Annotated in this window: 101 protein-coding genes, 1 tRNA gene and 1 other RNA gene (1 of these 103 running past the window's edge); 50 read left to right on the top strand and 53 right to left on the bottom strand. The window is 61.5% G+C overall.

The genetic code is table 11. The features are described 5' to 3' along the window. Both BLW50_RS00005 and BLW50_RS00010 read right to left on the bottom strand, forming a co-directional pair. A partial coding sequence (locus BLW50_RS00005) for a glutathione S-transferase N-terminal domain-containing protein (protein WP_090696069.1) occupies window positions 1-589 on the bottom strand: 589 nt, incomplete at its 3' end. Between the two features lie 36 nt (window positions 590-625). Continuing rightward, complete coding sequence (locus tag BLW50_RS00010; RefSeq protein WP_090696070.1) at window positions 626-1,687, bottom strand: AbrB family transcriptional regulator; 1,062 nt, start codon at window positions 1,685-1,687, stop codon at window positions 626-628. A 198-nt stretch (window positions 1,688-1,885) separates the two neighbouring features. Between BLW50_RS00010 and BLW50_RS00015 the strand changes: the two genes are divergently transcribed. Next, on the top strand, window positions 1,886-3,160 hold the full coding sequence (locus BLW50_RS00015; RefSeq protein ID WP_210186003.1) for a low temperature requirement protein A: 1,275 nt from the start codon (window positions 1,886-1,888) through the stop codon (window positions 3,158-3,160). 106 nt (window positions 3,161-3,266) lie between these two features. Continuing rightward, window positions 3,267-4,070 carry an SH3 domain-containing protein gene (locus BLW50_RS00020; protein WP_090696071.1) on the top strand — a complete coding sequence of 268 codons (804 nt, stop codon included), beginning with the start codon at window positions 3,267-3,269 and terminating at the stop codon, window positions 4,068-4,070. Window positions 4,071-4,095: 25 nt separating this feature from the next. Here the strand turns inward: BLW50_RS00020 and BLW50_RS00025 are convergent, their stop codons facing one another. Beyond that, window positions 4,096-5,043, bottom strand: coding sequence for a helix-turn-helix domain-containing protein (locus BLW50_RS00025; RefSeq protein ID WP_090696072.1), 948 nt, complete (start codon window positions 5,041-5,043; stop codon window positions 4,096-4,098). A 295-nt stretch (window positions 5,044-5,338) separates the two neighbouring features. On the opposite strand from BLW50_RS00025, the gene BLW50_RS00030 reads away from it, so the two are divergent. Both BLW50_RS00030 and BLW50_RS00035 read left to right on the top strand, forming a co-directional pair. Further along, window positions 5,339-6,172, top strand: a complete 834-nt coding sequence (locus BLW50_RS00030; RefSeq protein ID WP_090696073.1) for an outer membrane protein — start codon at window positions 5,339-5,341, stop codon at window positions 6,170-6,172. 554 nt (window positions 6,173-6,726) lie between these two features. Further along, window positions 6,727-7,341 carry a hypothetical protein gene (locus BLW50_RS00035; protein WP_210186004.1) on the top strand — a complete coding sequence of 205 codons (615 nt, stop codon included), beginning with the start codon at window positions 6,727-6,729 and terminating at the stop codon, window positions 7,339-7,341. Between the two features lie 37 nt (window positions 7,342-7,378). Here BLW50_RS00035 and BLW50_RS00040 read toward each other — a convergent pair whose 3' ends face one another. Both BLW50_RS00040 and BLW50_RS00045 read right to left on the bottom strand, forming a co-directional pair. Continuing rightward, window positions 7,379-8,152 (bottom strand): ABC transporter permease, encoded by a 774-nt coding sequence (locus tag BLW50_RS00040; RefSeq protein WP_090696075.1) that lies wholly within the window; start codon window positions 8,150-8,152, stop codon window positions 7,379-7,381. A gap of 2 nt (window positions 8,153-8,154) precedes the next feature. Next, entirely contained in the window at window positions 8,155-8,931 is a 777-nt protein-coding gene (locus BLW50_RS00045) for an ABC transporter ATP-binding protein (RefSeq protein WP_090696076.1), read from the bottom strand. A 166-nt stretch (window positions 8,932-9,097) separates the two neighbouring features. Between BLW50_RS00045 and BLW50_RS00050 the strand changes: the two genes are divergently transcribed. Further along, on the top strand, window positions 9,098-10,108 hold the full coding sequence (locus BLW50_RS00050) for an ABC transporter substrate-binding protein (protein WP_170849895.1): 1,011 nt from the start codon (window positions 9,098-9,100) through the stop codon (window positions 10,106-10,108). A 221-nt stretch (window positions 10,109-10,329) separates the two neighbouring features. Here the strand turns inward: BLW50_RS00050 and BLW50_RS00055 are convergent, their stop codons facing one another. The 11 genes from BLW50_RS00055 to BLW50_RS00105 form a co-directional block, all read right to left on the bottom strand. Beyond that, window positions 10,330-10,662 (bottom strand): cupin domain-containing protein, encoded by a 333-nt coding sequence (locus tag BLW50_RS00055; protein WP_090696078.1) that lies wholly within the window; start codon window positions 10,660-10,662, stop codon window positions 10,330-10,332. Then, window positions 10,662-11,654: an amidohydrolase family protein gene (locus BLW50_RS00060; protein ID WP_090696079.1), complete on the bottom strand. Its 993-nt coding sequence runs from the start codon at window positions 11,652-11,654 to the stop codon at window positions 10,662-10,664. Before BLW50_RS00060 ends, BLW50_RS00055 begins: the two co-directional genes overlap by 1 nt. Further along, the gene (locus BLW50_RS00065) at window positions 11,654-13,210 is read right to left on the bottom strand and encodes an FAD-dependent monooxygenase (RefSeq protein WP_210186005.1); all 1,557 of its coding nucleotides are present in this window, start codon (window positions 13,208-13,210) and stop codon (window positions 11,654-11,656) included. The genes BLW50_RS00060 and BLW50_RS00065 overlap by 1 nt, the downstream gene beginning before the upstream one ends. A gap of 10 nt (window positions 13,211-13,220) precedes the next feature. Continuing rightward, a complete protein-coding gene (locus tag BLW50_RS00070; protein WP_090696080.1) occupies window positions 13,221-13,961 on the bottom strand; it encodes an SDR family NAD(P)-dependent oxidoreductase in 741 nt (246 codons plus the stop codon). Window positions 13,962-14,056: 95 nt separating this feature from the next. Beyond that, window positions 14,057-14,455 (bottom strand): RidA family protein, encoded by a 399-nt coding sequence (locus tag BLW50_RS00075; RefSeq protein ID WP_090696081.1) that lies wholly within the window; start codon window positions 14,453-14,455, stop codon window positions 14,057-14,059. An 11-nt stretch (window positions 14,456-14,466) separates the two neighbouring features. Beyond that, window positions 14,467-15,534: an Ldh family oxidoreductase gene (locus BLW50_RS00080; RefSeq protein WP_090696082.1), complete on the bottom strand. Its 1,068-nt coding sequence runs from the start codon at window positions 15,532-15,534 to the stop codon at window positions 14,467-14,469. Continuing rightward, the gene (locus BLW50_RS00085) at window positions 15,534-15,950 is read right to left on the bottom strand and encodes a cupin domain-containing protein (protein ID WP_244544085.1); all 417 of its coding nucleotides are present in this window, start codon (window positions 15,948-15,950) and stop codon (window positions 15,534-15,536) included. Before BLW50_RS00085 ends, BLW50_RS00080 begins: the two co-directional genes overlap by 1 nt. Before the next feature lie 216 nt (window positions 15,951-16,166). Then, window positions 16,167-17,024, bottom strand: coding sequence for a GntR family transcriptional regulator (locus BLW50_RS00090; protein WP_170849896.1), 858 nt, complete (start codon window positions 17,022-17,024; stop codon window positions 16,167-16,169). 147 nt (window positions 17,025-17,171) lie between these two features. After that, window positions 17,172-18,140 (bottom strand): Bug family tripartite tricarboxylate transporter substrate binding protein, encoded by a 969-nt coding sequence (locus BLW50_RS00095; RefSeq protein ID WP_170849897.1) that lies wholly within the window; start codon window positions 18,138-18,140, stop codon window positions 17,172-17,174. A 109-nt stretch (window positions 18,141-18,249) separates the two neighbouring features. Then, window positions 18,250-19,239, bottom strand: a complete 990-nt coding sequence (locus tag BLW50_RS00100; protein WP_170849898.1) for a Bug family tripartite tricarboxylate transporter substrate binding protein — start codon at window positions 19,237-19,239, stop codon at window positions 18,250-18,252. Window positions 19,240-19,697: 458 nt separating this feature from the next. After that, the gene (locus tag BLW50_RS00105; RefSeq protein WP_090696086.1) at window positions 19,698-20,372 is read right to left on the bottom strand and encodes a response regulator transcription factor; all 675 of its coding nucleotides are present in this window, start codon (window positions 20,370-20,372) and stop codon (window positions 19,698-19,700) included. A gap of 459 nt (window positions 20,373-20,831) precedes the next feature. Here BLW50_RS00105 and BLW50_RS00110 point away from each other — a divergent pair, with 459 nt between their 5' ends. After that, window positions 20,832-22,079 carry an efflux RND transporter periplasmic adaptor subunit gene (locus BLW50_RS00110; RefSeq protein ID WP_090696087.1) on the top strand — a complete coding sequence of 416 codons (1,248 nt, stop codon included), beginning with the start codon at window positions 20,832-20,834 and terminating at the stop codon, window positions 22,077-22,079. A 100-nt stretch (window positions 22,080-22,179) separates the two neighbouring features. Beyond that, the gene (locus tag BLW50_RS00115; RefSeq protein ID WP_090696088.1) at window positions 22,180-25,335 is read left to right on the top strand and encodes an efflux RND transporter permease subunit; all 3,156 of its coding nucleotides are present in this window, start codon (window positions 22,180-22,182) and stop codon (window positions 25,333-25,335) included. A 76-nt stretch (window positions 25,336-25,411) separates the two neighbouring features. Here BLW50_RS00115 and BLW50_RS00120 read toward each other — a convergent pair whose 3' ends face one another. After that, entirely contained in the window at window positions 25,412-26,353 is a 942-nt protein-coding gene (locus BLW50_RS00120) for an NADP-dependent oxidoreductase (RefSeq protein ID WP_170849899.1), read from the bottom strand. A gap of 354 nt (window positions 26,354-26,707) precedes the next feature. Between BLW50_RS00120 and BLW50_RS00125 the strand changes: the two genes are divergently transcribed. From BLW50_RS00125 to BLW50_RS00170, 10 genes are all read left to right on the top strand, one after another. Further along, window positions 26,708-28,249, top strand: a complete 1,542-nt coding sequence (locus BLW50_RS00125; RefSeq protein WP_090696090.1) for an ABC transporter substrate-binding protein — start codon at window positions 26,708-26,710, stop codon at window positions 28,247-28,249. Between the two features lie 72 nt (window positions 28,250-28,321). Then, window positions 28,322-29,341 carry an ABC transporter permease gene (locus BLW50_RS00130; RefSeq protein WP_090696091.1) on the top strand — a complete coding sequence of 340 codons (1,020 nt, stop codon included), beginning with the start codon at window positions 28,322-28,324 and terminating at the stop codon, window positions 29,339-29,341. Further along, on the top strand, window positions 29,338-30,219 hold the full coding sequence (locus BLW50_RS00135) for an ABC transporter permease (RefSeq protein ID WP_090696092.1): 882 nt from the start codon (window positions 29,338-29,340) through the stop codon (window positions 30,217-30,219). The genes BLW50_RS00130 and BLW50_RS00135 overlap by 4 nt, the downstream gene beginning before the upstream one ends. Window position 30,220: 1 nt before the next feature. Then, window positions 30,221-32,023, top strand: a complete 1,803-nt coding sequence (locus BLW50_RS00140) for a dipeptide ABC transporter ATP-binding protein (protein WP_090696093.1) — start codon at window positions 30,221-30,223, stop codon at window positions 32,021-32,023. Window positions 32,024-32,042: 19 nt separating this feature from the next. Continuing rightward, the gene (locus tag BLW50_RS00145; RefSeq protein WP_170849900.1) at window positions 32,043-32,774 is read left to right on the top strand and encodes a GntR family transcriptional regulator; all 732 of its coding nucleotides are present in this window, start codon (window positions 32,043-32,045) and stop codon (window positions 32,772-32,774) included. A gap of 119 nt (window positions 32,775-32,893) precedes the next feature. After that, on the top strand, window positions 32,894-33,973 hold the full coding sequence (locus BLW50_RS00150; protein WP_090696095.1) for an LLM class flavin-dependent oxidoreductase: 1,080 nt from the start codon (window positions 32,894-32,896) through the stop codon (window positions 33,971-33,973). Between the two features lie 51 nt (window positions 33,974-34,024). Further along, window positions 34,025-35,638 carry an ATP-dependent acyl-CoA ligase gene (locus tag BLW50_RS00155; RefSeq protein WP_244544086.1) on the top strand — a complete coding sequence of 538 codons (1,614 nt, stop codon included), beginning with the start codon at window positions 34,025-34,027 and terminating at the stop codon, window positions 35,636-35,638. Window positions 35,639-35,655: 17 nt separating this feature from the next. After that, window positions 35,656-36,381 carry a hypothetical protein gene (locus tag BLW50_RS00160; RefSeq protein ID WP_090696096.1) on the top strand — a complete coding sequence of 242 codons (726 nt, stop codon included), beginning with the start codon at window positions 35,656-35,658 and terminating at the stop codon, window positions 36,379-36,381. Between the two features lie 58 nt (window positions 36,382-36,439). Beyond that, on the top strand, window positions 36,440-38,029 hold the full coding sequence (locus BLW50_RS31300) for an aldolase/citrate lyase family protein (protein WP_170849901.1): 1,590 nt from the start codon (window positions 36,440-36,442) through the stop codon (window positions 38,027-38,029). A 266-nt stretch (window positions 38,030-38,295) separates the two neighbouring features. Further along, complete coding sequence (locus tag BLW50_RS00170) at window positions 38,296-38,637, top strand: response regulator (protein WP_090696098.1); 342 nt, start codon at window positions 38,296-38,298, stop codon at window positions 38,635-38,637. Here BLW50_RS00170 and BLW50_RS00175 read toward each other — a convergent pair. After that, window positions 38,634-39,791: an HWE histidine kinase domain-containing protein gene (locus tag BLW50_RS00175; protein WP_170849902.1), complete on the bottom strand. Its 1,158-nt coding sequence runs from the start codon at window positions 39,789-39,791 to the stop codon at window positions 38,634-38,636. The two genes, BLW50_RS00170 and BLW50_RS00175, sit on opposite strands and share 4 nt — an antisense overlap. A 289-nt stretch (window positions 39,792-40,080) precedes the next feature. Then, window positions 40,081-40,157, bottom strand: a tRNA-Met gene (locus BLW50_RS00180). 202 nt (window positions 40,158-40,359) lie between these two features. Between BLW50_RS00180 and ligD the strand changes: the two genes are divergently transcribed. Further along, complete coding sequence (gene ligD, locus BLW50_RS00185; RefSeq protein WP_090696100.1) at window positions 40,360-42,951, top strand: DNA ligase D; 2,592 nt, start codon at window positions 40,360-40,362, stop codon at window positions 42,949-42,951. 59 nt (window positions 42,952-43,010) lie between these two features. Here the strand turns inward: ligD and BLW50_RS00190 are convergent, their stop codons facing one another. After that, window positions 43,011-43,574 carry an NADPH-dependent FMN reductase gene (locus tag BLW50_RS00190; protein ID WP_090708474.1) on the bottom strand — a complete coding sequence of 188 codons (564 nt, stop codon included), beginning with the start codon at window positions 43,572-43,574 and terminating at the stop codon, window positions 43,011-43,013. A gap of 99 nt (window positions 43,575-43,673) precedes the next feature. On the opposite strand from BLW50_RS00190, the gene BLW50_RS00195 reads away from it, so the two are divergent. After that, complete coding sequence (locus BLW50_RS00195; protein ID WP_090696101.1) at window positions 43,674-44,096, top strand: winged helix-turn-helix transcriptional regulator; 423 nt, start codon at window positions 43,674-43,676, stop codon at window positions 44,094-44,096. A gap of 94 nt (window positions 44,097-44,190) precedes the next feature. Here BLW50_RS00195 and BLW50_RS00200 read toward each other — a convergent pair whose 3' ends face one another. Together BLW50_RS00200 and mnmA are read right to left on the bottom strand one after the other, a co-directional pair. Next, window positions 44,191-44,850: a class I SAM-dependent methyltransferase gene (locus tag BLW50_RS00200; RefSeq protein ID WP_090708476.1), complete on the bottom strand. Its 660-nt coding sequence runs from the start codon at window positions 44,848-44,850 to the stop codon at window positions 44,191-44,193. Window positions 44,851-44,907: 57 nt separating this feature from the next. Then, on the bottom strand, window positions 44,908-46,098 hold the full coding sequence (gene mnmA / locus BLW50_RS00205) for a tRNA 2-thiouridine(34) synthase MnmA (protein WP_090696102.1): 1,191 nt from the start codon (window positions 46,096-46,098) through the stop codon (window positions 44,908-44,910). A gap of 358 nt (window positions 46,099-46,456) precedes the next feature. On the opposite strand from mnmA, the gene BLW50_RS00210 reads away from it, so the two are divergent. Further along, entirely contained in the window at window positions 46,457-46,732 is a 276-nt protein-coding gene (locus tag BLW50_RS00210; protein WP_090696103.1) for a CtrA inhibitor SciP, read from the top strand. Window positions 46,733-46,759: 27 nt separating this feature from the next. On the opposite strand, the gene BLW50_RS00215 is transcribed toward BLW50_RS00210, so the two are convergent. The 4 genes from BLW50_RS00215 to BLW50_RS00230 all read right to left on the bottom strand — a co-directional run bounded on the left by BLW50_RS00215 (window position 46,760) and on the right by BLW50_RS00230 (window position 51,100). After that, window positions 46,760-47,470, bottom strand: coding sequence for an SGNH/GDSL hydrolase family protein (locus tag BLW50_RS00215; protein WP_170849903.1), 711 nt, complete (start codon window positions 47,468-47,470; stop codon window positions 46,760-46,762). A 42-nt stretch (window positions 47,471-47,512) separates the two neighbouring features. Beyond that, entirely contained in the window at window positions 47,513-49,225 is a 1,713-nt protein-coding gene (locus BLW50_RS00220) for a carbamoyltransferase C-terminal domain-containing protein (protein ID WP_090696105.1), read from the bottom strand. A 231-nt stretch (window positions 49,226-49,456) separates the two neighbouring features. Further along, on the bottom strand, window positions 49,457-50,509 hold the full coding sequence (locus tag BLW50_RS00225) for a lysylphosphatidylglycerol synthase transmembrane domain-containing protein (RefSeq protein WP_090696106.1): 1,053 nt from the start codon (window positions 50,507-50,509) through the stop codon (window positions 49,457-49,459). A gap of 195 nt (window positions 50,510-50,704) precedes the next feature. Continuing rightward, window positions 50,705-51,100, bottom strand: coding sequence for a flagellar export protein FliJ (locus BLW50_RS00230; RefSeq protein ID WP_090696107.1), 396 nt, complete (start codon window positions 51,098-51,100; stop codon window positions 50,705-50,707). Window positions 51,101-51,629: 529 nt separating this feature from the next. Between BLW50_RS00230 and BLW50_RS00235 the strand changes: the two genes are divergently transcribed. Continuing rightward, window positions 51,630-52,331: a response regulator transcription factor CtrA gene (locus BLW50_RS00235; protein WP_090696108.1), complete on the top strand. Its 702-nt coding sequence runs from the start codon at window positions 51,630-51,632 to the stop codon at window positions 52,329-52,331. A 55-nt stretch (window positions 52,332-52,386) separates the two neighbouring features. Here the strand turns inward: BLW50_RS00235 and BLW50_RS00240 are convergent, their stop codons facing one another. From BLW50_RS00240 to BLW50_RS00290, 11 genes are all read right to left on the bottom strand, one after another. Then, a complete protein-coding gene (locus BLW50_RS00240) occupies window positions 52,387-53,229 on the bottom strand; it encodes a CheR family methyltransferase (protein WP_090696109.1) in 843 nt (280 codons plus the stop codon). Beyond that, window positions 53,226-53,873 carry a CheB methylesterase domain-containing protein gene (locus BLW50_RS00245; protein ID WP_090696110.1) on the bottom strand — a complete coding sequence of 216 codons (648 nt, stop codon included), beginning with the start codon at window positions 53,871-53,873 and terminating at the stop codon, window positions 53,226-53,228. Before BLW50_RS00245 ends, BLW50_RS00240 begins: the two co-directional genes overlap by 4 nt. A 22-nt stretch (window positions 53,874-53,895) precedes the next feature. Continuing rightward, window positions 53,896-54,261 (bottom strand): response regulator, encoded by a 366-nt coding sequence (locus BLW50_RS00250; protein ID WP_090696111.1) that lies wholly within the window; start codon window positions 54,259-54,261, stop codon window positions 53,896-53,898. A 24-nt stretch (window positions 54,262-54,285) separates the two neighbouring features. Continuing rightward, window positions 54,286-54,798, bottom strand: a complete 513-nt coding sequence (locus tag BLW50_RS00255; RefSeq protein WP_090696112.1) for a chemotaxis protein CheW — start codon at window positions 54,796-54,798, stop codon at window positions 54,286-54,288. Then, window positions 54,795-57,371: a hybrid sensor histidine kinase/response regulator gene (locus BLW50_RS00260; protein ID WP_090696113.1), complete on the bottom strand. Its 2,577-nt coding sequence runs from the start codon at window positions 57,369-57,371 to the stop codon at window positions 54,795-54,797. Before BLW50_RS00260 ends, BLW50_RS00255 begins: the two co-directional genes overlap by 4 nt. A gap of 114 nt (window positions 57,372-57,485) precedes the next feature. Further along, on the bottom strand, window positions 57,486-58,145 hold the full coding sequence (locus tag BLW50_RS00265) for a histidine phosphotransferase ChpT (protein WP_090696114.1): 660 nt from the start codon (window positions 58,143-58,145) through the stop codon (window positions 57,486-57,488). A gap of 203 nt (window positions 58,146-58,348) precedes the next feature. Then, complete coding sequence (locus tag BLW50_RS00270; protein WP_090696115.1) at window positions 58,349-59,152, bottom strand: class II aldolase/adducin family protein; 804 nt, start codon at window positions 59,150-59,152, stop codon at window positions 58,349-58,351. A gap of 12 nt (window positions 59,153-59,164) precedes the next feature. Then, complete coding sequence (locus BLW50_RS00275) at window positions 59,165-60,145, bottom strand: Bug family tripartite tricarboxylate transporter substrate binding protein (protein ID WP_090696116.1); 981 nt, start codon at window positions 60,143-60,145, stop codon at window positions 59,165-59,167. 13 nt (window positions 60,146-60,158) lie between these two features. Next, entirely contained in the window at window positions 60,159-61,133 is a 975-nt protein-coding gene (locus BLW50_RS00280) for an ABC transporter substrate-binding protein (RefSeq protein ID WP_090696117.1), read from the bottom strand. Between the two features lie 215 nt (window positions 61,134-61,348). After that, the gene (locus tag BLW50_RS00285) at window positions 61,349-61,921 is read right to left on the bottom strand and encodes a c-type cytochrome (RefSeq protein ID WP_170849904.1); all 573 of its coding nucleotides are present in this window, start codon (window positions 61,919-61,921) and stop codon (window positions 61,349-61,351) included. A gap of 14 nt (window positions 61,922-61,935) precedes the next feature. After that, window positions 61,936-63,249: a PQQ-dependent sugar dehydrogenase gene (locus BLW50_RS00290; RefSeq protein WP_090696119.1), complete on the bottom strand. Its 1,314-nt coding sequence runs from the start codon at window positions 63,247-63,249 to the stop codon at window positions 61,936-61,938. A gap of 186 nt (window positions 63,250-63,435) precedes the next feature. Here BLW50_RS00290 and BLW50_RS00295 point away from each other — a divergent pair, with 186 nt between their 5' ends. Both BLW50_RS00295 and BLW50_RS00300 read left to right on the top strand, forming a co-directional pair. Next, window positions 63,436-64,074, top strand: coding sequence for a cupin domain-containing protein (locus tag BLW50_RS00295; protein WP_090696120.1), 639 nt, complete (start codon window positions 63,436-63,438; stop codon window positions 64,072-64,074). Further along, on the top strand, window positions 64,074-64,691 hold the full coding sequence (locus BLW50_RS00300) for a cupin domain-containing protein (protein ID WP_090696121.1): 618 nt from the start codon (window positions 64,074-64,076) through the stop codon (window positions 64,689-64,691). Before BLW50_RS00295 ends, BLW50_RS00300 begins: the two co-directional genes overlap by 1 nt. A gap of 207 nt (window positions 64,692-64,898) precedes the next feature. Here BLW50_RS00300 and BLW50_RS00305 read toward each other — a convergent pair whose 3' ends face one another. Further along, on the bottom strand, window positions 64,899-65,960 hold the full coding sequence (locus tag BLW50_RS00305) for an ABC transporter substrate-binding protein (protein ID WP_090696122.1): 1,062 nt from the start codon (window positions 65,958-65,960) through the stop codon (window positions 64,899-64,901). Between the two features lie 27 nt (window positions 65,961-65,987). Continuing rightward, a complete protein-coding gene (locus BLW50_RS00310; RefSeq protein ID WP_090708478.1) occupies window positions 65,988-67,352 on the bottom strand; it encodes an FAD-dependent oxidoreductase in 1,365 nt (454 codons plus the stop codon). A 170-nt stretch (window positions 67,353-67,522) separates the two neighbouring features. Here BLW50_RS00310 and BLW50_RS00315 point away from each other — a divergent pair, with 170 nt between their 5' ends. Continuing rightward, the gene (locus BLW50_RS00315) at window positions 67,523-68,557 is read left to right on the top strand and encodes a Bug family tripartite tricarboxylate transporter substrate binding protein (RefSeq protein WP_090696123.1); all 1,035 of its coding nucleotides are present in this window, start codon (window positions 67,523-67,525) and stop codon (window positions 68,555-68,557) included. Here the strand turns inward: BLW50_RS00315 and BLW50_RS00320 are convergent, their stop codons facing one another. Continuing rightward, window positions 68,558-69,667, bottom strand: coding sequence for an RluA family pseudouridine synthase (locus BLW50_RS00320; protein ID WP_090696124.1), 1,110 nt, complete (start codon window positions 69,665-69,667; stop codon window positions 68,558-68,560). Window positions 69,668-69,713: 46 nt separating this feature from the next. On the opposite strand from BLW50_RS00320, the gene BLW50_RS00325 reads away from it, so the two are divergent. Next, entirely contained in the window at window positions 69,714-70,943 is a 1,230-nt protein-coding gene (locus BLW50_RS00325) for a BaiN/RdsA family NAD(P)/FAD-dependent oxidoreductase (protein ID WP_090696125.1), read from the top strand. Between the two features lie 4 nt (window positions 70,944-70,947). Here BLW50_RS00325 and BLW50_RS00330 read toward each other — a convergent pair whose 3' ends face one another. Beyond that, the gene (locus tag BLW50_RS00330) at window positions 70,948-71,700 is read right to left on the bottom strand and encodes a class II aldolase/adducin family protein (protein WP_090696126.1); all 753 of its coding nucleotides are present in this window, start codon (window positions 71,698-71,700) and stop codon (window positions 70,948-70,950) included. Window positions 71,701-71,723: 23 nt separating this feature from the next. After that, window positions 71,724-72,767 carry a Bug family tripartite tricarboxylate transporter substrate binding protein gene (locus BLW50_RS00335; RefSeq protein WP_090696127.1) on the bottom strand — a complete coding sequence of 348 codons (1,044 nt, stop codon included), beginning with the start codon at window positions 72,765-72,767 and terminating at the stop codon, window positions 71,724-71,726. A gap of 110 nt (window positions 72,768-72,877) precedes the next feature. On the opposite strand from BLW50_RS00335, the gene BLW50_RS00340 reads away from it, so the two are divergent. After that, window positions 72,878-73,687, top strand: a complete 810-nt coding sequence (locus BLW50_RS00340; RefSeq protein WP_090696128.1) for an SDR family NAD(P)-dependent oxidoreductase — start codon at window positions 72,878-72,880, stop codon at window positions 73,685-73,687. Between the two features lie 15 nt (window positions 73,688-73,702). Here BLW50_RS00340 and BLW50_RS30555 read toward each other — a convergent pair whose 3' ends face one another. From BLW50_RS30555 to rnpB, 4 genes are all read right to left on the bottom strand, one after another. Further along, window positions 73,703-73,867 (bottom strand): hypothetical protein, encoded by a 165-nt coding sequence (locus BLW50_RS30555; RefSeq protein WP_170849905.1) that lies wholly within the window; start codon window positions 73,865-73,867, stop codon window positions 73,703-73,705. A gap of 9 nt (window positions 73,868-73,876) precedes the next feature. Further along, complete coding sequence (locus BLW50_RS00345; protein ID WP_090696129.1) at window positions 73,877-75,958, bottom strand: tripartite tricarboxylate transporter permease; 2,082 nt, start codon at window positions 75,956-75,958, stop codon at window positions 73,877-73,879. A gap of 172 nt (window positions 75,959-76,130) precedes the next feature. Then, window positions 76,131-76,433 (bottom strand): hypothetical protein, encoded by a 303-nt coding sequence (locus BLW50_RS00350; RefSeq protein ID WP_090696130.1) that lies wholly within the window; start codon window positions 76,431-76,433, stop codon window positions 76,131-76,133. 147 nt (window positions 76,434-76,580) lie between these two features. Beyond that, an RNA gene (gene rnpB / locus BLW50_RS00355) (RNase P RNA component class A) lies at window positions 76,581-76,963 on the bottom strand. 441 nt (window positions 76,964-77,404) lie between these two features. Here rnpB and BLW50_RS00360 point away from each other — a divergent pair. The 3 genes from BLW50_RS00360 (at window position 77,405) to BLW50_RS00370 (ending at window position 79,292) form a co-directional block, all read left to right on the top strand. Then, on the top strand, window positions 77,405-77,689 hold the full coding sequence (locus BLW50_RS00360; protein ID WP_090708481.1) for a hypothetical protein: 285 nt from the start codon (window positions 77,405-77,407) through the stop codon (window positions 77,687-77,689). Between the two features lie 82 nt (window positions 77,690-77,771). Further along, entirely contained in the window at window positions 77,772-78,575 is an 804-nt protein-coding gene (locus BLW50_RS00365; protein WP_090696131.1) for an N-acetylmuramoyl-L-alanine amidase, read from the top strand. A gap of 27 nt (window positions 78,576-78,602) precedes the next feature. Beyond that, entirely contained in the window at window positions 78,603-79,292 is a 690-nt protein-coding gene (locus tag BLW50_RS00370) for an SDR family oxidoreductase (protein ID WP_090696132.1), read from the top strand. 9 nt (window positions 79,293-79,301) lie between these two features. Here the strand turns inward: BLW50_RS00370 and metH are convergent, their stop codons facing one another. The 5 genes from metH to opgC form a co-directional block, all read right to left on the bottom strand. Then, window positions 79,302-83,057 carry a methionine synthase gene (metH, locus tag BLW50_RS00375; protein ID WP_090696133.1) on the bottom strand — a complete coding sequence of 1,252 codons (3,756 nt, stop codon included), beginning with the start codon at window positions 83,055-83,057 and terminating at the stop codon, window positions 79,302-79,304. Then, a complete protein-coding gene (gene metF / locus BLW50_RS00380) occupies window positions 83,057-83,962 on the bottom strand; it encodes a methylenetetrahydrofolate reductase [NAD(P)H] (RefSeq protein ID WP_090696134.1) in 906 nt (301 codons plus the stop codon). Before metF ends, metH begins: the two co-directional genes overlap by 1 nt. Next, entirely contained in the window at window positions 83,962-84,966 is a 1,005-nt protein-coding gene (locus BLW50_RS00385; protein ID WP_090696135.1) for an ArsR/SmtB family transcription factor, read from the bottom strand. The genes metF and BLW50_RS00385 overlap by 1 nt, the downstream gene beginning before the upstream one ends. A 337-nt stretch (window positions 84,967-85,303) precedes the next feature. After that, entirely contained in the window at window positions 85,304-86,179 is an 876-nt protein-coding gene (locus BLW50_RS00390) for an SGNH/GDSL hydrolase family protein (protein ID WP_090696136.1), read from the bottom strand. Continuing rightward, complete coding sequence (opgC, locus tag BLW50_RS00395; protein ID WP_090696137.1) at window positions 86,155-87,285, bottom strand: OpgC family protein; 1,131 nt, start codon at window positions 87,283-87,285, stop codon at window positions 86,155-86,157. Before opgC ends, BLW50_RS00390 begins: the two co-directional genes overlap by 25 nt. 485 nt (window positions 87,286-87,770) lie before the next feature. Between opgC and BLW50_RS00400 the strand changes: the two genes are divergently transcribed. The 21 genes from BLW50_RS00400 (at window position 87,771) to BLW50_RS00500 (ending at window position 112,845) form a co-directional block, all read left to right on the top strand. Continuing rightward, on the top strand, window positions 87,771-88,259 hold the full coding sequence (locus BLW50_RS00400) for a division/cell wall cluster transcriptional repressor MraZ (RefSeq protein ID WP_090708484.1): 489 nt from the start codon (window positions 87,771-87,773) through the stop codon (window positions 88,257-88,259). Then, window positions 88,256-89,296: a 16S rRNA (cytosine(1402)-N(4))-methyltransferase RsmH gene (rsmH, locus tag BLW50_RS00405; RefSeq protein ID WP_090696138.1), complete on the top strand. Its 1,041-nt coding sequence runs from the start codon at window positions 88,256-88,258 to the stop codon at window positions 89,294-89,296. The genes BLW50_RS00400 and rsmH overlap by 4 nt, the downstream gene beginning before the upstream one ends. Before the next feature lies 1 nt (window position 89,297). After that, a complete protein-coding gene (locus tag BLW50_RS00410; protein WP_090696139.1) occupies window positions 89,298-89,702 on the top strand; it encodes a cell division protein FtsL in 405 nt (134 codons plus the stop codon). Between the two features lie 2 nt (window positions 89,703-89,704). Then, window positions 89,705-91,507: a peptidoglycan D,D-transpeptidase FtsI family protein gene (locus BLW50_RS00415; protein ID WP_244544087.1), complete on the top strand. Its 1,803-nt coding sequence runs from the start codon at window positions 89,705-89,707 to the stop codon at window positions 91,505-91,507. Window positions 91,508-91,539: 32 nt separating this feature from the next. Continuing rightward, window positions 91,540-92,952, top strand: a complete 1,413-nt coding sequence (locus BLW50_RS00420) for a UDP-N-acetylmuramoyl-L-alanyl-D-glutamate--2,6-diaminopimelate ligase (RefSeq protein WP_090708488.1) — start codon at window positions 91,540-91,542, stop codon at window positions 92,950-92,952. Next, window positions 92,952-94,391, top strand: coding sequence for a UDP-N-acetylmuramoylalanyl-D-glutamyl-2,6-diaminopimelate--D-alanyl-D-alanine ligase (locus BLW50_RS00425; RefSeq protein ID WP_090696140.1), 1,440 nt, complete (start codon window positions 92,952-92,954; stop codon window positions 94,389-94,391). Before BLW50_RS00420 ends, BLW50_RS00425 begins: the two co-directional genes overlap by 1 nt. Next, window positions 94,385-95,530: a phospho-N-acetylmuramoyl-pentapeptide-transferase gene (gene mraY / locus BLW50_RS00430; protein WP_090696141.1), complete on the top strand. Its 1,146-nt coding sequence runs from the start codon at window positions 94,385-94,387 to the stop codon at window positions 95,528-95,530. The genes BLW50_RS00425 and mraY overlap by 7 nt, the downstream gene beginning before the upstream one ends. A 5-nt stretch (window positions 95,531-95,535) precedes the next feature. Then, the gene (locus tag BLW50_RS00435; protein ID WP_090708490.1) at window positions 95,536-96,672 is read left to right on the top strand and encodes an FtsW/RodA/SpoVE family cell cycle protein; all 1,137 of its coding nucleotides are present in this window, start codon (window positions 95,536-95,538) and stop codon (window positions 96,670-96,672) included. Then, window positions 96,672-97,769, top strand: coding sequence for an undecaprenyldiphospho-muramoylpentapeptide beta-N-acetylglucosaminyltransferase (gene murG / locus BLW50_RS00440; RefSeq protein WP_090696142.1), 1,098 nt, complete (start codon window positions 96,672-96,674; stop codon window positions 97,767-97,769). Before BLW50_RS00435 ends, murG begins: the two co-directional genes overlap by 1 nt. Window positions 97,770-97,887: 118 nt before the next feature. Next, complete coding sequence (gene murC / locus BLW50_RS00445) at window positions 97,888-99,291, top strand: UDP-N-acetylmuramate--L-alanine ligase (RefSeq protein WP_090696143.1); 1,404 nt, start codon at window positions 97,888-97,890, stop codon at window positions 99,289-99,291. Beyond that, window positions 99,288-100,235: a UDP-N-acetylmuramate dehydrogenase gene (gene murB, locus BLW50_RS00450; RefSeq protein ID WP_090708493.1), complete on the top strand. Its 948-nt coding sequence runs from the start codon at window positions 99,288-99,290 to the stop codon at window positions 100,233-100,235. Before murC ends, murB begins: the two co-directional genes overlap by 4 nt. Then, window positions 100,232-100,714, top strand: a complete 483-nt coding sequence (locus tag BLW50_RS00455; protein WP_090696144.1) for a cupin domain-containing protein — start codon at window positions 100,232-100,234, stop codon at window positions 100,712-100,714. The genes murB and BLW50_RS00455 overlap by 4 nt, the downstream gene beginning before the upstream one ends. Window positions 100,715-100,820: 106 nt before the next feature. Continuing rightward, window positions 100,821-101,744, top strand: a complete 924-nt coding sequence (locus BLW50_RS00460) for a D-alanine--D-alanine ligase (protein WP_090696145.1) — start codon at window positions 100,821-100,823, stop codon at window positions 101,742-101,744. A 104-nt stretch (window positions 101,745-101,848) separates the two neighbouring features. Next, window positions 101,849-102,733: a cell division protein FtsQ/DivIB gene (locus tag BLW50_RS00465; RefSeq protein ID WP_244544088.1), complete on the top strand. Its 885-nt coding sequence runs from the start codon at window positions 101,849-101,851 to the stop codon at window positions 102,731-102,733. Beyond that, window positions 102,730-104,046 (top strand): cell division protein FtsA, encoded by a 1,317-nt coding sequence (gene ftsA / locus BLW50_RS00470; protein WP_090696147.1) that lies wholly within the window; start codon window positions 102,730-102,732, stop codon window positions 104,044-104,046. Before BLW50_RS00465 ends, ftsA begins: the two co-directional genes overlap by 4 nt. A gap of 91 nt (window positions 104,047-104,137) precedes the next feature. After that, window positions 104,138-105,889, top strand: coding sequence for a cell division protein FtsZ (gene ftsZ, locus BLW50_RS00475; RefSeq protein ID WP_090696148.1), 1,752 nt, complete (start codon window positions 104,138-104,140; stop codon window positions 105,887-105,889). Window positions 105,890-106,268: 379 nt separating this feature from the next. Further along, complete coding sequence (gene lpxC, locus BLW50_RS00480) at window positions 106,269-107,213, top strand: UDP-3-O-acyl-N-acetylglucosamine deacetylase (protein WP_090696149.1); 945 nt, start codon at window positions 106,269-106,271, stop codon at window positions 107,211-107,213. A 154-nt stretch (window positions 107,214-107,367) separates the two neighbouring features. After that, the gene (locus BLW50_RS00485) at window positions 107,368-108,246 is read left to right on the top strand and encodes an outer membrane protein assembly factor BamD (RefSeq protein WP_244544089.1); all 879 of its coding nucleotides are present in this window, start codon (window positions 107,368-107,370) and stop codon (window positions 108,244-108,246) included. Between the two features lie 182 nt (window positions 108,247-108,428). Continuing rightward, on the top strand, window positions 108,429-110,099 hold the full coding sequence (gene recN, locus BLW50_RS00490) for a DNA repair protein RecN (protein ID WP_090696150.1): 1,671 nt from the start codon (window positions 108,429-108,431) through the stop codon (window positions 110,097-110,099). Between the two features lie 63 nt (window positions 110,100-110,162). After that, complete coding sequence (gene ligA, locus BLW50_RS00495) at window positions 110,163-112,274, top strand: NAD-dependent DNA ligase LigA (RefSeq protein WP_090696151.1); 2,112 nt, start codon at window positions 110,163-110,165, stop codon at window positions 112,272-112,274. Between the two features lie 25 nt (window positions 112,275-112,299). Beyond that, a complete protein-coding gene (locus BLW50_RS00500) occupies window positions 112,300-112,845 on the top strand; it encodes a YqhG/Tai3 family protein (protein ID WP_210186007.1) in 546 nt (181 codons plus the stop codon). Here BLW50_RS00500 and BLW50_RS00505 read toward each other — a convergent pair whose 3' ends face one another. Together BLW50_RS00505 and BLW50_RS00510 are read right to left on the bottom strand one after the other, a co-directional pair. Beyond that, window positions 112,846-114,666 (bottom strand): aminopeptidase P family protein, encoded by a 1,821-nt coding sequence (locus tag BLW50_RS00505; protein WP_090708498.1) that lies wholly within the window; start codon window positions 114,664-114,666, stop codon window positions 112,846-112,848. A 20-nt stretch (window positions 114,667-114,686) separates the two neighbouring features. After that, window positions 114,687-115,343, bottom strand: the 3' portion of a protein-coding gene (locus tag BLW50_RS00510) for a 50S ribosomal protein L11 methyltransferase (RefSeq protein WP_090696153.1). It continues 312 nt past the right edge of the window; the window shows 657 of its 969 coding nt (coding positions 313-969); its start codon lies off the right edge, out of view — the gene reads right to left on this strand; it ends in the stop codon at window positions 114,687-114,689.

The raw sequence follows: 115,343 nt of genomic DNA on the forward strand, positions 1-115,343 counted from the left end.
TCGTCAGATCATAAGCCGGCACGGCGGCGCGAAAGCGATCCAGCCAGGCGACGAGGGTCGGTTGCGTGGCGCGCCAATCGACCTGTTTGCGGAAGTCGAGATAACCGAGCGCGCAGGCCAGCGCGAGGGTGCCGACAGTGAAGTGGGTCGGATCAGGCGGTGCGGTCGCGAACGCTTCAAGGCCACGTTCGATCTTGCCGCGCTGATAGGCAAGCCAGGGCTCGTGATGGATTTCCGCCGGCCGATGCCGCCCTTCGTAGACGACGAGCACGCCGGCATCGAGGATGCCGTCGCCGAGCGCCTGCAGGGTGAGGGCGTCGAGACGCTTGTCCCAATCCTTCGGCAGCAGGCGGTCGCCACCGGCCAGATGATCGAGATATTCGAGGATGACGCGGCTGTCATAAAGGCGACGTCCGTTGTCGAGCCGCAGAACCGGGATTTTGCGCAGCGGATTGTCAGGACCGATGGATTCGACCGCATTCAGGGCGTCGACCGTGACGAGGCTGATCTGGCTGTCGAGTTTCAAATGTTGCGCGGCTATCCGGACCTTGCGGACGAAGGGCGAACTCGTTGTACCGCGTAACAGCATATAATTCTCTCCCATTACCCTGCTTGTATTACTCTGCTAGCGGCCTTCGTTCTTGCGCATCCAAGACACCAGAAAGGGCAGGCAGAGGCTGATCAAAAAATAACGCGCCAGGTGATGGGCGGCGACAAACACGGGGTCGACACCGAGAACCAAGGCGAGCACGACCATAACCTCCTGGCTACCCGGTGCATAGCCGATGAGGGCGGCGCCGAAGGGCACACCGAGAAGATGCGTCGCCATCGTGGCGAAGAGCATCGACACCGCCAGCATGGCGGCCAGCGCCATGACGGTGCCGAGGCAGATGCGGGCGAACAGGCTCCAATCGAAATCGACGAAGCGGGAACCGACCCAGGCGCCGAGCAGGCACTGGCCGATGTTCATCAACCACGATGGCGAGCGCCCAGGCGCGATGCCGAAATAATGCAGCATGCCCGACGCGATCATCGAGCCGAGGATCATGCCGCCGGTGATATTGAAATAAGCGAAAAGACCGCCGACGGCGAAACCAGCCCCAAGCGACAAGGCGATGGCTAGGGGCGGATCGATGGTGAGCGTGGCGAGTGCGGCGAAATCGCCGCCGACTTCGTGAACGATGATCCACGGCAGGACGGTGGCCAGAAAAATGACGCGCGACATCTGCACCACGGCGATGCGTGCCGCGTCGGCGCCCATGCTCATCGACACGGAGACGATGTAGCTCATCGAGCCCGGCACCGAAGCGAGCATGGCCATCGAGCGGGGCCAGCCCATCAGCCAGACCCAGACGGCGGTGGAGGCCAGCGTCATCATCACCACGCAGATGGCCATCAGGGCGATGCTCGCCGGATAGGCGGCGATATGGGAAAACGTGTCGGGGCCGACGACGGAGCCGATGGCCGTGCCGATGACGCCCATGGCGAGATAGCGCAGCGGCGCGCTGATGCTGGTGGCCCAGCCGACGACCGACAGAAGTGCGACCGCCACAACCGAGCCCGACATGGCGCCGCCGGGCACGTTCAGCCAGGCGAAAGTCAGGCCGCCCAGCGCGCCGACGGCGACGGTGAAGGCCTCGCCCAGAATGCCGGGCGCGGTGTAGTCGGACCTTTTTCCTGCTGTCATTGTCTGTTGGGGGCTGAGGTGTATTGAGGGCGGCGGGGCTTGTTTGAGCGCCGCGCTCCTGTCGCATGGGGATGGCGGGGCGGCAAGTCTTGGTTGTTATCAAGTCTTGACCAGCCTGGGTCGTTATCCACTCCGGCCGTTTCCAAATTCCGACGCGGCGTTCTAACCTGCGTTAAATTTCATCTTGAGAGATTTTCAATGACCGAACCGCGTTCTGATGCCGAACCGCATTCCATTGCCGAAGCACCTGCCCATCGGGCCACCGCCATGCGCGGGCGCGACCGCCATGAGGATCACCGGACGGCGACGCCGCTGGAACTCCTGTTCGATCTCACCTTCGTCATTGCTTTCGGCATCGCCTCGGCGCAATTCGCCCATCAATTGGCGGAGGGGCACTACCAGGCCGGATTGATCGGCTTTTCCTTCGCCATGTTTGCCGTGTGCTGGGCCTGGGTCAATTTCTCCTGGTTCGCGTCCGCCTATGACAACGACGACTGGATCTTCCGTGTCACGACGATGGTGCAGATGGCCGGCGTGCTCATCCTGGCGCTCGGCTTGCCGCGGATGTTCAAATCCATCGACGGCGGACCCTATCTCGACAATATGATCATGGTGTTTGGCTATGTGGTGATGCGGCTGGCGATGGTGTTCCAGTGGCTGCGCGCCGCGACGCAGGATCCGGCCCGCCGCAAGATCTGTCTGATCTACGCGGTGAGCATCATCGTGGCGCAGATCGGCTGGGTGATCCAGGCGATCGCCGATATTTCCGTGCTGCAGTCATTCCTCTGTGGCGTGCCGCTGATTGCCATCGAACTTTTAGGGCCGGTGCTCGCCGAACGACGGGAAGGCGGGACGCCCTGGCACGCGCACCATATCGCCGAGCGCTACGGCCTGTTGGCTATCATCGCGCTGGGTGAAGGGGTGGTCGGCACGGTGGCGACGATCTCGGCCATCGTCGAACAGCAGGGCTGGAGCATTGACGCAGTGCTGATTTGCCTCGCCGGCACCGGCCTGACCTTCGGCATGTGGTGGGTCTATTTCACCATTCCGTCCGCACAGGTTCTGCACGCGCATCGGGAGCGCTGCTTCGTGTGGGGCTATGGCCATATGTTCATCTTCGCCGCTATTGCCGCCACGGGCGCCGGCCTGCATGTGGCTGGGCTGTATATCGAGCATAAGGCGCATATCAGTGCGCTGGCGACAATGATGACGGTGGCCGTCCCCGTCGGGCTTTATCTGCTGATGCTTTATCTCCTCTACACCTATCTGATGCAGGAGTTCGATCGCTTTCACTTTGGGCTGATCGCCGGCACGGCTGTCGTGCTCGTGGCGGCGGTTTTCATGGCGGCGATCGGCGTGCGGATGACGCTATGTCTGGCCGCCCTCGCATTGGCGCCGCTGGTGACGATCATCGGCTATGAAATGGTTGGCTATCGCCATCAAACGCAGGCGCTGCAACGCGTGACGGAGTGAGTGTGACGGAGTGAGACAGGGCGACCAACGGATGAGACTGCGCGTCTAACGTTCGGCGCGACGCGGGCATACTCTGGAGCGAACTCAACAGCACCAGGGAAACACCGTGCGCGCGCTCCCGTCGATGATCTCCGTTGCTCTGGCGCCCATTGCTCGCAAGGCACGGCCAGTCGTGGCTGCCTTGCTGGCTTTGGCCGTCACCGCCCTGGCTCTGCCGCATCAGGGCTTGGCGCAATTCGACGATGCGAGCGGTGTCTGGTCGATGGTGGTTACCGACCGCTTCGGCCAGAGGCAACGTTGCCAGTTGGAGCTCTCGAATTCGAGCAGCATTCTCGGTGGCTATCGCGCCAATATTTCCGGCTGCGGCGGCGCGTTCATGTCGGTCTCGCAGTGGAAGATGAACAGGCGTGGTTTGACACTGAATGACATGTCTGGCCGTTCGCTGATAACGCTGCGACGTTCCTATGGCGGTTTCTCCGGTCGCAGCAGTTCTGGCCAGTCTGTCTGGCTGCGCGGCGGCCAGTCGATGTCTTCGTTTGGTGAGGCATTTGGGCCATCGGTGGCGCCTCCCATCATGCCGGCGCCGAGGGGGTGTTCCATCTACTACGGCTTGTCGCAGCGTTGCGCGGCAGACGATGATGTTTATGCGCCTCGCTTGGCTCCGGGACAGGCTCTCTCCGTGCGGCTCGTCTCTCCTGCCAATCTACGGCGGGCGCCGGGGCTGAACGCACCGTCCCTTGCAACTATGCCGCTCAACGCCTGCGTGGTTGCCGATGCCTGCGGACCACAAGCCGATGGCGCGGAATGGTGCCGCGTGCGCTACGGTGATCAGACCGGTTATGTGGTGAAGGTTTTCGCGCGTGGAGGACGGCGCTACATCCTGTTCTCGAATGCGTGTTCATCGCCGTGAAGCAGGCCGGCCGCCAAGATGCGGGTCAGGCGGATCGCGATCTTGTGCCGAGCGTGGGATCCCTGAACTGGCTTGGCGCCGCGCCAAACCGGCGTTTGAACATTTTGTTGAAGCTTGACTGATCAAGAAAGCCACAGCGGAAGGCAAGGTCGCTAATCGAAGCCGAGGGCTCGGCACTCAACAATTCTTTGACGGATTCGAGACGAGAGTCCCTGATTGTTTCGACAACGCCTGCGCCCTCCCGTTCGAAATGGCGATAGAGCGTCGCCCGGGAGCAGCCGAGCGCTGCGGCGAGGTCGTCTGGTGACAGATCGGGTTCGCTGAGCCGCTCGGAGATTTGGCGACGTGCCGCCGCCATGAAGGCAGCCCCTTCAAGCCTCGGAGGCGCGAGAGGGTCCGTTCGCAGCAGAAGCAAGGCAAGTTGTATCGCCACTTCGATGACGTCGCTTTGTTCGGCTTGCGCGAGCCGCGGCGCTTCGGCGGCCAAGAGACGGAGATGCGATGCGAAGAGTGTGGTGAAACTGGATCTGGCTCTGAAAATCTCGCCGGATCTCATCTTGGCTCTATCGCCCAAAATATCGATGGCGTGCCGCCGGTTGATCAGGAGCCCGAGCTCGCGATGCGGCAGCCATTCGGCGCGGATCGGTTGGCTGAAATCAACGATATAGATATCGCCAGGCCGCAACGCGAACCGTCGATCGCCGAATTCGAGATTGGAACAGCCGTCGACGATCAGGCCGATATAAATCTCCTCGCCGCCGTCCCGGGCGCAGCGCTCCCGGGAGCGCTCGACATAGAGCAGGTCCGAATAGTGATCCCAGAATTCACCGTTACGGGCGAGCGAGCGGCGCAGCCGCGCCTGGAACGGCTTGTCCGATGGGGCGGTTCGCTCGACCTCCATGCGTTTCAGCACCGTTGCGCTCCAATAGCGCAAGGTGTCGTTCGGTGACAAACCGTTGGTGTTGAATTCCATCGTGAACTGTTAGCCCGCCGCCATTTCGAGGAATCATCGTCAAGTATTGTCGTTTCGCAAGAGGGGTCAAGACCGAGGATAAAGGGAGCGCAAAGGCTTTCCGTAAAATGCGACCGATCGGTATGAGACGGGGCGACCAATCGTGATGAGACCTGCAGGCTAACAGGGCAGTTGCCCGCGCAGATATGCAACAAGCATCGCCAGAACCGGGCGTGGCGAGGGCGATGTTATGCGCGCCGTGTCCCGCACAGGCGATCGATCCATATGCGGACCATCATCGCGAGTAGGGTGAAACATGAGGATGACAGTTTTGCTGGCCGGCGCCATCGCCGCCAGCGTCAGCGGGACGGCTTGGGCGGCAGATCTACCCGTTCGGACCACAGCGATGCCGGCTATCATGGCGTATAATTGGGCGGGCATGTATGTCGGTCTGAATGCCGGTTACACCTGGAGCCAGAACCGGACGCGCTACAACTACGCACTGAGTGGCGCCGCCGATGCTGCCGATATCGCCGAGTTCAATGCGGCTGGCCTGGTGCCGTCGAGTTTCGGTGGCGCCCGTGGCGGTTTCACCGGAGGCGCCCAGCTCGGCTATAATTATCAGTTCGGAACATTGTTGTTCGGGCTTGAAGGCGATCTCCAATATCTCGACTCGAAACGCTCAGCGAGCCAAAGCTTCAGTTTTGTCGATGCCACGGACAATATATCGATCGTGACTGGCGCGCGGTCGCGTCTTGATTGGCTGGGCACTGTGCGGGCGCGCGCTGGCCTGACCTTTGATCGCGCACTGATCTACGCCACGGGCGGTCTGGCCATCGGTCGAGCAAAGGACGGAACGAGCATTTCGTCGACGGGTGTTAGCAATGGCGTTCCCTATGTCGGCATCTGGCGCGGCGAGAGGACCGGGACGCGTGTCGGATGGGCGCTCGGTGGTGGCATCGAATATGCCATCACACAGAGCCTGTCGCTCAAGGCTGAGTATCTCTATTACGACCTGGGAACGACGCGCTATGCCGTCGCCGGCTCATCTACGGATCCCGCTGAAGGCTTCCTGGGTGGTGTCGCGAAAGCGAAGCTGAACGGCAGCTTGGCCCGTGTCGGTCTCAACTGGAAATTCGCGGCCTATTGACGGTAGTGAAGTTCTCCTTCTCGCGCGTGGCGCGAAGCTAACGCGAGAGGGTCTTAGCCTATAACGCAACGCCGCTAGCGGCGTCGCGTTCCATGAAAGCAGTGTCGGCATCTTTCCGCGCATGCTGTAGCCAACAAGTGCGACGCACAAAACATTCGGTGCACGAGCTCTTGCTGGATGTCAGGCCATCGAAGCCACGTAGAGGCTCCTTTCGTACCTTGAGCCAGGCGGAACCAAACATCGCGGACTCAGTTGTTATTGGTAATCACCATTGACGGAGGCTGACATGGGCCGTGGAATTTTGCTTTGGCTGCTGGGTGTTCCGATCCCGATTATCATCCTGCTTGCTTTGCTCGGGCGCTGAGGAGGATGAGATGAGCCAAGTCATTTCTGATCGTGCAGTCTCCACAACGTCCGCTGCCTCCGCGGTTGCATCTGCCGTCTCTTGGGCGGCGGTGTTGGCGGGTTCGGCTGCTGCGGCGGCCTTTGCTTTGGTCTTGCTCACACTCGGTGTTGGGCTAGGCCTCTCGGCTGTGTCGCCCTGGGGCAGCTCGGTGTCGGGATCAACCTTCAGCTGGCTGGCCGTGGCGTGGCTTCTTGCCGTAAATCTTTTTGCCTTCGGCCTCGGCGGTTATCTGGCCGGTCGTCTGCGGACGCGTTGGACGGATTTGCATCAAGACGAGGTCTATTTCCGCGATACGGCGCACGGCCTGCTGGTCTGGTGCGTCGGTATGATCTTAAGCGCCTGTCTGATCGCCTCAGCTATCACAGGAACCGTGTCGACCGCGGCTACCACGGCGTCATCCGCTGTTGCGAACAATGCGACGTATTTTGTTGATACGCTGCTGCGCTCCGATCGAGATGCTGGGAATTCGGAACAGAGCCGGAATGAGATTGGTCTGATTTTCGGCAAGCTTCTCAGCAATACCGGCGTCACGACTGATGATCGGACCTATGCGGCGCAACTGATCGCGCGGCAGACTGGGCTGAGCCAAAGCGATGCGGAACAGCGTTTGTCGCAAACGATTGATCGAGCCAAGAGCGCGGCGGAGGCAGCTCGTAAACTGGCCTTGCAAACGGCCCTATGGGTTTTCGTCGCCATGCTGATCGGCGCCTTCACGGCAAGCTATATGGCAACCGTGGGCGGAGAGGCGCGAGACGAGGACTGAACCTCGCTTCACGCCGTTAGTAGGAAGACGATTGACATCAATGACCAGCCGCCCGTGGCGGCAGCCAGCGGGCGATGGCGACCTCGACAAGTTCAACCACCGCATAAACGCCTAGGCCCAGGAACGAGAGCGCAAACAGGGCGGCGAAGGCCAGTGGCGTGTTGAGCTGTGACGTGGCGCTCAACAAGAGATAGCCAAGGCCGCTGCTTGAACCCATGAATTCGCCGATGACCGCGCCGATGACCGCCAAGGTGATCGCGACTTTGGCGCCGGTAAGCACGAACGGCAGCGCGGCGGGGAATTGCACCTTATAGAAGATCTGCCAGGGCGAGGCTTTCAGACTGTGCGCCAATTGGATGAGTTCACGCGGGGTCGAACGCAGACCGGCGGCGGTATCGATGATGATGGGAAAGAAGGCCACCAGCCAGACGATGGCGAGCTTTGATTCGAGGCCGGTGCCGAGCCAGACGAGAACGATCGGCGCCAGCGCCACCTTCGGCACCGATTGCAGCGCGACCAGCAACGGATAGAACATCAGGTTGAGCGGCCGCGAATTGGCGATCGCCACGGCCAGCGGCAGGCCGACAGCCATGGCGAGGGCGAAGCCGAGCACGGTTTCGACCAGCGTCACCCAGCCTTCGCGCATCAGCAGGCCAAAGCTATTGGCAAACGCGATGGCCACTTGATCAGGCGCCGGCAGAACGACTTCTGGAATCTTGAGCAGCCAGCAGGCCAGAGCCCAAACCGCGACAATAATGACAACGCCGGCGAACGGATAGCCGATCCGGGAGAGCATAGTGTTGTCGAACATTCTCAATGCTCCGAGCTTGACGCAGTCAACAAACCAAGGACTTCGCTGGCGCGGCGTTCAGCCTCAATGAATTCGGGCGTAAAGCGGCTGGCCTGATTGCGGGGCCCTGGAATATTGATCTGGAACTCGGCGCTGACGCGCGCCGGCCGGCGCGTGAACACCACCACCTTGTCGGAGAGGTAGATCGCTTCCGAAATCGAATGGGTGACGAACAGGACCGAGGCGCTTGTCTCGGCTTTGATCTTGAGCAAGAGGTCGTTCATGTCGAGGCGCGTGAACTCGTCGAGTGCGCCGAACGGTTCGTCCATGAGCAGCAGCTTCGGCTTGTGGATCAGCGCCCGGCACAGCGAGACACGTTGCTGCATGCCGCCTGAAAGCTCGTGCGGCCGTGAATTGGCGAAGGCGTGAAGTCCGGTGATCTGCAGAAGCTGCTCAGCCCGCGCCTTCGCCTGAGCATCGTTGCGCCCGAGGATTTCCATGGGAAAGAGGACGTTCTGCAGCACCGATCGCCAGGGCATCAGGCTGGGCTGCTGAAAGACAAAGCCGTAGTCGGGATAGGGGCCATCCACTTCGCGGCCGCCGACCTTCACTGAGCCGGATGTCTTCGAGGCGAGGCCGGCGACGATCGTTAGGAGTGTTGTCTTGCCGCAACCGCTTGGGCCGAGCAGCGCGACGAACTCACCTTCGTTGAAGCTCAGACTTGCCTCGTCGAGTGCGACAACTTCCTTTCCCTTGCTTCCGAAAACTTTGCGGACATTCGCGATCTCGACGAAGCCCATTCCATTCCTTTCTAGCAGCTCCACGAGAAATCGCGGACAGCACAGCGTTTTAGAACAAAGCATTCAGCTTGAATGTCTACTGAAATATCTTATGATGTCTCTGTGGTCAATGGCAGCCGGCAAGCCGCGCGGCACAAGCCCGAAAGAGCAACCAGAGGAGATCGCGATGTTGAAAAAACTTGCCGGTGCAATCACGCTTGCGGTGCTGGCCGCGGCGCCAACCGGTGCGGTGGCAGCTGATACCAACGTCAAATTCATTCTCGATTTCATCAGCCTCGGTCGCCACGCGCCTTGGTATGTTGCGCTGGAGAAGGGCTATTTCAAAGAAGAAGGCCTGAACGTCGAAATCATGCCTTCGAAAGGCACTGCCGATGCCATTCGCGGCGTCGTCACCGGCATGGCGCAGATGGGTTTCATCGATGTGCCGAGCCTTGTGGCTTCGGGGAAAGCCGGTAGCGACGTCAAGATCGTCGCCAGCAGCTATGTGGAGGCGCCCTACTGCGTCTATTCCCTTAATCCCGGCGCCAATGTCACCAAGCCGGCGCAGCTCGAAGGCTTGAAGTTCGGCTCCAGCTCGGCCTCCTTCGTGCCGCAGATCTGGCGCGCCTTCATGAAGATGAACGGCCTGGACGGTTCGAAGCTTGAAATCGTCAATATCGATGCGGCTGCCCGCGTGCCCATGCTCGCGGCCGGACAGGTTGGTGGTGTCGATCAATTTCTGATGGCGGCGCCCGCCATTCGCCGCGCCGCGCCGGGCAAAGAGGCGGTGTGCCTGTTCGCCGCTGATTATGGCCTGGATCTCTATTCCAATTCGATCGGCGTGAAGAAGAGCTTCCTCGATCAAAATCCGGAAGCGGTGCGCGGCTTCGTGCGCGCGGCGCTGCGCGGCTGGCAATATACGCTGGCCAATCGTGATGAAGCGACCGCTATCATGGTCAAGAACGTGCCGGCTCTCGATCGCGGCATCGTGCGCGAAGAAATCGATCTGCTCGAGCGCATCGGTGTCAATGCCGACGTGAAAGCCAATGGCTTCGGCAATATCGTCCCGGCCAAGATGGCCAAGACATTCGAGTTCATCAATTCGAACGTCGAGGTTGCCGGCGGCAAGCTCGAAGCGGACCAGACCTTTGTGCCGGGCTTCCTGCCGAAAACGCCGATCCTGCCGGCACAGAAATAATTCAAAGACAGCTGACGGCAAAAAAGAATCCCCGGAGCTTGCTCCGGGGATTTTCATTTTAGCAAGGTACCGTCCGTCATTGCGAGAAGCGTAGCGACGAAGCAATCCAGGGGCGTGGTATAACGTTGTAAAATGCCTCTGGTGCAGGTCGATTTGCGTCTATGGCTCTATCCTTGGCTCCTGGATTGCTTCGCCGCGCTCGCAATAACGGCGGAAAGCCCTCAGGCTTTCGGCACAACCTGCTTAAACTCGATCAGCACGTTTGAATAAATGCCCTTGCTGGCATTCTCCAATTCATGGGGAATGCCGGGCTCCCGCCACATCACTTCGCCGGGCGTTTCCTTGGTTTCGCGGACGCGGCCATCGGAAAAGCGCATGATGTTTTCGCCAGGCGTCAGCGGCACGATCAGATAATGCATGTCGTGCTTGTGCCACGGCTGAATGCCGCCGGGATCGAGCTTGAGCCGCCAGACGCGGATCGTCTCGTTCTCGAAAATAACCTCGTCGCCAATCGCACCTAGAATGGTGCCTTCGGGCATGTGGACTTCGCTCATTATTTATCCCCTTTGCAGGTGAAGCGTGCCAGCAGGCGCGCCGGGTTTTCGCTCAGATATCTTTTGCGGCGCTCCGCCGAGAAGTCCGCCAGCTGTTGTTGCGGCTCGATCAGTCCCATTGGGAACGGCCAGTCGGAGCCGAAGACGACATTCTCGGACCCGAAGGTGTGATCGGCAAGTTCGGCCGCGGCCTCGCTGTGGCAGATGCAATCGACATGGATGCGTTTCATCAACGTCGAGGGCAGGGCGCGTTTGGTGTCGATATCGGGGCGCGCCGTGGCATGGCCGCGATCCCAGCGGCCGGCGACCGTCGGTAACAGGCCGCCGCCATGGGCAAAGCAGGTCGTGATATGGGGGTGGCGTTCGAGCACGCCCGAAAAGATCAGATGCGCGAGGGCGACCGTGGTTTCGTAGGGGTTGCCGAGGAGATTGGTGAGATAGAAGGATTGCAGCCGTCCGTCGGCGCATTCACCGGGGTGAAAGAACACGAAGGCGCCGGCCGCATCGAGCGCCTGCCAGAGCGGTGCGAAGGCGGCATCGCCCAAGGTGCGATCGTCGCCGGTTCCCGTCGGCATGGCGAACAGGACATGGCCGCGACCGATCCACTCTCCGGCAATCTCGGCGGCCACCGCCGGGTCTTCGATCGGCAGATGCATCAACGCTGTGAATTTGCCATCAGACGCCGCGGCGATGTCGCGCAAGCCGTCGTTGACGTAGTGCGCCCAGGCGCGTGCCTGCGCGCCGCGCAGCTGCTGCCGGTAGAGCGGCGGGGGCGCCGAGATCCAGGCATGCGCGACGCCATTTTTATCCATCCATTGCAGCAAGGCGTCCGGCTGAAACAACGGCTTCATGCCGACCACATGGCCGTCGATGATCATCACGCCCTTGCCGGCGTCCCAGGAGACGTCGTCAATCCGCGCCAGCCGCTCGGGCACCACCGGCGCCAGATGCGCGTGGACGTCGAGGGGGATCTGCGCTTGCGGTTGCGTCATTAAGCCTGTCCTCTGATCCGCTGGTAGATATCGGCGATCAATCGCGATCCGATCGGCAGAATGGCGGCGACGTGATCGTCTGGCCGCAGCAGAACCACCGTGTCGTCAGCACAACCCAGCCGGGTGCGCAGTCGGTTGCCGATGTCGAGCAAAGCCTGGTCGCGCAGGCCGGAATCGAGAGGCGCATCCCAGCGCGAGACCACGAAGCTCTTCAACCCCGGCAGATCGTCCGCCGGCACGGCCGGATGACGGCGTACATCGGTGAAATAGAGCGCGACAAAGCTGTCGTCGCAGAGATCATGCAGATGGATGCGGCGGCCCTGGCCGTCGAACAGCGGCATGTCGGGCACGCGATCGCCGACACGAATGGCCTCGCGTTCGGTCTTGACGATCGACCAGAGGCCCGAGCCATCGACATCCAGGCGCACGCCCAGCATGGAGCGCGTCATCGCATTGGCCCAGTCGGAGCCGGACATGGCGCGCGCGCCGTCTTTCTCGCCGCCCATCAGTTTGCGCGCCGCTTCGGCCATTTCGCCGGAGCCACGGGCCGCCAGCGGCCGTTGTTCGCGTTCATAGCCGTCGAGCAGACTGTCATTGGCCCAGCCACGCAAGACCCAGGCCAGGCGCCAGGGCAGATTGATCGCGTCGAGCACACCGGTGTTCAATCCAAGCGCCCACATCGGCGTGATCAGATGCGCCGCATCGCCGGCCAGGAAGACGCGATCCGCACGCCATTTCGAGGCGATGCGGTGATGGACCCGATAGGTGACGGTGTTGATGACTTCGAGCGCGCTGACCTCGCCGATGAAATGGCGGACCTTGGTTTCAAGTTCGGCCGGTGTCGCCTCGTCGGCGCCCGGCGCCAGCGGAAACAAGAAGCGCCAGCAATGGGGCTGGCGCACCAGGATCATCCACTCGTTCGGATCGGCGAAATAGGCGAGATAAGGATAGTCGCGCGGGTTGGAGGTATCGAGATCGACCTTGATGTCGACGAGCATGTAGCGCACGTCGAGCGATTGGCCTTCGACCTCGATGCCGAGCTGACCACGCACCGTGCTGCGGCCGCCGTCGCAGGCGATAAGATAGCTACCTTCGACCTCGCGCACGCCCTCCGGTGTTTCAAAGCGCGCGGTGACGCCTTCGGCTTCTTGCGTGAACGAGACCAGTTTGTGGCGCAGATTGACAACGCCGGGCGGTAGATCCGATAGGTTCTGCGCGAGGATCGGCTCGAGATGATGCTGCGGCATATTGATGACGAAAGGAAAGCGTGTTTCCTCGACGAGGTTCTCGGTCATCACGGAGGTGCGGCGGGTGTTGGTGGCGCGTTCGATCTCGCCGATCTCATCAAGCCGTAGCGCTTTCGATAGCACGGCCTCGTCGACGCCATAGCGGCGGAACGCTTCGATGGTCCGCGTCAGGATCGTGCCGGCCTTGGTGTCGCTGGAAAATTCGCGATCTTCCTCGAACAGGCGAAAGTCGATGCCGTAGAATTTTAGCGCAAGGGCCGTCATCAGCCCCACCGGGCCGGCCCCCACCACAAGAACCGGTTTCGTCAACTGCGGACTCCTAATCCTCGTCACGCGGGTAAGCCATATCGCGGCTGACGAGCGAGGCCGTCATGGTTGCCGCGTCAGACAGGAGAAACATCAGCGGGCCGATGACATCTTGCGCGCCGCCGACGCCGGTCGAGGCTTTCCAGCTGGCATCATCGGCGCCAGCATTGGCGGCGCGATATTGCGGTGTGTCGATGACGCCGGGCGCGATCAGATTGACGCGGACCCGATGCTCGGCGACTTCCTTGGCGGCGCTCTTCGCCCAGGCGATGAGCGCACCCTTGGTGGCCGCATAGGCGGAGGCCTTCGGCCAGCCTTGATGCGCCAGTCCGGACGAGAAAGCGACGATGGAGCCTTTGCGGCGCGCGATCATGGACGTGATCACAGCCTGATAGCACCACATCACGCCATTGAGATTGATGGCGATCACGCGCTGCCATTCGGCTGGGTCCATCTCATGGATGTTGGTGCGCGGCTGGGTCGCTGCGGCGCAGACCAGGCTGTCAACAGGCCCGATGGTTTGCGCGATCTCATTGAAGCACGCCATGACCGCTGTTCGATCGCTGACATCGAGACGACGGGTTGCGATGGACGGGGCCTCGGCGCGCAGGCTCGCCAACGCGGCCTCGTTGACGTCGCAGACCACGACGCGGGCGCCGGCCTGCAGGCAAGCCAGCGCCAGAGCGCGTCCGATGCCGCTGGCGCCGCCGGTGATGGCGATGACATCGCCGGTGGCATCGAAGCTCGCCTTCATACGACCTCGCTCATGGAAGAAGTGTCCGTGGTCTCGTGCAGGTTGGCCACGACACGGTTGCCCGAAAGATGGGCCGTGGCAAGACGCATGATCGATCAGCCGTTCGGCAGAACCGCAATCGCGCTGATCTCGATCAGATAGTCGGGCGACACCATCTTGGCGACTTCAACCATGGTCGAGGCCGGCACGGGCGCCTTGAAATATTCCTGGCGGACTTTGTGAATGGCGGCGAAATGCTCGATATTGCGCACGTAAACGTCGACGCGCACGACATCGTCCAGCGAACCGCCAGCCGCTTCAGCGGCAGCCTTGAGGTTTTCGCAGACCTGACGCGTCTGGGCGTCGATATCGCCGATCCCGGCAATCGTGCCATCGGCGCGGCGCGCCGTCATGCCTGAGATGAAGACCAGCTTGCCCTTCGCTTCGATCGTGGTGGCCTGAGAGAAATGACCGTTCGGCTTGGCAAGCTTGTCGCTGGTGATCTGCTGCTTCATGTCTTTGACTTTCAGTTGGAGAGAAGAGCGCTGACGTCGACGCCCAGGCCGCGCCCGGTTTCGATGAGGCTCGATAGCGCGGCTGCGGAGACGCGGCAGCGGCCAGCGGCCCCGGTGCGCGCGGCGAAGGCCAGCTCGCCTGGGGCATAGATGCGCTCGACGCCGGGGGCGCGGCGCGAGGCGGCGACGCGGGCGAGTTCGGCTTCGGTCCGCGTGGCAAACTTGTCGGCGTCAACGAAATGACCGACATCGATCGCCAGGAACAGGCTGGCGCTGCCATAGGGCTTGGCCGGCGGCCCATAGAGCGGCGCCACTTCAGCGCCGATGCCGCCGTCGGATAGGCCGCCGCAGAGGAGATCGGCGAGAAACGCCAGGCCAAAACCTTTGGGGCCGGCGGCGGGCAGCAACATGCCTTCGATCGCTGCCTTCGGATCCGTCGTCACAGCGCCGCTCTTATCGGCCGCCCATCCCTCGGGGATCGGTTGGCCGGCAGCCGCCGCGTTGCGAATTTTGCCCATCGCCACGGCGCTCAACGCCATGTCGATTTCAGGCGAGAACGGCGCCTTGCTCGGGGCGACAATCGCCAAGGGATTGTTGCCGGTGAGCGGTTCGGCGCCGCCGGGTGCTGGCATCAAGGGCCGCGTGTTGGCCATCACCATGCCGACGCAGCCTTGATCGGCCATCATCCGCGCGTAGCGGCCAGCGGAGCCAAAATGAAAGGCATTGCGCACGGTGACAGCAGCAAGGCCGTAGCGCTTGGCCCGCTCGACAGCGAGCGAGACCGCCTGACGGGCGGTCAACTGGCCGAGCACATTGTGGGCATCGATCACAACCGCTGCTTCGCGATCGGAGACGACTTCGCCGGCCGAGGCTGTGGATACGGAGCCGGCGCGCAGGCGATCCACGTACATCGGCACGAGCATCACGCCATGGGAGCCAACGCCCTCGACATCGGCAGCGACAAGATCTTCAGCCACGATGGCAGCGTCGGCTGGCGACACGCCCGTGGCGACGAAGATTTTGGCGACTGCTTCAGCCAGGGCCGCAGCGGAAATTCCGCCGTCACCGCCCTTCGACATCAGCGCGCGTCCTCGTCATTGGTGTACCAGGACGGACGCTCGGGATAGTGCGGGCCATCGTACATTTCGACGACGATCGTATCTTCGTGCGCCAAGGTCGGGCCGTGAACATTGCCCTTGGGGTTGCAGTAGAACGAACCAGCACGCAGCGTCACGCCGGTGCTGGTGTATTCGTAGTGCCCCTCAAGGCAGAACATGAACTGGTTCGACGCATGCAGATGCGGCGTCGGAATGCTTGAGCCTTTGTCGAAACGGATCAGGGCGATGGTCGCGCCGGTGGCCTCGTCGCGCCAGAGCATCTTTTCATGCACGCCGGCGAGGGACTTCGCGCGCCAGGGCAGGTCGGCCGACTGGATCAGGATTTCGCTTAAGGAGGGCATGCCCGGCGGGGTGGTCGGAGGCGTTTGGCTCGTCATTTCATCATCCAAATATCACAAAGTAGATTAGATGATATTTCAGGTGATCTAAAAAGCAAGCGCTTTGTCGGCGATGCCGATAATCCGGTGGATGGCGGCCGTGCGCCGGCGCTCAATCGCCTTGATACGGCGGCAGGATTCACGCTGCGGCCGCGCGTAGCAATCGTCCGTCTCTGTCGAGCGGCGTGGCAGTCCGTCGCTGATGCGGGGCAGTCGTTATTGGAGGGGGATTGGCCGAAAGGCATGCGGCGACATCCGCTGCAGCTTCTGCAATCGTGTGCGCAGCGCCGCGATGTGATCGAGCATGCGCTGTGCCGCCAATTCGCCGTCACCGGCGATGATGGCGGCGGCGATTTCCGCGTGCTGCTTGTTGGTCAGCGGCACATCGATTGTCTGCCACAGGTTGAGATACCAGAAGCGGGTCGAACGCTCGTGCAGCAAGCGGGCGAAATCGCTCATGATCGCATTGCCCGACATCTGCGCGATCTCGCGGTGGAACCAGCGATCGTTGGCGGTGAAGGCAGCGATATCCGGCGGGTCTTCGTCCACCGTCGCCGTGGCGATTTCCATGACGCGTGACAGCTGATCGGCGGTGATCTCGCCAGCCGCGACCCGACGCGCGGCGGAGCGCGCCAGTTCAGGTTCAACCGTCACGCGGGAATCAAGGATTTTCATGATTTCGGCCAAGCTGTCAGGCTGGACGATGATGCCCTTGCGCGGCAGCACGTCGACCAAACCTTCCATCTGTAAGCGCTGCAACGCTTGATGAACCGGCGTGCGCCCCAGTTTAAGCTGCGCGCAGATCGCCGCTTCATTCAAATATTGGCCGGGCAGAAAGTGCAGATTGATGATCCGCTCCTTAATGCTTTCATAGGCCTGCTGGACCAGCGATTTGCCTTCATCGACCTTCCGCTCCTTTGACGAGGCGGCCTGTTTTTTCGGCACAGAGGCTGACTTTTTCGGCTTGGGAGCCGCGGGTGACTTTGAGGCCGCGTTCTTGGACGTGGCGTTCTTGGACGTGGCGTTGGGCGTCGCGTTTTTGGGGGCTGCGTTGGATTTGGGGGTCGCGGCCATCAGCCAGCTCCTCATCAGCGACGGGAATCGTCCGTCGGAAATAGCCCCGATGACTATTCCTTACGCAACATGAGCGCAAGACTTAGTCATCACCAAAAATTACTGATGAAATATCTGACGAAACCGCTGCCTTATCAAAGTGCACCATCAGTCGATACTGATCTTGGCGCGTTGGATGACCTCGCGCCACGTGCGCGTCTCCGCATCAATCCGTTGCGCCATCGCGGTTGAACCATCGCCCAAGGCCGTAATGCCGACTTGCGCGAGCTTGTCGCGCAGCTCCGGATCGGCGAGCGCTTGCACGACGGCGCGTTCGATCTCCGCGCGCAGCGGTTCTGGTGTCGCCTTGGCGACGAGGAGGGCGAACCAGGCGCTGGTCTCGAAGCCCGCAACGCCAGCTTCGATCATGGTCGGGACCGCCGGCAGCGGACCAGCCCGTTGCGCGGTTGTCACCGCCAGCGCGCGCAACTGGCCGGCGCGGACCTGCTCGAGCACGGACGGCAGATTGTCGAACATCACTTGCACATGGCCGCCGATGAGATCGGCGACGGCGGGCGCGCTGCCCTTATAGGGAACATGGACCATGTCGGCCCCGGTCATCTGGCGGAACATTTCGCCGTTGAGATGGCCGTTGGAGCCGTTGCCTTGAGAGGCATAGTTGAGGCTGCCGGGCTTGGCTTTCGTCAAGGCAACCAGTTCGGCGATGGTCGCGGCCGGCACCGAAGGATGGACGACGACGACATTGGGCACCGAGCCGGTGCGCGTTATCGGTGCGAGATCGCGGCCGACATCATAACCAAGCGAACGGTAAAGCAGAGGATTGAGCGTCAGGGCGCTCGAAGCGACGGCAAGCAAGGTGTGACCGTCGGCCGGGCCGCGCGCCACGGCCAGGACGCCGACGCTGCCGTTGGCGCCGGGGCGGTTCTCGACAATGACTGATTGCTTCCAGATGTCGCCGAGCTTTTGCGCGAGAAGGCGGGAGATGATGTCGCTGGTTCCGCCGGCCTGGTAGGGCGAGATGATGGTGACGGGGCGCGATGGGAAATTCTGCGCGTGTGCCGTTGCAACACCGAGAAAGCCGAGAGTAGCGAGCGCGAGCCCGCGAAGCGCCCGCATCGAGCTCCTGTATTGTCCCCAATGCGACGACTTTATCATGAGTGTGCTCCGGTTTGTCAGATATTCAACACGGCGATAAAATGGGCAGAAGATGGCTCGGATGCTGCGCTTAAGGCGCTTCGATGTGGGCGCGCTCGATGGCTGATTTCCAGCGCGCGCCGTCCTGTGCCAGGAAGGTCGCGAAATCGTCGCGCGTTCTCAAATCAGTCGTGACGCTGAGATCGGCCAGGCGTTGCACCCGTGCGGCTTCCATGAATCCGCTGCGCAGCGCTTGGGTCAGGATTGTTGCTGTCTCTGCCGGCAGCCCCGCTGGTCCGAGCAGGCCGTACCAGGTTCCAACGCCGATATTGCGTATGCCGGCCTCTTCGAGTGTCGGAATATCGGGCGCAGAAGATAGGCGCGCTGGCGCGGTGACAGCGAGGGCGCGCAAGGTTCCGCCTGTCACTTGCGGCAGAAGCTGAGGCACGTTCTCAAACAGAAAGTCGACGTGTCCACTGATGAGGTCGTTCACGGCTGGCGCGCCGCCACGATAGGGCACATGCGTGGCCTCGAAGTCGGCTTCAAGGCGGAAGAGTTCAGCTAAAAGATGCACCGATGTGCCGATGCCCGGCGATGCAAAGTTGAGTTTCTTCGGCTGCGCCTGACCGGCGGCAATGAGGTCGGCGACGGTTCGGGCCGCGTTCTTGGGATTGACGACAAGAAAGCTCGGCACTTCCGTCACCAGAGCCAGGGGCGTGAAGTCGGCTTCCGTGCGATACTGTGCGTTCTTTGTCAGATGAGGGCCGATGGTCAGCGGGCCGCCGGCGGTGAACAGCAGCGTGTAGCCATCCGGGGTTGCTTTGGCGACGGTGTTACAGCCGATCATGCCGGAAGCGCCCGGCTTGTTCTCGACGACAAAGCTCTTCCCGAGTTTTTCGCTGAGCGTCTCGGCGGTGATGCGCGCCAGAATGTCGGCGGTGCCGCCGGCCGCATAGGGCACGATCAGGGTGACGGTGCGGGCAGGATAGTCTGCGGCGCGCGCGGGGATGCTCGCCAATCCGGCGAGTGCAAGCGAAACGGCGGTCCGCCGGGTGATGCCGTTGCGTGAAACTGGTCTCACGAAAGCCTCTCGATGAGCGCGCACGACTTCGGCTGCCGACAAGCCGTTCAGCCTGCCAAGCCACTGTCCCGGAGCGCTCAAAGCCTGAGCCCGGAATAGCTACCTCTGTCCTCGCACGTGATATTTCATAAAAAATCTTACATACTGCCGCAGCGAAGTAAATGCCCTGAACGCTGGCTTCGCAGATTTTCTGCGCCGGCAAATTCCGGAGCAGGTTCCGCTGTTTGCGCGGGCAGGATGCTTTGATTGGTGCAGGCGGGTGGCCGATTCCGACCTACGCGACCCAAGCGCTTCTCAAGTGGAAGGTGACGCCGATGTCGGTGCGTCGACCGTTGGCGGCTTCGCCAAGCCGTGACATGCGGGGCAGATGTCGGAAGGGGCGGCCGGCGCAGCGGCAGGCCCTATCTGCGTATGGCAATAGAAAGCTGTCGCGACGATGGCACGCGATAGGTGGGATATTACTTCTCTGCGGTCATCATGTAGCCAACACCGCGCACGGTGTTGATCTTGATCCGTGCGCCCAGATTCATGAGCTGCTTTCTCAAACGGTGTACATAGACTTCCACCGCGTTGGAGCCAACGTCGCCCGTCAGGCCGAACAATTGATCCTCCAGATGCTTTTTGGAGACGACGTTTCCTTTGCGTCGAAGCAGCAATTCCAGAACAGCAAGTTCGCGTGCTGAAAGCAGTTGCAGTTTGTCGTCGATGAACACCTGTCGATCTTCGGTATCGAAGGACACGTTGGAGAGTTGCAGCGAGCGTCCGAGAATTTGTCCTGGGCGTCGCAGTAGCGCTTCAAGGCGCGCCACCAATTCACCAAACTCAAACGGCTTCACCAGATAGTCATCTGCGCCGATCCTCAAACCATTGATCCGATCATGCACGCTTCCGCGCGCGGTTAGAATCAACACCGGCACCGGGTCTTTACGTATGCGAAGTTCCCGGAGGACGGTCAGTCCATCTCCATCCGGCAAGCCCAGATCCAGAATCAACGCGGCATAGCGCGCGTTGCGAAGTGCTTCTCTCGCAGCGACTGCGCTGGCAAGATGATCACTGTCGAAGCCCGCTGATTTCAAGCCATCGATCAGGAGATGAGCAAGTTCCGGGCTGTCTTCGACGACGAGCACCCTCATGAGCAATTCCCTCTTTGCATCTAATCGGCATAGCGCAAGGGCTGCTTAGATGTCACGTGTTCCGACATAATTACGCACCAGATGCGAAGTCAGTTTCGCGTAAGCTCTGGCGCGCGGACGCGACTGTAAGGTGGCTGTAATTTCGATGATCTATAATGAGATAGGGAAATATTGCTGAGAAAATCGGTACTGCCGAGGCGCTTGATCCGTAAAGCAAGCCGCCGTTCGCGCGGGTGGGAAGGGCATGGGGAATGATCGGGGTTAGGCGGTGATGCCGCCATGTCTGTCGGGCAGCTGCACCGCAGGAAGATGGATAATCCTCTCGGTCTTTGCCGAACTTTTTCATCAGCCTCGTGAAAGATCGGCGCCGCGTGCTGGCTCTCTGTCGGCTCCATTCCGACCAGTTGACGGCGATAACAACGAACAAGCTACCGGCGATGTGCGGAGTTGAGGTGAAAGATGGAGCGTTCTTCTAAGTCGCATGGCAGGTCTGGTGGCGCCAAAATGGTGGTTGCGCTTGCTGTTTTCGGCGTTGTCGCTTGCGCGGGCTTTGTGTCCTGGCGCGGAAACGGTGTTCCGGTTGCATCTGCGGCTCCGAGCGAACCGAAGGACAGAGATGGACTGTTCCGGCCGACGCAAGCTCAATGGTCGGTGTTGTCTGTCGAGCCGGTTCAAGCCATCGCCTTTCGCTCGGAGTTTTCGACGGAAGGCAAGATCGCGATCGATGAAGATCGCGCGACGCGCGTGTACTCGCAATATGCGGGCCGCGTGACGCAACTGGCAGCTGGCAGCGGCGACAAGGTTCAAAAAGGCCAATTGCTGTTCATGATCGAAGCAGCGGATTCGATCGAGACGCAGAAAGACTTCGTGTCCGCGCTTGGCGATCTCAATAAAGCGCGTTCGCAGGTCAATCTGATGACCATCGCCGAACGTCGTCTCGGTATTCTGTACCGGGATAAGGCGATGGCGCTCAAGGATGTGGAAGAGGCGCAGGCGAATCTGACTGCCGCCAAGAACGATGTGCGCACCGCCGAGATTGCGCAGCAGGCGGTGCGCAACCGCTTGCGTCTGCTTGGCAAGACCGAGGCCGAAATCACGACGTTCGAGAACACCGGGATCATCTCGCCCGAGGCGCCCGTCTATTCGCCAATTGCCGGAACGGTTCTGCAGCGTAACGTCGGCCCCGGCCAGTACATCGATGCCGGCGCCAGCAATGCCGATCCGGTGCTGCTGGTTGGCGATGTTTCCAAGGTCTGGCTCGTGGCTTACGTGCGGGAGGCGGATGCCGATCACGTGAAGCTCAATCAGCGCCTCACGTTCAAGGTTCTCACGCTGCCGGGCGAAACCTTCGAGACGCGGGTGAGCTACGTCGGATCCTCGCTTGATTCGGGAAGTCGGCGTCTTCTGGTCCGCGCCTCTGTGGACAATCCGCATGGCCGCCTGAAGCCGGAGATGTTCGCCAGCGCGCGTATTGCGGTCCATGAAACCGCGCCGTCTCCAGCGGTCGCGCGTGATGCGATCATCTATGAGGGAGACGCCGCGCGCGTATGGGTGGCGCGGAGCGATGGGGCCATCGAACTTCGTCGCATTAAGCCGGGCCTGGCTAATGGCGACCTGATTCAGGTGACGAGCGGGATCACCGCCAATGAGAAGGTGATCACCCGAGGCAGTCTGTTCATCGACCGCGCTGCTTCGCTTGGAAGCTGACCTTGGAAGCTGACCTTGGAAGCTGACCTTGGAAGTTAGCGCCGGACGCTAGCTTTGTCGCGAACTTGAGCTCTCGCCGCTGCCAGAAAGTTCTTTAACGATGCATACTATTCTTGAGTCCGTTCTGCGGCTGCGAACGCTGATCATCGCTCTGTTTGTGATGCTGCTGGTCGTCGGCGGCGTCACGTTCAGCCGATTGAACATCGAGGCCTATCCCGATCCGGTTCCGCCACTCGTCCAGGTGATCACGCAAAATCCGGGGCAATCGGCCGAGGATATCGAACGCTATATCACGATCCCGATCGAAGCTGGCTTGACGACGGCGCAGCATCTGACGTCTATCCGGTCGATTTCGCTGTTTGGCCTCTCCGACATTCGCCTGCAGTTTACCTACGACTTCACTTACGACGAGGCGCTGCAGCGCGTCCTCAATTTGCTCGGACAACTGCCGCCTTTGCAGAACGGCGCCCAGCCAGGGATATCGCCGTGGAGCCCGATTGGCGAAATCTACCGCTACCAGCTGGTCGGCCCGGCGAGTTACAGCGTGATGGACCTGCGTACCTTGCAGGATTGGGTGGTTGCGCGTCGGTTCCGCGCCATTCCTGGCGTTCTTGACGTCTCGAGCTGGGGCGGAAAGACCAAGACATTCGAAGCCCAGATCGATCTGAACAAGCTGACAGCCCACGGCCTGACGCTGGCGGACGTGGTTGAGACCCTCAAAAAGAGCAATGTGAACGTCGGCGGGCAAACGATGAATGTGGGGATGCAGTCGGCGGTTGTGCGCGGCGTCGGGCTCATTCAGACCATCGACGATATCCGCAATACGATGTTGAGCCAGTCTGGCGCCAATCCGGTGCGGATTCAGGACATCGCAGACGTTCAGGTCAGTCATTTGCCGCGCCTCGGTATCGCTGGTCGTGACAGCGTTGACGATATCGTTCAGGGCACCGTGCTGATGCGGCGCGGCGAACAGAGCACGCCGGTCATCGCGCGGGTGAAGGAGGAGGTGGAGAAGATCAATAGTTCCGACCTTCTCCCGCCAGGTGTCCAAATCGCTCGTATATATGATCGAAGCGAGCTGATCGGGATTACGACGCATACCGTGATGTTCAACGTTCTTTTCGGCATTGCCCTCGTCTTCCTGGTTCAGTGGCTATTCCTGGGCGATCTCAGAAGCGCGATCGTCGTGGCGTCGGCCATTCCGTTCGCGTTCTTTTTTGCCATCATCATCATGGTTCTGCGCGGCGAGTCGGCGAACCTGCTTTCCATCGGTGCGATCGACTTTGGCTTGATTATCGATGCGACCGTCATCATGGTTGAAAATATTTTCCGGCATCTGTCGATGACGGGGTCTCAGCATCGAAACGCCGGGGCTACGGACGGTCCACGAGCCGGAACAAAGCTTTCCATCATCTACAGCGCGGCGATGGAAGTCAGTCGGCCCATCCTTTTCTCCGCGGCGATTATTCTCGCCGGCTTCCTACCGCTGTTCACGTTGAGCGGGGTTGAGGGCCATATCTTCGGTCCGATGGCGAAAACCTACGCCTATGCGCTTGCCGGCGGCCTCCTGGCGACGTTCACGGTGGCGCCGGCGCTGAGCGCTTTCCTTCTGTCGGATAAGACAACGCATGAGGATACTTTCTTTGTCCGATTGCTGCGCGGGGCGTATTTGCCGCTCCTGCGCTCGGCATTGCGAAACAAGATATTGACGATGGTGTTCGCTCTCGTCATGGGCGCGCTGTCGATCATTGGTGGGCGGTCGCTGGGCCTGGAGTTTCTGCCGACCTTGGAGGAAGGCAACCTTTGGCTGCGCGCCACGATGCCGTCGTCGATCTCTTTGGAAGCGGGCAATGAATCGGCGAACCGCATTCGCCGCTATCTTTCTGAATTGCCGGAGATCGAAACCGTTGTTTCGCAGCAGGGGCGCACGGATGACGGAACCGATTCCAACGGTTTCTTCAATGTGGAATTCAATGTTCCGCTTGCGGCAAAGGCTAAGTGGCGCCCGGGAATGGATAAGCCGGCGCTGATCAAAGAGATCAGTGAGACTCTCAATGCACAGTTCCCCGGCATCGAGTTCAATTTCTCTCAGTATCTTCAGGATAATGTTGCCGAAGCGATCTCTGGCGTGAAGGGCGATAATACGGTCAAGGTCTATGGCCATGACCTCAACACGTTGAAAGAGGTTGCCGAGAAGATCAAAGCCGTGATGAACACGGTTCCTGGCATTGCCGATCTCAGCGTCTACACCTTGCTGGGTCAGCCGACAGTCAAAATCGAGATCGATCGGTTTGCCGCAGGACGTTATGGCTTGGCGCCGGGAGATATCAACACGGCGATCCAGACTGCTGTTGGTGGCGAGGAGGCTGGGAACCTCTATGAGCCGACCAGCGACCGCTTCTTCCCGATCATGGTTCGGCTGGCGCCGGAATATCGCAAGAATATCGAAGCGCTCAACCAGCTGACGATCGGTGTGAAAAACGACGATACGGACCAGATCATGCACGTGCCTTTACAGGCGGTAGCTAAGGTCAGTTTGGTCTCCGGGCCGTCCTTCATCTATCGCGAACAACAGCAGCGCTATATTCCAATCAAGTTCAGCGTGCGCGATCGCGACCTCGGCAGTGCGATCCACGAAGCGCAGCAGAAAATCGCCGAATTGAAGCTTCCCGCTGGCTATCGCTTGGAGTGGGCGGGACAGTTCGGCAATCTTCAGGATGCGATCAAGCGCCTTCAGATCATCATCCCGATGACCATTATGCTGATCGCTGTTCTTCTCTTCGTGAATTTCTCGTCCCTGACAGACACGCTCCTCGGTTTGAGCGTGATTCCGATGGCCATGGTTGGCGGCATTCTGGCTCTCCTTGTCACCGGCATACCGTTCAGCGTCTCGGCAGCTGTTGGCTTCATCGCGCTCTTTGGCATTTCGGTGATGGAAGGCATCATCCTTCTGTCTCAGTTCAATCAACTGATGAGCCGCGGGGTGGAGCGATCCGTCGCGGTTTACGAGGCCTGCGAGGTCCGGTTCCGGCCTGTAATGATGACATGTATGGCAGCTGGCGTGGGTCTGTTGCCGACGGCGTTCTCAACGGCGATCGGCGCGCAGGTTCAGCGACCCCTAGCGATTGTGATCGTGGGCGGTATCATGATCGCGCCCCTCTTCATTCTGATTGTCTTCCCCGTGCTCATCGAACGCTTCTCGCGGCGAACCGCGTCGGTCGAGGAAATGGAAGGGCTCGCCGCACCGGCGGAGTGAGTAGACGGCAGGGGCATGGCGCAGGCCACGCCCCTGGTCGTGCATTGAGGACGTTAGGGGAAGGGGGGCTCGCCGATTATCGACCGGTCGCGCCACGCACCTGCATGACGAGCTTGCCGCGCATGTGACCCAGCTGCGAGGTCTCATGCGCCGTTTTGAAATCGGCGAGGGGGAGCTGCTTTTCGACGGGCACGCGCAAGGCGCCGGAGGCGACGAGCTCGACCAAGGCTATGAGACTCTCCTGCCGGGGCATGACCGGCGCGATGACGACCTTGACGCCGAATTCGGCGCTTCGATCTTCAAAAGGCTCAGCCACCAGGCAAACCATGGTGCCGCCGCGCTTGAGGACCTGATAGCTGCGGCGATGGACGTCGCCGCCCAGCAGGTCGAAGACGACATCCATATCGCGCAGCTGGGACTCGAATGGGGCTTCATCATAGGCGATGACCTCATGAGCGCCGAGGTCGGTGACGAAATCGCGATTTCGCGCCGAGCAAGTGGTCACCACATGAGCGCCGCGGGCGCGGGCAATCTGAATCGCCAGCGACCCGACACCACCGGCACCAGCATGAATCAAAACACGCATGCCAGGCGCGATCTTGGCTGTCTCGACCAAGGCGATCCAAGCACTCAATCCGGCCAGAGGAAGCCCGGCTGCTTCCTGCATGGAGACCGTGTCGGGCAGCGTCGCCAAACATGAGCTTGGAAGAACAATCTGCTCCGCCCATGTGCCGACGGCGCGCGGCGCGAAAAAGCAAACCCGCGCATTCAGCAATGCCGGATCAACGCCGCTGCCAATTTCGCTGACGATGCCGGCGCCGTCGCGCCCGACAATGGCAGGTAAAGCGAGGGGAACAACGGCGCGCAAAAACCCTGAGCGAATCTTCCAATCGACAGGGTTGAGGCTCGCGGCATGAACGTCGATCAAGACTTCGTTTGGGCCAGGTTTCGGTCGGTCGATCTCCCGCAGTTGCAAAACATCGGGGCCACCATATTCAGCGAATTGCACAGCAAGCATCAGATGACTGCTCCATAATAAGGCGTCTGACCAATCGTTCAGCTGTTTGGATCGCACTTCGATACGAACCACCATCTTTTCGACGTCGACGCTTGACTTGCAAGATTGGAGCATAATAGCATTTCAAACAGGATACAGTATATTATTGTTGGGAGGGGCCAGCTTAACTGTTTCGTTCTCGCGTTCCTTGAGCGCTGAAGAGAGAATGACAGTGCGGTTATCCGGGAGGGTAAGGCTCACAGCACAGACGACGGCACGCCACACGGCGCGAACCTTGCTAGGCGCGGGTACGTGGGCGGATTTTCTAAGGACGATGAATCGGCGCAATACAGATTTCGTTTGATGAGGTGTCTGATGAGCGGGATAGGTCAGCTTTCAAAGCGTGAGTTCGTTTCGTTGATGTTGGGACTTCCAGCGACCGCGCTTCTGCCGGACTTGGCGGCCGCGCAAGCCTCCGGGACCCTCAACATTGCTTTTCCCGTCGACGTACAAAGCTGGGATCCGACGTCCGTTACGTTCCCGCTCGGGCAATCGATCTACAAGAGCGTGTTCGATTCGCCGCTGCATTATTCGCCGGACCAGAAGCTGCTGCCGCGCCAGATCAAGGAGCGGAAATGGCTCAATGATGACAGAACCCGGCTGGAGTTCACGCTGCAGGACAACATCCTGTTCCATGACGGTTCGCCTCTGACCACGGAGGATGTGAAATATAGCCTCGTTGATCGTCCGCAGAAGGATAAGAGACTGGCGGTCGCCGGGTTGCTGCAGGATTTAAAGGATATCGAAATCATCTCGCCGACGTCGGGCGTCATGGTGTTCTCGAAGCCCTCGCCGTCGGTTGAATTCTATCTCGGCTTTCTGTGCTGCTACATCCTGCCCAAGGCCTATCACCAGAGTGTTGGTGACGATGGCTTCCTGGCCAAGCCGATCGGCGCCGGTCCTTATAAATTGGTGGACTATCAGCGGGGCTCGCGGATCGTCCTGGAAGCCTTCGATAAATACTGGGGCGGCGTGCCGCCGATCAAGAACGTCACCTTCCAAGCCCTGACGGAAGCATCGACGCGCGTCGCCGCGATCGAATCCGGCCAGGTGGACATTGCCGTTCAGCTGCCGTTCCGCGAAGCGATCCGCTTGCAAAGCAAGCCGGACCTGTCGGTCAAAATCTATCCGCAGGCCGAGATCTATATGTTGCAGGTTCCAAGTTATGTGGAGGTTCTGCAGAATAAGGATGTGCGGACGGCGCTGCATATGGCGATCGACAAGCAGGCGCTGTCGAAGGGCTTCTTCGCCGGCACCGCGAAGCCATTGTCGATCCTGACGACACCGGGCTCAAGCGCTGATATTCCGGGTTATTCCTTCCCGTTCAATCGGGCGCAGGCGACTGAACTGTTGAAGAAAGCGGGGTATAGCCAGGCGAAGCCGTTGCGCCTCACCCTGCTGTGCCCGAACGGTTCTTTCCCGAACGATTATGAAATCTCCCAAGCGATCGCGGCGATGTGGCGTCAGATTGGCGTCGATGTGAAGCTTGAGGAAACCACGATCGCCAAATATCTTGAGCTCAATCACGCGGCGAAACTGCCCGGCATCATGTTCTACAGCTGGGCCAATGCCACCGGTGATCCGGAAAACTACGCTGGCCGCATTCTCAATCCGAACCTGCGATTCTCGGCGTGGAAAGAGCCAAGCCTCGTTGAGCGGATCGATAAGCTCTTCGCCATGAAACTGTCTGAGGAACGGCTCGACGCCTATCGTGCGTTGATGAAGGAAGCGTCCGATAATTCGTGGTCAATTCCGTTGCTGCAAACGGTCGGTAATATCGTGACCAAGAAGACGGTCGAAATCCCGACATATACGCCGGGCTACGTTCTGCCGGCCGAAGCGACGCGCAAAGCCTGATCCATCATGGTTGCAGCGGCCGCGTGCGCAAGTAGCAGGCGGCCGCCGGGAAAGTAGTGCCACGGTATCTCGATGTTTCAGGCTTTAATCAGCGTTGCCTTGAAGCGATTGGCTGGATCCATTCCAACAATGCTTCTCCTGTCCGTTATCGTCTTTGTCGTTCTCAGAGCGCTTCCTGCCGATCCTCTCGCCTTGCTGCTGCCGCCCAATGCGACGCAGGCCGATGCCGAGGTGGTGCAGAAAGCGTTGGGGCTCGATCGATCGATTCCGGTGCAATTCGTCATCTGGCTGAGAGATGCCTTGCACGGGGATCTGGGCAGTTCGATCTCGTTTCGCGAGCCGGTGACGCGGCTGATTGCCAACACGCTGCCGTCGACGCTGGAACTGTCGTTCGTCGGTCTGTTTTTCGCGCTGCTGATCAGCATACCCGGTGGGCTCATTCTTTATGCGGTTCGCGGCACGGCCGGAGAACCGCCGCTTGAAATCGCCGTCATCTGCATGTTGTGCATTCCGGCGTTTCTGTGGGCGATCTTTCTGATGCTCGGCTTTGGCGTGGCGCTGGGCTGGTTGCCGATCGCGGGACGGGTCGATTCCGGCGTGGCCATTCCTGGCGGCACGGGGTTTCTTCTGGTCGACTATCTGATGGTCGGTCAGTGGCGAAACTGGCTCAACGCCTGGTCGCATCTGCTCCTGCCGGCTTCGGCGTTGGCGCTGGGATTCAGCCCGCTGGTCATTCGCGTGTTGCGTGCCTCGCTGCTTGAATCCTCCGAAGAGCAATATGTGATGGCGGCTCGCCAAAGAGGTCTGTCGGAGCGAAAGATCATCATCTCGCACATGCTGAAGAATTCCGCCTTGCCGACCATCACTCTGATCGGCGCGCAATTCGGCTTTCTGTTTGGCGGAACGCTGCTGGTCGAATCGATCTTCTCCTTGCCGGGCCTGGGCAATCTGATGGTTCAAGCCGTGCGGAACCATGACTTGCCTCTCATTCAAGGGATCGCTCTGGTGTTCTGCGTCATGACGCTGCTGATCAACACGGTTGTCGATGTGCTTTATGTCGTGCTCAATCCCAAGCTGAGGCGCGCGCAATGAGTGCCGAAGACAAATCCTTCGCCGCCGAGGCTTTTCACCAAGCAGTCCGTTCGCCCAAGACCGTGGTGGGCGCGCTGATCGTTTGCCTGATGATCGTGCTCGCGCTCTTCGCGCCGCAGATCGCGCCGAACGATCCCGCCAATCAGGATCTGGCCAATATGCTGCTGCCGCCGATGTGGGCGCAGGGCGGCATCGCCGATTATCCTTTCGGTACCGATAGCCTTGGGCGCTGCATTCTTTCGCAGATGATCTACGGCGCGCGGGTTGCCCTGATGGTTGGCTTTCTCGCTGCCATCGGCGCCATGCTGTTTGGCACGACCCTGGCTTTGATCGCCGGCTATTTCGGCGGCTGGGTCGATCGTCTCATCGGCTATTTCGTCGATCTGTGGATGTCGCTGCCGCCCGTCGTTCTGTCGCTGACGCTCATGGTCGGCTTTGGCACAGGGATCGGCAATGTCATCCTCTCCATCGTCCTGGTCGATTGGACGCGCTTCTGCCGCGTTGTCCGCTCTGAAGTGCTGGTGGTGCGGCGCAAGGATTTTGTGTCGGCCGCTCAGCTTCTGGGCTTTAGCCACACCCGAATCATTCTGCGCGAGATTCTGCCGAGCGTCGCGCCGCTGGTGATTACGCTGTTCAGCCTGCAAGTCGGCATCGGCGTCATCGTCGAAGCGATTTTGAGCTTTGTCGGCTTGAGCGTGCCGGCGGATGTGCCGGCCTGGGGCATGATGATCGCCAGTGCCCGCAGCTATATGTATCAAGCGCCGTGGGGCATCCTGTTGCCCATTTTGGCGATGTTCGTGACCGTTCTCGGGTTCAACCTCCTGGGCGAGGGGCTGCGCGTCACACTCGATCCGCGCTTCCGGCGGAGGACCAGCTGACATGACCGTCCTGTCGTTTAACGCCGTCACCGTCACGGCCCGCATGCAGAGACAGCCTGTCGATCTGCTGCGCGATATCTCGTTCAGCTTGAACAAAGGCGATGTCATCGGGCTTGTCGGCGAATCCGGCGCCGGCAAGAGCATGATCGGGCGCGTCATCTCGGGGCTTCTGCCCGATAATTTCAGCGTCTCGTCGGGCGAGGTGATATTCGAAGGCTTAAATCTTCTGAACTTGAGTAAGAGCGCGCGCCGCGATCTGCTCGGCCGGCGCATCGCGTTCATTCCGCAGGAGCCGCTCAGCGCCCTCAATCCGGTGCGATCGATCGGCGATCAATTCCAGGAACATCTGAAGCATCTGGGCGTCGCTAAGGACGTTTTGCGCTCCCTGATGATCGAACGTTTGCAGCAGGTCGGATTGTCCAATGCCGAAGAAATGCTGCTGCGCTATCCGCATGAGCTTTCGGGCGGGCAGTGTCAGCGCGTTTTGATCGCCATGGCATTCAGCGGCGAGCCGGCCTTGGTGGTGGCCGATGAGCCGACGACGGCGCTCGATGTGGTGACGCAGGCGCAGATCATGCGTTTGATCGCTGCGCAGCAGGCGCAACACGGAACGGCGGTTCTGTTCATCACTCACGATCTGCGACTGGCGGCTAATGTCTGCCGGACTGTCGGCGTGATGTATGCCGGCGACATGGTCGAGTTCGGGCCGGCGGAAGCGGTCCTGCAAGCGCCGTCGCATCCCTATACCAAGAGCCTTCTGGCGGCGATTCCACGTCTGACCGGCGAACGTCGCATGTTGCCGACCCTCTCGGAACAGATGCCGGGGCTGAAAATGTTCTCGACACTGGCTGGGTGCCGCTTTGCCCAGCGATGCCCGGCGAAGGATGCAGCTTGCGTCAGCGCCAGGCTGGAACGCCGCTTCGTCAGCGAGAACCATTGGACGCGCTGTGGCGATACTTGCGGTGATTTCGAATTCGCCAGCGGCGCGCCCATTCTTGTCGAACCGCTGGCCGCCAGTGCGCAGAAGCCCGCCGTCGAGTTCCAGAACGTTCGGCTTGAGTACAAGGCCAGACGCGGATTTCTGGGCCTGCGGAAGACTTCGTTCGATGCGGTGCGCTCGGCGAGTTTCACCGTGCGGCCCGGCGAGATTCTGGGCATTGTCGGCGAGAGCGGCAGCGGCAAGAGTTCGATCGGCCGGCTGATCGTCGGCCTCGAGAAGTCCACGGAAGGGACGATCAAGATCGCCGGTGAGGAACGCGGCGCGCTGGGCAACACGCTGCATCTCACCCGCCGCGATACCCAGTTGATTTTTCAGGATCCTCAATCCGCACTTAATCCGCGCCGCAGTGTTCTGCAGCTGTTGACCCAGGGGCTGGAAGTGGGGCCGAACAGCCTGCCAGTGGAGAAACGCCGGGCGGCGGCTGACAATATTCTGCAAGACATCGGCCTGCCGGCGGATTGTCTTACCCGCTTTCCATCGCAGCTATCGGGCGGGCAACGGCAACGCGTTAACATTGGTCGCGCGCTGTGTCTTGAGCCAAAACTCGTCGTTGCCGATGAGATCGTTTCCGGCCTCGATGTCTCGGTTCAGGCCCATATCCTGAATTGCCTACTGGAGCTCAATCGCCAGAAAAATCTGACCATGGTGTTCATCAGCCACGATCTTGGTGTCGTGCGCTATCTCTGTAGCCGCATCCTAATGATGTATCGCGGCGAAATCGTTGAAGAAGGTGTGACCGAGGAGGTGTTCGCCCGGCCAAAACATCCCTATACGAAGCTCTTGATGGAATCGGTGCCGTCGTAGACGAATGGTGGAGGCTGACTTGCGCCCACGACTGGATAGCAAACGCGGCGACCTCGCGGTCGTGAAAAAGGGTCTCGGTCAGAAGCGCGCGATTCAGCGCGGGCCGGCGGTCTCTAAACCGAAGAACCTGCGCGAACAGGTTTACGACCTGATGCGTGACCGGATCGCCCATGGTCAGCTGACCTTTGACGAACGGCTCGTGGATCTCGACATCGCAGCGGCCTTGAACATCTCGCGGATGCCGGTTCGCGAAGCGCTGATGCAGCTGGTGCATGAGGGGATGCTGGAGAGCACGTCGCGCGGCTTTGTACTGCGCCGGATCAGCCGCCAGGAAGTGGCGGATATTTTCGAGATTCGCCGCTTGCTCGAGCCCTCGGCCGCCGCCAGCGCGGCGACCCACATGACCCCTGCGGTGCTGCAGAAGCTGGAAGCGGCGATCAACGATTGCGCGCACGCCAGCGAAACTGGCGATACGACGGCTTTCATTTTGTCCAATGCGGCTTTTCGGGGTGCTTGGCTGGCGCAAGTCGAGAACGTCAGCCTGGCGCGGGCGCTCACACGCTATATCGATCACGTTCAGGCCGTGCGCCTTAAAACCCTGTCGAACAAAGACGTTCGTAAGGACGTGCTGCAGCGCCTGCGGGCGATCTACAAGGCTTTTCGCGCCGGCAAGGGGGCGGAGGCGGCGGCACTCTTCATCAAGCATGTGGATGCGGCGGCGATAGCGTTTCAAGCTGAAGGCGAGGACTGATCTGCGGCTTTTTTCGGTGCCGGCCGGCTGTGCCGCACCTTGACAAGGTTTGTAAGCGAGCATTTAATATACAGTATATTGTTTGACGCGGGAGACTGAGGTTGCCAATCTTCAACCCAATGTCGGATCCAGAGCAGACAGGCTTCAAGCTTGGCGTTTTCTCAGCCAACGCGGATCGCGGGCTGACATTCTCGGTCGTTCCGGAAGCTTGGAAAGCGGACTGGGATGATGTGGCGGCCGCGGCGCAGATCGCTGACAAGGCCGGCATGGACTTCTTTCTGCCGATCGCGCGCTGGCGCGGTTATGGCGGATCGAGCAATGTGCGCGAATGGTCGTTCGAGACCTTCACATTCGCAGCCGGCCTCGCCTCGATCACCGAGCGCATCGCGCTGTTCATGACCGTGCACGTGCCGCTGCTGCATCCGCTTTATGCGGCCAAAGCATTGGCAACGGTCGATCACATCAGCCATGGTCGCGCCGGCTTGAACATCGTCTGTGGCTGGAACCCGGACGAGTTCGATATGTTCGGCGTGAGCTTGCAGAAAGAGCCTTATGCGCAAGCGGCCGAATGGCTCGACGTCATCGTCAAGACCTACAACAGCAATGGGCCGATCGATTTCGATGGCGCCAACTACAAGCTCAAAGGCGCGGTGAGCCGCCCGGCCTCCTTGCAGAAGCCTCGGCCGGTGACGATGAACGCGGCGTTTGGCCCGACCGGCCGGGATTTCGCGGCGCAAAACTGCGACCATCTCTTCACCAGCTTTACCGATCTGGACAGTGGCAAGGAACATGTCACCGATATCCGCGAACGGGCGAAGAAATTCGGCCGCTCGGTCGGCGTTTACACCATTGGCCATGTGGTCTGCCGGCCGACCCAGGCGGAGGCCGAGGATTATTACGACTACTATTCGCGCGACATGATCGACGAATTGGCCGTCGATTATCACATGCAGCAGAAGAAGAATTTCAGCCACAGCCACGAGGATGAAGCGTTCCGTCTCTACAAGCAGCGTTTCGCCGCTGGCACGGGTAGCTATCCTCTGGTTGGCACACCACGAACGATCGCCGGGGAGTTGGCCAAGTTCGCCGAGGTCGGCTATGGCGGCGCGGCTCTGTCCTTCGTGAACTATAAGGACGAGTTGCCGTATTTCTGCCAGGAGGTGATGCCGCTCCTGAAGGAGATGGGGCTTCGCACATGAGGACCTTCTCCTGATGAACCTGCGCGCCATGCGGATCGAGGCGGCCCTGCCGTGACTTCGCTGATCGACCTGCGGTCGACCTTTCCGCCATCGGCCCGCGTGGTGCCGGAGATGTTGCGCCAGCAGGCCGATCGCTATGGCGCGCGGCCGCTTTTTGTCTGCGGCGACGACGCCTGGTCGTTTGCGGAGGCTCCCGACAGAGCGGCTCGTTGTGCCGGAGCTCTTGGAGCTGCTGGCGTGAACGCTGGCGATCGGGTTGCGCTGTTGTGCAGCAATCGCTCCGAGTTCCTGGAACTGTTTTTGGGCTGCGCCTGGCTTGGTGCGGTATCCGTGCCGATCAACACTGCCGCCAGAGGCCTTCAGCTCCAGCACATTCTCAATGTCAGCGGCAGCCGTCTGATCGCGGTGGAGCGCGAGTTGCTGCCGGCGCTCGAGGGGCTTGATCTGGCATCCGCCGGCGTCACGACAATCTGGATTGTCGATCAGGACTTCGACGCAGCGGAATTTCCAGCGCGTGACGGTCTTGTCGTTGCTCCGATGCCGCGCAACGGCACGCCCGTCGCGCCCGCGAAATTGCAGCCACACGATCTTCTGACCATTCTGTTCACGTCGGGCACGACAGGGCCAGCGAAAGGCGTCTGCTGTCCGCATGGGCAATATTTCTGGTGGGCTTTTTACACGGGCCGGCAACTGGGTGTCGGCGAGGGGGATGTGCTGCATACCACCTTGCCCTTGTTTCACACCAATGCGCTCAATTGCTTTTTCCAGGCGCTGTTGTCCGGCAGCACGCAGGTGGTGGAGCGACGCTTCTCGGTTTCCAATTTCTGGTCCCGTCTCGTCGCTTCAGGCGCGACGGTGACTTATGTGTTGGGCGCCATGGTGCCGATGCTGCTGTCGCGTCCGCCGAGCGAGGATGAGAAGCGGCATCGCGTGCGCGTCGCTTTGGCGCCGGGCGTGCCCGGTCATTTCCATGAGGTCTTTACGGAGCGCAGCGGCATCCTGCTGCTCGATGGCTATGGCGCGACCGAAAGCAATGCGGTGATCGGCACCACGTCTGATAGCCGGCGACCGGGCTGGATGGGGCGTCTGGCCGATGGGTTCCAGGCGCGGGTTGTCGATGACGAGGACAATGAGGTTTCAGACGGCGTGCCGGGCGAATTGCTACTGCGCGCCAACGAACCCTTCGCCATGGCGGCCGGCTATTTTGGCATGCCCGAGAAGACGGTCGAGGCGTGGCGGAATCTGTGGTTGCATACGGGAGACCGCGTCGTCCGCGATCCAAGCGGTTATTTCAAATTCGTCGATCGGATGAAGGACACGATCCGCCGCCGGGGCGAGAATGTCTCGTCCTTCGATGTCGAGCAGGTGTTGTCGTCGCATCCCGCCGTCGAAGTCGCGGCCGTCTTTCCTGTGCCCTCTGATCTGGCTGAGGACGAGGTGATGGCCGCCATCGTGCTGAAAGCGGGCGAGAGCGTGGAGCCTGCCGACCTCGTGCGTTTCTGCGAGGGCAAGCTCTCCTATTTCGCGATCCCGCGCTTTGTCGAATTCTTCGACGCTCTGCCGCGCACCGAGAGCGGCAAGATCCAGAAGTTCAAACTGCGAGAGCGCGGCTGCTCGGCCGACACGTGGGATCTTGTGAAGGCCGGCATCGCGTTGAAACGTTAGCGTAAAGGGGCGGGCGAATGACGATTTCCTGGTTCTGTCAATGGGATTGCATTGGGGATCGTGCCGGCGAGGGCAAGCCCGCTCTGGACTCTTACGATCGGCAGGGCTTGGTGGCTTTGCTGCGTGGCTGTCGCGGCCTGATCGAAGGCCATGTTTTCTCGCCAGCCAGCGCGCACGATCCTCATTATGCCGCCGACCTTGGTGGGTCGCCGGTTCTCGTTCTGCAGCTCGAGTTTTCTGAGATCGCCGATCTGGAGCGTTGCCTGCAGGCGAATGGCTATTTGTCCTGCCTGGCCGATCCGCATTTTCTGCCGAGCCTTAACGGTGCTGCAGCCTCCCATCAGGCGATGTTGACGCGCCGCTATCCGGTCGCGGAGCCGCAGCCAGTTGCCGCGCCCGAAGGTCCGCTGAGCTATCTGGTCGAATATGCCGGGCCTGCGGCGGACGAGCAGGCCTGGCATCGCTTCTATGTCGGCAAACATCCGCATCTGCTGGCGAAGTTTCCCGGCATTCGCAAAATCGAAATCTATACGCCGGCGGTTGTCATTTCCGATCTGCCGTTCTCGCTACGCACATCGATGCAGCGGAACAAGACGGTGTTCGACAGTGCGGAAGCGATGAACGCGGCGATGCTGTCGCCGGTTCGCGATGCTTTGCGCCAGGATTTTCACAGCTTTCCCGCCTTCGAAGGGGAAGCCGCGCACTATCCGTTTCACACGCTCTCCGTTGCGGGAACCGCATAGACGCGGCGAATTTAGCCGGGCTATGCTGCGCACGGACGCGGTGCGAGAGGAGTGGGGAATGCCCAGCACGGACAGGACATGCCTGCGACAGCGGATTGGCGGGAACGCGCCTGTCGGTATGTTCTGGATGTCGATGGGCACGCCGGCGATTTTGGAGCTGGCGCTCGAAGCCACTCCCGATGCGATCGTCATCGATTCCCAACACGGCCTCTGGGAGCGGCGCACGATCGAAGAAGCGATCGGCACCGTGGGCGAACGCGCTCCTGTTCTGGTGCGCGTCGCCGAGAATTCCGCCTTAGCCATCGGCCAGGCCTTGGATGCTGGCGCTGAAGGCGTGATCGTCCCGCTTATCGAGACGCAGGCCGAAGCAGCGGCTGTGGTCTCCGCTGCCCGGTTTCCGCCGCAGGGCACAAGATCTGGCGGCGGCGTGCGGCCGCTGGGTCGTAATTTCGCGGCTTATTATGAGGCCGCGATTGCGCGAACCGTTGTCGGCGTGATGATCGAAACGGCAGGTGGCGTGCAGCAAGCCGACGCCATTGCTGCCACGGCTGGCATCGATTTTGTTTTCATCGGCACCGGCGATCTGGCGATTTCCTTGGGCTGCTTTCCTCAGATCGACGGACGCCATGAGGAAGCTTGCCAGCGTGTGCTCGCGGCTTGCCGAAAAGCCGGCGTGCCGTGCGGCATCTACACCGGCAATGCGGAAGCCGCGTTGAAGCGGCGGCAGCAGGGATTTGAGATTGTTGTCGTCGCCAACGACATCGATGTCGTCAGTGGTGGTTTCGCGGATGCGATGAAGCGATTTTCCGGCCGCGCATCGGGTGCGGTTCAATCGGGTTATGGTGGATCGAAGGAGAGCAAAAATATGTCAGCAGCGCTTCTTACTCAGCTTGTATCAGCCTTGTCGGGCGGGCAGATCCGCATGGTCGATCTGACGCAAACCTTGCGGCCGTCGACCCCGGTCATTCAATTGCCGCCGCCGTTCGCGCAATCCGACCCGTTCAGCACGACCGAAATTTCGCACTATGACGAGCGCGGCCCGGCCTGGTACTGGAACAACATCGCCTTGGGCGAACACACGGGCACCCATTTCGACGCGCCGGCCCATTGGGTGACGGGCCAGCACAATGCCAAGGGTTATACCGATACCATTCCGATCGACCGCTTCATCGCACCGGCTTGTGTGATCGATTGCTCGAAGGAAGCGAAGGCGGACGAGAAGTTCCTGCTGGAGCCGGCCTTCATCGAGGCTTGGGAAGCGCGTCATGGCCGCATCCCCGATGGTGCCTGGGTACTGATGCGTTCCGACTGGTCGAAGCGCGAGGATCCGGCGGCCTTTCTGAATATGAAGGAAGATGGCCCGCATGTGCCGGGCCCCTCGGCGGCCGCGGTGAAGTTCCTGGTCGAGCAGCGCAATGTGAACGGCTGGGGTGTCGAGGCGGTCGGCACCGATGCGGGACAGGCCTTTGCTTTCGAGCCCGCTTTTCCGGCGCATCATCTCATGCACGGCGCCAACAAGCTGGGGCTCGCCAGCCTCTGCAATCTCGATCAGCTGCCACCGACAGGCGCCGTGCTCATCACCACGCCGCTGAAAATCGAAAAGGGATCGGGCAGCCCGTTGCGCGTGATCGCGCTGATCGCGTCCTAGTCCGGGTTGAGATCATTGCCGCCGTCATGGCCGCCCAAGGGCGGTTGTGACGGCGTGTGTTTGTCGAGGCGGGCGTAGCGGCCAGTTCTACCTCCACTGGATTACCGAAGAGGCCGTGCCATCAACAGCTTAACTCTGATGACCGAGGCCCATCGCGCATCAGTCTCGGCAAGCTCGCATGGGCATTTTCACAATACTGCGCAACTATTTGGAATTTCGAGTGTTTCTAGTGGACGGATAGACCTCGAATTTTGAAAAGAATTCTGATGATCTTGATTGCCGAGGATGATGCTCTGCAGCGCCTGAATTTGGAGGCAGTCTTAGTAGAGGCTGGTTTCACCGTTGTCGCCACTGCGGATGGTGATGAAGCGCTTGGCGTGCTTCAGACGAGGTCTGATATTCTTGTGTTGATTTCCGACGTGCAGATGCCAGGGTCGTTGAATGGTATCGAGTTGATGTGGGTGGTTCGTGATCGGTGGCCTCCGGTCAAGATCATCCTCACATCTGGGAACGCTAAGCGCGACGGACTTCCCGATGATGTTGTGTTGTTTGTGAAGCCTTATATCGAGCGTGAGCTGCTTTCCAAACTTCGCCTGCTGCTCGCTTAGCGTTCCAAATTCTTGAGCGGAACGATCAATTGCGCGCGCAATCCTTCTGCTGACCAATCATAGTTTATCGTGCCTTGGAGGGACCGCAGGGTGTTGGCGATCAGTTTCGATCCAAAACCGCTTCGGGTTGGTTGGACGACAGTGGGCCCTCGATCTTCCTGCCAATTCAAGATGAGCTGGTCGTCCTTACATTTCCAATCGATATGGAGTTCACCACCCTCAACGCTGAGCGCGCCATACTTAACGGCGTTGGTCGCGAGTTCGTGCAGCATCAGCGCCATACTGTTGGTGGTATTTTCGCCGAGTTGGATACTCTGCCCTTTAAGTGTCGGCACGAAGTAGGGCTTCAGGATCTTTTCGACCAGTTGAGCCAAATCCACCCCTTGCGGTTTTATCGAGGGATGGAATGATCTTCTCACTAGGCCGTGCGCATCGGCCAGCGCTCCAAAGCGGCCGCGCAAAACTTCGACCAAGTCGTCTTTCGATTCCGCAAGACGGGCCGACAGTCCCAGAATGCTATTGTTGATCGCGAAGATATTGGAAATGCGGTGGTTCATCTCCCGCGTCAAAGTCTCCTGCTCCTCAAGAGCCTGTTTGAGCTTTTCGTCGGCTTTGAGCATCCGCAGGGCTGTTCCCGCAAAGGCGGCCAGATGGGTCAACGTCTCCATATGGCCTGCGTTAAATTCGTCTCCCTCTTTTGCAACAACCCACAGTGTTCCCAAGCTTTGTCCGCCATCAATCGGGAGCGGCACCAGCAGGACTTCCGGCACCGTGATGTTGGCCTTCCTGATCCAGTCGTAGACTCGTTCGGGATTGCGCATCAAAAGCGCTCCCTCCTGATCCAGGCAGACGCCGCAAGGGCTGTCATGGCGGGGCGTCGTTTCTCCGTCGAAAACCTCAAGCTTGCCGTGCAGGGCTGTCCAACGAAAAACCGGGCCGTCGAGAACACTAATGCCGGCAGAATCGGCGCTGCAAAGGTCGAGCGCCTGTTCGACGAGATGGGGGAGAAGTTGCTGAGGATTATGAGCCATCTGCCGGCTCAGATCGTGCAGCGCTAAATTTTCCCGCTGATAATTGCGATCAGGTCGATCACGACGCGCCAATTCGCCCGTGATAATAATCTCATCCAGCTCAAAACACTGTTCGTCTGGCATGTGAATTGGACCCGTGCCGGGTTTCCCCATTGGTGTCGCAGTGTATCAGAACGACTGGACCACGCCAGTTTTGCGTAAAGCGCTCGAAATCAGTCGGTGCTGTGTGATTGAAATTGGTTTGCTCGTTCCGCTCCGACCTTGACGAGCCAGCGGACGACGATCGTTCGGGGCGGGTAAGTCCTGGGCAATCCCGAGTCCGAAACAATCCAGGGACAATCGAACGTGCCGCAGGTCATTGCGCTTGTCAGGAAATTTTTGGAATTCATCCTGCGCCAGCAGAGGGGCAGGGTGGTAGCGGAGGAGGGACTCGAACCCCCGACCCCAGGATTATGATTCCCGTGCTCTAACCAGCTGAGCTACCCCGCCACGGGGTCTCCGGCGCGCCGGATGAGCGGGGGTATAGGGGGCAGGCTGCGGGGGTGTCAAGCAGGGGATGGCACTTCTGGTGGGGTGGGCTGCGCTAAGCGGCGTTCTTGCGCTATCTTGCGGAAATCCAGGGGGATCAAGGCGCCGGCGGGGTGGCCAACAGGGCCAACTGTCCACAGGCGCGGGTCGGAAAGGCGGGCCGGTGGCGTCAGGCAAGCTCAAGACATATCGCGCCAAACGCGATTTCTCGAAGACCCAGGAGCCGCAGGGGGCGGCGCGCGCGGTGCCGGCGCAGGCGCTGCGCTATGTCATTCAGAAGCACGATGCCACCCGGCTGCATTACGATCTACGCCTGGAACTCGACGGAGTGTTCAAATCCTGGGCGGTGACGCGCGGTCCCTCGCGCGATCCGACGGTGAAGCGGCTGGCGGTCGAGGTCGAGGATCACCCGCTCGACTATGGCGATTTCGAAGGCACCATCCCGAAGGGCGAATATGGCGGCGGCACGGTGCAGATCTGGGACCGGGGCTATTGGCTGTCGGCCGATCCGCACAAGGAGTTGCTGAAGGGCGATCTGAAATTCGTGCTTGAGGGCAAGCGGCTGAAGGGCGGCTGGGTGCTGGTGCGCATGAAGCAGGATCGCAACGGGGGCAAGCGCACCAACTGGCTGTTGATCAAGCATCGCGATGAATATGCGGTCGAAGGCGATGACGATGGCGTGTTGCAGGGCGATCGTTCGGCCGCCTCCGGGCGAAGCCTACAGGCGATCGCCGCCGGACGGGGCAAGGCGCCGGAACCCTTCATGACCCACAAGGGGCCTTCGCCTGATGCGATCTGGCATTCGAAGCCGAAGGAGAGCGCCGGCGCGCGCAAGCTGGCTGCCAAGGGCAAGGAGAACAAGCGCAAGGAGAAGACTGCGATGCCGGCGTTTGTCGCGCCGCAGCTCTGTGCCGCTTTCGATCAGCCGCCATCGGGCAGCGGCTGGGCGCATGAGATCAAGCTCGATGGCTATCGCATCATCCTGCGTGTCGAGGCGGGGCAGGCGCAGGTTTTGACACGCACCGGCCTCGATTGGTCGAAGCGCTTTCCCGAGATCGCCAAGGCGGCCGGCGCATTGCCGGACTGTATGATCGATGGCGAAATCGCAGCGCTTGATGGCGACGGCAGAACCGACTTCCCGATGCTGCAGGCGGCCTTGTCGGCCTCGCAGACGCAGGACCTGGTGTTCTTCGGTTTCGACCTGCTGTTCCTTGAGGGCGAAGATCTGCGTGAGCAAGCGTTGCAGGAACGCAAGTTGCGGCTGAACGATTTTCTTAAAGGACATGGCACCGACCGGCTGCGTTATCTCGATCATTTCCTGTCCGAGGGCGACGAGGTTCTGCAATCGGTGCGCGCGCTGCATCTGGAAGGCATCGTGTCGAAGCGGCTCGAAGCGCCTTACCGTTCCGGCCGCAGCGATCTGTGGCGCAAGATCAAATGCCGCGCCGGCCATGAGGTCGTCATTGGCGCGTGGACGTCGAACGGCAAATCCTTCCGCTCGCTGCTCGGCGGCGTCTATCGCGACGGCAAGCTGGCCTATGTCGGGCGTATCGGGACAGGATATGGCCAAAGTGTCGTGCAAAAACTGATGCCGGAACTGAAGGCTCATGCGGCGCGACGTAGTCCGTTCAGCGGCAAGAGCGCGCCGAAGGCCGACAAGACGATCCACTGGTTGAAGCCGGTGCTGGTGGCCGAGATTGAATTCGCCGGTTGGACCGATGATGGCATGGTGCGGCAGGCAGCATTCAAGGGGCTGCGCGCTGACAAGCCAGCGCAGGAGGTTGTGGTCGAAATGCCGAAACCTACACTGCCTCCGATTGCCGCGTCGGCGGCGCCTGTACGATCCGGCTCGTTGGCCCGCGTCATGGGCGTCGATATTTCCAAACCGAATAAGGCGCTGTGGCCCGATGGTGGCGATGGGCGGCCGGTGACGAAGCTCGACCTGGCGCAGTATTTCGACAGTGTCGGCGATTGGATGATGCCGCATCTCAGGGGCCGGCCCTGTTCCATCGTGCGCATGCCCGATGGCATCGGTGGTGAGAGCTTCTTTCAGCGCCATGCCATGCAGGGCATGTCCGATTTGATCGATCTGATGGAGATCGCGGGCGAGAAGCCGCCCTATGTCAGCATCGATCACAAGGAAGCGCTCGCGGCTTTGGCGCAGGTGGCGGCGCTTGAACTGCATCCCTGGAATGGCGTGCCTGGAGATCCTGATCATGCCGGCCGGTTGGTGTTCGATCTTGACCCGGGGCCGGACGTTGCCTTCGATGCGGTGATCGAGGCGGCGAAGGATCTGAAGGAGCGGCTCGCGGCGGTGAAGTTGGAAAGCTTCTGCAAGACCACGGGCGGCAAGGGGCTGCATGTAGTCGTGCCGCTGATCGACAAGGGGCGCGGGCTGGCGGACTGGCCGACGGCGAAGAACTTCGCTTATGCGCTGTGTCTGGCCATGGAGGCCGATACGCCGGATCGCTATGTGGTCAATATGGCGAAGGCGAAACGGGGCGGGCGGATCTTTCTCGACTACCTGCGCAATGATCGTAAATCGACCGCCGTGGCGCCGCTGTCACCACGTGCGCGCCCTGGCGCTCTGGTCTCCATGCCATTGCCGTGGACGCGCGTGCGCAAAGGGCTCGATCCCAAGGCGTTCACGCTGCGCACGGCGCCGGCGTTGCTGGAGAAGATCAAGCCATGGGCGGACTATGATGAGGCCCGTGGCTCTCTGGCCGATGTGTTGAAACGGATGCAGAAAAAATAAGCCCTCCTGGTCGCAAGACCGGGAGGGCTGTTTGTTTCAGGCGAATCGCTTTGCGTCGTTCAACGCAGGGTCTTGAGCGCCGAATCCCACTTGAGCATTTCGTCGAGCAGGGTCTTGGCGGACAGTTCGATCGCGTCGTTGCCCTTGAATTCCTTCTTGTCGTCGAGCAGAGCGCCGACGGCGGGGACGGGCACGCCTTCCGGCGGTGTCACCAGTTTCAAGGAGGTGGCCATCGAGCGGGCAACCTGGGCCGAGCGCAGGCCGCCGGAGACGCCGCCATAGCTGACGAAGCCCGCCACCTTATAGTTCCACTCGTTGTAGACGTAGTTCAGCGCGTTGAAGAAAGACGGCGGCGGATTGTAGTTGTATTCGGGAACAACGAAGACATAGGCATCGGCCGACTTGACGCTCTCGCTCCACTTCTTCGTGTGCGCGTGCTCGTATTTCTGCATGCGCGGATGCATCGGCTCGTCGAAGACCGGCAGATTGAAATCGGCGAGGTCGACCAATGTCGAGTCAAAGCCGCCATGCTTCTGGGCGTAGCTGTTGAACCACTTGCCGACAGCTGGGCCGATACGGCCAGGACGGGTGCTGGTGATGATAACGTGAAGTTTCGACGGCACGGGCAACTCCAATGACGGAAAAGGCAGCAATGGGGCTTGTACCCCAGTTACTAAATGTTACCTAACTTCCAACTGATCTTTGCGCAAGAAGGCACAGGCATGGAACGAAGGAACACGGGTGTCACCGGCAATTGTCAGCATGTGCGGGAAACCCTGACCCGTATCGGCGACAAATGGTCGGTACTGGTCATCATGACGCTCGGTGCCGGTCCGATGCGGTTCAATGAGCTGCGGCGGGCGGTCGACGGCGTTTCGCAGCGGATGCTGACATTGACCCTGCGCGGTCTTGAGCGCGACGGCTTCGTCATCCGCACGGTGCGACCGACCGTGCCGCCGCAAGTCGATTATGAGCTGACGGGCCTGGGCATATCGTTGCAAGGACCGGTGCGGGCCCTGGGCCAATGGGCCTTCACCCATCAGCCGCTGGTAGAAGAGGCGCGTCGGCGTTACGACGGCCCGGCCACCGCCGGCTTGCCAGAGCCTAGAGCAGGTCGCCTTTCGACAGAAACGCGGCTTGTCTAGAAGCTTTGTTTTGATGGGTCTTCAAGGCGCTCGTTCAAGGCGCTCGTTCATGGCGCTCGGCGATGCCGCCGAGCTGCGAAACGCTGTGAACGCTCTATTTGCGCCGTAGCCGCACGAGCGTGAACAGGCCGAGCGGCGACAGGGTGCGGCGCTCGAGCAATTCGACCTCGGGACGCGCAGCGATCCAGTCACCGATGATCGACCAGGGGAATTGCGGGCGCCAGCCGAGTTTGGCCGCCTGTTTGGCCATGGCCGCTTCGATCCAGGAGATAGGGCCGCTTTCGGCGCCGATGTGATTGACGATGATGATCTCACCACCTGGGCGCACGACGCGGACCATTTCGTCCAGGGTGCGCGCCGGATCAGGCACGGTGGTGATGACGTAGGGCGTGACGGCGGCGTCAAAACTGTGATCGGAATATTCGAGGTTCATGGCGTCCATGACGCGCAGCTCCTCGACATTGCGGAGGCCGAGATCGGCGACGCGTCGGCGGGCGATGTCCAGCATCGGGCCGCAGAGGTCGATACCGGTGATCTTCACTTGAGTGGAAAACAGCGGCAGTTCGAGGCCGGTGCCGATGCCGACATCGAGCACGCGGCCTTCGAGGCGATTGACCGCGTCAGCGGCGGCTTGGCGCCCCGGCTTCATGATCAGCGCGAACACATTGTCGTAGACCGGCGCCCAGCGCGCGTAAGCGTCTTCGACGTTGGAACTGGTGATGGTCTGCACGCGCTTCTCGTCGCCCCCGGCCATGTTGTCCATATCTACCGTGCATGCTTGCCTTGTGCGAGCCGCATACGCAAGCTTAGGCTATGCAGTGGCGCGGATGAAGCCGCCGCCGAGGACGCGGGCGCGCGGTGAGGCGTCTTCGTAGAAGACGCAGGCTTGGCCTGGCGAAACGCCGTCCTCGCCCGACAGCAGTTCCACAACCACGGCGCCGGTATCGTCGCGGCGCAGCACCGCGGGGGCTGGCGCGCGGGTCGAGCGCAGGCGGGCGGCGATTTCGACGCCGGCTGCGGGAATTGTGGCGAAGTCGCCGCTGCCGATCCAGTTGACGTCGCGCAGATGCACCGCGCGCGTCGCCAGCGCCTCACGCGGGCCGACGATGACCTGGCGCTTGGCCGAATCGAGCTTCACCACGAACAGGGGCGTGCCGCCGGTTGTCGCATGGTCGGTGAGGCCAAGGCCGCGCCGCTGGCCGATCGTATAGCGGACGATGCCCGTGTGGCGGCCAAGCACGCGTCCATCGATATGGACGATATCGCCGGGCTCGCCAGCCTCGGGCCGCAGGCGGGCGATAATGTCGGTATATTTGCCCGACGGTACGAAACAAATGTCCTGGCTGTCGGGCTTGTCGGCGACAACGAGACCGAATTCACGCGCCAGATCGCGCACCTGCGCCTTGGGCCGGTCGCCGAGCGGGAAGCGCAGCATGCGCAGCTGGTCGCGGGTGGTGGCGAACAGGAAATAGCTCTGATCGCGGTCGGCGTCGGCGGCGCGATAAAGCGCACGGTCGTCCGAACCTTCCACGGCGCGCGACGAGATATAATGGCCGGTGGCCAATACATCGGCGTTCAGGTCGACGGCGGTGTTGAACAGATCGGCGAATTTGATGTGCTGGTTGCAGGCAACGCAGGGAATCGGCGTCTCGCCCGCCAAATAAGAATCGGCGAAAGCGTCGATGACCTTTTCCCGGAACAGCCCTTCATAATTCAGGACGTAATGGGGAATGCCGATGCGCTCCGCGACGCGGCGGGCATCGTTGATGTCCTGGCCGGCGCAGCAGGCGCCCTTGCGATGGGTGGCGGCGCCGTGATCGTAGAGCTGCAGGGTGACGCCGATGACGTCATACCCCTCCCGGGCCAGCAAAGCGGCGACAACCGAAGAATCGACCCCGCCGGACATGGCGACGACCACGCGCGTTTCCCCCGCCGGCTTGGGCAAGCCAAGCGAATTCAGCGGGGCGCCAGACGATTCTGCCAGGCTGCGGGCGGAAAACATGGGTCAAATCTCGTGAAACAGGCCGATGTCAAAGACCATTCTGGCGGCAAATGCAACCGCCAAACAGTCAGGCTTGCGTTGTCGCTTTATGTGGGGACGGCCGGCCCGGCTGCCAAGGCAATAAAACCGGTTTGTGAATGGGGCGAAAATTCGGCTGACCGCAATTATGGTTAACCATCCGTTTGAGCCTGTTCCGAACGGGCACGCTTTCGCGGCCTTGGAAAGAAATTGGCAATAAATGGCAGTGTTTTAGGCGATTTTTACGGGAAAAGTCAGCGCCTCACTTAGGCAAATTTTAAATCCGCGCAGGTACCGTTCTCAATAGTTGAGGTCACCATTTAGTACGCGAGTGAGTAACATGACCGAGCCCCACCGCCCGAGGGTCAAATATGTCATCGGGCCCGATGGAAGTCCTCTGACGATCGCCGATCTCCCGCCGCCGACCACCAAGCGATGGGTCATCCGGCGTAAGGCTGAAGTGGTGGCTGCGGTGCGGGGAGGTCTTTTGTCCCTGGACGAAGCCTGCTCCCGCTACACCCTGACCGTCGATGAGTTTCTGAGCTGGCAGATGTCGATCGACCAGCATGGTCTGGCCGGTTTGCGTACCACGCGCATTCAGCAATATCGCCAGTAACGGTTCGCCGTTTCAGGTAGACTTGTTTCAAGCTTGGAAAGGCCGGTCCGCAGGGGCCGGCTTTTTGCTGTTCATATCCATGACGGCGGCAATCCGCCGGCGCAGCGCCTGCGCGATTTCCCGCGAGGCATCGGGCGTCAGGTGCAGCCCGTCGACGGACATCGGCTCGCCGCGGTGGTCCGCAGCGTCGCAGATCTGGGCGCCATCGACATAGATCCAGCGATGCGCGCGGGCAAAGGCGTTTGCATCCCGGTTGAGGCTCTCCATCGCGGCAGCGCCATGGGCGTAGTCCGGCGCGGCGGTGTCGATCCGCGGCAGGGATAGAATGAAGGTCGCCTCGCGGCCTTCGACGGCATTGGCGATCTTGCGCAGATTCTCTTTGAAGTTCGTGCGCGTCGCTTCGCTGGCGCCCTTCTGCAGCGCGTCATTGGCGCCGATCGACAGGACGGTGATGCGCGGTCGGCGGCCGGAGAGGATCTGGGTGATCCGGGGATGGAATTCCCCGCTGGTCAGACCCAGCAGCGCAACTTCAATGACCGGCAAATCGGCGATCGGGCTCAAAACCAAATGCGCCACGGTCGAGTCCCCCGCCACAAGCACGAAATCCCCGTCGACTTGGCGGAGCCTGGCTTGCGCATTCAAGGTGGCGCGATTGGCATCGCGGCGGATGAGTTTTCCCTGGCGGCGTGCGCCGAGGATCCAGCCGATCATCAGGCACACGGAAAGGGCGAGCGCCAAGCCGATACAGAAGATGATGATGTCGCGTGCGGTGAACATGAACTACCCGCTGACGGTCAAAATCGCATCGCGTGTAACGAGAAAATCGACGCGATCGTCGACGAGGGCCGTGGCGGCTTCCTCGGGCGTATTGATGATCGGTTGTTCGTGGACGTTGAAGCTGGTGTTGATCAGAACCGGCGTGCCGGTCTGGTGCTTGAAAGCATCGAGAATGTCGAAATAGAGCGGATTGGGATCGCGCGTGATGATCTGCGGCCGTGCCGTATTGTCGACATGCACGACGGCTGGAATGCGTTCCGCCCATTGTCCCTTGACGTTGCAGGTGATCGTCATGAAGCGACAGGCATAAGCGTTGGTTGACGTGACATCGAAGACATCGGCGGCATCGCTTTCTGGCACGACCGGCGCGAAAGGCATGAACTCGGTGCGATCGAGCCGTTTGTTGATCGAATCGTTGATGTCGCGGCGATGGGGAGACGCCATGATCGAACGGGCGCCCAGAGCGCGCGGGCCATATTCCATCGGCCCGAGAAAGGTCGCGCCGACCTGGCCATCGGCAAGCAGCCGGGCCGTTGTCGCTGCCAGCGATCCTTCAACGACGTGAATGCGCTTGTCATGCTTGAGAATGCGAGCTGTCGCATTCGCATCGAAATCGCGACCGGTGTAGATGCCGTCGAGACGGTGTCGTTGCCGCAGCCACGTGGGCATTCCGTCCCGTCGCAGGAGAAAGTCGAGCGCGCCACCGATGGTGAGGCCTTCGTCGCCCATGGGCGGTACGATGAAGACTTCCTCGGCGCCGGTTTCCTCGGCAAGACGCTGGTTGAGTTTGACGTTGGCGAACAGGCCGCCAGCCAGGCCGATATGGGAAACCCTCTCCCGTTCCAGGATCCGTGTCACCGATTCAAGTATCACGGCCTCCGTCGCCACTTGGATGGAGGCGGCGCAGACTTCCCGCGGTTGATCGGCGCAAGCTTTGAAATAATAGGCCCGCTGCTCATCGGCGCTGCTGAACGCGCTGGAAATGATGCCGCGCTTGTCGACGGAGAACGGCTTCCGGAAAGCTTCCGCGAGCGCAGGTTCGCCAAAGGCGGCGAGGCCCGTGATCTTGCCTTCATGATGCAGCGGTTTGAAACCGAGCGCCTCGGTGACGTACATATAGGCGCGCGCGATGCTGTCGTTGCGGTAGGGGGTGAGCAACCAACGGTCGTCGCCAAACTGGCAGTCGATCTGCTCGTAGCGAAAGATGCGCTGGCTATAGTTGACGTTGTCGCCATAGCCGTCGGCTGTGTAGAGCAGCGCATTGTCCCAATCGGTATGGAACAGAGCTGGCAAAGCATGGGCTTCGTGATGATTGGCGAAGTGGATCGTGGTCCCGCGCGGGAGGCCAAAATGACGGCGCAGCGCCGCAACATTGACGACCCGGCTCGCATCCATGCTAACGGCGCGGCGCATGCGGTTAGCAAGATCGGTTGTCTTGCTCGATTTGCCTTGTAGCTTTTCGGCGATGGAGCGGAGCAACGGCTGGCGCAACATGCCGCGCGTGACGAGCATGCGGCTGAAAACGGCGACGTCGATGGCTGAGCGCTTGAGGCCCGCGATGGCAAGCACTTCATCGACGCAGATCGAGGGATCGCCGCCATCTTTCTTGATGCGGGTCAGACGTTCCTTCTGCACCGCAGCGAGAAGCGTATAATCGTCGAACAAGGCCGCGCTTGAATCGTGCACGCCCCAGTGAACGCTTAGGATAACCGCCATATCTCCTCACAGGCTGATGCCTGAAGCGGGGGCCTTGGCGGCCGTCCAAACATTCGGGCAGGAATGGTCAAAATCACAACGCACGGAAGCGCGGATTCGATCCCTGTGCCCGTAAAGTTAGGAAATAATACGATTTTTTGAAGACAAATGCGGCGCAGCTTGGCCGCAAAGTTAATGCCGGCGCCAAGTCAACGCCAAGTCAACGCCAAGTCAATGCCAGATCAGGCGTGGTCAGTGCTTGAGCCCGGTCGGCGGCTCGATGTCTTTGGTGGCGCGTCCAAGCTGCGAGCGCTCGAACAAAAGAATGGCCGGAATCGACAAGACCAGTGGAATGATCAGATAGAACAGGCGCCAGACCAACAAGGCGGCGAACACCGAGGTTGCGGGAATTTGCGGCATGATGGCGAGGAACACCGCTTCCATCACGCCGACGCCGCCGGGCACTTGCGAGAGCAGTCCGGCCGAGAACGACAGCAGGAATGCACCCAGCACGATGGCGAAGCCGGGGTTTCCGTCGGCAGGCAGAGCGAAATAGATGATGCCGGCAGCGCCCGCGAGTTCAAGCGGAGCAGCGAGATATTGGCGCGCCACCACGGGCATGCGTGGATAGACCAGTTTGAAGCCGCCGATCTGCAGCGGTTTGAAGTGCAGCCAGGCGCCGATCGTATAGAGCGCGCAAAGAACCAGCAGGGAGACGCCGATTACGCGTGCCGGCGTTTCGCCAAGATCGAATCTCGACGACAAGCTGGTGAGCGGCTTGAGGATCTGCGGTTCCCACAGCAGCACCCAACCAAGCAGAATGATGGTGCCGAAGGCGAATGTGAACGAACACAGAGCCACCAGAATGGCGACTTCCGCGCCGGTCAGTCCCTTGGCCGTGTAGGCGCGAAAGCGCACCATGCCGCCGGAAAACACCGATGCGCCGATATTGTGGGAGAGGGCATAGGTGACGAAGGAACACACCGACACATAGAGCCAGGAAATTCCCTTCTGCCGATCAAGATGGATCAAGGCGATGCGGTCGTACCAAGCCAGTGCTGCATAGGCGACGAGCGTTGAGAGGCCGGCGAAGAGATAACTGTGCGCTGGAATAGCTGAGAGTTTGCCGCCGATCGTCGTGGCGATGATGACAAGATCGTTGAAAAAGCCGCCCGTCTTGAGCATGGCCTTTACAGAGGGATCGACGGCGACCTCCGCGAGGAGCTTCACGTACAATAGTTTAAGCGACCAGACGACCGCCACCAGACCGATGACGGGCCAAAAAAATTTCGTCAGTTGTTTCACATTCGCTCTCGTGCGGCAGTCCTGGCGCCCTTGTTCGGCACGGCCGAGGCCGCTCCGAAGTCATGCGATCCGTGCATGACTTCATGACCGATGCAAGACATTCCTCGCGTAATTCGCGGAAAATGCGCGATAAAAATGCGTCATGGCCCAAACCGCGTGGATCTGGGCCATGCCGGATATCAAAAAGCGGAGAAATCAGGCGCCAGCAGGGCGGAGCATCATGGCATCCGGGCGCGGAACGTCGACGAGGCGCTCGCCACTTTTGTCGCGGCCTTCGAGATTTTGGACCTTGGCCAGTTCTTCAATGGCCACTTCCAGCTGAACCTTGGCTTCTTCGAGCTGGGCGCGCAGTTCGTTGGCGGAATTGCTGATGTTGTCGCGGCGGCCACGAGCGGCGCGGGCATAGGTGGAATAGGCGAAGTGGCTCGGGTCGGAATTGCCGGAGCGCTGTTCCTCGGTCGCGATCTCGCGGTCGAGTTCGGCCTGCATGCGCGAGAATTCCGCGATCATGGCCTCGATCTGGCCGACGCGACGACGCTTTTCGTCCGCCTGAAATCTCTTGAGTCGAATGAGGGTATCCCGCGATTTCATTACCCGAACTCCAAACGCTGAACGCTATGCCGGCGATCCCCCCAGGGTTTTCACCGGCTGTTTACTTTTGACCGCGAGACAGATTCACCATGCCACAGCATCGTAACCGGTTCGTTACCGTGAGGCGGATTTGGGGACGGATTTTGTGGGGTGAAGGACGTGGATTTTGACAGGCGATTCGCGCGATTTGCGCGCGGCGCGGTCTTGCCTGTCTGCGCCGGCCGGCAGGAGGCCGAGCAGGGGCTCAGAGGCCATTCGTTACCAGGATGAGTCCTCAGAATCCCTTATAGGGCTTTGTTCATCCAAAACTTTAATTCGAATTCACATGCGAACTCACTGATTCTGAAAGATTTGCACGATGAATCGTTTTCTATGTATGAATGAGCCAGGCGAAAAACACGCTTTGTTAACCAATCGTCGTTAACACTATCAAGCCGGTAGAACACGGGATTGCTCCGTTGGCGATTTGTCTGCGGCCGCGACGCTCCAGTTGGGTGGTCGAAGTTGCGGGACAAAGTGGGGACACGACATGCGCGTATTACTGATCGAAGACGACAGCGCGACGGCTCAAAGCATCGAACTGATGCTGAAGTCCGAGAATTTCAACGTTTACACCACCGATCTCGGCGAAGAAGGGATCGATCTGGGTAAACTGTATGACTATGACATCATCCTTCTCGATCTGAACTTGCCGGACATGTCCGGCTATGAAGTTTTGCGGACCTTGCGCGTCGCAAAAGTGAAGACGCCGATCCTGATCCTGTCGGGTCTGGCTGGCATCGAGGATAAGGTGAAGGGTCTCGGCTTTGGCGCCGACGATTATTTGACCAAGCCATTTCACAAGGACGAGCTGGTGGCGCGTATCCACGCCATCGTGCGCCGTTCCAAGGGACATGCACAGTCGGTCATCACGACCGGCGATCTGGTCGTTAATCTCGACCAGAAGACGGTGGAGGTCAGCAGCAACCGCGTGCACCTCACCGGCAAGGAATATCAGATGTTGGAGTTGCTCTCCCTGCGCAAGGGAACGACTCTCACCAAGGAAATGTTCCTCAACCACCTTTATGGCGGCATGGACGAGCCGGAGCTGAAGATTATCGACGTCTTCATCTGCAAGCTGCGCAAGAAGCTTGCGAATGCCAGCGAAGGCCGCAATTACATCGAAACCGTCTGGGGCCGCGGCTATGTGCTGCGCGAGCCCAGCGACGTGGACGAGCGCATCACGGCTTGATCGAAAGCCCGATCGAAAAATAAAAGCCCCGGTTTACCGGGGCTTTTATTTTGCCTTACGCGATGGCGAGGTGATTGCGTTGGGCTTCCGACACAGGCGCGCGCAGCTGAAGCAATGCCGGGCTTTCCGCCATGGGTGCGAAAGGGCTGTCGCCGGGCGTGAATTCCGTCGCGCCGAGCATCAGAATGCCATCCGGCTCCAACGAGCGGGCAAGGCGAGCGAGAACAGCCTTGCGGGTAGCCTGGTCGAAATACATCAGGACATTGCGGCAGAAGATCACGTCGAACGTGCCCAGCCGGGTGAAATCGTTGATCAGATTGATCTGCTGGAACTGCACGCGCGCGCGGAGATGTTCGGCAATCCGCCATTTGTCCCGATCGGGTTGAAAATGGCGCAGCAGCGAGGCGATCGGCAGGCCGCGCTGCATTTCGAACTGGTTGTAGAGACCATCGCGCGCGATCTCCAGCGCCGACGCGGAAATATCGGAAGCGACGATTTCGACGCTCCAGCCCGTCAAGGAGTGGGCCGCTTCTTCGACCATCATGGCGAGGGAATAAGGCTCCTGGCCCGTGGCGCAGGCGGCCGACCAGATGCGAAGGCGGCGCTCCTGCTTACGTTCCAAGAGCCGGGGCAGGATGACCTGCTGAAACAGTTCAAACGGTTTGCGATCGCGAAAGAAGAAGGTCTCGTTGGTCATCATCGCATCGACGACGGCGGCTGAAAGCTGCGGGTCGCGCTGCTGCAGGTGACGATCGATCAGATCTTCGACCTGAGCGATGCCAAACCGCGCCGCCACGGGGGACAGGCGTTGTTCGATGGCCTGCCGTTGATCGCGTTCCAACGCGAGACCGGTGGACGTCTGCAGAAAGGCGCGGAGCTGTTCAATCCGGTCGTTCATGTGGCACGTCCAGGTTCAGGGGCGTGGAACAATGATGCGATCTTGGGACCCATGACGGTGATGGGCAGGACCATGGAGGCGTAGCCGTGTTCGATGACGGCGCCGGGCATGCCCCAGGCGGCGCTCGAACTTTCATCCTGGGCGATGACGGTACCGCCGGCCGCGGCAACAGCGGCGGATCCGGCGAGACCGTCTTGGCCTGTTCCGGTTAGCACCAAGGCGAGCAGGCCATGGCCGTAGGTCGCGGCGGCCGAGCGGAAGAGAACGTCGGCGGCAGGGCGACAAAAATTTTCGCTGTCGCCGTCATCAAGCCGCATGAGCGCGCGGCTGGGGCGTCCGCTGAGCCGTAAGTGGCGGCCGGAGGGGGCGACATAGATATGGCCCGGCAGAGGCGGCAAGCCGTCCGTTGCCGGGCTGGTCGGTCGGCCACTGATGCGCTCGATATAGGCGGCGACCATGGCGGAAAAATCCGCCGGCATGTGCAGGACCAGAAAAATCGGAACCGGAATGTCGCAGCCGGTGAGGGATTGGAACAGGGTCGCCAAGGCTTCCGGGCCACCGGCGGAGGCGCCGATGGCGATCGCCTTCGGCCGTGCCATGGCGGACGGCTTCGCGGATGTGGCTCTGGTGGCGCTCGCGGTCATGCCGGTCTTAACCTGCGTGTCGTCAAGCGAGGCCGATTTCTTCGAACTTAGATTGGACGATGCGGGTGTCGAAGGGCTTCATGATGTATTCGTCGGCGCCGGCATGGATGGCGCGGGCGATATTGGCGACATCGTTCTCGGTCGTGCAGAAGACGACTTTCGGATGCGCGCCTTCCGGGTGGCTGCGCAATTTTTGCAGGAAGGTCATGCCGTCCATCACAGGCATGTTCCAGTCGAGCAGGATGCCATCGGGCATTCTTGCCATGCACATGGCCAAGGCCTTTTCGCCATCATCGGCTTCCGAGGTTTCGAAATGAAGCCCTTCCAGGATGCGCTTGGCGATTTTGCGGATGACGGTGGAATCATCGACGATCAGGATGTGCTTCATGATAGTTCTCCGTCCTCTCAGCCATTAGGCGGCTTGCGCCGTCCCGTTGGCCAAAATCGTTTTCGATATGTCGAGCACCGGCAACAGGTGCGCGTTCCAGTGGTAGATCGATAGCGTCAGTTGCGCGCGCGCGTCGGCGATATGCGTGGGCGGCGGCAAGCGATCCGTCTCGCGCAGTTCGACAACATCTTGGACCGCGTCGACGATCAAAGCGAAATCTTCGTCGTCGTATTTCAGGCAGACGGCGAAGGGCTCGCTCTGGGTGTCGGGCGGCAGGCCGAGCCGCAGGCGCAAGCTGATCGTCGTCAAAATCTTGCCGCGCAGGTTGATCAGTCCAAGGATATGAGGCGGCGCCAAAGGGATCGGCGTGATGTCGGTCACGCGGAACACGGTGCGCACATGTTCGATCGGCAGGCCGAAGGTTTCGTCATTGATTGTGACGGTAAAGACGAGCGATGAGGCGGTGGCGCGCAGACGCTGGGATTGTGCGGCGGAAATCGGTGCGCCGGTGCGGCGTTCGAGCTCTGGGCGGTTCATGCGGCCGCTCCTTTGAAGGCGCTTCTTTCGATGGACGAATTGCCGAAAGTTTCCGCCTCCAGGGCGGTGCTTAGCCTGCCGATCAAGCCTGCACGATCGAACTTGCCGACCACGTCGGTCATGCCGGCGTTTTTCGCGGCGGCGGCGATGGTGGGGCCGGCATAAGCGTCGATGGCGATGATCGGGCGCGTGCCGAAAATCTCATTGGCGCGCAGAGTTTGCGCCAGCTTGTAACCGTTCATATCGGGCATATCGATATCGGTGATCACGGCATCGAAATCGATGCCGCGTTCGACCAGGCGGATCGCCTCGGTGCCGGTGCCGACGGCGGTGACGTCATAGCCAGCAGCGGAAATGACTGGCGCCAGCAGGTCGCGGAAGAACTGCTTGTCGTCGACAAGGAGCACGCTGAACTTGCGGGCATGGCCGCGCCGGAAGGCATCGGGCAAGGCAATCTGCATGTAATGGGCGAGATCGATGATCTCCGTGGTCTGCCCGGCGAGGGTCGTCGAGCCGAGCAGCGTGGGAACGGAGCTGGGAATGTCGATGTTCATCGGTTCATCGATGATGTCGATGATCTCGGATACGGCGAGCCCCATGGGTTCGCCAGCGACCCCGATGATCAGAACCGGCCATTGCGGCTGGGTGGAGAAGTCGGCTTCCCAGCAGGCGGCCAGGGGAATGATGGTGGTGCCGCGCTTGAGGATATACGTGCCGCCGGATCTTTCGATGTCGGAGGTGGCGACATTCTCGATGCGGGAGATCTGCGAGAGCGGGACGGCCTTACGCGGGCCGGGGCCGGCGCGGAAGACGATCATCCGCATCGGTTCCTTATGATACTCGCCGTCGTCTTTTTCTTCCGGCCGGAAACTGGTCGAGGTGGTAAGACCGAGCGTTGCGGCGAGACTGGCGATGTCGAGAATCAGGATTACCGAGCCATCGCCCAGAATCGTATTGCCGGCGAAACCGGAGATGTCGGCCAGGGAGGCGCCGAGCGGCTTGACGACGATTTCCTGAATGTCGGTGATCGTGTCGACCGTGGCCGCGAAAGTCGCCGTGCCCGAGCGCAGGACGATGACAAGCTGCTCGCGATCGATTGGTGTCGGCGGCGCCGAAGGGTTGAAGTGACGCGCCAGATCGATGACGGGCAGGACCTTGTCGCGCAGATGCAGGACAAGCGCGTTCTGCGTCATATCGAGGTAGTTGACGCCGCCAGGCTGGCAGGCGACCGCTTCAAGAACCGCGTGCTGAGGCACGGCAAAGCGGTGAACGTGCGAGGTGACGATGAGCGCCGGGGCGATAGCGAGCGTGAGCGGCAGGTTCAGCTTGAAGACGCAGCCGACGCCCGGTTGGCTGGACAGGCTGATGCGTCCGCCAATCGACTCCACGGTCTGTCGCACGATGTCCATGCCGAGGCCACGACCGGAAACCTGGGTGACGTGGCTGGCGGTGGAAAAGCCGGGGGCGAAGATGAAATCGGTCAGCTCGTCCTTGGACAGGCCGGCGAGGTCCGCCGCGCTGGCCAGGCCTAAGGCCTGGGCCTTGGCGCGGATCTTTTCGCTGTCGAGGCCACGGCCGTCATCGGCGACCTCGATGGTGATATGGCTCGCCTCATGACTGGCCGAGACGCGGATGCGTCCCGTAGCCGGCTTGCCGATCGCCAGCCGCTCCGCCGCGGGTTCGATGCCGTGGTCGGCGCAATTGCGAATGATATGCACGAGCGGCGTGCGCAGCAGTTCGACCAATTGCCGGTCGAAATCGGTGTCGGAGCCTTCGACGATGAGGTCGATCTTCTTGCCGAGTTCGTGACCGAGGTCGCGCACCAGGCGCGGCAGGCTCGAGAACAGCCGATCGATCGGCTGCATGCGCACCTGCATCACGCCGTCCTGTAGATCGGTCGTGATCGCCGACAGGCGCTGCATCGGCAGGGCCAGTTCGCCGGCGCTGGCGTGGCGGGTGATCTCGGCGAGCTGATTGCGCGTCAGCACCAGTTCCGACACCAGGCGCATCAGCCGTTCGACGGCGCCTACCGCAATCCGGATGCTGGCGTTTTCGCGGTTTGATGGCGTGTGCGACGCAGCCGGTGTTGCGGCGACCGGTGGCTTTTCGGCGACAGGCTCCTCGGCCTTCGCTGGCATTGCCAAGAGATCGTTGGCCAAGAGATCGTTGGCCAAGAGATCGTCGGTGGGAGCGGGAAGGTCGGCGGCGGCCAGGCCTTCCAGGGTCGCGATGAGATCGCTGTCGTCCTCGACCGGTTCCTTGCCAGTCTTCTCCAGGCCATCGAGGATCGACTGGATGCGGTCCACCGTGGAGAGGATCAGGGAAACGGCGGCAGGGGTCGCGACGCGCTCGTCGCGGATGCGCGAAATCAGGGTTTCCGCCGCATGGGTGAGGCGTGCGAGACGCGTCAGGTCGAGGAAGCCGCAGGTGCCTTTGATGGTGTGGATGAGGCGATAAATGCTGGTGATGCTGTCGAAGTTCGTCGGCTCGCGCTCGAACGCGACAAGCTGCGAGGCCGCGGCTTCGATCTGCTCGTTGGCTTCGACGATAAATTCGCTGAGCAGTTCATCCATTACGCACGCCTGTCCCGCCGCTACTCCGCGCGGCGCTAGAACAGTGCACACAATGGGTTAAGGGCTGGTTGCCCTCGGGGTTAAAGACTGGTCCGGGTTTAAGGTTTGCCCGGATCAGGCGGCGGCGGCCAGGGCCGCCGGGCGGGCGCTGATGGCGACCTTTTCAGGCGTCACGGTGACGTTGACCTGCATGTCGCAGGCGCGCGCAACAAGGCCGGTGTAATAGGCCTGGATGCCGTGGGCATCGATATTGCCCGTCTCGGGCTCGCCGGCGATCAGGGTCGGAACGCCGCTGGCCAGACGCAGATTGGGGCCGGAGGCTTCGAGCGACACGTCGGTGGTGTCGTTCTCGCCGCTGATGACGACGCGCAGCAGGCCGCCGCGAGGCACGCAGGCGGAGGCGATCAGGCAAAGATTGAGAATCAGCTTGACCTTGTTCTTCGGCATCAGCTGGCGGGTGCCAATCCATTCGAATTTCAGCCGGTCGTCGGCCAAAAGGTTGCGCGCCACCTGTTCGGCATCGCCGGTATCGATGGAGGCGCCGGCCGATCCGGCGGCGCCGAAGGCGAGGCGGCAGAATTGCAGTTTGGCGGAAGCGGTGTGGGCGCTCTTGCGGATCAGTTCGTTGGCGAACTTCCGCATTTCCGCGTCTTTTTCCTCTTCGAGAACTTCCAGGCCGTTGATGATGGCACCAACCGGGCTGATGACGTCATGGCAGACCTTGGAGCAGAGCAAGGCGGCCAGATCGAGAGCGTCGAGCGAAAAGGTCGGCATGTGAAAATCCCAATGGCTGCGATGCGACAAGTTACCAGCGGCGGCCGGGCGCAGACTGGCAAAATGACGGAAATCTGGTGAACAAATCCCTAACGTGGTTAGCGAATCATCACTCTTTCGTAGCGATAAGGAATAATCTCGACCGCCGCTGATGGCCAGACCCCACATAGTGGGGAGATCTGCTTTTGTGACGCGGCCTTCGATCAGGTTTTATACGAGGGATCGCGCCGGTCGAGCATGCGCTTCAAAGCCGGCCATTCGATCGCCCCCTGGGCGCGGACGTTGCCCTTGGCATCACGCGTCGGCGAGACGGCGAGCTGCTGGTTGGAACGCGCGATGATATCTTGCGGCGGAATATTCAACTCTGAATTGCAGGCCATCGCCAGCAGCTGCGTGCGGCAAGCGCGCTCCAGCCGATAGATGTTGCTGAAGGCCTGGGCGATGCTCTTGCCTGTGGCCAGCAGTCCGTGGTTGCGCAAAATCATCACCTCGCTGTCGCCGAGATTGGCGACGAGGCGACCGCGCTCGTCGAGATCGACCACCACGCCTTCAAAGTCGTGATAGGCGATCTTGCCCCAGCGCATGGCTGTTTGCGTCAGCGGTAGGAGCCCGCTCTTGAGCGTCGAAACCGCCATGCCGGCATCGGTGTGCGTGTGAACGATGCAAACCACATCCGGGCAGGCGCCGTGGATGGCGCTGTGAATGACATAGCCCGGCAGATTGATCGAATAATCCGGGTTGGAATTGGCGATGATCTGGCCGTCGAGATCGATCTTGATCAGCGATGAAGCGGTAATCTCCTCATACATCATGCCGAAGGGGTTGATGAGGAAATGCTCCTCCTTGCCTGGCACCCGGGCGGAGATGTGATTGAGGTGCAGGTCGCACATGCCGAAATGATCGACGAGGCGATAGCAGGCGGCGAGATCGACGCGGGTCTGCCACTCGGCTTCATTGATGTGCGCCGGGCGCGCCGAGCGGCTTTCGATGCGTGGATCGGTGTTCATAATCGCTTGTCCCTATTGCTGGGCAATATTGGCATCGGCGATCACTTTGCGCCAGCGGGCAAGGTCGGTGTCATAGATCGCCTGCAGGGCTTCGGGCGGGCCGGGACGTGGATTGATGCCGATGCCGACGAACATTTTGCTGACATCGGGGGCATTCAGCGCCTCGTTGATGGCGGCGTTGAGGCGCGCGATGATGGCTTTCGGCGTCTTCTTCTGCACGACGACGCCGTTCCACGAGATCAGCGTATAGCCAGGAATACCAGCCTCCGCGACGGTGGGAACATCGGGCATGAATGAGACCCGTTTGTCCGATGAGACGGCCAGGGCGCGCAGGCTGCCCGACTGGATTTGACCGACCACGCCCGGCACGGTTTCGAAGGCCACCTGGATCTGGTCCGACAGCACATTGGTGGTGACGTCGCCGGTGGTGCGGAACGGCACGATCTGCATTTTGACGCCGGCCATGGAGGAGAACAGCAGGGCAGCGAGATTCTGCGCGCTGCCTGTGCTGATCGTGCCCATGTTGAAGCCAGCAGGATTGGCCTTGGCGCGCTGCAGCAGGTCGGACACCTTTTGCAGCGGGCTGTCCTTGGCGGTGACGATGACGAAGTCGAACACGCTGATCGTCGCCACCGCGGCGAAGTCGGTATTCCAATCGAAGGGCACCGATTTGAACAGCGATGGGGAGATGGCGTTCTGGCCGCTGACGAGCAGAAGCGTATGACCATCCGCATCGCCACGGGCGACGGACGCTGCCGCCTGCATGCCGCCGGCGCTGGGCATGTTCTCGATCACCACTGGCTTGCCGAGCGAAACACTCATTTTCTGTGCGACGGCGCGGGCGGCGATGTCGCCCAGGCCGCCGGGGCCGAAGCCGACAACGAATTTAAGCGGACGTGAGGGAAAATCCTCCGCCATCGCTGATGTGGACGCACAGGCAACCACGGCGGCGACCAGCGCCGCCGCCTTCATTCCAACCGCTTTACTGGTCATATGTTCCGCCCTGCTACTTGTAGTAATATTTGAACAGCTCGTTCTGCTCGGCTTCGGTCAGTGGCTTGCTGATGAATTTGAGCGCCAGCGCATCTTCCATGGCCACATCGATGCCGACGCGGCGTTTCAGATCCAGCGCCTCCTTGGGGGTGAACTGGTCGCGCGCGATACGGATCTCTTTTTCCGGAAGGTCATAGATCTTGCAGAAAATCAGCAGTCCTTCGTCGCCCTTGTACATCCAGTCGAGGGTTTCGTTGTAAGCAGCGAGGAAGCGCTTCAGCACGTCGGGCCGTTTCTCGATGAAGTTGAGATTGGCCACGTGCATGCGCGCCGTCATGTTGCGATATTCGGGAATGTCGTCGTAGCGAGCGAGAAGCCGGATCTTCTTGTCTTCGAGAAGATCGATGCCGAAGGGCACGGCCGACCAGCCGACATCGATCTGTCCGGACATGACCTGCGCATAGGTGGCTTGCGACGTGCCGGTCGCCACCGGTGTCATCGCCACGCCGGTTTGCTTGATCAGCTTCAAGGTGGCGATGTTGGAGGAAGAGCCGCCGGCGGAGAAGCCGATGGTTTTGCCGGCCGCTTCTTTCAGGGATTTGAGCGGCGAGTTGGCGGGGACATACCAGAAAATGTCGCGCGCACCCGAGGTTGAAGACGCGATGGGGCGGATCGGCGCGCCTTTGGCGAAAGCGGCCATGATGGAGGCGGTGCCCGTGCCGATGGCCACGTCGACACTGCCCGAGATCAGCGCCTGCAAGGTTTCGCCTCCGCCGGAGGTGTAAAGAACTTCAACCTTGATGCCGTGTTTGGCGAAAATGCCAGCGCGCTGACCGACATCAGCGACGGAGGTCTCCCAGTTTCCGCGCTGGGGGATCGCCACTTTGACGACATCCTGTGCGCTGGCCAGCGAGGGCAAAACAGTTGCGATCATAAGGCTGAAGAGCGCAGGCAAATGGGCAGGCAGATACCTTGAACGATACGCCATAAGTTTCCTCCCGGTGCGAGCGATCACGCTCTAGAGTCTTTCACCGTTTCACGGTGAAAGACTTCAGGCTCTTGCTTGACGCGTTTTCTTCACGCGAACCGGAATCCACTTCGCTCGAAAACGCTTTAGGGCGCGATACGCATCTGTCCTCCGGAGGGCAGTTTGCCCCGGTTCCGGGTGAACGTCGAGAGTGCAAATGGCGATCTTTTGCAGATCTATTTCGTACTTGCGTAGTGAGCGAGGGCGAGAAGGTCGTGGTCGGATGTGCCGACGATCACCGCCGTCATGGCCGTGTCGGCGCCACTGCGGCGATTGTCGCGGAAGGCCTTCATCGCCTCGAACATATAGTCGATGCGCTGGCGGGAGAGGCGCGGCATCTGTTCGCGTCCTTCAAGGCCATCGCCATGGCAGGACGCGCAACGCAGACGCTGCGCCAGTTCGGCGCCCTGCTTGACGAGCGCGGGATCGGCGGCTTCATCGCTCGGCTCTGGCTTGAGCTTGGAATAGTGTTCCGCCAAGGCCTGGATTTCGTCGTCCTTCAGCTCCTTGACGAAGGGCATCATCTGCTCGACCTGACGCACGTTCTCGCGCATCAACACCAATTGGTTGAGCACGAAGAATTCTGGCTGGCCGGCGAGCGATGGAAATTTCTCCATCTTGGAATTGCCGTCCTCGCCATGGCAGGCGGCGCAGGTTTCCAGGCGCTCTTTGAGCGCCTGTGCGGTGGCGGTGTTGGCGGAAATGCTGGCGGCCAAGAGAATGGCCGCCAGTCCGAATGCACGGTTCAATCGTTTCATCGTCCCTACCGTTTGGCGGTTTGGCCAGAACCGTAGCTGATGCGGTAGATCGCGCCATTCTGTTCGTCGGAGACGAGCAGCGCGCCATCGGGCATCTGCAACACATAGGCCGGACGACCGTAGAATTTGTTGTCCTTGGTGTCGAGCAGGCCGGTCAGGAACGGCTCGATTCTAGCCTTGCCACCGGAGGTGCGCGCGACGACGACATCGTAGCCGAACTTCTGTTCACGGTTCCAGGAGCCGTGACGAGCGATGAAGGCGACATTCTTATAGGCCGCCGGGAACATCGAGCCGGTGTAGAAGCGAATGCCCAGGCCCGCCGCATGGGGGCCGGTGAGGGCTGCCGGCAAGATGACGCCGGCGCAGGCGTTCGGCTTCTTGATGTCGGGATCGGCAATGCCGTTGGCGTGGCAATAGGGGAAGCCGAAGTTGGCGCCGACCATGTTCTTGGGCAGACGGTTCAGCTCATCTTCCGGTCCGGCATTGCCGGCCCAATCGCGGCCGTTATCGGTGAACCACAATTCGCCGGTGATCGGATGCCAATCGAAGCCGACGGTATTGCGCACGCCGCGCGCGACGATTTCCATGCCCGAGCCATCGGGATTGTAACGGCGAATCTGGCCGTGAACGCCGGGGTTGATCTCGCAGATGTTACAATTGGCGCCGACCTGGATGTAGAGCTTTCCATCGGGACCGAAGGCGGCATATTTCCAATTGTGATGGGCTTCCGGCGGCAGGCCGAATTTCTCGGTGAGATCGACGGGCTCGCCCGGATTGGCCAGCTTGTCCTCGATATTGTCGTAGCGCAGCACGCGATTGATCGCGAGCACGTAGAGCGCGCCGTCCTTGACCACAAGGCCGTTGGGTTGGGTGAGGCCGGTGAGCAGGGTTTTCACCTCGCGCTTGCCGTCCTTGTCGGTGATCGCATAGACGCGGCCCAGCGAGCGGGTGCCGACAAACATCGTGCCCTTCGGCCCGACCACCATGGTGCGCCCGCCCGGATGGCCGCTCGACCAGACTTCCGCCTTGAAGCCGCGTGGTAGCTTGATCTTGTCGAGTGGCAGGCGATCGACCGCAGTGGCGAGCGGTGGCACGGGGATCGGCGCGAGCTTGGTGTCTTGCTTGCTGGCGGTGGGATTCGACAGATCCATGCGGCTCAGGCCAGGCGGCCCGGCGGGCGCGGCCGGAGCAGCTGCAGGGGCTGATGGTGCGGCAGGAGCTGCTGGCGCAGCCGGGGCCGGTTGCTGGGCCAGCGCGACGGCACTGAAGGCTAACGTCGCCGATAGCGAAAGCGCCGTGAATGCAAGCGAACGATGCATGATAATTCCTCCTCCTCGTCAGCCGGCTGCAACTTCTTGCGCAATTTGCCGGCCCCTTCAGCAGGTTAGGGATGTGTGTCGTATCTGGCAACCATTCAAAGGTCGGTACATGACATCCATTGAAGGCGCGCGTATAGACAGGCTGAAAACGTAAGCCGAGCTCCAGGCTCGGCGCGGGAGGAACCAATGACTGCGGATCCCAGGGTACAAAAGGGCGGTGCGCAAGTCGCCGATATCGGGCACAATTCGGCGGCGCTCGAAGAGAAGCGCGAAACGCTTTATCACCGTAAGAAAGACCGCGTGTTCGTGCGCGGCATCCAAGGCGAATATAACGTCAAGCAGGAACTCGATCGGCTGCGGTCGGTGCCGCGCGTGCGTAAGGCCAAGGACATCCAATTCGTCGACGGGCCGCAGGCGTTCAGCCGCCATTATGTCGAGCCGAAGGACGGCATCACCCAGACCTTCCACATGCATCTGGAAGAATATGCGCCGGGTGCTTCGTCGCAGAAGCACGGTCACGTCAACGAGGCGGCGTTCTATATTCTCGATGGCGAAGGCTATGAGATTCACGACGGCGTGCGTTACGACTGGAAGGCTGGCGACATCGCCATCGTCCATAACAACTGCGTGCATCAGCACTTCAATGCGTCGAAGACCAAGCCAGCCCGGGCGCTCGTGATCAAGACGAAGCCGATGTATCTCTTCCTCAACATGCTGTTCCAGAAGACCGTCAAGGAGCGGCCCGTCGACGTGACGCCCGAGTGCGAAGGCTTCGAGGCGCGCGAGATCGAGGACGACTTCAACCATCCCAAGGGAGGTTATTGATGGCTTGGGGCGAAAGCGCCAGCTGGCTCGAAGGCCAGAACAACGAACATCTCTATCAGCGCTTGTTGGATGACGCGCGCGATGCGCCGTCGCGCAATGCGCGCCGCAAGAAGATCGTCCGTCCGCATGAAATGCCGTGGGAGATGTCGCGGCAGGGCCTGCTGAAGCATCTGCTCAACGAGCAGATGAACACGCGCATCGAAACGGTCGACGCCTATATGCAGATCATTCCGCCGGGCTCGCGCTCAGGCAAGCACCGGCATCTCGCCGAGGAATGCGTCTATATCCTCGAAGGGCGCGGCTACGACCTGCATCAGGATTGCGATGTCGAGATTACCGATGTGTTCTCCTGGACACCGCAGGAGGAGATCAGGAAGTTCGAATGGGAAGCCGGCGACTATATCTATATTCCGCCGAACACCATTCATCAGCATTTCAACGCCGACCCGGAGCGTCCGGTGCGGGTGATCTCGTCGACGGCGCGCATCTTCAAACAGATGGGGCTCAACACGCTCGATCAAATGGAAGATGCACCAGAGTATGATGCGACCGTCACCTTGAACGAGCAGGTCATTCGCGAGTTTTTGCGTGGCGAGCGTCGCGGCAAGAATCTCTAGGGCCGGCTATAGGAAACCCCTTGGTGTCATCCCGGACACCTGCGCAGCAGGTGATCCGGGATCCAGGGGCGCGTGACGAGTGTTGCCTGTTGCAATACGCCGAAGTTTACGCCGCGATTGAAGTCTTTACCGCTCGCCCCTGGGTCCCGGATCACGCTGCGCGTGTCCGGGATGACACCAAGGTTTTGCGGCAACCTAACGCTCGGCCTATGGATAAATCTTCTTAGCCAAAGCGATGCCTTCGTTCTGCCGGTCTGGATCGGTGGTGCCGAGCAGTTTGGCATTGGCGAAGGGCCTGACCTCGGGCGGAATCTTGTCGGCGAGACCATCGCGCACGATGCCCATGCCGGTCTTTGCCCACAGCAATTGCGCTTCCTCCGACATGCCGTAGTCGATGTAGAGGCGGGCCGCGTTGGGATGCGGTGCATTGCGCATCAGCGTGTTGCCATACAGCACGAAGGGCACGCCCTCGGCCGGGATGATCGGCTTGACGGGGAGGCCCTTGAGATTGGCGATATCGGTGAGAATGAACGGGACATAGACCGAATATTCGCCGCGGGCGACGCGTCGGCCGGCTTCGCGCATGTCGCGGGTGAAGGACGGATCGTTCTTCGCCATCTCTTGGTGGTATTTTTCGCCGAGCCCCGGCGCGTTGAGCTGGGCGAAGAACATCAGATAGCCGCCGCCGACGGCGCGCACGTCATCGGAAAGAATCTTGCCCTTCCACTTCGGATTGGTGAGGTCGGCCCAGCTCTTGGGTTCGTCCTCCGGCTTGACCATCGAGGAGTTGATGAGGATGCCATAGGGGATCGTCATCGACGGCGCGAACAGGTTGCCGCTCGTCATCTTGGCGAAGTCGGGTTTCAGCGTGGTGATGTTGGGCACGGCTTCGTGCGGAACATAACTCTTGTCCTCACGGGCGATCAGACGGGCCTGGCCTTCCGACGTATAGGTGATGTCAGCGATGAAGCGGCCGGCGCCCTGTTCGACGCGGGCGCGCTCGCGAATGTCGGAGCCACGGCCTTCGAGCATGTTGACGGTGATGCCATATTTATTCTGAAAGCCTTGCACGATGGCCTTCAGCGTCGGATCGCCAACGAGCGCCGTATAGACAACAAGTTCCTTCTCGTTCTTGGCATCGGCGATCACTTTCGCCCAAGCTGCGCTCGGAGCAGCCTCTTGCGCGAACGCCGATGGCGCGGCCAGAGACAGCGCCATGGCGAGAATGATCTGTGCCCCTCTGCTGTTTGTTTTTCTTGTCGATTTCATATTTCCCTCCCTTCCAATTGTTTATTCCTAGTGCAGGTTTCTATCCTTTCCGCCGTCGTCCGTGCGGTCGAGATTGTCGCTGAGGCGCCTCTGCAGAGCGCTGATGTCGATCTGCTGCACGCTGCCCGAGCCGGCGAGGTCGAGCGCATGGGCGGCCGCCGCGCCCATGGCCATGCAGGGGCCCATCACGCGCACGCTCGACAGGGCGGCGAGATCGGCATCAATGCAGCGGCCGGCGGCGCAGAGATTGTCGGCGTCTTCGGGAATGAGCGAACCGAGCGGAATGTAATGGGCGTGATCCTCCGGAAAGGTCTGCCAGGCATAGCCGGCGCCGTGATCGTGCAGCTCGACCGGCCAGGCGGTGCGGCCGATCGCGTCGGGATGGCGAAAGCCGCGCCGCACTTCATCGAGCGAGAGCTGATGCTTGCCGACGATCCAGCGGGTCTGCCGGATGCCGGGCATGCCATAGCTGCGGATCTTCGCCTTGCCGAAGCAGGCGGGAAATTGCTCCATCAGGAATTTGACGGAGAGATCCGCCTGCGCTTTGCCGTCGAGCGTTGATTTGGAGGCAGCGAGTGGCTCAAGCGGCGTTTCCGTATGGGTCATGTTGAGCGCGGCGATGTTGCGGCCGGGAATGACGAAGGAAACGCAATTGCGGCGCAGGAGGCCGTAGGCTTCGCCCTTTTCTTCCATCTTCTGCGCCAGTTCCGCGCGCGTTGGATGGGCGGCCTCGTCGATATTTTCGACAACCACCATTTGCGTGCCGAACACCGGATTGCCCGACGGCTCACGGCAGGCGAACCCGCCGAGCCAGGCGAGGGCTGCATCGCCCGAGGCGTCGATGAAGCCGGTCGCTTCGACGATCACATCGCCGTAGCGTGTCGCCAGCTCGATCGATTTGACGCGGCGGCCATCGCGTTCGACGTGGCGCATGATGGCGCCGAGAATGGTGGTGATGCCGCTCTTGCGCACGCTCTCTTCGACCCAGCGGCCGAGCGCGATCTCATCGTAATAGACGACCGTCGTCACCGGCCCGTGGCGGTAATGCAGCGCCTTGTCCATGGCGCCAAGATCACGCAGAATGTCGTCGGCGATGCCATGGGTGAATTGATAACCGAAATTGCCATTCGAAAAGAGGCCGCAGAATGTGCCGATGATCGAATTGACGGCTTGCCCGCCGAGCACCGGTAATGAATCCACCAGAATAACCCGGCGCCCGAGACGCGCGGCTTCGAGCGCGGCGGAAATGCCGGCGGCGCCGGAGCCGATCACGCAGATGTCGCAGGAAACCCGTTGTGTCGGCGCATGGGCGTCGCGACGAACGATGCGCGTTCCAGTTGCGACTTCGCCGACGGTCTCGGGATTGGAGTGTTCGGAATGCGCCAGCCCCATATGATGTCCTCTTTTGATGATGTTCTTTTTGTTCTTGGCGGCGCAGGTTAGCGGCGCAGCCGGGCCAAGCAAGTGATTTTATAACGTGGTTTTATGATGTGGATTGTTCCACTTCAGGAACCTCGCCGGGCGTTGTCGGTTCTCGTAACAGGAACAGGAAGGAGAATGCAGTGGGCAGGTTCCTCGTTGCGGCTGTGTCCGTGCTATCGGTGATTGTCTCGCAGGCTAAAGCGCAGGAGGCGGTCGGGCAATTCTACAAGGGTCGCACGATCACCCTTGTGGTGGGAACGTCGGCTGGCGGTGGTTACGACACCTATGCCCGGCTGATGGCGCGCTTCCTCAGTGCTCATGTTCCCGGCGCGCCAAGCGTCATCGTTTCCAACATGCCGGGCGCTGGCAGCAATGTGATGGCCGCCTATGTGGCCGCTTCCGCGGTGAAGGATGGCACCATCATCGGCGCACCGTTTTCGACCCAACCGCTCGCCGGCATTCTCGAAGATGTATCGCGGCTGCGTTACGATCCGACGCGGCTGCATTATCTTGGCAGTGCGACGGCGGATCTCTTCGTTTGCGTGGCGCGTCCCGACGCGCCAGCCAAGACCTTCGCCGACACATTCAAGGCCGAGATGGCGATGGGCGGCACCGCCGAAACAGGATCGACGGGCTATCTGCCGGTGCTGCTCAACAATGTATTGGGCACGCAGTTCAAGCCGGTGCTCGGCTATCCTGGTAGCCGCCAGATCATGGCGGCGATCGAGAAGGGCGAAGTGCATGGCATGTGCGGAATCAATTGGGCGAGCCTGACCACGCAATATGCGACCTTGCTCAGCGAAAAGAAGATCCGTGTGATTGCGCAGGAAAATGCCCGGGGTGTCGACGAGCTCGACAAGCAGGGCGTGCCGCGCACCCTGGAGTTCGCCAAGACGGACGAGCAGCGTGCCATTCTCAATATCATTTACGCGCAAGAGGTCTTCGCGCGGCCGTATTTCGTCGCGCCTGAAGTGCCGCGCGAGCGGCTTGCCGCTCTGCGCCAAGCTTTCCTGGACACATGGAAGGCGCCGGAGCTTCTGACCGAGGCCAAGCGCATGGGGCTCGATGTCGATCCGACGTCCGGCGAAGACCTGCAGAAGCTGCTGGAGAAGATCTACGCTTCGCCGGCCGATCTCCTGGTAAAAACCAGAGAGGCGATCCGGCTGAAGCGTTGATCAGCCCGATCGCGCGCGCAGCGCCTCGATGAGGACGGCGATGTCCTGCGGCAACTCGCTTTGGAACGTCAGCGCATCGCCGGTGATCGGATGGTCGAACCCGAGCACGGCAGCGTGCAGGGCCTGGCGGCCCAATTGCTCCAGCAACTGGCGGGAGGTTTCGTCGAGCAAGGCCGCCTTGGTGCGAACGCTCGCCGCATAAAGCGGGTCGCCGAGCACCGGATGGCCGATATGGGCCATGTGGACGCGGATCTGATGGGTGCGGCCGGTTTCCAGACGACAGGAGACCAACGCGGCGACGGGTGTTTCGTCACCGCGGAACATTTCCTGCAGTTCCCAATGGGTGATTGCCTCGCGGCCGCGATCGGCGCGCACGACCGCCTGTTTTTCGCGCTGGCCGGGATGACGACCGATGGGGGCGTTGATGACGCCGCCGCGCCGGGGCGCGCCCCAAACCACTGCCTGATATTCGCGGTCGAGCCGCAGGGTGCGGCCGTGGTCGGCAAACAGTGCGGCGAGGCCCTGGTGGGCCGCATCGGTTTTGGCGACGACGAGCAGGCCTGACGTGTCCTTGTCGAGGCGATGGACAATCCCCGGCCGTTTCACGCCGCCGACGCCCGAGAGGGAATCGCCGCAATGGGCGATGAGCGCATTGACCAGGGTGCCGGTCTCGTGCCCGGCGGAGGGATGTACGACGAGCCCAGCCGGCTTGTCGATGATGACGAGGTGCTCGTCCTCGAAGACGATGTTGAGCGGAATATTCTCGCCTTCCGGTTCGGCGGCGACGGGCAACGGCAGGTCTAGGGTGACCGTCTGGCCGCTCCGAACCTTGGCCTTGGGGTCGCTGGTAGGGTGGCCATCGATACTGACCTGGCCGTCCTCGATCAGCGCCTGGATGCGGGTGCGCGACAGGGCTTCGCCGGCGGTATCGGCCAGCGCCGCCAGATAGCGGTCGAGCCGCTGGCCGGCGTCGGCTTCCTCAACGGTATGGCTGCGTTTTCCGGCCTCTGGCGTCGCCAGCAGGCGCGGCGGCGGCCGCGGTCGATCCTCTTCAGGGTCGCGAAGTTTGGCAAGGCCCGCTTGATAGCGGCGTTTGGCATGCTGGTTCATGGGCGGAGGGATAGCACAGCGTCCTCGATCGGACTAAGGCTTTGGCATGAATCAGCAAGAACAGAGACAAATCCACGGAAAAGCAGTTGTCGTGGGGGCAGGGCCGGCTGGCCTGATGGCGGCGGAGCGCCTGGCGCAGGCCGGCGTCGCCGTGACCGTTTTCGACCGTATGGCGTCGCCGGCGCGGAAATTCCTGCTCGCCGGGCGGGGCGGGCTCAATCTGACCCATAGCGAGGAATTCGACCGATTTCTGACGCGGTATGGCGCGGCGGCGGACAGCCTACGGCCGATGATCGCGGCCTTTCCGCCCCAGGCCCTGCGCGACTGGAGCGCGGATCTGGGCCTGGCGACCTTCGTTGGGTCGAGCGGCCGGGTGTTTCCGGAAAGTTTTAAGGCTTCGCCGCTGCTGCGCGCCTGGCTGCGCCGCCTCGATAGCTTGGGCGTGACCTTGCAGGCGCGCCATGTCTTCAAGGGCCTTGCCGCCGGCAAAGTGCTCCTGGCCGATTCGACCGGGCAGGAGGTCGAGGTCGCGGCCGATGCGACCGTCCTGGCGCTTGGTGGCGCGTCCTGGCCGCGTCTCGGCTCGGATGGATCCTGGGCGCCGGTGTTCGAGAATCAGGGCATCGCGGTCGCGCCGCTGCGCCCCTCCAATTGCGGTTTCGAGATCGATTGGTCGGACCATCTGCGGCAACGCTTTGCCGGCACGCCGCTGAAGAACATCGCCTTGAATTTTGACGGCCAGCAGGTGCGCGGCGAGGCGCTCGTCGCCGATTACGGGATTGAAGGCGGGGCGGTCTATGCGCTGTCGCCGCTGCTGCGCGAGGCGATTGCGCGCGATGGCCACGCAACCCTGACGGTCGATCTGCGTCCCGATGTCGATGTCGAGCCGTTGGCGGCGCGGCTCGCGGCACCGCGCGGCAAGGCGTCGATGTCATCGCATTTGCGCAAGGCGGCGGGCCTGGGGCCGGTCGGCTCGGCGCTGTTGTATGAAGCCGGCGCTTTGCCGAGCGAACCCGCGGCGCTGGCGGCCCTGATCAAAGCGCTGCCGCTGCGCCTGCAACGGACGCGACCGATCGAGCGCGCCATTTCCAGCGCCGGCGGCATCAGCTTCTCGGAAGTCGATGAGAAGCTGATGCTCAAGCATGTGCCGGGTGTTTTCCTGGCCGGTGAAATGCTCGATTGGGAAGCCCCGACCGGCGGCTATCTGCTGCAAGCTTGCTTTGCGACGGGTTTTGTCGCGGGCGAAGCCGCAGCAGACTGGGCGAAGCGGAAGTAAGACCTTAAATGGTTTCTTCCGCCCATTCCGGCGGGATGATGCCCATTTTCTCGGCCTTGTTCAGGTAATATTTCCAGAGCTTGCCGACGTGGAACTCGCGCATTTCGGATTTCTCGAGCAGGTCGAGTTCTTCCGGCGTGAGCGGCTTGAGCTTGCGGCCGGCTTGCAGCACCTGCATCTGCGCCCGGGCGTTTTCATCGAAATGGACGGCGTCGACCAGCAAGGCCGGCACCGATTCCGCCACCAGCACGAGGCCATGGGCGCGCATCAGCGCGGCGTGATGGGGCCCAAGATCGTTGGCCAGGATTTTGCCCTGTTCCTTGCTCTTGATGTGGGTCGGGTCGTTGCTGGTGGGAATGCCGCTCGACCAGCGGGCGGCGCGCGAACGCATGGGTACGAGCTGCACGTCGTCCATCATGGTGAACATGATGGCGAGCTCCATATGGCAATGGACGAGCGAGTTGACGTCCGGACGCGCCTTGTAGATTTCGCCATGGATCGGAATTTCGATCGGCGGCTTGCGATCGTGGTCGCCGAGAATATTGCCTTCGAAATCGACCATGATGAGACGGTCGGGATCGATATGAGAACGTGGGTCCGTCGAAGGCTGAATGTAATAGGCGTCCTGGCCGGGAATGCGCACGCTGACATGGCCGGAATAGTCCAGCATGCCTTCCATCACCAGAATGCGCGAAGTGATGGCCACTTCGCGACGCAGGCGCGCCAGTGAATTCGATGTCGATATTGTACCACTCATGATCGTTTCGTTCCCTTGTACGTTTATTTTGAAGTTGTGTTTTGTTCGACGGTGCCGATCACCTCGTTGAGGCGCTGGGCAATCTGAGGCGGCGCGGCGACAATTTCAGCGACGATCTTTTGCACTTCTGCGCCGCTCACCGCGTCGATCTCGAGATTCTCGCGTTTGGCTTCCTCCTGGAATTTGGGATCGGCGACCATGGTGTCGAAAGCGTCGCGCAGCACTTTCACACGTTCTGGCATGGTGTCGGGTGCGGTGAAGATGGGCCGGCCAATGGCGGTCGGCGCCGAGAGCAGTTTCAGGACGGCGCGGTCGTTGTCGTTCTTCGCCAGGTCCATCAGCAGCGGCACGTCGGGAAGATCGTCGGCCTTGCTGAGACCGATCTGCACGAGAATGTTGATCTTCTTGTCACGCAGCCAATCGGCCCGGGTCGACTTCCAGGATTGCCAGGTGTTGGATCCCCGCACCGCGACTTCGCCACGTTCGAGTGCGATGTTGATATCGTTGCCGCCGGGATAGCCCAGGATGATCTTGAACTTGGTGCCGAGAATGGCGTTCATCGCCTTGGGATATTGCGAGGAGGTTGAACCACCGGTGGCGCCGACGGTGACTTCCTGCTTCATCGCATCTTCGATGGTGCGGATGCCGGACGTATGCCAGGCTGCGGTGGTGTTGTTCTCGCGGCTTGGGTTGCCGATATAGATCAGCTTGGTGACGTCGAAGCGAATTTGCGGATCGCCCAGCGCCTGCGCGATGGCAAGCGACTGATCGGCCGTGGCCAGTACGGTGCCGTCCTTGGGTGCAGCTGCGGCGACCCAGGCGGTCGCGGTTCGGCTGCCGCCACCTGGCATGTTGCGCGGCACGATGACCGGATTGCCGGGAATGTAATTGGCCAGGAAACGCGCCATCAGGCGCGCGTAAAGATCATAGGTTCCCCCGCTCGAATAGCCGATGATCATGTCCATCTTCCGGCCTTTGTAAAAGGCTTCGGGGGACTGGGCAGCGGCGGGCCAAGCGCTGAGGGCGGCGAGGGCAGCCACGAACGGTAGGCGCGGGAAGCGAGCCATATGATGTTTCCTCCGGGATGATTTTGATGCTGTTTCTCGGCAGCTATGATCGGCGATATACTGTCCCTTGGCGGTTTGTTCAATCGTCGCGGCGCAAATAGGAGCGGTAGATGGCTCGGGACAAGCGATTACACGGACGCGTGGCGCTGGTCATTGGTGGCGGCGGAGAAATCGGCGGCGCGATCGCGCGCCGTTTTGCTTATGAAGGCGCCAGTGTGTTGGTTGCCGATCTGCGCTTGGCGCCAGCTGAAGCCGTGGCCGACGATATCCGTACTGCTGGGGGCAATGCGGGTTCCCTCGCCATGGATGTGACAGTGCCGGAAGAATGCGCGCGCGCCTGCGCCAAAGCGGTGGATTTATTTGGTAAACTGACGACGCTGGTGAATGTGGCCGTGGCTGTGACGCCCATCTTGAGCGTCGAGGACTTGGATTTGAGCGATTGGACTCAAGCTTTGGCGGTGAATCTCACGGCCAGTTTCCTGACAGTGAAATATGCTGCACCTTACATGCGCAATGTTGGCGGTGGATCGGTCATCAACATCGCTTCGCAGCTTGGCCATATTGGCGTGGCGCAGCGCTCGGCTTATGCAACGACGAAAGCCGGATTGATCCAGTTGACTAAATGTATCGCGGTGGAACTGGCGCCGGATAATATTCGCGCCAATACGATTTCGCCCGGTTCCATCGACACGGATCGCAGCAGTCGCGCCTATGGTTCGCGCGAGAATGCACGGCGTATTCGTGGGCCGGCGCATCTTCTGGGGCGAACGGGCCGCGTTGACGAAGTGGCTTTCGCCGCGGCGTTTTTGGCAAGTGATGAAGCCTCGTTCATCACTGGCACGGATCTTCTGGTTGATGGCGGCTATCTCGCTTTCAAGGGCGAGATGCCGGCGAAGGATGTTTCCGCGCCGCAGAAATAATTTATGGGCGAGAAGTCATTCCAAAAGGGCAACGACCCATAACACAAGGCTGGCGATCGTGGTGACGAGCGCTGCGAGGCGGTCGCCATCCAGACATAAGACGATCGCGGCGACGACCAAGGCGGCCAGTGGCATATGCCACCAGCCGTCTTGAGTTGAGGGACCACTCGGTTGCTTCATGGCAACAATTTACATGGAGGGCACGTTATCGCGCAGCCATGGGAATATGTCGCCGAGCAGCGAGCCCGGCCACGGGATGGCCAGTAGCTGATCGAACAAGCCATAGATGAAGAGCGTCATGAACGCCGCCATGATGAACGTCAACTTCCAACGTTCACGCCCTTCAAGACGCATGAACGAGATGATGAAGATCGGCACCGTGGGAATAAGCCCGATCAAGGCCATGGAGATCAGGAACCCCACCATCCAGCCAAAGAAGATCGCGCCACGCAGAAGGATGGTGCGAGGAGGCAGATGGGTGATGTTGCTGGCGATATCCATATGGACCTTGGCATTGGGGTCCGCCACCGCCGCCAAATCGGTTTCGCCCGGTGTTATGGGCTTAGGCTCGGGCTCCGGACGCTTAAAGACCTCGTTCAGCAGCGAGAGGGAGCAGAAGAGGATCGCGCCGGTACCGACGATCATCGGAATGATCTTGGCCGAGAAATTCCACTGCACCGCTTCGAGCATCATCACCGAGAACAGGCAGAGCAGCCCGATCGGGAAGACGTGCGAGGGGCGCAGACGCGGCGGGGACAGCTCTCCGATCATTCCGCGCAGCCCGCCGTGACGTCTGACGTCCTGCAAGAATGGCCGTAGAATGCTGATCGCCGACATCAGGAACAAGATGACGACGAGCGGGCGCAACATCCAGCTCGTGCCGTAGCGTTGGATCGAGATGAACATGTAGCGTTCGAGAATGCTGCCGAGGATGAAACCCAGGACCAGCGGCGGGCGCGGCCATTTGAAGTGCTTGGCACCCCAGGCGATGACGCCGAAGCACAGAAGCGAGATCAGATCGCCCCAGCTGCGGTGACCTTCGAAGGCGCCGATATAGACGAAGCAGAGCACCACAGGCAGGATCAGCGTGTAGCGCAGCGTCGCCATTTTCGCGAACTGCCCCGAGAACAGGAAGCACAGTCCCGAGCCGAGGATGTTGGCGATGGCGATGCTCCACACCATTGAATAGGTGAGGCCGAGGTTCTTGGTCAGCATTTCCGGTCCCGGAACGAGGCCGTGCATCAGAAAGGCGCCGAGCAGGATCGCCATGCCGGCGGAGCCGGGCACGCCGAAGACCACGGTGGGCACCAGCGCGCCGCCCTCGCGGGAGTTGGTGGCGCTTTCAGCGGCGATCACGCCGCGCACGTCACCACTGCCGAAGGTCTGCATCGCACCCTTTTCTGTGCGGATGGCATGGCCGTAGGAGATCCAGTCGATGACCGAGGCGCTGATGCCGGGAATGGCGCCGATGACGGAGCCGATCCAGGCGCAGCGCAGGACCAGGAACCAATTGCGGAAGCAATCCTTACATCCGGCCCAGAGGCCGGCGGTGGTGTCCATCATCTGTTCGGACTTCACCACGGCGGTGCGCGCCACGGCGAGATCGCACAGTTCCGGCAAAGCGAAGACGCCCAGCGTGACCGGAACGAGCGGCAATCCTTCCCACAGATAGAGGCTGTCGAGCGTCCAGCGCAGGGTGCCTGTCTGCGGATCGGAGCCGACCATGGCGATCATCATGCCGAAACAGGCCATCGTCAGGCCGCGCAGCGGCGTATTGCCGGAGAGGACCGCGACCATGGAAATGCCGAACACGGCCAGGCCGAGCAGTTCGGGAGAGCCGATGAAGAGAATGGCCGGCCGGATGATCGGCAGGGTGACGCCCATCAGGATGGCGCCGAAAATGCCGCCCATCAGCGCCGACATATAAGCGGCGCCCAGAGCCCGCCCGCCTTCGCCGCGCTTCGTCATCGGATAGCCGTCGATGGCGGTGGCGGCGGAGGCGGCATGGCCCGGCGCGCCCAGCACGATGGCCGAAATCGGATCGGCCGTTGTCGTGGTGGCGCCCAGGCCAAGCAGCAAGGCCATGGCGGTTGTTGGGTCGAGATTATAGGTGAAGGGCAGCAGCAGCGCTGTACCGGCGACGCCGCCGATGCCGGGCAGAATGCCGAGCGCGAGACCCATCACCACGCCGCCAAAGAGATAAAGCAGGCGGTGCAATTCCATCATCGAGAGAAAGGCCGATCCGACAGTCGAAAGCAGGTCGGTTTCCATGATTAAATCCTGAGTAAGCAAAGTCGCTTCTGATTGATGCCGCCGATGCGCAGCATTGGGCGCAAGGGGGCACGCGAATGTTTTGAAAAGGTGCGGACGGGCGCTACGCGCGTCGCATCACGCGGGCTGCGTCACGCGCGCGAAAATGCGATCGTGTGACGGACAGGCGCGATCAGATGTGTGCGGGCGGAGGTCCGCGAGCGCTGACTAAAAGAAAGGCGCTCGGCTTGGCCGGCGTATCGTCTGGGAGAAACCCAGTTGATGAGATGTAAGTGACGGCCGGAACGGGCGTCAAAACAGCAGAGAACAAGCCATCGCCACGAAAGCCGGGCGGCTCGTCGCCATCGCCATCAACGGAATCGAGAACGGCGCTGTCGAAGACGGAGGCGATTGACGAAGGTGCCTGAGAGACACGGTCGAATTGCAAACTGACGAGCGCGAGGAAGACGAGCGCAATACCGGTCAGCCAGGCCAACGGCCTGCTTGATGCTGCGGTAGAGCGGAATCCCCAAATCATGTCGGCCGTTCGCCTTGACGTTTCCCCTGCGGTCTTGTGACGACCGCAGCGCAAGCCTTTGCACGTCCGAGCGAATAAGTCCAATAGTGAACGATAGTGAATAATAGTGCCAGTCGGCCTGTAAGCCGGGTTTTGTAGGGCCGCAGCGTGAGCTGCGACGTGACGGCCATTCCTCTGGGACGACTGTTACCAGCCGCCTCAAGCAACCAACCCGGGCGACGATCCGAAGAAGGATCCGGACCCGAAGGTCCTTGCCGCCCCTATTCGGTTTTGCTCCCGGCGGGGCTTGCCATGCCGCGCCCGTTGCCGGCCGCGCGGTGCGCTCTTACCGCACCTTTTCACCCTTACCGTCCGGAGTTGCCTCCATCTGGCGGTTCGATCTCTGTGGCGCTATCCCTGGGGTCACCCCCGCCGGACGTTATCCGGCGCCGTTTCTCCGTGGAGCCCGGACTTTCCTCTGCGTGAGCAGCGGCCGTCCAGCCGACTGGCGGGCAAGTCCTACGGCACCAGACCACGGAAGACAATGGTCCCGGTCAAGTCGCGGGGCCCGGTCACGTCGCGGGCGGCCAGGTGGCTGTCGCTAAGTTGCCGACAAGCGGCGCGATCATACCGCCGCGATGATGGCAGCGCTTGAAGCCGAACGATAGGGTGGCTCAGATATCCGCGTCGTCGGCTCGAGCGCGCGCCCGCTGATTGGCGCCGCGCAGTGATCCGATCGTCGATGAGGGGATTTGCTTGATGAATTTCTCGGAAAGACGCAGATTTACATCGCTTGGGAGTCATATTTGACACGTTTCATCCATGTCTCTGCTCCAGTTTGATAAAAGCGGGAACCAAGCCGGCGGCATATGCATTTGATATAAGCTGTCGAACATATCTGGGTCTTGCCCGTCGGGTCTTGCCCGTTCGTTCTGATCAAGGAGGCTCATATGAAGAAGTTTGCCCTGGCAGGTGTTGCTCTTGCTGCGGTCCTCTCTCTGGCTGCTTGTAACTCTCCGGGCGAACGCGCCGCGGGTGGTGCGTTGATCGGTGGCGCCGGCGGCGCGCTTGTTGGCGCGGCGGTCTCTGGCGGTTCGGCTGGCGGCACGCTGGCGGGCGCGGCCATCGGTGCGGCGGGCGGCGCTGTCATTGGAGCCAACACGGGCCCGCGCTATCGCTACGGCTGCCGTCGCTACGGCTATGACTATTACGGCCGCCGCGTCTGCGTGCGCTAAGGGAAACGACTCTGTTCAAATCGCCTCTTTAGGCAAGCAAAATCACATTCTATCGAAACGCGATTTGCTGTAGCTATCGGGCATGGATGATTTCGTGCCCGATAGTTTTTTGGTCTCCGATCTGCAGCCCTCCCCAAACCACGGTGAGCGGCGTGGCTGCGACGGCCCCGATGCCATCATCCTGCACTACACCGGTTTGAGAACGGGCGATGAGGAAGCCGCCTGGCGCGCTGATCCCGGCGGCGAGGCGTTGCGCTGGCTGGTCGATCCGGTCTCGCAGGTGTCGAGCCATTATCTGGTGCACGAAGATGGGCGTATCGTGCAGCTCGTGCGCGAGGCGCGGCGGGCTTGGCATGCGGGACGTTCGTCCTGGGCCGGCGAAACCGACATGAACTCTTTCTCGATCGGCATCGAAATCGCCAATGCTGGCCATGATGGCGGCCTGCCGCCGTTTACCGACAAGCAGGTCGAGGCGGTCATCGTGCTTTGTCGCGATATCGCCGCCCGGCATCGGATCGAGCCGCAGCGTATTCTCGCGCATTCCGACATCGCGCCCGGTCGCAAGATCGATCCGGGCGAGCGTTTTCCGTGGGACGAATTGCATCGCCAGAGCGTCGGCCATTGGGTGCAGCCGGAGCCGATTGGCGGTGGCCGATTTTTCGCCCGTGGCGACAGCGGCCAGCCGATCGAAGCGCTGCGGGCGATGCTGGCCATGTATGGCTATGGCATTGGTGTCGAGGCTCTGTTCGATGAAGAGACCGAGAATGTTGTTGCCGCGTTCCAGCGGCATTTCCGTCCGGCGCGGGTCGACGGCGTCGCCGATAGTTCGACCATTCTCACATTGCGCAATCTGATCGCGGCGCTTGATGCGCCGGCGATCGTTTAGGCCATTCGTTTGCGTCCAGGAGGCAATATGGCAACCTTTCTCATCACCGGGGCGAACAGGGGCATCGGTCTTGAACTCGTGCGTCAGGTCGCCGCCGCCGGCCATCATGTGCTGGCCGCCTGCCGTGGTCCGGGGCGGGCCAAGGAGCTGATGGCGCTGGAAGGTAAGGATGGTTACGACGTCGAAGTCGTGCCAATGGATGTGACCGAAGCCAATTCGATCGGCACGGCGAAAGCCCATATCGGCACGAAGCCGATCCATGTGCTCATCAACAATGCCGGCATCATGGGCGACGATCCGCAATCGCCGCTCGATATGAACTTCGATGTGCTGACACGGGTGTTGACCGTCAACACCGTGGCGCCGCTGCGAGTGACGAAGGCCTTTTTGCCCAATGTGGAAGCGACGAAGGGCAAGGTGATCGTCATTTCCAGCGCCATGGGCAGTTTCGGCTACGAGGAAACGTCGAAGATGGCCTATTGCACGTCGAAGACCGCCGTGAACCGGCTGTTTCGCGGGCTGGCTTCGGAGTTGCGCCCGAAGGGCGTGGCTGTCGGCATTTTCTCACCCGGCTGGGTGCGCACCGCCATGGGCGGCCCGTCGGCCGCATTGTCGGTGGAAGAGAGTGTGCGCGGCTTGCTACAGCAGATCGAACGCCTGGACCTTGCGACCAGCGGCAGTTTCAGCAACTACGCCGGTCGCAAGCTCGATTGGTAGTCGGGCCGCCTATTCCGCCGCGACGCGGGCAATGCTGGCTGGATCGTAGTTGAGGATCGGCGACAACCAGCGCTCGACTTCGGCCACCTCCATGCCCTTGCGCAGGGCATAATCGCAGACCTGATCATATTCCACCTTGGCGACGCCAAAGTAGTGCGCGTCGGGATGGGACAGATAGAGGCCGGAGACAGAGGAGCCGGGCCACATGGCGAAGCTCTCCGTCAGCTTGACGCCGACGCGGCGCTCGGCCTGGAGCAGATCGAACAAGGTGCGCTTCTCGGTGTGGTCGGGCTGCATCGGATAGCCTGGCGCCGGGCGGATGCCGCGATAATCCTCGTTGATGCGCTGCTCGTTGGTGAGCGTTTCGTCGGCCGCATAACCCCAGAATTCGCGGCGCACGCGCTCGTGCATGCGCTCGGCGAAAGCTTCGGCGATGCGGTCCGCCAGGGCCTTGACCATGATCGAGGCATAGTCGTTGTTGGCGCGGGCGAAGCGCTCGGAGATGCGTTCTTCCTCGGCGCCGGCGGTAACGACGAAGCCGCCGATATAATCGGCCAAGCCCGTCGCATGGGGCGCGACGAAATCGGACATGGCCAAATTCGGCCGGCCGTCGCGGCGCAGCAGCTGCTGGCGCAAGGTGTGCAAGGTGGCGATCTTCTCGCTGCGTGACTCGCCATTGTAAAGTGCGATGTCGTCGCCGACCGCATTGGCCGGCCAGAAGCCGACGATGGCCTTTGGATTGAACCAGCGTTCCTCGATGATGCGCTCGAGCATGGTGCGCGCATCGTCATAGAGCTGACGGGCCGCGGCGCCCTGTTCGCTATCGTCCAAGAGGGCGGGGTAGCGGCCCTTCATTTCCCAAGTCTGGAAGAAGGGCGTCCAGTCGATATACGGGACCAGTTCGGCGACGCTGTAATTGGAGACGACGCGCGTGCCGAGGAATGTCGGTTTCGGCGGCGTGTAATTGCTCCAGTCGATCTTCATCGCATTGGTGCGGGCGCGCTCCAGCGGCATGCGCTGCTTGTCGGCTTCGGCGCGCGCATGGGCGTCGGCCACCTTGCGATATTCGGTGCGAATATTCTCGATATAGCCATCTTTGGCGGTCGGTGACAGCAGCGAGGACACAACGCCGACGGCGCGGCTGGCGTCGGTGACATAGATCGCCTGGCCGCGCTTGTAATTGGGGTGAATCTTAACGGCGGTGTGGACGCGGCTGGTCGTCGCGCCGCCGATCAGCAGCGGAATGTCGAAGCCTTCGCGCTCCATCTCGCCACCGACGAAACACATCTCGTCGAGCGACGGAGTGATCAGGCCGGACAGGCCGATGATGTCGACATTCTGCTCGCGCGCCGTGTCGAGGATCTTTTTGGCGGGCACCATGACGCCGAGATCGATGACCTCATAATTGTTGCACTGGAGCACGACGCCGACGATGTTCTTGCCGATGTCGTGGACGTCGCCCTTGACGGTCGCCATCAGCACCTTGCCGGCGGCGGTGCGCCCACCCGTGCCGCCATTGGCGAGGCGCTCGGCCTCCATGTAGGGCATCAGGATGGCGACGGCCTGTTTCATCACGCGGGCTGACTTCACCACCTGCGGCAGGAACATCTTGCCGGCGCCGAAGAGATCGCCGACGACATTCATGCCAGCCATCAGCGGGCCCTCGATCACATCGAGCGGGCGCGTGGCGGTAACGCGGGCTTCTTCCACGTCGGTTTCGATGAAATCGGTGATGCCGTTGACCAGCGCATGTTCAAGGCGCTTCTCGACGGGCAGTTCGCGCCATTCGAGGTCTTTGCCTTTGACCTCTGTGCCGGCGCCGCGGAATTTCTCGGCGACGGCGAGCAGGCGATCGGAAGCGTCCTCGCGCCGGTTGAGGATGACGTCCTCGCAAGCGTCGCGCAGCTCAGGATCGATCTTTTCATAGACCTGCAACTGACCGGCGTTGACGATGCCCATGTCCATGCCGGCGCCGATGGCATGAAACAAAAACACCGAATGCATCGCCTCGCGCACATGATCATTGCCACGGAACGAAAACGACAGATTGGAGACGCCGCCGGAAATATGCGCATGCGGCAGGCTGCGACGGATTTCCTGGGTCGCCTCGATAAAGGCGACGCCATAGGAATTATGCTCTTCGATGCCGGTGGCTACCGCAAAGATATTGGGATCGAAGATGATGTCTTGGGGCGGAAAGCCCACCTGCTTCGTCAGAATTTCATAGGCGCGGGTGCAGATCGACACCTTGCGCTCATAGCTGTCGGCCTGGCCGGTTTCGTCAAAGGCCATGACGACGACGGCAGCGCCGTAGAGCAATACCTTGCGCGCTTCGGCGATGAATTTTTCCTCGCCTTCCTTGAGCGAGATGGAATTGACGACGGCTTTGCCTTGAACGCACTTCAGGCCAGCCTCGATGACATCGAACTTCGACGAGTCGACCATGATCGGCACGCGGGCGATGTCGGGTTCCGAGGCGATCAGATTGAGGAAGGTCACCATGGCCTGCTTTGAATCGAGCAGGCCTTCGTCCATGTTGACGTCGATGATCTGGGCGCCATTGGCGACCTGATCGCGGGCGACATCGAGAGCCGCCGGATACTCGCCGTTCTTGACCAGCTTGCGGAACCGGGCCGAGCCTGTGACATTGGTGCGCTCGCCGATGTTGACGAAGCGAATGTCGCTCGTCAGCGTGAACGGCTCGAGGCCGGACAGGCGCAGGCGCTGGGCGATCTTGGGGATATTGCGCGGCTTGACGCCTTTGACGCGGTCGCGCAGCGCGCTGATATGATCCGGGGTTGTGCCGCAGCAGCCGCCGACGATGTTGACGATGCCGGCATCGGCAAATTCGCCGACTAGTTCCGACATATATTCCGGGCTCTCGTCATAGAGGCCGAATTCGTTCGGCAGGCCGGCATTGGGATAGGCGCAGACGAGCGTGTCGGCGATGCGCGACAGCTCGACGATATGGGCGCGCATCTCTTTTGCACCGAGCGCGCAGTTCAAGCCGACGGCGACGGGCTTGATATGGGAGAGGGAGTTCCAGAAGGCTTCCGGTGTCTGGCCCGACAGGGTGCGGCCGGACAGATCGGTGATCGTGCCTGAGATCATCACCGGCAGTTCGAGGCCGGTCTTGGCGAACGCATCGCAGATGCCGGCCCAGGCGGCCTTGGCGTTGAGCGTATCGAAGATGGTTTCGATCAGCAGCAGATCACTGCCGCCTTCGATGAGACCGACGGTGGCTTCCGTATAGGCTGCCCGCAATTCATCGAAGGTGACGGCGCGGTAGCCCGGGTCGCTGACATCAGGCGAGATCGAGGCCGTGCGATTGGTCGGCCCCAGGGCGCCGGCGACATAGCGGCGAATGCCGTCGGTTTCCTCGGCCTTGATCGCCGCCGCGCGGGCAATGCGCGCGCCTTCGAAATTCAGTTCGTGGACATAGGCTTCACAGCCATAGTCGGCCTGGGCAATGCTGGTCGAGGAGAAGGTGTTGGTTTCGCAGATGTCGGCGCCGGCCAGAAAATACTGCAGGTGAATGTTATAGATGGCATCTGGCTGCGACAGGATGAGGATGTCGTTATTGCCTTTGATGTCGCGGGGATGATCGCGGAAGCGCTCGCCACGAAAACCGTCATCGTCCAGCTTCAAGTCCTGGATCATCGTGCCCATGGCGCCGTCGAGCACGAGAACGCGCTCGCTCGCCGTCTTGCGGATGGCGGCGCGAATTTCGGCGCCATTGCGCTGGCGTTGCGAGGCGGTGCTCATTATGCGGCCTCGCGCGCCAGCTGCGGCTTGAGGCCGAGCAGGTGGCAGATCGCGAACACCAGTTCCGATTTGTTCATCGTGTAGAAGTGGAAATCCTGTACGCCGCGATCAAGCAGGTCGAACACCTGTTCGGCGGCGACGGCGGCAGCGACAAGGCGGCGTGTCGTCGGATCGTTGTCGAGGCCATCGAAGCGGTCGGCGAGCCATTGCGGCACAAAAGCGCCGGTGCGCTTAGCGAATGACGCGGTCTGGCGGAAGTTCTCCACCGGCACGATGCCGGGCAGGATCGGGATGTCGATGCCCGCCGCCCGCACGCGGTCGACATAGCGCAGGTAATGGTCGTTTTCGAAAAAGAACTGGGTGATGGCGCGCGTGGCGCCGGCATCGATCTTGGCCTTCAGCACATCGATGTCGTCATCGAGCGTGGCGCTCTCGGGATGTTTTTCGGGATAGGCGGAAACGCTGATCTCGAAATCGCCGAGACGCTTGATGCCGGCGACCAGCGCGGTCGAATTCTCGTAGCCGCCGGGATGGGCGGCGTAAGCCGTGCCGATGCCACCGAGCGGGTCGCCACGTAGCGCCACCACATGGCGGACGCCAGCATCCCAATAGGCGCGCACCACGTCATCCACTTCATCCTTGGTCGCGGCGACGCAGGTGAGATGGGCCGCGGGCTTCAAATCGGTTTCGTGGATGATGCGGGAGACGGTGGAGTGGGTGCGTTCGCGCGTCGAACCACCGGCGCCATAGGTGACGGAGACAAAGCTCGGGCCGATGGGTGCGAGCCGTTCGATGGCATGCCACAGCGCTGTTTCCATCTCCGCTGTCTTGGGCGGAAAGAATTCGAACGAGACGCGGAGCGGCCGATTGCTTTGGCGGCTGGGGCGAACAACGTCGAGGCTCATCAGGCGATACTCACGGTTGTGGGAACGAGATCGGAAATGATGCGGGGGTCGCGGGCGACCCAGAGGGAGACGGTGAGCTTTTCGGGATCGCGCGTGCGCGGCGTCAGGCTGCGATAGCTGACGTTCTCCAGGCCGGTTTCGCGCATCATCTGTTCGATTTCCTCGCGCGAGAAACCAAGGCGACGATGGGCATGTTCGGTGCGCAGGAATTCCAGCGTATGGGGCGCGAAATCGACGACGATCAGGCGGCCACCAGGACGCATGGTACGCGCCGCCTCACGCAAGGCGCGCAACGGATCGTCGAGATAATGCAGAACGAGATGGATGAGGACGAGATCGTAGCTGTCGCGTTCGACGGGCAGGGCATAGATGTCGCCCTGGCGCAGCTGCACATTGCGGAAGCCGGCCTTGTCGATGCCGGCGCGGGCGACGGCCAGCATGGCGGTGGACAGATCGACGCCGACGGCGCGCTCGGCGCGCGCTGCCAGCAGTTCGAGCATGCGCCCCGTGCCGGTGCCCAGATCGAGAACGGAGCGGATCTCCTGCTTGCCGACGATGTCGCGGATTGCCGCCTCCAGCTGCTCCTCGGGCACATGGAGCGAGCGGATGCGGTTCCAGTCATCGGCCTGTTCGGCGAAGTAGCGGGCGGCCTGTTCGGCGCGGGTGCGGCGCACCTCGGCGAGACGGGACCGGTCGGAGACGAATTGCGGGTCGGACGGGTCGATGCGGCGCAGGACGTCGCGGGCCAAGCCCGCGACGGCGCCCGATTGGGCGAGATGGAAAAAGGCCCAGGCGCCCTCACGGTGCCGGTCGATGAGGCCGGCTTCCGACAGCAATTTCAGGTGGCGCGAGATACGGGGCTGCGACTGGCCGAGGATGGCGACCAGCTCAGAAACGGTGATTTCAGCCTCTGCGAGAAGCGCGAGCAGCCGCAGCCGCGTGGGTTCGCCGGCGGCTTCCAGCGCGCCGAGAATCAGGGATAGGGGTGCGATATCATTTGCCATGAGCTAAGTTTCGCAGAAAGACATAAAGATATCTTTATACTATACTCGGGGTAGGCGCAAGGATATATCCCACTCAAAAGCAGCAAGGCGTCGAATTGTGGGCAATTGCCCCACGTTGAGACGGTGCAAATGAATGGGCGCCCATTGCGGGCAATGGGCGCTTGGGTGCGGCGAAAGGTTCAAAAGGCGCCAGCGGTCGCGTGGCTCGTCGGTGCTTCCGCTGCAGCGAATGCATTTATCGGCGCGCGCTTCGAGGCTAATCGCGCTTAAAGATGAGGAAGAGAGGCGCTGCGGCGCGGCTCAGCAAAGTCACGTTTCTACCGAAACGTGATTTGCTCTAGGACGCCGGTTTACGGCGGCGCACGAACAGATTGGCGGTGACCGCATTGGCGATATGCTCGGCCATGCACTGATAGCCCATATCGTTGAGATGGAAGCCGTCGTCAGCCAGCATCTGCATGTTGGCCTTGGTGCGAGCGATAAATTCCATCGCCGAATAGCGCTTCACGTAAAGCACGTTGAGATCGGACGCGATGCGGTTGAGGGCGTCGCGGATGGCGAAGTAGTGGGTGTCGCGCGAATAGTTGGGCGTATATTGCAGGCCGACCAGGACCACATCGATGCCCTTGCGCCGCAAAGCCTTGATGGTTTTGCGCACGGTCGTATCGAAGGTGTCGACCGGCACGTGCTGGATCGCATCGTTGGTGCCGAGCTGCCAGAGCACGACGTCGGGCTTTATAAGGACCGCTTCGGTCCGCAGCCGGTCGGCGGTGGTTTCGCTGGTCTCGCCGGACACGCCGCGATTAACGACCTCGATGTCGACGCCACGCATCGACTTTTCCAGCATGGTCTCGAGCTGCGAGGGATAGTTCTTCTGGCGCGTCGAGGCGCCGATGCCCCAGGTCGAGGAGGAGCCGATAGCGAGAATGCGCAGCCCTTTGCCGGCCTCAAGCTTGGAGACCATGGAGGCGAGCGGAGCCGGCGAGGCGATCTCCTTGCTCGGCACCGAACATTGCGAGCTCAGCGCATATTGGACGACGGAATTGTTGGGATCGGGCGGCTCTGGCGTGGGGACCGCAGCGTTGATGGCCGCGGCCGGGTCGGCGGGGGCTGACGGGCTATCAACAGGCGTAGACTGTGCGTGCGCCGTTCCCATGTAGAGAACGGCGGCAAGAAACACACCTGCTTTCAATCCTGTAGACGCGTGCGCCATTCAGATACCCAGGCCGTGGCGCTCATGGCGCCAACTCCGACGATTACCACAATTGTATCTACTAACAAACTGTGAGCAACAGCGAACCTGACAATCTGTCCGCCGAGACTGAACAAAGAGCCTACACAGAAAACATTGAGCGAATTGCGACCCAACATGGAAAAAAAGCGCGCCAGCGGTCGTGCATACTTAAGGATAAGCCAAAAACTGCCACCGACGAAGGCGACGAGACCAAGCGCATGGATGTAGCGCAGCGGCGTCAAAAAGGTCTTATCGGCGACAAAAAACAGAAATGGTTCAGGGACTTCGAGGGGCTCAGGGTACCAATGGTGGACCGTGCCGATATAGCCGACGAGGACGATGGAGCCGCCGATGATCCGGATCGGTGCCTTCCACTTCTCGATGGCCGATGTGACCGGGCCGCGGCCGCCGAGAACGAAGCCGGTGACGAAAATCAGCTGCCAGGCGAGCGGATTGAAATACCAGCGGCCTTCGACCGGGTAGGTCGGGATGTTGATGCCGGTGGCCAGGGTCGCGGCCCAGATGAGGAGGGACAGCGGCAGGAGGGCCGCGGGCAGGAAGCGATGAATCAGGGCAATGATCGGCCCCATCGCCATCAGCACAACATAGAGCGGCAGAATGTCGAAATAGCCGAGCTGGTGGGACAGAAGAACCAAGCCGATATGCGCGGCCACCGGCGCATCGAACACCGCCGACGCATTATTCCATTGTAAAATAAGCGAATTGTCGAGAAGCAGGGCGGTCGCTGCGATCATCGCGATGGCGATGGCCGAGATCCCCAGTTGGGCGAAATACAGCGTCATGGCCCGGCCGCCGAGGCGCAGTGTCAGACGCATCGGCGAAATCGCCTTGGGCTGGCTGTCGACCAGGATGCGCAGCGACCAGCCGGCGAGGAGCACGAAAAGCTCGGCCGAATCAGTGTAGCCGAAATTCTTGTGGGTAAACTGCTCGTACCAGAGCCCCGGAATGTGATTCATGAAGATCGAGACAAGCGCGAAGCCGCGCCAGAAATCGATTTCATTGGGCGCGCGTGTCGACTTTGTTCGCGGTGCGGCCCGAATGGCCGAAGCTGCAACGTCGTTCATGCTGAAGGCGAACCGGTTTCCTGCGGCGGTGGGGGAGGGCAGTAGCGTTTCATAGTTCGGCGGTATCGCCGAACGCCATGAAGACGCGTCCCAAACTCAAACTCGGGCAAATCGCGTTTCTCTCGAAACCTGATTTGCCCCAGCTCTAAGGGCTGCCCGCTGTGGTGTCGATAGGTGGAAATCCGTGGAAGCGACTGATCCGCCTAAGTTGATTGGAATGTGATCGCGACTTCTCAACCTTTCATTAACGTCAACGAGAGCTAATGCAGGGCGGAATGGGAACGTCCCATTTCGATTCACTTGCTTCCCTTTGGCTCGTTGACGCCCATATTTTCCCATGCTATCCCAAATCATACCGCGCGTTTCAGTGACCTGGCGTAACGGGACAGCGGGATTGCATCTGCGATCCGCGTTGACCTTGGACGGCACGATTGCGTTGCGCGGCTCAGTGCCTGCTTTGGCGTCTGCGTTGCCTGGTGAATGCGTTGGATCGGTTCGTCTCGAATTTCACCAACCGGCTCGACAGCAAGGGCCGGATCTCCATCCCGGCTTCATTCCGAACCGTGCTGGCGAAGGATGGATTCGAGGGTCTCTACGTGCATCGCGCGTTGGATGCGCAGGCGCTGGATTGCGGCGGCCACGCTCTGATGCGGGAAATCGATGGGGTTCTGGGGCGCTTCGCGACCTATACGGACGATCACGATGTCTATTCGACGGCCCTGTTGGGAACGAGCGAGATTCTGAAGGTCGATCCGGAAGGCCGGATCATTCTTTCGGACGCCGCGAAGACCTGGCTGGGCATAGAGGCCGAAGCGACCTTCGTCGGGCAGGGGTACAAATTTCAGATCTGGGAGCCGAAACGTTTCGAAGCGTATCTGGACGAGGCCAGAAACCGGGTACGCGACCTTCGAAAACAGATCGGCGCCAGTCACGCGGGGACGGTTCCACCGCAGCCTCGGGGAGTACAGGAATGACATCGGGTCGCGGGAACGAATCTTCGGTTCCCGATGGCGGACTGACCCGACATGTCCCTGTACTCCTCGAGGCGGTTGCCCACACCCTCGCACCGGTTTCCGACCAGCTCTATCTCGATGGCACGTTCGGCGCTGGCGGTTACAGCCGCGCCATTCTGGCGATCGCGGGCACGCGCGTTTTGGCGCTCGACCGCGATCCCAATGCCATTCGGGACGGTCAGGCGATGGTGGCTGCCATGGGCGGCCGGTTAATGCTGGAACAAGCTGAGTTCTCGCAGATGGACACGGTCGCGGCGGGGCTTGGACTTGCCGCCTTCGACGGCATTGTTCTGGATATCGGCGTGTCGTCGATGCAGATCGACGATGGCGCGCGCGGCTTCTCCTTTCGGCATGACGGACCGCTCGACATGCGCATGGCGCAGGTGGGCCGCAGCGCCGCCGATATCGTCAATGAAGCCAGCGCTGAGGAGCTGGCCGATATCCTTTATTATTATGGTGAGGAGCGGCAGTCGCGGCGCATCGCTCGCGCCATCGTTGCAGCGCGTACAGAGGCGCCGATCACGACGACGCGGGTTTTGGCCGATCTCGTCCAGAAAGCGGCTCCAGCCAAGCCGACGCAGATCCATCCGGCGACCCGCACGTTTCAGGCGCTGCGCATCGCCGTCAACGATGAACTTGGCGAACTCGTGCGTGCGCTCGGCGCCGCCGAAACGCTGCTGCGGCCGGGCGGGCGGCTGGTGGTTGTCAGCTTTCATTCGCTCGAAGACCGGATCGTCAAACAGTTTTTGGCCGAGCGTTCCGGACGCGGGCAGGCGCGCTCACGGCTTTTGCCGGGCGAGCCGGTGCCGCCGCCGCCGACTTTCGAACTGCCGTCGGGTCAACCGGTTGGCGCGTCCGACACCGAATTGACCGGCAATCCACGGGCCCGCTCAGCCAAATTGCGCTGGGCTGTGCGCACCCAAGCGCCGACCCGGCCGGTATCCCAAGATGTTCTTCGCCTCGCGGCTCTGCCCGTGCGCGAACCGAAGCGAGGCTGAAATGTTCCGTACCCTCAATGTGGTCGCAATTCTAGCGCTGATCGGCGCGGCGATTTACGCCTATTCGATCAAATACGAGACCATTCTGTTCGCCGAACAAATTTTGAAAATGAAGAACGCCAACCAGCAGGAGCGCGACCAGATCGCCATGATGCGGGCGGAATTCGCCCATCTTATCCGTCCCGGTCGCATCCAGGCCCTGGCGGACAAACATCTCGATCTCAAGCAGCTCTCTATTGATCAGATCGTTCAGCCGCAGGACCTGCCGGAGCGGGCGCCATGGGTCGATAGCATCGGCAAGAAGCTCGATCTGCTTGGCCTTGGTGAAGCGACGCCGATGCCGCGTGATGTCACGGGTTCGACGCGCGGCGCCGCTACGCCGAAACAGAATGCGGAGGCGCGCTAATCATGTCCCATTCGCAGCCGTTTCCTGAGGACAACATGCAAGATGTCGCTCCTCCCCCGCGTCGTCGTTCGATCCGCTCCTGGCTGGTGCCGTTCCTGCGCGGGGTGCTTGGCACCCGCATTGGCAAGAGTGGCTCGCGCGTCCGGCTGATCACCCTGGCGTTCACCGCGGTCTTCGTGTTTCTCGGTGGCAAGCTCATTTGGCTTGGCATGAAGCCCGAGCAGAACGGTTTGAAGCGGGCGGCCACGGAAGCAAGCTCACGGGCGCGGCCCGATATTGTCGATCGTAACGGCGATATTCTGGCGACCGACATCAAGATCGATTCCGTTTTCGCCGAACCGCGTCGCATCATCGATAAGGATGAAGCGGTGGAACTGCTCACCGCGGTTCTGCCCGATGTGAACGCGCGCGAATTGCGGGACCGGCTTGGTTCGCGCAAAGGTTTCATCTGGGTCAAGCGCGGTATCACGCCCAAGGAGCGCGAAGAGGTGTTCCGCCTCGGCCTGCCGGGTGTTGGCTTTCTGCCGGAGAATAAACGCGTCTATCCAAACGGTCCGGTGGCTGCCCACGTGCTCGGCTTCACCAACACCGACAATATCGGCATCGCTGGCGTCGAGAAATATATCGACGGCAACGGCCTTAACGATCTGGCCCTTGCTGGCCTGACGGCGCGTTCGAGCGATATGAAGCCGATCAAGCTGTCGCTCGACATCAAGGCCACTTATGCGGTGCGCGACGAGCTCGTCAGAGGCATCGAGAAATTCAAGGCCAAGGCGGCTGCTGCCGCGATCATGGACGTCAACACCGGCGAGGTCATCGCGATCGCCTCGGTGCCCGACTATGATCCGAACAATCCGGTCGATGCCTTGGAACCCAACCGCATCAACCGCATGACTGTCGGTGTGTTCGAAATGGGCTCGACCTTCAAGGCGCTGACCATGGCGATGGCGCTGGAAGCCCGCAAGGTCACGGTCAACACGAAGATCGATGCGCGTGGCGCCTTGCGCTACGGACGCTTCGCCATCAACGATTTCCATGCGCAAAACCGCGTGCTGTCGGTGTCGGAAGTCTTCACCTATTCGTCGAACGTCGGCACGGCCCGGATGGCCCTGATGATCGGCGTCGAGGGGCACAAGGCGTTCCTGCGCAAGATCGGCCAGCTCGATCGTATGCGCACCGAACTACCCGAAAGCGCCGAGCCGATCGTGCCGCGCAATTGGGGTGAGCTGAACACGATGACCATCGCCTTCGGCCATGGCCTGGCGGTCGCGCCCTTGCAGGCGATGATGGCGGTGTCGGCGCTGGTCAACGGCGGTCAGCTGATCAAGCCAACGTTCCTCATGCGCTCGGAACAGGAGGCGCGTGCCATCTCGCCGCAAGTGATCCGCCCTGACACTTCGGAAAGCATGCGCTATCTGATGCGCCTCAATGCGGAAGTTGGTTCGGCGCGCACGATCAACGTGCAGGGTTATTTCCCCGGCGGCAAAACGGGAACGGCGAACAAGGTTGTGAACGGACGCTATTCCAACGACCGTGTGTTCACCACGTTCACGGCGATCGCTCCGGCCGATAAGCCGAAATATCTGTTCCTGACCGTTTACGACGAACCCCAGGGCGTGCCGGAAACCGGCGGTGCGCGCACCGCCGCTTATAACGCCGGCGCCACGACCGGGCGTATTATCGAGCGCGTGACGCCGATGCTCGGCCTGCCGCCGCGCGTGGCGACGCCGCAGATGTCGCAAGTCTTTCCGTCAGTGGCGCGTCTGGGCATTGGTCTGCCTTCAAGCGGGAGCGCCTGGCGGTGAGCAAGCTGCGCGATATTCTGCCGTCCGCCGCGATGCCGGATGGTGTCGCTGGTCGTGACGTTGCGGGATTGACCGCCGATAGCCGTGCCGTGCGCGCGGGTTTCGTGTTTTTCGCTGTCCCTGGCGTCAAGGCCGATGGGCTTAGCTTCGCGGCGCAGGCTCATGCCAATGGCGCTGTGGCGATCGTCTGCGAACAGCTGCCGGAGACGCCGGTGGCCGGGGCCGTCTATGTAAAGGTCGCTGATGTGCGGGCAGCGCTGGCGCAAGCGGCGGCGCGGTTTTATGCGCGCCAGCCGGCCGTGATCGCCGCGATCACCGGTACCAGCGGCAAGACATCGACAGCCTCCTTCGTGCGCCAGATCTGGCAGAAGCTTGGTTTTCCGTCGGCGGCTCTGGGCACGACCGGTGTCGTGACCGCCGAGGGTGTCGCCTATGGATCGCTGACGACGCCTGATCCGATCACGCTGCACCAAGTGCTTGATCGCTTGGCCGGCGACGGCATCACCCATCTGGCCATGGAAGCCTCCTCGCACGGCCTCGAGCAGAAGCGTCTCGATGGTGTGCGTCTGGCAGCCGGCGCCTTCACCAATCTGTCGCGCGACCATCTCGACTATCATCCCGATATGGAAAGCTATCTGAAGGCGAAGCTGCGTCTCTTCGATACGCTGCTGGTTTCGAGACAGCCGGCGATCGTCGATATGGATGGCGAATATGGCGCGCGTGTCGCCGCTGCCTGCGCCGCAGCCGGCCTGCGGGTTTGCACGATCGGTCGTGCTGGCGAATTCATCCGTATCGAGACCATTGAGGCCCAAGCCCTGTCGACACGCCTTGTCGTCAGTCACGATGGTCGTCGTTTCGACATCGCTCTGCCGCTGGCAGGTGACTTCATGGCATCGAACGCGCTTGTCGCCGCAGCGATTTGTATCGCCACGGGCGGTAAGGCCGAGGACGTCTTTGCGGCTCTGGCGAGCCTCGAAGGCGCGCCGGGTCGGCTTGAACGGGTCGGCCAGCGCCACGGCGCGCCGATCTTCGTCGATTATGCCCATAAGCCCGATGCGCTGGAGAAAGTGCTGCAGGCGCTGCGGCCGCTGGCGCGCGGGCGGCTGGTCGCCGTCTTCGGTTGCGGTGGCGACCGCGATAGGGGTAAGCGTCCGATCATGGGCGCCATTGCGGTGAAATATGCCGATGTGGCGATTGTCACCGACGACAATCCGCGTTCGGAAAATCCGGCAGCCATTCGGGCGGAAATTCTCGCCGCCGCGCCTGGCGCTCTTGAAATCGGCGATCGCGCCCAGGCGATCGCCCAAGCGGTTATGATGTTGAAGGAAGGCGATGTTCTGGTGATTGCCGGCAAGGGACATGAGACAGGTCAGATCGTTGGCGGCACGGTGTTGCCGTTCTCCGATCACGAGGCGGCGCGTCGCGCCCTGGCGGAGGCGGCTTGATGGAGACGCCTGAACTGTGGTCCAGCCTTGGCCTGTTCGTCCCGCTGCAAGCGCGGATGTCGGGGACGATTCCGCACGGCGTGACGGGCATATCGATCGATACGCGTAGCCTGCAACCGGGTGATCTGTTCTTCGCCATCAAGGGCGAGAACAGCGACGGCCATGATTATGTGGCGATGGCCTTCGACAAAGGCGCGGCCGCGGCGGTAATCGACGAAGCGCATTCCAATGATCTGCGTGGGCTTGGGTCACTCTACGTGGTGAACGATGTTCTGCCGGCGATGGAGCGGCTTGGCCGCGCCGCGCGCGAGCGCAGCCCCGCCGGTATCGTTGCCGTCACCGGTTCGGTCGGCAAGACCAGCACCAAGGAAGCCTTGCGTGTGGCGCTGTCGCGCTTTGGCGAGACCCATGCCTCGGCGGCTTCCTACAACAATCATTGGGGCGTGCCGCTGACACTGGCGCGCATGCCGCGCGAAGCGCAATTCGGCGTCTTCGAAATCGGCATGAACCACGCGGGCGAGATCACGCCTTTGGTCGACATGGTGCGGCCGCATGTGGCGATCGTCACCACGGTTGCGCCGGTGCATCTGGAATATTTCGCCTCGATCGATGAAATCGCCGAAGCGAAAGCAGAAATTTTCGGCGGCCTCGAAGCCAATGGCGTGGCGATCATCCATCGCGACGTGGCTCAGTTCGATCTGCTCAATGCGCGCGCGCAAGCCGCGACAACGGGCAATGTTTGGAGCTTTGGCCTGCATGCCGAGGCCAACGCGCGGTTGATCTCCAGCGAGCGCGATGGCGATGGATCGCGGGTCCAGGCTCGCGTCCTTGGTCGGGACATTACTTATTTCGTTGGCGCGCCGGGCGTGCATCTGGCGATGAATTCCCTGGCGGTGCTGCTGACGAGCCAAGCCTTCGGCCTCGAACTTGATGACGCGGCGGCGGCGATGGCCAGCTTCTCGGCCCCAAGCGGGCGCGGACAGACGGTAACGCTGAACACGCCAGGCGGCGATGTCACGTTGATCGACGAAAGCTACAATGCCAATCCGACATCGATGCGCGCTGCCCTGGCGCTGCTCGGCCAGACGCCGGTGGCTTCGGGCGGCCGGCGCATCGCGATTTTGGGTGACATGCTGGAGTTGGGGACTGCATCGCCGGAACTGCATCGCGATCTTGCCGCCGATATCGAGGCTGCGGCGATCGATCTGGTCTTCGCCTCCGGCCCGATGATGAAACATTTGTTCGATGCCTTGCCGGAGCGGCTGCGTCAGCGCTGGTCGCCGACATCGGCTGGCCTGACCGACGCGGTTCTCGAAGCCGTTGGCGGCGGTGATGCGGTCATGATCAAGGGGTCGAACGGCAGCCGCATGGCGCCGATCGTCGCCGCACTTAAGGAGGCTCATGCGCCCAAGGCGCGGGGAGTTGACGCCACATGCTGACATTCCTGACAGAGCTTTCGCCGCATCTTTCCGGGCTTAATCTCTTCCGTTACATCACCTTCCGCACGGCCGGCGCGACCGCGACCGCGCTGTTGTTTGTCTTTCTCTTCGGGCCGCGCATCATCGATGCGCTGCGCGCCAAGCAGGGCAAAGGGCAGCCGATCCGCGAGGACGGGCCGGAAGGGCATCTGCTGACGAAAAAAGGCACGCCGACCATGGGCGGCCTGATGATCCTGGCGGGCATGATCGTGTCCACGCTGCTCTGGGCCAATCCCAAGAGCGTCTATGTGTGGATCGTCCTGTTCGTCACCGTCGGCTTTGGCGCCATCGGCTTCTACGACGACTATCTGAAGGTGACGAAGCAGTCGCATAAGGGCTTCTCCGGCCGTATGCGTCTTAGCGGTGAAGCCATCATCGGCATTTTCGCCTGCTATTTCCTGATGTGCGCCAGCGTGACGCCGCCGGTGAACACGATTGCCGATTTTTTCAACGCGTTTGGTGCGCCGTTCCGGGGCCAGGTGCCGGCGGCGCGGCTGTTCGTCCCCTTCGTCAATGAGTCGGTGATCTATTTCGGCTGGTTCTTCCTGGCCTTCGGCGCTTTCGTCATTATCGCGGCCGGCAATGCGGTCAATCTGACCGACGGTCTCGATGGCCTCGCCATCGTGCCGGTGATGATCACGGCCGGCACTTTCGCGATGATCGCTTATCTCGCCGGCAATTCGATCTTCTCCTCCTATCTCGGTATTAATTTCGTGCCGGGCACCGGCGAACTGGCGGTGGTCTGCGGCGCGCTGATAGGTGCGGGCATCGGCTTCCTCTGGTTCAACGCGCCGCCGGCCCTGATCTTCATGGGCGACACTGGCTCCTTGGCCCTGGGCGGCGCGCTCGGCACCATCGCGGTGGCGGTCAAGCACGAGATCGTGCTCGTCGTCGTCGGCGGCCTCTTCGTCATGGAAGCGCTCTCCGTCATCATTCAGGTCGGCTATTTCAAGGCGACCGGCAAGCGCATCTTCCTGATGGCGCCGTTCCATCACCATCTTGAAAAGATGGGCTGGAAGGAGCCGCAGATCGTCATCCGTCTCTGGATCATTTCCTTCGTGTTGGCCTTGGTCGGCCTCGCGACTCTGAAGGTAAGGTGAGCGCCATGGCTTCACGCGCTGAACGCACATTCGTCTCGGATTGGTGGTGGACAGTCGATCGCTGGATCCTCGCCGCCATCACGATATTGATGGTGTCGGGCATCGTGTTGACCATGGCGGGCTCGCCCGCCGTTGCCGAGCGGCTCGGGTTGTCGACCTTCCACTTTGTCAACCGGCATCTCGTCTATCTCATTCCCACCACCGCGTTGATGGTGGCGACATCCTTCCTGTCGCCACGCATGGTGCGACGTGCGGCGCTCGTCGTTTTCATCGTCGGCATGGTGCTGATCTTCGCCGGCCTACAATTCGGCGCCGAGATCAAGGGCGCGCGTCGTTGGATTTTCGGTATTCAGCCGTCGGAATTCGTCAAGCCGGCCTTTGTCGTGTTGGCCGCCTGGGCCTTCGCCGAGGGCGCGCAGCGCAAGGAGATGCCGGGCACCTTCATGGCGCTGTTGCTGTTGCCGATCACCATCGTGCCGCTGATGTTGCAGCCAGACTTTGGCCAGACCATGCTGATCTCGCTGGTCTGGGCCGGTCTCTTCTTCATGGCCGGGTTGCATTGGTTCTGGGTGGCGGGCATCGGCGGCCTTGGTGTCAGTGGTGTCTTCTTCGCCTACAAGACCTTGCCGCACGTCAGGCTGCGCATCGACAAGTTCCTTGATCCGCCGGCGGCGGCCGCCAATGGCGGGCCGAGCGCGACCTTCCAGAGCGATACGGCGGTGGAAAGCATCATCAACGGCGGCTGGTTCGGGCGCGGCCCGGGCGAAGGCACCGTCAAGCGCATCCTGCCGGACTCCCATACCGACTTCATTTTCGCTGTCACCGGCGAGGAATTCGGCATCATCTTTTGTATTTTCCTGTTGTCGGTGTTCGCCTTCATCGTCCTGCGTGGCCTGGTCATCTCGTCGCGCAACGAGGATGGGTTCTGCCGTTTCGCCACGGCCGGGCTTGTCATGTTGTTTGGCCTGCAAGCGATCATCAATATGGCGGTGAACCTGCATGTGATCCCGCCCAAGGGCATGACCTTGCCGTTCATTTCCTACGGTGGCTCCTCGCTTCTGTCGTTGGCGCTGACCATGGGCTTCCTGATCGCGGTGACGCGGCGGCGGCCTCGCTCGGAGATCGCGGAGCGTCTGCACTGATGGCATCCGACAGAGCTATTTTCGTGGCCGCCGGGGGAACCGGCGGCCATCTGTTTCCAGCCGAAGCATTGAGCGCCGAACTCACGGCGCGCGGCTATGCAGTTGAACTCGTCACCGACACACGGGCGCTGAAATTCGGCGCTAATTTTCCAGCGCGCGCGATCCATGGCGTGCGTGCGGCGACGCCCACCGGCGGCTCCCTCATCTCGAAAGCCTCGGCGGCGCTGCAGCTGGGTCTCGGCGTCATCGCGGCGCGTTCTCTGATCGGCAAAGTGAAACCGCTCTGCGTCGTCGGCTTTGGCGGTTATCCGACCGTGCCGCCGGTGTTGGCCGCCAGCATGCTGGGCGTGCCGACCATTCTGCACGAGCAGAATGCGGTGATGGGCCGGGCCAATCGGTTCATGGCCAAGCGGGTGACCCGCATCGCCACCGGCTTTCAGTCGCTGGGCGGCGTCGCGCCGGCGCTGCTGGCGAAAACTGTGCATACCGGCAATCCGGTGCGCCCGGCAGTGATCGCGGCGGCGCAAATTCCGTTTCCGGCAGCGGACGGTTCTTTGCGTCTTCTCGTCACAGGCGGTTCGCAGGGCGCGCGCGTCATGTCGGACGTGGTGCCAGCGGCCATCGCTTTGTTGCCGGCGGAACAGCGGGCCCGGCTCCTGGTGACGCAGCAGGCGCGGGGCGAGGACGAGGCGCGGGTGCGCGAGGCCTATGGCAAACTGGGCTTTGCCGCCGAAGTGGCGCCGTTTTTCAAGGATCTGCCCGAACGGATGGCCCGTTCGCATATCATTATCGGCCGCTCGGGCGCTTCCACGGTGTCGGAACTGGCGGTGATCGGCCGGCCCAGCATTCTGGTGCCCTTTCCCTTCGCGCTCGATCAGGACCAGGCCGCCAATGCCGAGCATTTGCGGGCGACTGGGGCCGCTCAGGTGGTGCCGCAGCCGCAATTTACCCCGGAATGGCTGGCTGAGGCGCTGCGGAGCGCGCTTGATGACCCGCAGGGGTTGACGCGGCGGGCGCAAGAGGCCAAGAGCGCCGGAATCCCCGACGCAGCCGCGCGTCTCGCCAATCTCGTTTTGGAGACGATACGGGCGGCCTAGAGCAAATCGCGTTTCGGTCGAAATGCGATTTTGCCCTAGAGTATTTTATTTTGACGCGCCTTCATGGCGTTCGGCAGTTCCGCCGAACTGTGAAACGCACCAACGCCAGAGTCTCCGAATGAAACTGCCTCGCGAACTTGGTCCGATTCATTTTGTCGGCATCGGCGGTATCGGCATGTCGGGCATTGCCGAAGTGCTGCTCAATCAAGGCTATGCGGTACAGGGCTCGGATGCGAGCGAGAACGCCAATGTGCAGCGCCTGCGCGAGCGCGGCGCCCAGGTCTTCGTTGGCCATAACGCCGACAATCTCGGCAAGGCGGAAGTGCTCGTCGTGTCGACGGCGATCCGCCGCGACAATCCTGAACTGGTCGCGGCGCGTGAGAACCGTATTCCCGTGGTGCGGCGCGCCGAAATGCTGGCCGAGCTGATGCGCCTGAAGCGCTCCGTGGCGGTGGCTGGCACCCATGGCAAGACGACGACCACGTCGATCATCGCCACATTGCTGGATGGCGGCGGTCTCGACCCCACGGTCGTCAACGGCGGCATCATCAATGCCTATGGCACCAATGCACGGCTTGGCACCGGCGAATGGATGGTCGTTGAAGCGGACGAAAGCGACGGCACATTCCTCAAACTTCCCGCTGACGTAGCGGTTGTTACCAATATCGATGCCGAGCATCTCGATCACTTCAAGACCTTCGATGCGGTCAAGGACGCGTTCCGCGCACTGGTGGAGAACCTGCCGTTTTATGGTTTCGCGGTGATGTGCCTCGACCATCCGACGGTGCAGGAACTGGTTGGCCGGGTCGAAGACCGGCGTGTCATTACCTATGGCATGAATCCGCAAGCCGACGTGCGCCTGCTCGACGTCGATCTTTCCGGCGGCGCATCGCGCTTCAACGTGCTGGTGCGCGACCGCAAGACGTCGAAGGCGACCTATCTGGAAAATCTGGTGATGCCGATGCCGGGCCATCACAATGCACTTAATGCCACGGCTGCTATCGCGGTGGCTTATGAACTGGGCGTTCCGCCCGAGACGATCGTCAAGGCGCTGGGCGCCTTCGGCGGCGTCAAGCGCCGTTTCACTAAGACCGGTGAATGGAATGGCGCGCAGATTTTCGACGATTACGGCCATCATCCTGTCGAGATCGCCGCCGTGTTGAGCGCCGCCCGGGCGTCGACGAAGGGCAAGGTCATCGCCGTCGTGCAGCCGCATCGCTACAGCCGCCTGCAATCGCTGTTCAATGATTTCGCCACCTGTCTCAACGATGCCGACGATGTCATCATCGCCGATGTCTATGCCGCCGGCGAGAAGCCGATCGAGGGCGCCGACAAGACTGCCCTTGTCGCGGCCGCGCGCGCCCATGGCCATCGCAATGCCATCGCGCTTGAATCGCCCGAGAAACTTGCCGACATGATCGCGGGCCTTGCGGGGCCCGGCGATTACGTGGTGCTGCTCGGGGCCGGCAACATCACCCAATGGGCGGCAGCCTTGCCGGCGGAACTGGCGGCCCGCAAATGACCATTTTCAACGACATCACCGCCGATATTCGCGCCCGTGTTCCTGGGCTGCGCGGCAAGCTCGTGGCCAATCACCCGCTGGGACCAAACACGTGGTTTCGCGTTGGCGGTGCGGCACAGGTTCTATTCGTGCCTGCCGATGAAGATGATCTGGCGGCGCTGCTGAAAGCCTTGCCAGCCGAGATCCCGGTGACGGCGATCGGCCTGGCCTCCAATCTCATCGTGCGCGACGGCGGTGTCGAGGGCGTGGTCGTGCGTCTCACCGGCAAGGCCTTTGGCGAGGTGACGGTGCTCGACAGCCATCGACTGCGGGCTGGCACCGGCGTGCCGGATATGCGGCTTGCCCGTGCGGCGGCTGAAGCCGGGATCGACGGCCTGGCGTTTTATCGCGGCATTCCAGGTTCCGTTGGCGGCGCCTTGCGCATGAACGCCGGCGCCCATGGGGGCGAAACGACCGATGTGCTGGTCGAGGCACGCGGCGTCGATCGCCAGGGCAACATCCGCACCTTCAGCCATGCCGACATGGGTTTTTCCTATCGGCACAGCGATGTGCCGGAAGACATCATCTTTACCAGCGCGGTGTTTCAGGGCCGGCCTGGCCGTCCTGAAGATATTGTCGTCGAGATGGAACGCATCACGGCGGCGCGCGAAGCCTCGCAACCGATCCGTGAAAAAACCGGCGGATCGACGTTTGCCAATCCAAAGCCGCAAAGCGCGTGGAAAGTCATCGACGCAGCGGGCTGCCGTGGACTGACGATGGGCGATGCGCAGGTCAGCGAAATGCATTGCAACTTCCTCATCAATCGTGGATGTGCGACCGCGGCCGATATCGAAGGCCTCGGTGAAGAGGTGCGGCGGCGGGTGAAAGAACAATCCGGCGTCGAGTTGCGTTGGGAAATCCGCCGGATCGGCGTTGCCGCGGCGGGCGTGGAGAACATTACATGAGCGACCATCACCACTCACATGACGAACCGCGCTGGAAGCATGACGGCGTGCGCGTCATTCCGGCGAATTCGCTGGATGCGGGCAGCGTGCCCTCGACCACCGGCATGGACCGCAAGGCGGCGATCGATTTCGCCCGCGCCGGGGCGCAGAAGCTGTGGGCTGGCACGGTGACGATCCGTCCCGACGCCAAGACCGGCGCCCACCATCACGGCCATCTGGAAAGCGTGATCTATGTGGTGCGCGGCAAGGCGCGCATGCGCTGGGGCGACAAGCTCGAGTTCACCGCCGAGGCGGGGCCGGGTGATTTCATTTTCGTGCCGCCCTACGTGCCGCACCAGGAGATCAATGCCTCGCCCGATGAAGTACTCGAATGCGTGCTGGTGCGCAGCGACGGGCAGGCGGTGGCGGTCAATCTCGACATCGAGCCGGTGGAGAAGCCGGAGTCGGTGAAGTGGATCGATCCGGTCCATCGCGAGTAGGCCGTTCGCGGCGACCGCAAAATTTCCATTCTGTTAACCAAGTTGTAGGCCCCGGCGTCGCATTCTATGGCGGTGATTCGCCCGGAATGGGCCTCGGAGACTTGGAATGTCTAAGCATGTCGCCGTCCTGATGGGCGGCTGGTCGTCGGAGCGGGAAGTGTCCCTTCGCTCCGGCAATGCCTGCGCTAACGCCTTGGAAAGCGTTGGTTATCGGGTGACACGGGTGGATGTCGAGCGCGACGTCTCGGCCCGATTGGCGGCGCTCAAGCCCGATGTGGCCTTCAACGCCTTGCATGGGCCGGCGGGCGAGGACGGGTCGATCCAGGGCATTTTGGAGGTCCTGCAGATCCCCTACACCCACTCCGGGGTGCTCGCTTCGGCCGTCGCGATGAACAAGCCGATGGCCAAAATGATCCTGGCGGCGGCCGGCGTGCCGGTTCCAGAGGGCAAAGTCGTTAACCGTTTCGACGCGGCTCGGTCACATGTGTTAACGCCGCCGTATGTCCTAAAACCCATCGCCGAGGGCTCTTCCTACGGCGTTTTTATCGTCGGTCGCGACCACCAGCACCCGCCCCAGGAACTGACCCGGGAAGACTGGCCGTACGGGGATGAAATCCTTGCAGAATCATTTGTCGGCGGGCGTGAACTGACCTGCGCGGTGATGGGCGATCAGGCGCTTGGCGTCATCGATATCCGCGCGGCGGACGGCGGCTGGTACGACTACAACGCAAAATATGCAAAAGGCGGATCTATTCACGTCCTTCCGGCGAAAATTAAAGAAAATATTTACCTAACGATTCAACAGTTGTCGTTAAGGGCGCATAAAGCACTCGGCTGCCGCGGCGTGAGCCGTAGCGATCTTCGTTACGACGATGGACCCGGGGGGACCGGTGAATTGGTCGTACTGGAGGTCAATACCCAACCGGGTATGACCGAGACCTCTCTTGTGCCTGAACTCGCGGCTTATGCCGGTTATTCGTTCGGTGAGCTTGTTCAATGGATGGTGGAAGACGCCTCCTGCGGCCGGTAGAGGAGGTTCTTGCCTCTTGGACCCCTGCAGCGCCTTTGGCGGTCGCCACAGCGACCGCGCCGAAGCGAGGTCAGACCCGGGGTCAAACCCGGGAGCAGGCGCTCGTGCCCGTGCCGCGGCGACTGCCTGTCGCCGTGCAGCGTCGGCGCGTGCGTCGCGGCGACCGGCTGGGCCGGATCGTCGCGTTCATGACCCGGCGCGGCTTTGGCACCACGCTCGTTCTGATGTTCGCGCTCACCGTCGGCATCTACGGCGCGGTGCGTGGCGGCGCCTATGATCGTTTCGTCGTCGAGAACGGCAGCCTGCAGGATGCGGTGGCGAGCGCGTTCGGTTTCGGCGTGCATGCCATCACCATCAGCGGCCAGCGCGAGTTGACCGCGGCTGAAATTCTCTCCGCCAGCGGGATCAGCGAGCGCAACTCGGTTCTGTTCCTCAACGCCGGATTGGTTCGTGACAATTTGAAATCGGTGCCGCTGATCGAGGATGCGAGCGTTCGCAAGCTCTATCCAGATCGCCTGCTGCTCGACATCAAGGAGCGGGGTGCTTCGGCGCTGTGGCAGAAGGACGGTGAAGTCGCCGTGATCGCCGCTGATGGCACGGCCATCGATGCGGTCAAGGATGATCGCTTTGCGCATTTGCCGTTTGTCGTCGGCGATGGCGCCAACAAGCGTGTTGGCGAATATCAGAAGATTGTCGAAGCTTCCGGTGACATGCGTTCGAAGATCCGCGCCGGCATTTTGATTTCGCAACGACGCTGGAATCTGAAGCTGACATCTGGCATTGACGTGAAGCTGCCGGAAGAAGCGCCGGAAGTCGCCGTCGCGCGTCTCGCCAGTCTCGTTCACGACTATCGATTGCTCGACAAGGATATCATCATTATCGACATGCGGGTGCCGGGCAAAATGGTGTTGCGTCTGTCGGAAGAGGCCGCTGCTCAGCGCGCCGAGGCGCTCGCCAAGACCAACAAAAGCAAGCGGGGGCCGGCATGAGCGGTTACAGTGTCGCGCCACGCATCAAACCATTGTCGGCGCGTAAGAGCGCCATTCTTTGCGTGCTCGATGTCGGCACGTCCAAGGTTGCCTGTCTGATCGCGCGGCTCGTGCCGATCGAAGCGTCGGACGTGTTGCGTGGACGCACCCATCGCTGCCGGATTCTCGGCATCGGCCATCAGCGTTCGCGCGGCATGAAGGGCGGTGCGGTCGTCGATATGGACGAGGCCGAGCAGGCGATCCGCCACGCGGTCGACGCGGCCGAGCGGATGGCCGGAGTTCAGGCCGAAAGCGTCATCGTCAATATCACCGGCGGCCGGCTGACGTCGCATCGCTACAGCGCCTCGATCCCGATCGGCGGCGTCAGCGTCGGCGAATATGAAATCCACCGCGTGCTTGAAGCTGCCGCTTCGCGCACGGCGGTTGAAGGTCGCATGGTCCTGCATTCGCTGCCGACCAGTTTCAGCGTCGACGATACCTCGCAGATCAGCGATCCCAAGGACATGATCGGCGAGGAATTGAGCGCCAGCATGCATGTCGTCAGCTCCGACATCGCCGCTGCGCGCAATCTGATGCTGGCGGTCGAGCGCTGCCATCTCGATGTCGAAGCCATGGTCGCGACCCCCTATGCGGCGGGTCTGGCGGCGCTGGTCGATGACGAAGCCGATCTTGGCACCACGGTCATCGATCTTGGCGGCGGCACGACGTCGATGGCGGTGTTCGCCGGCGGCCGGATGGTGCATATCGATGCGGTCGCCGTGGGCGGCAATCACGTCACCATGGATATCGCGCGCGGCCTGACCATGCGTCTGGCCGATAGCGAGCGTCTCAAGACCTATTACGGCTCCTGCATTCCCTCGCCGTCGGACGAGCGTGAGGTTATCGCCGTCACGCACGTTGGCGAGGATGCCGATCATCCGACCCATATGCCGAAGTCGCAGCTGGTGCGGATCATCAAGCCGCGGGTCGAGGAAATTCTCGAACTGGTGCGCGACCGGCTGGCTGCGGCAGGATTTGCCGGGCAGGCCGGCCACGGTGTTGTGCTGACTGGCGGTGCGAGCCAGCTGACAGGTTTGCCTGAATTGGCGCGGCGGTTGATGCCCGGCCAGATCAGGCTCGGTCGCCCGCTTGGCGTACAGGGGCTTCCGGCGTCCGCCGACAATCCAGCCTTCTCGGCTGCTGTCGGCATGCTCGTCTATCCGCAGGTTTCGGGCATCGAACATTTTGAACCGCGTGTTCGCGGTCTGATGCAGATGACGGGAACGGACGGCTACATCGGCAATGTGGTGAATTGGTTGCGGAAGAATTTCTGAACGATCGGGAAGCGGGGCGGCAGCCGCTTTTCGGAATGAAGCAGATCAGGTGAAACCCGGGCGCGCGTCGTCCAACTAAAGTGAGGCCAATATGTCTATCAATCTCAAGGCGCCCGAACTGAGGGAACTGAAGCCCCGTATCATGGTGTGCGGCATCGGCGGCGCGGGCGGCAATGCCGTCAACAACATGATCACGTCGGGCCTGTGCGGTGTCGATTTCATCGTCGCCAACACGGATGCGCAGGCGCTCACAGCCTCGCGCGCCGAACGCATCATTCAGATGGGCTTGCAGGTGACCGAAGGCCTCGGCGCCGGTTCGCATCCGGAAGTCGGTCGCGCGGCCGCCGAAGAAGCGATCGACGAAATCCGCGATCATCTCGCTGGCGCCCACATGGTGTTCGTCACCGGCGGCATGGGTGGTGGCACGGGCACAGGCGCTGCGCCGGTGATCGCGCGCTGTGCCCGTGAAATGGGCATCCTCACTGTTGGCGTGGTCACCAAGCCGTTCCAGTTCGAAGGCCAGCGCCGCATGCGCACGGCCGATGGCGGCATCACCGAACTGCAGAAGTCGGTCGATACGCTGATCGTCATTCCGAACCAGAACCTGTTCCGTGTCGCCAACGAACGCACCACATTCGCTGATGCGTTCGCCATGGCTGACCAGGTGCTCTATTCGGGTGTCGCCTGCATCACCGACCTGATGGTCAAGGAAGGCCTCATCAACCTCGATTTCGCCGACGTGCGCGCTGTCATGCGCGACATGGGCAAGGCGATGATGGGCACCGGCGAATCCTCCGGCGAAAAGCGCGCCATTCAGGCGGCCGAGGCGGCGATCTCCAATCCGCTCCTCGACGAAACCTCGATGCGCGGCGCCCGTGGCCTGTTGATCTCGATCACCGGCGGCAACGACCTGACGCTGTATGAAGTCGACGAAGCGGCGAGCCGTATCCGTCAGGAAGTCGACGAGGATGCCAACATCATCCTGGGCGCGACCTTCGATGAATCGCTCGATGGCATCGTGCGGGTTTCTGTCGTGGCGACCGGCATCGATCAGCCGATCGGCGCGCGCGACGTCAACCCTGGCGAGCAGCGGGTGCAGGAAGTCGCCCAGAAGCTGCGCCAGCAGGCTGCTGCCCGTCAGGACAGCGGGACCATGCAGCAGGCGCCGATCGAAATCGTGACTTCGCCCGTGCCGCAGCCGGTCCATGTGCCGGCTCCGGCTCCGGTCATGCAGGCCGCGCCTGTTCAGACCATGCCGCAGGAAGTTGCGCTTGAAGCGCTGCGCCTGCGCGCGGCCGCGGTTCTGGCCGAGCGCGACGCCCTGGTGGCCGCCGTTCAGCCGGTTGCCCAGCCCGTTGCGCATCAGGCGCCGCAGGCTCAGTACCAGCCGCAGGCCTATGCGGAACCGGCGGAGGAGGCTTTCATGCCGCCGGCCGCCATCCGCCCGGCACGCATGCCGCGGGTCGAGGAACTGCCGCAGCCGGTCCAGGACCAGATCCGGGCCCATCGCGAAGGGCAGCCGAATCAGTATGAAAGCCGTCGTCGCGGCCTGCTTGAGCGGATTGCGGCCTTTGGCCTTAACCGTAACGAGGAGCCTGCTGCGCCGCAGCAGCTCCAGGCCCAGCCGCAGGCGCGTCCGGCCCCCGTGGCCCCGGTCGCGATCGCTCCGGCGGCGCAGCGTCAGCCTTCGCAAGTACATGCTGAATACGCCAAGCGCCCGCAGGCGGTGGCTCGCCCGCCGCAGGCCCAACTCGACCTGCACGGTCGGGTCACGCCACAGGCGCGGCTGAACGATGACGATCAGTTCGAAATTCCGGCTTTTCTGCGCCGCCAGGCCAACTGACCGAAACGAATCGTAAGGTTGAAAAAGAGAGCCCGGCGCGGATTCGCGCCGGGCTCTTAATTATTTGAAATGTAAAGTGATTCTTGTGGCAATATTTCCTCAATAAGATCGGTTTATTTGTAACAGAGCGTTAGAAAGCGTGATTTTGATATGGCGTTTAGGACGCGTATTTTGACGATCGAAGTTGGGCAGCGGTTTGTCTTTGCTTTTGTCCAGCTTGAGGTCGCCGACATGGTGGCGTCGAACGCGGTGTAACGCGAAGAGGTTCGTGCCGTGAGCTCGGCGGTGTTGGTCGCATCCGACAGGTAAAGTCGGGGCGGCGGCGATCTGATCGAAATTGTGGCCGTGAGTGAAGGCCATCAGGGGTCATCGGGATTTAATGCTCTATTCTCGCCAGACGACTTTGCGCGACAGCGCCGTATTTTGCGGTGCGGGCGTCCATTCTAATGCGCCGGTACGCATGGTGCTTCACCCGTCTGATGCAGATACGGGCATCGTCTTTCTGCGCCGTAACGAGGGCGGGGCGGAAAAGTTCGTTCCCGCGCTCTGGTCCAATGTCAGCAAGACCGAGCTTTGCACCGTTGTCGGCCAAGGGCCGGCTGCCAGCGTTTCGACGGTTGAACATCTGCTGTCCGCCTTGGCTGGCCTTGGCGTTGATAATGTTCTGGTCGAGATCGACGGGCCGGAAGTTCCGATCATGGACGGTTCGGCCGCTGCTTTCGTCGAAGGCATAGATCGGGTTGGTATTGTCGAGCTTGCCGCGCCGCGCTCCTATATCCGGATCCTGAAAACGGTGCGGGTCGAGCATGGCCGCATGTTCTCGGAGCTGCGCCCGGCGGCGCAGGGCTTCCGCCTCGAAGTCGAGATTGATTTCACCCAGGTCGTGATCGGCCGCCAGAAGGCGGTGGTCGACCTCGATGCCGGCACGTTCCGCCGCGACATCGCCCGCGCCCGCACGTTCGGCTTCCTGCGCGACGTGGAGCGGCTGTGGAATGCCGGTCTGGCGCTCGGTTCGTCCTTGGAAAACTCCGTCGCTATCGGCGACGACGACCGTATTCTCAACCCCGAAGGTCTTCGTTTCGCTGACGAATTCGTGCGTCACAAGACACTCGACGCGGTTGGTGACCTGGCGCTTGCCGGTCGCCCGATCATTGGCATCTATCGCTCCTATCGCGGTGGGCACAAGATGAATGTCGCCGTCCTCGAAGCTCTGTTCGCGGATTCCAGCGCCTATGAGATCGTGGATGCGCCGCGTCCGCGCCGCGCTGGTGCGGTTGAGACGGTTTTGGCCGCAGCGCCGGCTTTCGCCGCCGATCATTCCTGACGGCGGGCGAGTTCAGGCTGACTTTGGCCATATTTACCTTGTCCATATGGCACTGGCGGGACTGTGGCTTTCGGGCTGGTCTTAAGGTAAAAGCAGCGTGAATTTTCCGGCGTGGCGCCTTGGGGCGCCACCGCATGAGGGGCGAGTTTTGGCGATGATGCGTGTCGAACAGTTTTTTTCCGCTTCCCTCAGCGCCCGTTTCATTGCGCTCGGGCTTCTGGCTCTGCCGGTAGCGGGTTGTTCAGGCGGGATGGACTCGCTGAGCGCGCTCAATCCTTTCGGCGGCGAGAAGTACGAGACCAAACTGCTGCCGGACGAGCCTGCCGACGGCATCTACGATCAGGCCCTGGCTCGCCTGCAGAAGAAAGATTACGAGGGCGCTGCGAAGAAGTTCTCCGACTTGGAGAAGCAGTTCCCGTTTTCGCAATGGTCCCGCAAGGGCCTCATCATGATCGCCTACTCGAACTACGAAGGCGGCAAATATGACGAGGCGGTGGCCGCCGCGAGACGCTATGTCGGCCTCTATCCATCGACGCCGGAAACGGCCTATGCCTACTATCTCGCCGGCATGTCGATGTATAACCAGATCCCCGACATCACCCGCGACCAGGAACGCGCCGAAGAGTCGGTGAAGATTTTCCAGCAGCTCGTCGAGAAGTTCCCCAAGTCGGAATATGCCGAAGAGGCGAAATTCAAGATGTCCGTGGCGCGCGATCAGCTCGCCGGTAAGGAAATGTCGGTTGGCCGGTTCTATCTTGGCCGCAAGAACTATACGGCGGCGGTGAACCGCTTCCGCGAGGTTTTGGCCAAATACCAGACCACGCGCCATACCGAGGAAGCCCTCTACCGCCTGACCGAAGCCTATCTGGCGCTGGGCATCACCAACGAAGCGCAGACGGCGGCGGCGGTTCTCGGGCACAACTACCCCGACGGCCAGTGGTACAAGGATGCCTATAATCTGCTCGAAGGCGGTGGACTGCAGCCGAGCGAGAGCCAAGGCTCCTGGATTTCACGGCTTTTCCGCCGCGCTTAGAGCAAGTTGCGTTTCGACAGAAACGCAATTTTGCCAGGGATCTCCATTTTGACGCGTCTTTGTGCCGTTTGACTCAGTCAAACGGCACAACGCTATTGCGCCGAGCTGCAAAAGCCTCTGGGGATAGGGAAAACTCTGTCCTCTTTGTCACAGGAATCAGCTAAGCATGGGATGTTGAGCCCATGCTGATTCAGCTTTCCATTCGCGATATTGTCCTCATCGACAAACTCGACCTTGCGCCTGGCGCGGGGTTGACGGTGCTTACCGGCGAAACCGGTGCTGGCAAGTCGATCCTGCTTGATGCTTTCGCCCTGGCGCTCGGTGGGCGCGGCGATGGCACGCTGGTGCGGCAAGGGCAGGCGCAGGGGCAGGTGACCGCCTCTTTCGATCTTGCTGTCGATCATCCGGCGATCCAGCTCGCGCGCTCCCATGACATCGAAGCCGATGGCGAATTGATCATGCGCCGCGTGCAATTGGCCGACGGGCGTACGCGGGCTTTCGTCAACGATCAGGCGGTGAGCGCCCAGACGGCGCGGTCCATCGGCGCCAGCCTTGTTGAAATTCACGGCCAGCATGACGATCGCGCTTTGGTCGATCCGGCGATGCATCGCGCGTTGATCGACGCCTATGGCGGCCTTGATAAAAAGGTGGTCGAGGTGCGCGCCATGCATGGGCGCGTGCGCAGCGCCCAGAGCGAGCTTGCCAGCGAACAGGCGCGCATCGAAGCGGCGCGTAAGGAAGCTGATTTCCTGCGTCACGCCCACGAAGAGCTGACCAAGCTGGCGCCAATCGCCAATGAAGAGCAGGAATTGGCAGCGCGTCGCACGGCGATGATGCAAGGCGAAAAGGTGACGAGCGAATTGCGCGAGGCGCAGGGCGCGTTGCGCGGTGAGGATTCGCCGGGCTCTATTCTGTCCTCGGCGCTGCGGCGGCTTGAGCGGCGTGCGTCGCAGGCCCCCGCTCTGATCGAGCCGTCGTTGAAGGCGCTCGATGCAGCACTTAACGCTGCTGAACTGGCGGCGCAGACTGTCGACGCCGCATTGCAATCCTGTGACTTTAATCCGCGCGAGCTGGAACGGACCGAAGAGCGTTTGTTCGCGCTGCGGGCCGCGTCGCGCAAATATGCGACGCCGGTCGATAACCTCGCCGCCCTGGCCGCGCGCTATGGCGCCGATCTCGCGGCGCTCGATGCCGGTGAGGCCAATCTCGTCAAACTCGATAAGGCGCTGCGCGAGGCGCGCACGGCCTTCGATGCGGCAGCGGCAACGCTCTCGGCCGCCCGTCGCAAGGCGGCGGCGCAGCTCGACAAGGCGGTGAACGCCGAATTGCCGCCGCTGAAGCTGGAACAAGCGCGGTTCACCACGGCGATCGAGAGCGATCCGACCAGCCCTTCCGCTGATGGTATCGACCGGGTCGAATTCTGGGTGCAGACCAATCCGGGCACGCGACCGGGCCCGCTGCTGAAAGTGGCATCCGGCGGCGAGCTTGCCCGCTTCATGCTGGCGTTGAAAGTGGTTCTCGCCGATCGCGGCTCGGCGCCGACCTTGGTTTTCGACGAAATCGACACCGGCGTTGGCGGGGCGGTGGCGGATGCCATCGGCCATCGCCTGGCCCGGCTGGCCTCGAAGGTTCAGGTGCTGGCCGTCACTCACGCACCGCAGGTGGCGGCGCGGGCGGGCGGCCATATGCGCATCGCCAAGGCGGCGGCCGACAAGGGCAAGCGGGTCGCGACACGAGTAGAGGCGCTCGATCCCGCCGACCGGCGCGAGGAGATCGCCCGGATGCTGGCCGGCGCCACCATTACCGAGGAAGCCCGCGCCGCGGCGCGCCGGCTGATCGAAAGCGCCAAATAGAAAGCTTTAGGATAGCTGGGCGTCCGGCTTTCATGGCTTGTCCAAGCGCGCTAATTTGCCGGCATGAAAAAGCCTGTTTCTATCGACGACCTGTCCCTCTCCGAAGCCAAGCGCAAACATGCGCGGCTGGCCCGGGAGATCGCCAAGCACGACATCGCCTATCACCAGAACGACGCGCCGACGATCTCCGATGGCGAATATGACGCCCTGCGCCGTGATCTCGAGGCGCTTGAGGTGCGCTTCCCCGAACTCACCGAAGCAACAGAGGTTTCCAAGAGCGTCGGTGCAGCGCCGTCAGAAAAGTTCGCAAAGGTGCGTCATGTCGTGCCGATGCTCTCGCTCGGCAATCTTTTCGAAGACGAAGAGGTGGCGGAATTCATCGCCCGCGTTCGGCGCTTTCTCGGTCTTGCGGCCGATGTGTCCTTGCCTTTCACGGCTGAGCCGAAGATCGACGGTCTGTCTTGCTCGCTGCGTTATGAGCACGGCAAGCTTGTTCAAGCGGCGACGCGCGGCGATGGCTACGAAGGTGAAGACGTCACCGCGAATGTGCGCACCATCGGCGAAATCCCGCATGTGCTGAAGGGCCATCCGCCCGACGTTCTGGAAGTGCGCGGCGAAGTCTATATGCGCCACGCCGATTTCGCGGCGATGAATGCGCGCCAGGCGGAAGCCGGCGAGAAGACCTTCGCCAATCCGCGCAATGCGGCGGCGGGCTCCTTGCGACAGCTTGATTCGACAATCACGGCGCAACGGCCGCTACATTTCTTTGCTTATGCCTGGGGCGACGTCAGCGCTTTGCCGGGCAAGACGCAGATGGAGATGGTGGCCGCCTTCAAGCGCTTCGGCCTGCCGACCAACGAGCTCACTACGTTATGCGAGACAGCCGAGGATCTCTTGGCCTTCTATCGCAAGATCGAGGGCCTGCGCGCGTCGCTGGGCTATGACATCGATGGCGTCGTCTACAAGGTGAACGATCTTGCCTTGCGCGAGCGCCTCGGCTTTGTTTCGCGCTCGCCGCGCTGGGCCGTCGCGCATAAATACGCAGCCGAGAAGGCGACGACCATTCTGCGTGACATCGAAATTCAGGTTGGTCGCACGGGCGCGTTGACGCCGGTTGCCAAGCTCGAACCGGTGACGGTCGGCGGTGTCGTTGTCTCCAACGCCACCTTGCATAACGAAGATGAGATCGCCCGTAAGGGCGTGCGCATCGGCGACACGGTGATCGTGCAGCGGGCGGGTGACGTGATCCCGCAAATTCTTGGGCCTGTCTTAGAGAAACGGCCGGCGGGTACAAAAGACTATGAGTTTCCGCAGGTCTGCCCGCGTTGCGGTTCGGCGGCGGTGCGCGAAGTCGATGAGAAGGGCGAAATCGATGTGGTGCGCCGCTGTACCGGCGTGCTTATCTGCCCGGCGCAAGCCGTCGAGCGGCTGAAACATTTCGCCTCGCGTAACGCTTTGGATATCGAGGGACTGGGCGACAAGCAGATCGAGTTTCTCTTTGAAAAGGGGCTCGTGCGCACGGCCGCTGATATTTTCACCTTGGAAGCGCGCGATAGCGCCAAGGACAATCTGACGCCGATCCGCAATTACGAAGGCTTTGGCGAAACCTCGGTGCGCAATCTGTTCGCGGCGATCGCGGCGCGACGCTCCGTGCCGATCAACCGTTTCATCTTCGGGCTTGGCATTCGTCGTATTGGCGAGACCAATGCGCGCCGGCTGGCGCGGCATTTTCACACGATGGAAGCCTTGCAGACAGCCGCGAAAGCGGCGGCGGCCGGCGATGCCGAGGCACGCGCCGAGATCGAGAATATCGATGGCATCGGCGGTGTCGTCGCCGAAGCGCTCGTCGATTTCTTCGGCGAAGAACACAATCTGAAAGTGCTGGACGCGCTGCTCGAACATGTCACGCCTGAACCGATGGAGGCTGTTGTCCAGGATAGTCCGGTGGCCGGCAAAATCGTTGTCTTCACCGGCGGCCTTGAGCGCATGACGCGCGAGGAAGCCAAGGCCATGGCCGAGCGGCTGGGGGCCAAAGTGGCGGGCTCGGTGTCGAAGAAGACCGGGCTTGTCGTTGCCGGGCCGGGGGCTGGATCGAAACTCGCCAAGGCGAGCGAGTTTGGCGTCGAGGTGATCACCGAGGACGATTGGTTCAAGCTGATCGGGCAAGACACGTGATTTTGGGCGAGGGAGCTCTATGACCATGATGATGGATCGTCGCCGCGTTTGTCTCGTGCTCGGATCCCTTCTTCCCGCCGAACTGGCCTGGGCGCAGGCCGTGGAAACGCCGGCTCAGATCGTCGCCGCGCTCTACAAAGCGTCGGCCGGCAAGAACGGCAAGTACGAAGGCCCATCCGCGATCCAGGATAAGCGCATACGTGGCCGCTATTTTTCGGCCAAACTCGGCTCCTTGTTTGATCGTGCGGAGAAGGAGCAAACGCGAACAGGCGATGCGATCATCGATTTCGATCCGATCACCAATTCACAAGATCCCAGCGTCATCGATCTGTCGATCACGAGCGAGAAAGAAGACGACAAGAGCGCCGTTGTCGCGGCGAAATTCCGCACCTTGCTGGTGGGGGCGGAGGCTATGACGGTGCGCTATGATTTCATCCGCGAGAAAGGCGGCTGGCGGCTCGATGATATCAGAGGCACGGTGGATAAAGACGCCTGGTCATTCCGCCAGAATCTAACCCAGGGCATTGCCGAGACGGAAAAGCAACCAGCGCTACCCAAAGGCCGGCGCTGATTAACCCCGGCCCAATGGTTTGGTCGCTTTGACGAGCCATTTGCGCGTCGCTGGGCTCACCAGCGGTGAGAGCGCCTTGCGCACGCGCTGGTGATAGGCATCAAGCCAGCGCACTTCGTCCTGCGTCATCAGGTTTTTGTCGATGGCGCGCGTATCGATGGGCACAAGCGTCAAGGTCTCGAAGCCGTACATGTCACGCTCGGCGCCGGTGATCGCACGTTCTTCCACCAGCACCAGATTTTCGATGCGGATGCCGAAAGCGCCGGTGCGGTAATAGCCGGGTTCGTTGGACAAGATCATGCCCGGCTCAAGCGTGGTGAAGCCGCGCTTGGAAATATTCTGCGGGCCTTCATGCACGGAGAGAAACGAGCCGACGCCGTGGCCGGTGCCGTGGTCGAAATCGAGGCCGGCCTGCCACAAGGCGTGGCGGGCGAAGGCATCGATCTGGGCACCTGACGTGCCCTTGGGGAACACGGCGGTGGCGATGGCGATATGGCCCTTGAGCACGCGCGTGTAACAGACGCGCATCTCTTTCGTCGGCGTGCCGACACTGATCGTGCGGGTGATGTCGGTGGTGCCGTCCTCATATTGCGCACCGGAATCGAGCAGGAACAGACCACGGCCGATGCGGCGGTTGGTTTTGTCGGTGACGCGATAGTGGACGATCGCGCCATTGGGGCCGGCGCCAGAAATGGTCGGGAAGGAGACGTCTTTCAATTGTCCGGTCTGGCGGCGGAAGGTTTCAAGCGCTTCAACCGCATCGATCTCGCTCAGGCGACCCTTGGGTGCGGTTTCATCGAACCAGGCCAGGAAACTAGCCACCGCCGCGGCATCACGAAGATGCGCGGCGCGCGCGCCTTCGATTTCGGCGGTGGATTTGAGCGCCTTCATCAAGGTGATCGGATCATCGCCGATCACGGGGCGGCCGCCCGCCGATTTCAGCGCGGTGATCAAAGCTGCCGGCGCGCTGCCGGAATCAAATCGCACGCTGGCTCCATCGCGGCCAAAGCGCGACAAGGTCTGGCGCAGCTGTTCCGGTTCCTCGATCTGTGCGAGTTTTTCCAGGCTGGCGCGGGTCTTGGGATCAAGCTTGCGGCCGTCGACGAAAAGATGCGCGCCGTCCTTGCTGATGATGGCGCGGCTGAGCGGCAGCGGCGTATGGCCGACATCGCTGCCGCGAATGTTGAACGCCCAGGCAACATTGTGCGGATTGGTGACGAGCAGTGCCTCGCCCGTGTCGAGGGCCGAGGCAATGCGCTTCAACTTCTGCTTCGCGTCGACACCTGTGAATTTCTTGGGATGCAGACGGATGGCGCCGAGCGGCGCCGGCGGACGGTCATACCAGACGGCATCGAGCGGATTGTCGTCGACGGCCACGAGTTCGGCGTCGGCGGCGCGGAGAGCTCGCTCGTAACCGTCGAAGGTTTGCGATGTGGTGAGCCAGGGATCGCAACCGATCTTCATGCCCTTGCCGACCGTCTTCGCCAGCCATTGCGCCGGCGTAATCTCGGCGATGGGCTGGGGCGTGAACTGGCGCGTATCGACCTGGTCCTGCACCTGCAGGGTGTAGCGTCCATCGACAAAGATCGCGGCGCGATCCTTGAGAACCACGGCGAGGCCGGCCGAGCCGGTGAAGCCGGTGAGCCAGGCCAGACGCTCGTCGGAGGCCGGGACATATTCGTTTTGATAGGCGTCGGTGCGCGGCACGATGAAACCATCGAGCCCACGTTTGTCCAGTTCGGCGCGTAGCGCTGCCAGACGGGGCTTGCCCTGTGTCGGATCGGCACTCTCGGTGAAGGTCTGGTAGAGGCTTTCAAACATGATGGGCTTCGCCATTATTGTTATGGGGGCCAATGCGCCTTGCGGACGAACGGGCGCTTCGTCGGCTTGGGGCCGCCGATGCGCATGAGCAGCGTGGCCCAACCTTCGAGATCGATCCGACGCACCAGGGCAAAGCCCTGCGCGCCGTAGGAGGACAGAACGCCAGGCACATCGCGATCGAGAAGGCCGGACAGGATGATCTCGGCATTGTCGGTAGCAACCGCAGCGATATTGGGCGCCATCTGGCGCAGTGGGCGCGCCAGGATATTGGCGAAGATCAAATCATAGGGGCCTGACAGGCGTAGCGCCGGATGCAGGACGCCGCGGGCCGTAAAAGCCTCGACCCAGGGGCGGGCGCCATTCAACGCCGCATTGGCCTTGGTCGCTTCCACGGCGATGGGATCGATATCGCCCGCCATGATGGGCTGGTGCAGGGCGCGCGCGGCGGCCAGGGCCAACACGCCGGTGCCGGTGCCGACATCGAGAATGTCTTTCGGGCGACGACGTTTCAGCACCCAGTCGAGCATCAGCAGGCAACCGCGCGTCGTGCCGTGATGGCCGGTGCCGAAGGCAAGCGCCGCTTCGATCTCAAGTGCGATGTCGTTGGCGGCCGCTTTGCCGCGATCGTGCGACCCATGCACCAGGAAGCGCCCGGCGCGCACGGGCGCCAGGCCCTC

The organism is Beijerinckia sp. 28-YEA-48 (assembly GCF_900104955.1).
GTDB lineage: Bacteria > Pseudomonadota > Alphaproteobacteria > Rhizobiales > Beijerinckiaceae > Terripilifer.

Bases quoted from the DNA above. Each gene is read 5' to 3' on its own strand.
- BLW50_RS00010 (WP_090696070.1), bottom strand. From the start codon at position 1,687: ATGACAGCAGGAAAAAGGTCCGACTACACCGCGCCCGGCATTCTGGGC.
- BLW50_RS00015 (WP_210186003.1), top strand. From the start codon at position 1,886: ATGACCGAACCGCGTTCTGATGCCGAACCGCATTCCATTGCCGAAGCA.
- BLW50_RS00025 (WP_090696072.1), bottom strand. From the start codon at position 5,043: ATGGAATTCAACACCAACGGTTTGTCACCGAACGACACCTTGCGCTAT.
- BLW50_RS00030 (WP_090696073.1), top strand. From the start codon at position 5,339: ATGAGGATGACAGTTTTGCTGGCCGGCGCCATCGCCGCCAGCGTCAGC.
- BLW50_RS00040 (WP_090696075.1), bottom strand. From the start codon at position 8,152: ATGTTCGACAACACTATGCTCTCCCGGATCGGCTATCCGTTCGCCGGC.
- BLW50_RS00045 (WP_090696076.1), bottom strand. From the start codon at position 8,931: ATGGGCTTCGTCGAGATCGCGAATGTCCGCAAAGTTTTCGGAAGCAAG.
- BLW50_RS00050 (WP_170849895.1), top strand. From the start codon at position 9,098: ATGTTGAAAAAACTTGCCGGTGCAATCACGCTTGCGGTGCTGGCCGCG.
- BLW50_RS00055 (WP_090696078.1), bottom strand. From the start codon at position 10,662: ATGAGCGAAGTCCACATGCCCGAAGGCACCATTCTAGGTGCGATTGGC.
- BLW50_RS00060 (WP_090696079.1), bottom strand. From the start codon at position 11,654: ATGACGCAACCGCAAGCGCAGATCCCCCTCGACGTCCACGCGCATCTG.
- BLW50_RS00070 (WP_090696080.1), bottom strand. From the start codon at position 13,961: ATGAAGGCGAGCTTCGATGCCACCGGCGATGTCATCGCCATCACCGGC.
- BLW50_RS00075 (WP_090696081.1), bottom strand. From the start codon at position 14,455: ATGAAGCAGCAGATCACCAGCGACAAGCTTGCCAAGCCGAACGGTCAT.
- BLW50_RS00080 (WP_090696082.1), bottom strand. From the start codon at position 15,534: ATGTCGAAGGGCGGTGACGGCGGAATTTCCGCTGCGGCCCTGGCTGAA.
- BLW50_RS00085 (WP_244544085.1), bottom strand. From the start codon at position 15,950: ATGACGAGCCAAACGCCTCCGACCACCCCGCCGGGCATGCCCTCCTTA.
- BLW50_RS00090 (WP_170849896.1), bottom strand. From the start codon at position 17,024: ATGGCCGCGACCCCCAAATCCAACGCAGCCCCCAAAAACGCGACGCCC.
- BLW50_RS00095 (WP_170849897.1), bottom strand. From the start codon at position 18,140: ATGCGGGCGCTTCGCGGGCTCGCGCTCGCTACTCTCGGCTTTCTCGGT.
- BLW50_RS00105 (WP_090696086.1), bottom strand. From the start codon at position 20,372: ATGAGGGTGCTCGTCGTCGAAGACAGCCCGGAACTTGCTCATCTCCTG.
- BLW50_RS00110 (WP_090696087.1), top strand. From the start codon at position 20,832: ATGGAGCGTTCTTCTAAGTCGCATGGCAGGTCTGGTGGCGCCAAAATG.
- BLW50_RS00115 (WP_090696088.1), top strand. From the start codon at position 22,180: ATGCATACTATTCTTGAGTCCGTTCTGCGGCTGCGAACGCTGATCATC.
- BLW50_RS00120 (WP_170849899.1), bottom strand. From the start codon at position 26,353: ATGCTTGCTGTGCAATTCGCTGAATATGGTGGCCCCGATGTTTTGCAA.
- BLW50_RS00125 (WP_090696090.1), top strand. From the start codon at position 26,708: ATGAGCGGGATAGGTCAGCTTTCAAAGCGTGAGTTCGTTTCGTTGATG.
- BLW50_RS00130 (WP_090696091.1), top strand. From the start codon at position 28,322: ATGTTTCAGGCTTTAATCAGCGTTGCCTTGAAGCGATTGGCTGGATCC.
- BLW50_RS00135 (WP_090696092.1), top strand. From the start codon at position 29,338: ATGAGTGCCGAAGACAAATCCTTCGCCGCCGAGGCTTTTCACCAAGCA.
- BLW50_RS00140 (WP_090696093.1), top strand. From the start codon at position 30,221: ATGACCGTCCTGTCGTTTAACGCCGTCACCGTCACGGCCCGCATGCAG.
- BLW50_RS00150 (WP_090696095.1), top strand. From the start codon at position 32,894: ATGTCGGATCCAGAGCAGACAGGCTTCAAGCTTGGCGTTTTCTCAGCC.
- BLW50_RS00160 (WP_090696096.1), top strand. From the start codon at position 35,656: ATGACGATTTCCTGGTTCTGTCAATGGGATTGCATTGGGGATCGTGCC.
- BLW50_RS31300 (WP_170849901.1), top strand. From the start codon at position 36,440: ATGCCCAGCACGGACAGGACATGCCTGCGACAGCGGATTGGCGGGAAC.
- BLW50_RS00170 (WP_090696098.1), top strand. From the start codon at position 38,296: ATGATCTTGATTGCCGAGGATGATGCTCTGCAGCGCCTGAATTTGGAG.
- BLW50_RS00175 (WP_170849902.1), bottom strand. From the start codon at position 39,791: ATGCCAGACGAACAGTGTTTTGAGCTGGATGAGATTATTATCACGGGC.
- BLW50_RS00195 (WP_090696101.1), top strand. From the start codon at position 43,674: ATGGAACGAAGGAACACGGGTGTCACCGGCAATTGTCAGCATGTGCGG.
- BLW50_RS00200 (WP_090708476.1), bottom strand. From the start codon at position 44,850: ATGGCCGGGGGCGACGAGAAGCGCGTGCAGACCATCACCAGTTCCAAC.
- mnmA (WP_090696102.1), bottom strand. From the start codon at position 46,098: ATGTTTTCCGCCCGCAGCCTGGCAGAATCGTCTGGCGCCCCGCTGAAT.
- BLW50_RS00210 (WP_090696103.1), top strand. From the start codon at position 46,457: ATGACCGAGCCCCACCGCCCGAGGGTCAAATATGTCATCGGGCCCGAT.
- BLW50_RS00220 (WP_090696105.1), bottom strand. From the start codon at position 49,225: ATGGCGGTTATCCTAAGCGTTCACTGGGGCGTGCACGATTCAAGCGCG.
- BLW50_RS00230 (WP_090696107.1), bottom strand. From the start codon at position 51,100: ATGAAATCGCGGGATACCCTCATTCGACTCAAGAGATTTCAGGCGGAC.
- BLW50_RS00235 (WP_090696108.1), top strand. From the start codon at position 51,630: ATGCGCGTATTACTGATCGAAGACGACAGCGCGACGGCTCAAAGCATC.
- BLW50_RS00240 (WP_090696109.1), bottom strand. From the start codon at position 53,229: ATGAACGACCGGATTGAACAGCTCCGCGCCTTTCTGCAGACGTCCACC.
- BLW50_RS00245 (WP_090696110.1), bottom strand. From the start codon at position 53,873: ATGACCGCGAGCGCCACCAGAGCCACATCCGCGAAGCCGTCCGCCATG.
- BLW50_RS00250 (WP_090696111.1), bottom strand. From the start codon at position 54,261: ATGAAGCACATCCTGATCGTCGATGATTCCACCGTCATCCGCAAAATC.
- BLW50_RS00255 (WP_090696112.1), bottom strand. From the start codon at position 54,798: ATGAACCGCCCAGAGCTCGAACGCCGCACCGGCGCACCGATTTCCGCC.
- BLW50_RS00260 (WP_090696113.1), bottom strand. From the start codon at position 57,371: ATGGATGAACTGCTCAGCGAATTTATCGTCGAAGCCAACGAGCAGATC.
- BLW50_RS00265 (WP_090696114.1), bottom strand. From the start codon at position 58,145: ATGCCGACCTTTTCGCTCGACGCTCTCGATCTGGCCGCCTTGCTCTGC.
- BLW50_RS00270 (WP_090696115.1), bottom strand. From the start codon at position 59,152: ATGAACACCGATCCACGCATCGAAAGCCGCTCGGCGCGCCCGGCGCAC.
- BLW50_RS00275 (WP_090696116.1), bottom strand. From the start codon at position 60,145: ATGACCAGTAAAGCGGTTGGAATGAAGGCGGCGGCGCTGGTCGCCGCC.
- BLW50_RS00280 (WP_090696117.1), bottom strand. From the start codon at position 61,133: ATGGCGTATCGTTCAAGGTATCTGCCTGCCCATTTGCCTGCGCTCTTC.
- BLW50_RS00290 (WP_090696119.1), bottom strand. From the start codon at position 63,249: ATGCATCGTTCGCTTGCATTCACGGCGCTTTCGCTATCGGCGACGTTA.
- BLW50_RS00295 (WP_090696120.1), top strand. From the start codon at position 63,436: ATGACTGCGGATCCCAGGGTACAAAAGGGCGGTGCGCAAGTCGCCGAT.
- BLW50_RS00300 (WP_090696121.1), top strand. From the start codon at position 64,074: ATGGCTTGGGGCGAAAGCGCCAGCTGGCTCGAAGGCCAGAACAACGAA.
- BLW50_RS00305 (WP_090696122.1), bottom strand. From the start codon at position 65,960: ATGAAATCGACAAGAAAAACAAACAGCAGAGGGGCACAGATCATTCTC.
- BLW50_RS00310 (WP_090708478.1), bottom strand. From the start codon at position 67,352: ATGGGGCTGGCGCATTCCGAACACTCCAATCCCGAGACCGTCGGCGAA.
- BLW50_RS00320 (WP_090696124.1), bottom strand. From the start codon at position 69,667: ATGAACCAGCATGCCAAACGCCGCTATCAAGCGGGCCTTGCCAAACTT.
- BLW50_RS00325 (WP_090696125.1), top strand. From the start codon at position 69,714: ATGAATCAGCAAGAACAGAGACAAATCCACGGAAAAGCAGTTGTCGTG.
- BLW50_RS00330 (WP_090696126.1), bottom strand. From the start codon at position 71,700: ATGAGTGGTACAATATCGACATCGAATTCACTGGCGCGCCTGCGTCGC.
- BLW50_RS00335 (WP_090696127.1), bottom strand. From the start codon at position 72,767: ATGGCTCGCTTCCCGCGCCTACCGTTCGTGGCTGCCCTCGCCGCCCTC.
- BLW50_RS00340 (WP_090696128.1), top strand. From the start codon at position 72,878: ATGGCTCGGGACAAGCGATTACACGGACGCGTGGCGCTGGTCATTGGT.
- BLW50_RS30555 (WP_170849905.1), bottom strand. From the start codon at position 73,867: ATGAAGCAACCGAGTGGTCCCTCAACTCAAGACGGCTGGTGGCATATG.
- BLW50_RS00345 (WP_090696129.1), bottom strand. From the start codon at position 75,958: ATGGAAACCGACCTGCTTTCGACTGTCGGATCGGCCTTTCTCTCGATG.
- BLW50_RS00360 (WP_090708481.1), top strand. From the start codon at position 77,405: ATGAAGAAGTTTGCCCTGGCAGGTGTTGCTCTTGCTGCGGTCCTCTCT.
- BLW50_RS00365 (WP_090696131.1), top strand. From the start codon at position 77,772: ATGGATGATTTCGTGCCCGATAGTTTTTTGGTCTCCGATCTGCAGCCC.
- BLW50_RS00370 (WP_090696132.1), top strand. From the start codon at position 78,603: ATGGCAACCTTTCTCATCACCGGGGCGAACAGGGGCATCGGTCTTGAA.
- metH (WP_090696133.1), bottom strand. From the start codon at position 83,057: ATGAGCACCGCCTCGCAACGCCAGCGCAATGGCGCCGAAATTCGCGCC.
- metF (WP_090696134.1), bottom strand. From the start codon at position 83,962: ATGAGCCTCGACGTTGTTCGCCCCAGCCGCCAAAGCAATCGGCCGCTC.
- BLW50_RS00385 (WP_090696135.1), bottom strand. From the start codon at position 84,966: ATGGCAAATGATATCGCACCCCTATCCCTGATTCTCGGCGCGCTGGAA.
- BLW50_RS00390 (WP_090696136.1), bottom strand. From the start codon at position 86,179: ATGGCGCACGCGTCTACAGGATTGAAAGCAGGTGTGTTTCTTGCCGCC.
- opgC (WP_090696137.1), bottom strand. From the start codon at position 87,285: ATGAACGACGTTGCAGCTTCGGCCATTCGGGCCGCACCGCGAACAAAG.
- rsmH (WP_090696138.1), top strand. From the start codon at position 88,256: ATGACATCGGGTCGCGGGAACGAATCTTCGGTTCCCGATGGCGGACTG.
- BLW50_RS00410 (WP_090696139.1), top strand. From the start codon at position 89,298: ATGTTCCGTACCCTCAATGTGGTCGCAATTCTAGCGCTGATCGGCGCG.
- BLW50_RS00415 (WP_244544087.1), top strand. From the start codon at position 89,705: ATGTCCCATTCGCAGCCGTTTCCTGAGGACAACATGCAAGATGTCGCT.
- BLW50_RS00420 (WP_090708488.1), top strand. From the start codon at position 91,540: ATGCCGGATGGTGTCGCTGGTCGTGACGTTGCGGGATTGACCGCCGAT.
- BLW50_RS00425 (WP_090696140.1), top strand. From the start codon at position 92,952: ATGGAGACGCCTGAACTGTGGTCCAGCCTTGGCCTGTTCGTCCCGCTG.
- mraY (WP_090696141.1), top strand. From the start codon at position 94,385: ATGCTGACATTCCTGACAGAGCTTTCGCCGCATCTTTCCGGGCTTAAT.
- BLW50_RS00435 (WP_090708490.1), top strand. From the start codon at position 95,536: ATGGCTTCACGCGCTGAACGCACATTCGTCTCGGATTGGTGGTGGACA.
- murG (WP_090696142.1), top strand. From the start codon at position 96,672: ATGGCATCCGACAGAGCTATTTTCGTGGCCGCCGGGGGAACCGGCGGC.
- murC (WP_090696143.1), top strand. From the start codon at position 97,888: ATGAAACTGCCTCGCGAACTTGGTCCGATTCATTTTGTCGGCATCGGC.
- murB (WP_090708493.1), top strand. From the start codon at position 99,288: ATGACCATTTTCAACGACATCACCGCCGATATTCGCGCCCGTGTTCCT.
- BLW50_RS00455 (WP_090696144.1), top strand. From the start codon at position 100,232: ATGAGCGACCATCACCACTCACATGACGAACCGCGCTGGAAGCATGAC.
- BLW50_RS00460 (WP_090696145.1), top strand. From the start codon at position 100,821: ATGTCTAAGCATGTCGCCGTCCTGATGGGCGGCTGGTCGTCGGAGCGG.
- ftsA (WP_090696147.1), top strand. From the start codon at position 102,730: ATGAGCGGTTACAGTGTCGCGCCACGCATCAAACCATTGTCGGCGCGT.
- ftsZ (WP_090696148.1), top strand. From the start codon at position 104,138: ATGTCTATCAATCTCAAGGCGCCCGAACTGAGGGAACTGAAGCCCCGT.
- lpxC (WP_090696149.1), top strand. From the start codon at position 106,269: ATGCTCTATTCTCGCCAGACGACTTTGCGCGACAGCGCCGTATTTTGC.
- BLW50_RS00485 (WP_244544089.1), top strand. From the start codon at position 107,368: ATGATGCGTGTCGAACAGTTTTTTTCCGCTTCCCTCAGCGCCCGTTTC.
- recN (WP_090696150.1), top strand. From the start codon at position 108,429: ATGCTGATTCAGCTTTCCATTCGCGATATTGTCCTCATCGACAAACTC.
- ligA (WP_090696151.1), top strand. From the start codon at position 110,163: ATGAAAAAGCCTGTTTCTATCGACGACCTGTCCCTCTCCGAAGCCAAG.
- BLW50_RS00500 (WP_210186007.1), top strand. From the start codon at position 112,300: ATGATGATGGATCGTCGCCGCGTTTGTCTCGTGCTCGGATCCCTTCTT.
- BLW50_RS00505 (WP_090708498.1), bottom strand. From the start codon at position 114,666: ATGTTTGAAAGCCTCTACCAGACCTTCACCGAGAGTGCCGATCCGACA.